This window comes from Bdellovibrio sp. ArHS (assembly GCF_000786105.1).
Lineage (GTDB): Bacteria > Bdellovibrionota > Bdellovibrionia > Bdellovibrionales > Bdellovibrionaceae > Bdellovibrio.
Map to the genome: position 1 here is coordinate 1 of NZ_JTEV01000015.1, position 115,343 is coordinate 115,343.

General features: G+C 46.0%; 118 protein-coding genes, 3 tRNA genes and 1 other RNA gene (1 of these 122 running past the window's edge). 52 read left to right on the plus strand and 70 right to left on the minus strand.

The genetic code is table 11. The features are described from left to right. Positions 1-68: 68 nt before the first annotated feature. The 3 genes from dnaG to rpsU form a co-directional block, all read right to left on the minus strand. A complete protein-coding gene (gene dnaG / locus OM95_RS08020) occupies positions 69-1,928 on the minus strand; it encodes a DNA primase (RefSeq protein WP_041872389.1) in 1,860 nt (619 codons plus the stop codon). 17 nt (positions 1,929-1,945) lie between these two features. Continuing rightward, positions 1,946-2,392, minus strand: coding sequence for a GatB/YqeY domain-containing protein (locus OM95_RS08025; protein WP_041872392.1), 447 nt, complete (start codon positions 2,390-2,392; stop codon positions 1,946-1,948). Between the two features lie 147 nt (positions 2,393-2,539). After that, complete coding sequence (gene rpsU, locus OM95_RS08030; RefSeq protein ID WP_155722516.1) at positions 2,540-2,740, minus strand: 30S ribosomal protein S21; 201 nt, start codon at positions 2,738-2,740, stop codon at positions 2,540-2,542. A gap of 357 nt (positions 2,741-3,097) precedes the next feature. Between rpsU and OM95_RS08035 the strand changes: the two genes are divergently transcribed. The 3 genes from OM95_RS08035 to OM95_RS08045 are packed head-to-tail and all read left to right on the plus strand — an operon-like array spanning position 3,098 to position 6,284. Continuing rightward, on the plus strand, positions 3,098-3,847 hold the full coding sequence (locus OM95_RS08035; RefSeq protein ID WP_041872730.1) for a TerC family protein: 750 nt from the start codon (positions 3,098-3,100) through the stop codon (positions 3,845-3,847). Then, on the plus strand, positions 3,847-4,779 hold the full coding sequence (tadA, locus tag OM95_RS08040; RefSeq protein WP_291515875.1) for a tRNA adenosine(34) deaminase TadA: 933 nt from the start codon (positions 3,847-3,849) through the stop codon (positions 4,777-4,779). Before OM95_RS08035 ends, tadA begins: the two co-directional genes overlap by 1 nt. 29 nt (positions 4,780-4,808) lie before the next feature. Beyond that, a complete protein-coding gene (locus OM95_RS08045) occupies positions 4,809-6,284 on the plus strand; it encodes a DEAD/DEAH box helicase (RefSeq protein ID WP_041872394.1) in 1,476 nt (491 codons plus the stop codon). Here OM95_RS08045 and OM95_RS08050 read toward each other — a convergent pair. Beyond that, positions 6,281-6,553 (minus strand): hypothetical protein, encoded by a 273-nt coding sequence (locus OM95_RS08050; protein ID WP_041872396.1) that lies wholly within the window; start codon positions 6,551-6,553, stop codon positions 6,281-6,283. The genes OM95_RS08045 and OM95_RS08050 overlap by 4 nt on opposite strands. Beyond that, positions 6,550-7,488: a protein-glutamine glutaminase family protein gene (locus OM95_RS08055; protein ID WP_041872399.1), complete on the minus strand. Its 939-nt coding sequence runs from the start codon at positions 7,486-7,488 to the stop codon at positions 6,550-6,552. The genes OM95_RS08050 and OM95_RS08055 overlap by 4 nt, the downstream gene beginning before the upstream one ends. Positions 7,489-7,602: 114 nt before the next feature. On the opposite strand from OM95_RS08055, the gene OM95_RS08060 reads away from it, so the two are divergent. Continuing rightward, positions 7,603-8,622, plus strand: coding sequence for a M48 family metalloprotease (locus OM95_RS08060; protein ID WP_291515877.1), 1,020 nt, complete (start codon positions 7,603-7,605; stop codon positions 8,620-8,622). A gap of 31 nt (positions 8,623-8,653) precedes the next feature. Here the strand turns inward: OM95_RS08060 and OM95_RS08065 are convergent, their stop codons facing one another. The 6 genes from OM95_RS08065 to OM95_RS08090 all read right to left on the minus strand — a co-directional run bounded on the left by OM95_RS08065 (position 8,654) and on the right by OM95_RS08090 (position 15,235). Further along, positions 8,654-9,376 carry a response regulator transcription factor gene (locus OM95_RS08065; protein ID WP_291515880.1) on the minus strand — a complete coding sequence of 241 codons (723 nt, stop codon included), beginning with the start codon at positions 9,374-9,376 and terminating at the stop codon, positions 8,654-8,656. A gap of 53 nt (positions 9,377-9,429) precedes the next feature. Then, positions 9,430-9,792 (minus strand): translation initiation factor, encoded by a 363-nt coding sequence (locus tag OM95_RS08070; protein ID WP_041872407.1) that lies wholly within the window; start codon positions 9,790-9,792, stop codon positions 9,430-9,432. Next, positions 9,789-11,315 (minus strand): SpoVR family protein, encoded by a 1,527-nt coding sequence (locus OM95_RS08075; RefSeq protein ID WP_041872410.1) that lies wholly within the window; start codon positions 11,313-11,315, stop codon positions 9,789-9,791. Before OM95_RS08075 ends, OM95_RS08070 begins: the two co-directional genes overlap by 4 nt. 45 nt (positions 11,316-11,360) lie before the next feature. Next, positions 11,361-12,458: a DUF444 family protein gene (locus OM95_RS08080; RefSeq protein ID WP_041872413.1), complete on the minus strand. Its 1,098-nt coding sequence runs from the start codon at positions 12,456-12,458 to the stop codon at positions 11,361-11,363. Next, positions 12,458-14,533 (minus strand): ATPase AAA, encoded by a 2,076-nt coding sequence (locus tag OM95_RS08085; protein WP_041872415.1) that lies wholly within the window; start codon positions 14,531-14,533, stop codon positions 12,458-12,460. The genes OM95_RS08080 and OM95_RS08085 overlap by 1 nt, the downstream gene beginning before the upstream one ends. Positions 14,534-14,608: 75 nt before the next feature. Beyond that, positions 14,609-15,235 carry a DUF4292 domain-containing protein gene (locus tag OM95_RS08090; protein WP_041872418.1) on the minus strand — a complete coding sequence of 209 codons (627 nt, stop codon included), beginning with the start codon at positions 15,233-15,235 and terminating at the stop codon, positions 14,609-14,611. A 17-nt stretch (positions 15,236-15,252) separates the two neighbouring features. On the opposite strand from OM95_RS08090, the gene OM95_RS08095 reads away from it, so the two are divergent. Then, entirely contained in the window at positions 15,253-15,864 is a 612-nt protein-coding gene (locus tag OM95_RS08095; protein ID WP_041872420.1) for a hypothetical protein, read from the plus strand. A gap of 50 nt (positions 15,865-15,914) precedes the next feature. Here the strand turns inward: OM95_RS08095 and OM95_RS08100 are convergent, their stop codons facing one another. Together OM95_RS08100 and OM95_RS08105 are read right to left on the minus strand one after the other, a co-directional pair. Next, positions 15,915-17,792, minus strand: a complete 1,878-nt coding sequence (locus OM95_RS08100) for a tetratricopeptide repeat protein (protein ID WP_041872422.1) — start codon at positions 17,790-17,792, stop codon at positions 15,915-15,917. Between the two features lie 93 nt (positions 17,793-17,885). Then, positions 17,886-18,380, minus strand: coding sequence for a hypothetical protein (locus tag OM95_RS08105; protein ID WP_041872424.1), 495 nt, complete (start codon positions 18,378-18,380; stop codon positions 17,886-17,888). A 284-nt stretch (positions 18,381-18,664) separates the two neighbouring features. Here OM95_RS08105 and OM95_RS08110 point away from each other — a divergent pair, with 284 nt between their 5' ends. Then, positions 18,665-19,189, plus strand: a complete 525-nt coding sequence (locus OM95_RS08110; RefSeq protein ID WP_253696552.1) for a polyhydroxyalkanoate synthesis regulator DNA-binding domain-containing protein — start codon at positions 18,665-18,667, stop codon at positions 19,187-19,189. Positions 19,190-19,244: 55 nt separating this feature from the next. Here the strand turns inward: OM95_RS08110 and OM95_RS08115 are convergent, their stop codons facing one another. After that, complete coding sequence (locus tag OM95_RS08115; protein ID WP_041872427.1) at positions 19,245-20,486, minus strand: hypothetical protein; 1,242 nt, start codon at positions 20,484-20,486, stop codon at positions 19,245-19,247. A gap of 4 nt (positions 20,487-20,490) precedes the next feature. Further along, positions 20,491-21,090, minus strand: coding sequence for a penicillin-binding protein activator LpoB (gene lpoB, locus OM95_RS08120; protein ID WP_041872430.1), 600 nt, complete (start codon positions 21,088-21,090; stop codon positions 20,491-20,493). A 141-nt stretch (positions 21,091-21,231) separates the two neighbouring features. Here lpoB and OM95_RS08125 point away from each other — a divergent pair, with 141 nt between their 5' ends. Further along, positions 21,232-21,636: a JAB domain-containing protein gene (locus OM95_RS08125; RefSeq protein ID WP_041872737.1), complete on the plus strand. Its 405-nt coding sequence runs from the start codon at positions 21,232-21,234 to the stop codon at positions 21,634-21,636. Here OM95_RS08125 and OM95_RS08130 read toward each other — a convergent pair whose 3' ends face one another. Next, positions 21,637-22,242, minus strand: a complete 606-nt coding sequence (locus OM95_RS08130; protein ID WP_291515882.1) for a hypothetical protein — start codon at positions 22,240-22,242, stop codon at positions 21,637-21,639. A gap of 254 nt (positions 22,243-22,496) precedes the next feature. On the opposite strand from OM95_RS08130, the gene OM95_RS08140 reads away from it, so the two are divergent. Beyond that, a complete protein-coding gene (locus OM95_RS08140) occupies positions 22,497-22,982 on the plus strand; it encodes a hypothetical protein (protein WP_041872740.1) in 486 nt (161 codons plus the stop codon). A 53-nt stretch (positions 22,983-23,035) separates the two neighbouring features. Here the strand turns inward: OM95_RS08140 and OM95_RS08145 are convergent, their stop codons facing one another. From OM95_RS08145 to OM95_RS08195, 11 genes are all read right to left on the minus strand, one after another. Next, positions 23,036-23,974 (minus strand): spore coat protein U domain-containing protein, encoded by a 939-nt coding sequence (locus OM95_RS08145; RefSeq protein ID WP_041872435.1) that lies wholly within the window; start codon positions 23,972-23,974, stop codon positions 23,036-23,038. Continuing rightward, positions 23,971-26,385, minus strand: coding sequence for a fimbria/pilus outer membrane usher protein (locus OM95_RS08150; protein WP_291515885.1), 2,415 nt, complete (start codon positions 26,383-26,385; stop codon positions 23,971-23,973). Before OM95_RS08150 ends, OM95_RS08145 begins: the two co-directional genes overlap by 4 nt. Further along, the gene (locus OM95_RS08155) at positions 26,382-27,113 is read right to left on the minus strand and encodes a fimbria/pilus periplasmic chaperone (RefSeq protein ID WP_041872440.1); all 732 of its coding nucleotides are present in this window, start codon (positions 27,111-27,113) and stop codon (positions 26,382-26,384) included. Before OM95_RS08155 ends, OM95_RS08150 begins: the two co-directional genes overlap by 4 nt. Positions 27,114-27,196: 83 nt before the next feature. After that, a complete protein-coding gene (locus OM95_RS08160; RefSeq protein ID WP_041872443.1) occupies positions 27,197-27,421 on the minus strand; it encodes a hypothetical protein in 225 nt (74 codons plus the stop codon). 32 nt (positions 27,422-27,453) lie between these two features. Beyond that, positions 27,454-29,316: an ATP-binding protein gene (locus tag OM95_RS08165; RefSeq protein WP_291515887.1), complete on the minus strand. Its 1,863-nt coding sequence runs from the start codon at positions 29,314-29,316 to the stop codon at positions 27,454-27,456. Positions 29,317-29,417: 101 nt separating this feature from the next. Continuing rightward, a complete protein-coding gene (locus OM95_RS08170; RefSeq protein ID WP_041872449.1) occupies positions 29,418-30,353 on the minus strand; it encodes a hypothetical protein in 936 nt (311 codons plus the stop codon). Next, positions 30,337-30,804, minus strand: a complete 468-nt coding sequence (locus OM95_RS08175) for a hypothetical protein (protein WP_041872452.1) — start codon at positions 30,802-30,804, stop codon at positions 30,337-30,339. The genes OM95_RS08170 and OM95_RS08175 overlap by 17 nt, the downstream gene beginning before the upstream one ends. Positions 30,805-30,817: 13 nt before the next feature. After that, positions 30,818-31,861: a rod shape-determining protein gene (locus OM95_RS08180; RefSeq protein ID WP_015089392.1), complete on the minus strand. Its 1,044-nt coding sequence runs from the start codon at positions 31,859-31,861 to the stop codon at positions 30,818-30,820. Between the two features lie 78 nt (positions 31,862-31,939). Next, entirely contained in the window at positions 31,940-32,968 is a 1,029-nt protein-coding gene (locus OM95_RS08185) for a hypothetical protein (protein WP_041872455.1), read from the minus strand. 138 nt (positions 32,969-33,106) lie between these two features. After that, positions 33,107-34,738 carry a glycerol-3-phosphate dehydrogenase/oxidase gene (locus OM95_RS08190; protein WP_041872457.1) on the minus strand — a complete coding sequence of 544 codons (1,632 nt, stop codon included), beginning with the start codon at positions 34,736-34,738 and terminating at the stop codon, positions 33,107-33,109. A 5-nt stretch (positions 34,739-34,743) separates the two neighbouring features. Further along, positions 34,744-35,199, minus strand: coding sequence for a hypothetical protein (locus OM95_RS08195; protein ID WP_041872458.1), 456 nt, complete (start codon positions 35,197-35,199; stop codon positions 34,744-34,746). Between the two features lie 51 nt (positions 35,200-35,250). On the opposite strand from OM95_RS08195, the gene OM95_RS08200 reads away from it, so the two are divergent. Beyond that, positions 35,251-35,997 carry an HAD-IB family phosphatase gene (locus OM95_RS08200; RefSeq protein ID WP_041872460.1) on the plus strand — a complete coding sequence of 249 codons (747 nt, stop codon included), beginning with the start codon at positions 35,251-35,253 and terminating at the stop codon, positions 35,995-35,997. A gap of 114 nt (positions 35,998-36,111) precedes the next feature. After that, positions 36,112-37,446, plus strand: coding sequence for a PAS domain-containing protein (locus OM95_RS08205; RefSeq protein WP_291515925.1), 1,335 nt, complete (start codon positions 36,112-36,114; stop codon positions 37,444-37,446). A gap of 35 nt (positions 37,447-37,481) precedes the next feature. On the opposite strand, the gene OM95_RS08210 is transcribed toward OM95_RS08205, so the two are convergent. From OM95_RS08210 to OM95_RS08240, 7 genes are read right to left on the minus strand one after another with little or no spacing between them, the layout of a single operon-like run. Beyond that, complete coding sequence (locus tag OM95_RS08210; protein ID WP_041872462.1) at positions 37,482-38,801, minus strand: aminopeptidase P family protein; 1,320 nt, start codon at positions 38,799-38,801, stop codon at positions 37,482-37,484. 8 nt (positions 38,802-38,809) lie between these two features. Next, entirely contained in the window at positions 38,810-39,802 is a 993-nt protein-coding gene (locus OM95_RS08215; protein WP_291515889.1) for a patatin-like phospholipase family protein, read from the minus strand. A 42-nt stretch (positions 39,803-39,844) separates the two neighbouring features. Next, positions 39,845-40,624, minus strand: a complete 780-nt coding sequence (locus tag OM95_RS08220; RefSeq protein ID WP_041872464.1) for a TlyA family RNA methyltransferase — start codon at positions 40,622-40,624, stop codon at positions 39,845-39,847. A gap of 2 nt (positions 40,625-40,626) precedes the next feature. Beyond that, entirely contained in the window at positions 40,627-41,496 is an 870-nt protein-coding gene (locus OM95_RS08225; RefSeq protein ID WP_041872467.1) for a polyprenyl synthetase family protein, read from the minus strand. Positions 41,497-41,498: 2 nt separating this feature from the next. Then, complete coding sequence (locus OM95_RS08230; RefSeq protein ID WP_041872469.1) at positions 41,499-41,723, minus strand: exodeoxyribonuclease VII small subunit; 225 nt, start codon at positions 41,721-41,723, stop codon at positions 41,499-41,501. After that, positions 41,724-43,130 carry an exodeoxyribonuclease VII large subunit gene (gene xseA, locus OM95_RS08235; protein ID WP_041872471.1) on the minus strand — a complete coding sequence of 469 codons (1,407 nt, stop codon included), beginning with the start codon at positions 43,128-43,130 and terminating at the stop codon, positions 41,724-41,726. A 53-nt stretch (positions 43,131-43,183) separates the two neighbouring features. After that, the gene (locus OM95_RS08240; RefSeq protein ID WP_041872473.1) at positions 43,184-43,402 is read right to left on the minus strand and encodes a hypothetical protein; all 219 of its coding nucleotides are present in this window, start codon (positions 43,400-43,402) and stop codon (positions 43,184-43,186) included. A gap of 78 nt (positions 43,403-43,480) precedes the next feature. Here OM95_RS08240 and ssrS point away from each other — a divergent pair. The 3 genes from ssrS (at position 43,481) to OM95_RS08250 (ending at position 46,308) form a co-directional block, all read left to right on the plus strand. Next, a non-coding RNA gene (gene ssrS / locus OM95_RS17215) (6S RNA) lies at positions 43,481-43,656 on the plus strand. A gap of 151 nt (positions 43,657-43,807) precedes the next feature. After that, positions 43,808-45,778, plus strand: a complete 1,971-nt coding sequence (locus tag OM95_RS08245; protein ID WP_041872476.1) for a hypothetical protein — start codon at positions 43,808-43,810, stop codon at positions 45,776-45,778. Further along, positions 45,757-46,308, plus strand: a complete 552-nt coding sequence (locus OM95_RS08250; RefSeq protein WP_041872478.1) for a hypothetical protein — start codon at positions 45,757-45,759, stop codon at positions 46,306-46,308. Before OM95_RS08245 ends, OM95_RS08250 begins: the two co-directional genes overlap by 22 nt. A gap of 6 nt (positions 46,309-46,314) precedes the next feature. Here the strand turns inward: OM95_RS08250 and OM95_RS08255 are convergent, their stop codons facing one another. Genes OM95_RS08255 through OM95_RS08280 form a run of 6 tightly spaced genes read right to left on the minus strand, consistent with a single transcriptional unit; the run spans position 46,315 to position 52,052 of the window. Beyond that, the gene (locus tag OM95_RS08255; protein ID WP_041872481.1) at positions 46,315-46,875 is read right to left on the minus strand and encodes a NifU family protein; all 561 of its coding nucleotides are present in this window, start codon (positions 46,873-46,875) and stop codon (positions 46,315-46,317) included. Then, entirely contained in the window at positions 46,872-48,101 is a 1,230-nt protein-coding gene (locus OM95_RS08260) for a cysteine desulfurase (RefSeq protein ID WP_041872483.1), read from the minus strand. The genes OM95_RS08255 and OM95_RS08260 overlap by 4 nt, the downstream gene beginning before the upstream one ends. Positions 48,102-48,104: 3 nt before the next feature. After that, positions 48,105-49,361, minus strand: a complete 1,257-nt coding sequence (gene sufD / locus OM95_RS08265) for a Fe-S cluster assembly protein SufD (RefSeq protein WP_041872485.1) — start codon at positions 49,359-49,361, stop codon at positions 48,105-48,107. A gap of 20 nt (positions 49,362-49,381) precedes the next feature. Continuing rightward, positions 49,382-50,131, minus strand: coding sequence for a Fe-S cluster assembly ATPase SufC (gene sufC, locus OM95_RS08270; protein WP_041872487.1), 750 nt, complete (start codon positions 50,129-50,131; stop codon positions 49,382-49,384). A gap of 24 nt (positions 50,132-50,155) precedes the next feature. Continuing rightward, complete coding sequence (gene sufB, locus OM95_RS08275; RefSeq protein WP_041872488.1) at positions 50,156-51,607, minus strand: Fe-S cluster assembly protein SufB; 1,452 nt, start codon at positions 51,605-51,607, stop codon at positions 50,156-50,158. Beyond that, a complete protein-coding gene (locus tag OM95_RS08280) occupies positions 51,597-52,052 on the minus strand; it encodes an Rrf2 family transcriptional regulator (protein WP_041872489.1) in 456 nt (151 codons plus the stop codon). Before OM95_RS08280 ends, sufB begins: the two co-directional genes overlap by 11 nt. Positions 52,053-52,264: 212 nt before the next feature. Here OM95_RS08280 and OM95_RS08285 point away from each other — a divergent pair, with 212 nt between their 5' ends. From OM95_RS08285 to OM95_RS08315, 7 genes are all read left to right on the plus strand, one after another. Continuing rightward, positions 52,265-53,131, plus strand: a complete 867-nt coding sequence (locus OM95_RS08285) for a hypothetical protein (protein WP_291515891.1) — start codon at positions 52,265-52,267, stop codon at positions 53,129-53,131. A gap of 72 nt (positions 53,132-53,203) precedes the next feature. Further along, a complete protein-coding gene (gene tolQ, locus OM95_RS08290; protein ID WP_291515893.1) occupies positions 53,204-53,941 on the plus strand; it encodes a protein TolQ in 738 nt (245 codons plus the stop codon). Between the two features lie 8 nt (positions 53,942-53,949). Beyond that, positions 53,950-54,366: a biopolymer transporter ExbD gene (locus tag OM95_RS08295; protein ID WP_291515927.1), complete on the plus strand. Its 417-nt coding sequence runs from the start codon at positions 53,950-53,952 to the stop codon at positions 54,364-54,366. Further along, the gene (locus OM95_RS08300) at positions 54,363-55,199 is read left to right on the plus strand and encodes a TonB family protein (protein ID WP_041872497.1); all 837 of its coding nucleotides are present in this window, start codon (positions 54,363-54,365) and stop codon (positions 55,197-55,199) included. Before OM95_RS08295 ends, OM95_RS08300 begins: the two co-directional genes overlap by 4 nt. Positions 55,200-55,208: 9 nt before the next feature. Further along, positions 55,209-56,591: a PD40 domain-containing protein gene (locus OM95_RS08305; protein ID WP_041872499.1), complete on the plus strand. Its 1,383-nt coding sequence runs from the start codon at positions 55,209-55,211 to the stop codon at positions 56,589-56,591. Continuing rightward, positions 56,584-58,884 (plus strand): glutamine-synthetase adenylyltransferase, encoded by a 2,301-nt coding sequence (locus tag OM95_RS08310; RefSeq protein WP_041872502.1) that lies wholly within the window; start codon positions 56,584-56,586, stop codon positions 58,882-58,884. Before OM95_RS08305 ends, OM95_RS08310 begins: the two co-directional genes overlap by 8 nt. Positions 58,885-59,046: 162 nt before the next feature. Next, positions 59,047-59,553, plus strand: a complete 507-nt coding sequence (locus OM95_RS08315; protein WP_041872748.1) for a peptidylprolyl isomerase — start codon at positions 59,047-59,049, stop codon at positions 59,551-59,553. A gap of 54 nt (positions 59,554-59,607) precedes the next feature. Here the strand turns inward: OM95_RS08315 and OM95_RS08320 are convergent, their stop codons facing one another. Next, a complete protein-coding gene (locus OM95_RS08320) occupies positions 59,608-60,066 on the minus strand; it encodes a DUF4430 domain-containing protein (protein ID WP_041872503.1) in 459 nt (152 codons plus the stop codon). A 43-nt stretch (positions 60,067-60,109) separates the two neighbouring features. After that, on the minus strand, positions 60,110-60,460 hold the full coding sequence (gene trxA / locus OM95_RS08325; RefSeq protein ID WP_041872505.1) for a thioredoxin: 351 nt from the start codon (positions 60,458-60,460) through the stop codon (positions 60,110-60,112). Between the two features lie 110 nt (positions 60,461-60,570). Between trxA and OM95_RS08330 the strand changes: the two genes are divergently transcribed. The 4 genes from OM95_RS08330 (at position 60,571) to OM95_RS08345 (ending at position 66,713) form a co-directional block, all read left to right on the plus strand. Continuing rightward, positions 60,571-61,050, plus strand: a complete 480-nt coding sequence (locus tag OM95_RS08330) for a DUF3015 family protein (protein WP_041872507.1) — start codon at positions 60,571-60,573, stop codon at positions 61,048-61,050. Beyond that, positions 61,040-62,842 (plus strand): DUF4105 domain-containing protein, encoded by a 1,803-nt coding sequence (locus tag OM95_RS08335; protein ID WP_041872510.1) that lies wholly within the window; start codon positions 61,040-61,042, stop codon positions 62,840-62,842. Before OM95_RS08330 ends, OM95_RS08335 begins: the two co-directional genes overlap by 11 nt. Before the next feature lie 125 nt (positions 62,843-62,967). Further along, complete coding sequence (locus OM95_RS08340) at positions 62,968-65,802, plus strand: hypothetical protein (RefSeq protein ID WP_041872512.1); 2,835 nt, start codon at positions 62,968-62,970, stop codon at positions 65,800-65,802. 248 nt (positions 65,803-66,050) lie between these two features. Next, positions 66,051-66,713 carry a hypothetical protein gene (locus tag OM95_RS08345; RefSeq protein ID WP_041872515.1) on the plus strand — a complete coding sequence of 221 codons (663 nt, stop codon included), beginning with the start codon at positions 66,051-66,053 and terminating at the stop codon, positions 66,711-66,713. Between the two features lie 60 nt (positions 66,714-66,773). Here the strand turns inward: OM95_RS08345 and OM95_RS08350 are convergent, their stop codons facing one another. Then, the gene (locus OM95_RS08350) at positions 66,774-67,523 is read right to left on the minus strand and encodes an OmpA family protein (protein ID WP_041872519.1); all 750 of its coding nucleotides are present in this window, start codon (positions 67,521-67,523) and stop codon (positions 66,774-66,776) included. After that, positions 67,516-68,286, minus strand: coding sequence for a flagellar motor protein (locus OM95_RS08355; protein ID WP_291515897.1), 771 nt, complete (start codon positions 68,284-68,286; stop codon positions 67,516-67,518). The genes OM95_RS08350 and OM95_RS08355 overlap by 8 nt, the downstream gene beginning before the upstream one ends. 92 nt (positions 68,287-68,378) lie before the next feature. On the opposite strand from OM95_RS08355, the gene OM95_RS08360 reads away from it, so the two are divergent. Genes OM95_RS08360 through OM95_RS08375 form a run of 4 tightly spaced genes read left to right on the plus strand, consistent with a single transcriptional unit; the run spans position 68,379 to position 71,176 of the window. Further along, the gene (locus OM95_RS08360; protein WP_291515899.1) at positions 68,379-68,963 is read left to right on the plus strand and encodes a phosphatase PAP2 family protein; all 585 of its coding nucleotides are present in this window, start codon (positions 68,379-68,381) and stop codon (positions 68,961-68,963) included. Then, positions 68,960-69,946, plus strand: coding sequence for an SDR family oxidoreductase (locus tag OM95_RS08365; RefSeq protein ID WP_291515901.1), 987 nt, complete (start codon positions 68,960-68,962; stop codon positions 69,944-69,946). Before OM95_RS08360 ends, OM95_RS08365 begins: the two co-directional genes overlap by 4 nt. A gap of 7 nt (positions 69,947-69,953) precedes the next feature. Continuing rightward, positions 69,954-70,772: a monofunctional biosynthetic peptidoglycan transglycosylase gene (mtgA, locus tag OM95_RS08370; protein WP_041872526.1), complete on the plus strand. Its 819-nt coding sequence runs from the start codon at positions 69,954-69,956 to the stop codon at positions 70,770-70,772. Next, complete coding sequence (locus OM95_RS08375) at positions 70,769-71,176, plus strand: DUF523 domain-containing protein (protein WP_041872528.1); 408 nt, start codon at positions 70,769-70,771, stop codon at positions 71,174-71,176. The genes mtgA and OM95_RS08375 overlap by 4 nt, the downstream gene beginning before the upstream one ends. Positions 71,177-71,178: 2 nt before the next feature. Here the strand turns inward: OM95_RS08375 and OM95_RS08380 are convergent, their stop codons facing one another. The 6 genes from OM95_RS08380 to lysC form a co-directional block, all read right to left on the minus strand. Further along, positions 71,179-71,967: an ABC transporter permease gene (locus tag OM95_RS08380; protein ID WP_041872530.1), complete on the minus strand. Its 789-nt coding sequence runs from the start codon at positions 71,965-71,967 to the stop codon at positions 71,179-71,181. After that, a complete protein-coding gene (locus OM95_RS08385) occupies positions 71,967-72,893 on the minus strand; it encodes an ABC transporter ATP-binding protein (protein ID WP_041872532.1) in 927 nt (308 codons plus the stop codon). Before OM95_RS08385 ends, OM95_RS08380 begins: the two co-directional genes overlap by 1 nt. After that, positions 72,893-74,707: a translational GTPase TypA gene (gene typA / locus OM95_RS08390; RefSeq protein WP_041872535.1), complete on the minus strand. Its 1,815-nt coding sequence runs from the start codon at positions 74,705-74,707 to the stop codon at positions 72,893-72,895. The genes OM95_RS08385 and typA overlap by 1 nt, the downstream gene beginning before the upstream one ends. Before the next feature lie 86 nt (positions 74,708-74,793). Beyond that, positions 74,794-75,807 carry a tRNA dihydrouridine synthase DusB gene (dusB, locus tag OM95_RS08395; protein ID WP_041872537.1) on the minus strand — a complete coding sequence of 338 codons (1,014 nt, stop codon included), beginning with the start codon at positions 75,805-75,807 and terminating at the stop codon, positions 74,794-74,796. Positions 75,808-75,998: 191 nt separating this feature from the next. Beyond that, entirely contained in the window at positions 75,999-76,598 is a 600-nt protein-coding gene (locus tag OM95_RS08400) for a nitroreductase family protein (RefSeq protein ID WP_041872539.1), read from the minus strand. After that, positions 76,598-77,980, minus strand: a complete 1,383-nt coding sequence (lysC, locus tag OM95_RS08405; protein WP_041872542.1) for a lysine-sensitive aspartokinase 3 — start codon at positions 77,978-77,980, stop codon at positions 76,598-76,600. Before lysC ends, OM95_RS08400 begins: the two co-directional genes overlap by 1 nt. Positions 77,981-78,069: 89 nt before the next feature. Here lysC and OM95_RS08410 point away from each other — a divergent pair, with 89 nt between their 5' ends. Then, a complete protein-coding gene (locus OM95_RS08410; RefSeq protein WP_041872543.1) occupies positions 78,070-78,564 on the plus strand; it encodes a hypothetical protein in 495 nt (164 codons plus the stop codon). Here the strand turns inward: OM95_RS08410 and OM95_RS08415 are convergent, their stop codons facing one another. The 6 genes from OM95_RS08415 to OM95_RS08440 all read right to left on the minus strand — a co-directional run bounded on the left by OM95_RS08415 (position 78,565) and on the right by OM95_RS08440 (position 86,784). Then, on the minus strand, positions 78,565-80,346 hold the full coding sequence (locus OM95_RS08415) for a response regulator (RefSeq protein ID WP_041872544.1): 1,782 nt from the start codon (positions 80,344-80,346) through the stop codon (positions 78,565-78,567). An 86-nt stretch (positions 80,347-80,432) separates the two neighbouring features. Then, positions 80,433-81,515 carry an endolytic transglycosylase MltG gene (gene mltG / locus OM95_RS08420; protein WP_041872546.1) on the minus strand — a complete coding sequence of 361 codons (1,083 nt, stop codon included), beginning with the start codon at positions 81,513-81,515 and terminating at the stop codon, positions 80,433-80,435. Beyond that, entirely contained in the window at positions 81,515-83,032 is a 1,518-nt protein-coding gene (locus OM95_RS08425) for a succinylglutamate-semialdehyde dehydrogenase (protein ID WP_041872548.1), read from the minus strand. The genes mltG and OM95_RS08425 overlap by 1 nt, the downstream gene beginning before the upstream one ends. 3 nt (positions 83,033-83,035) lie before the next feature. Further along, entirely contained in the window at positions 83,036-84,064 is a 1,029-nt protein-coding gene (locus OM95_RS08430; RefSeq protein WP_041872551.1) for an arginine N-succinyltransferase, read from the minus strand. Beyond that, positions 84,061-85,407 carry a M20/M25/M40 family metallo-hydrolase gene (locus tag OM95_RS08435; RefSeq protein WP_041872553.1) on the minus strand — a complete coding sequence of 449 codons (1,347 nt, stop codon included), beginning with the start codon at positions 85,405-85,407 and terminating at the stop codon, positions 84,061-84,063. The genes OM95_RS08430 and OM95_RS08435 overlap by 4 nt, the downstream gene beginning before the upstream one ends. Then, on the minus strand, positions 85,408-86,784 hold the full coding sequence (locus OM95_RS08440; RefSeq protein WP_041872555.1) for an aminotransferase class III-fold pyridoxal phosphate-dependent enzyme: 1,377 nt from the start codon (positions 86,782-86,784) through the stop codon (positions 85,408-85,410). It abuts the gene before it with no gap. 136 nt (positions 86,785-86,920) lie between these two features. Here OM95_RS08440 and OM95_RS08445 point away from each other — a divergent pair, with 136 nt between their 5' ends. The 18 genes from OM95_RS08445 to OM95_RS08530 all read left to right on the plus strand — a co-directional run bounded on the left by OM95_RS08445 (position 86,921) and on the right by OM95_RS08530 (position 101,876). Next, the gene (locus OM95_RS08445) at positions 86,921-87,706 is read left to right on the plus strand and encodes a tetratricopeptide repeat protein (protein WP_041872558.1); all 786 of its coding nucleotides are present in this window, start codon (positions 86,921-86,923) and stop codon (positions 87,704-87,706) included. A gap of 34 nt (positions 87,707-87,740) precedes the next feature. Beyond that, positions 87,741-88,481 carry an outer membrane protein assembly factor BamD gene (locus OM95_RS08450; protein WP_041872561.1) on the plus strand — a complete coding sequence of 247 codons (741 nt, stop codon included), beginning with the start codon at positions 87,741-87,743 and terminating at the stop codon, positions 88,479-88,481. Beyond that, on the plus strand, positions 88,481-89,203 hold the full coding sequence (locus OM95_RS08455) for a DUF6584 family protein (RefSeq protein ID WP_041872564.1): 723 nt from the start codon (positions 88,481-88,483) through the stop codon (positions 89,201-89,203). Before OM95_RS08450 ends, OM95_RS08455 begins: the two co-directional genes overlap by 1 nt. A 12-nt stretch (positions 89,204-89,215) precedes the next feature. After that, positions 89,216-89,734: a hypoxanthine phosphoribosyltransferase gene (hpt, locus tag OM95_RS08460; protein ID WP_041872566.1), complete on the plus strand. Its 519-nt coding sequence runs from the start codon at positions 89,216-89,218 to the stop codon at positions 89,732-89,734. Positions 89,735-90,011: 277 nt separating this feature from the next. Then, positions 90,012-91,496, plus strand: coding sequence for a methyl-accepting chemotaxis protein (locus OM95_RS08465; protein ID WP_041872568.1), 1,485 nt, complete (start codon positions 90,012-90,014; stop codon positions 91,494-91,496). 16 nt (positions 91,497-91,512) lie between these two features. After that, entirely contained in the window at positions 91,513-91,818 is a 306-nt protein-coding gene (locus OM95_RS08470; RefSeq protein WP_041872571.1) for a hypothetical protein, read from the plus strand. 263 nt (positions 91,819-92,081) lie between these two features. Further along, positions 92,082-92,264 carry a Flp1 family type IVb pilin gene (locus OM95_RS08475; protein ID WP_041872573.1) on the plus strand — a complete coding sequence of 61 codons (183 nt, stop codon included), beginning with the start codon at positions 92,082-92,084 and terminating at the stop codon, positions 92,262-92,264. Positions 92,265-92,291: 27 nt separating this feature from the next. Continuing rightward, the gene (locus OM95_RS08480; RefSeq protein WP_041872575.1) at positions 92,292-92,483 is read left to right on the plus strand and encodes a hypothetical protein; all 192 of its coding nucleotides are present in this window, start codon (positions 92,292-92,294) and stop codon (positions 92,481-92,483) included. Then, positions 92,480-92,737, plus strand: coding sequence for a hypothetical protein (locus tag OM95_RS08485; protein ID WP_041872577.1), 258 nt, complete (start codon positions 92,480-92,482; stop codon positions 92,735-92,737). Before OM95_RS08480 ends, OM95_RS08485 begins: the two co-directional genes overlap by 4 nt. Positions 92,738-92,749: 12 nt before the next feature. Continuing rightward, the gene (locus OM95_RS08490; protein ID WP_291515903.1) at positions 92,750-93,394 is read left to right on the plus strand and encodes a hypothetical protein; all 645 of its coding nucleotides are present in this window, start codon (positions 92,750-92,752) and stop codon (positions 93,392-93,394) included. Then, complete coding sequence (locus OM95_RS08495; RefSeq protein ID WP_041872578.1) at positions 93,388-93,864, plus strand: hypothetical protein; 477 nt, start codon at positions 93,388-93,390, stop codon at positions 93,862-93,864. The genes OM95_RS08490 and OM95_RS08495 overlap by 7 nt, the downstream gene beginning before the upstream one ends. 13 nt (positions 93,865-93,877) lie before the next feature. After that, a complete protein-coding gene (gene cpaB, locus OM95_RS08500) occupies positions 93,878-94,789 on the plus strand; it encodes a Flp pilus assembly protein CpaB (RefSeq protein ID WP_041872582.1) in 912 nt (303 codons plus the stop codon). A gap of 30 nt (positions 94,790-94,819) precedes the next feature. Next, positions 94,820-96,349 carry a BON domain-containing protein gene (locus OM95_RS08505; protein WP_041872585.1) on the plus strand — a complete coding sequence of 510 codons (1,530 nt, stop codon included), beginning with the start codon at positions 94,820-94,822 and terminating at the stop codon, positions 96,347-96,349. A 53-nt stretch (positions 96,350-96,402) separates the two neighbouring features. Further along, a complete protein-coding gene (locus OM95_RS08510) occupies positions 96,403-98,619 on the plus strand; it encodes an ATPase, T2SS/T4P/T4SS family (RefSeq protein ID WP_041872588.1) in 2,217 nt (738 codons plus the stop codon). A gap of 3 nt (positions 98,620-98,622) precedes the next feature. Beyond that, positions 98,623-99,498, plus strand: a complete 876-nt coding sequence (locus tag OM95_RS08515; protein ID WP_041872591.1) for a type II secretion system F family protein — start codon at positions 98,623-98,625, stop codon at positions 99,496-99,498. Between the two features lie 31 nt (positions 99,499-99,529). After that, a complete protein-coding gene (locus OM95_RS08520) occupies positions 99,530-101,182 on the plus strand; it encodes a DUF6531 domain-containing protein (RefSeq protein ID WP_041872594.1) in 1,653 nt (550 codons plus the stop codon). 16 nt (positions 101,183-101,198) lie between these two features. Next, on the plus strand, positions 101,199-101,492 hold the full coding sequence (locus OM95_RS08525) for a hypothetical protein (RefSeq protein WP_041872597.1): 294 nt from the start codon (positions 101,199-101,201) through the stop codon (positions 101,490-101,492). A gap of 189 nt (positions 101,493-101,681) precedes the next feature. Beyond that, on the plus strand, positions 101,682-101,876 hold the full coding sequence (locus OM95_RS08530) for a hypothetical protein (RefSeq protein WP_041872600.1): 195 nt from the start codon (positions 101,682-101,684) through the stop codon (positions 101,874-101,876). Between the two features lie 76 nt (positions 101,877-101,952). Here OM95_RS08530 and OM95_RS08535 read toward each other — a convergent pair whose 3' ends face one another. The 3 genes from OM95_RS08535 to OM95_RS08545 are packed head-to-tail and all read right to left on the minus strand — an operon-like array spanning position 101,953 to position 103,854. Beyond that, positions 101,953-102,213: a hypothetical protein gene (locus OM95_RS08535; RefSeq protein WP_041872603.1), complete on the minus strand. Its 261-nt coding sequence runs from the start codon at positions 102,211-102,213 to the stop codon at positions 101,953-101,955. Next, complete coding sequence (locus OM95_RS08540; RefSeq protein WP_041872606.1) at positions 102,200-102,592, minus strand: response regulator; 393 nt, start codon at positions 102,590-102,592, stop codon at positions 102,200-102,202. Before OM95_RS08540 ends, OM95_RS08535 begins: the two co-directional genes overlap by 14 nt. A gap of 44 nt (positions 102,593-102,636) precedes the next feature. Beyond that, positions 102,637-103,854 (minus strand): hypothetical protein, encoded by a 1,218-nt coding sequence (locus OM95_RS08545; protein WP_041872609.1) that lies wholly within the window; start codon positions 103,852-103,854, stop codon positions 102,637-102,639. 77 nt (positions 103,855-103,931) lie between these two features. Between OM95_RS08545 and OM95_RS08550 the strand changes: the two genes are divergently transcribed. Then, entirely contained in the window at positions 103,932-105,530 is a 1,599-nt protein-coding gene (locus tag OM95_RS08550; protein ID WP_041872612.1) for a porin family protein, read from the plus strand. A gap of 82 nt (positions 105,531-105,612) precedes the next feature. On the opposite strand, the gene groL is transcribed toward OM95_RS08550, so the two are convergent. From groL to OM95_RS08585, 7 genes are all read right to left on the minus strand, one after another. After that, entirely contained in the window at positions 105,613-107,256 is a 1,644-nt protein-coding gene (gene groL, locus OM95_RS08555) for a chaperonin GroEL (RefSeq protein ID WP_041872614.1), read from the minus strand. 29 nt (positions 107,257-107,285) lie between these two features. Then, a complete protein-coding gene (groES, locus tag OM95_RS08560) occupies positions 107,286-107,573 on the minus strand; it encodes a co-chaperone GroES (RefSeq protein WP_041872753.1) in 288 nt (95 codons plus the stop codon). 149 nt (positions 107,574-107,722) lie between these two features. Further along, positions 107,723-108,226 carry a hypothetical protein gene (locus OM95_RS08565; protein WP_041872616.1) on the minus strand — a complete coding sequence of 168 codons (504 nt, stop codon included), beginning with the start codon at positions 108,224-108,226 and terminating at the stop codon, positions 107,723-107,725. 166 nt (positions 108,227-108,392) lie between these two features. After that, entirely contained in the window at positions 108,393-109,214 is an 822-nt protein-coding gene (locus OM95_RS08570; protein WP_291515905.1) for a carbonic anhydrase, read from the minus strand. 267 nt (positions 109,215-109,481) lie between these two features. Then, positions 109,482-109,557 (minus strand) — tRNA-Asn (locus OM95_RS08575). A 58-nt stretch (positions 109,558-109,615) separates the two neighbouring features. Continuing rightward, positions 109,616-110,068 (minus strand): hypothetical protein, encoded by a 453-nt coding sequence (locus OM95_RS08580; protein ID WP_041872618.1) that lies wholly within the window; start codon positions 110,066-110,068, stop codon positions 109,616-109,618. Positions 110,069-110,135: 67 nt separating this feature from the next. Then, positions 110,136-110,212: transfer RNA gene (locus OM95_RS08585), tRNA-Arg, on the minus strand. A gap of 143 nt (positions 110,213-110,355) precedes the next feature. Between OM95_RS08585 and OM95_RS08590 the strand changes: the two genes are divergently transcribed. The 3 genes from OM95_RS08590 to OM95_RS08600 all read left to right on the plus strand — a co-directional run bounded on the left by OM95_RS08590 (position 110,356) and on the right by OM95_RS08600 (position 111,775). Continuing rightward, positions 110,356-110,448 (plus strand) — tRNA-Ser (locus OM95_RS08590). A gap of 51 nt (positions 110,449-110,499) precedes the next feature. Then, positions 110,500-111,069: a peroxiredoxin gene (locus OM95_RS08595; RefSeq protein WP_041872621.1), complete on the plus strand. Its 570-nt coding sequence runs from the start codon at positions 110,500-110,502 to the stop codon at positions 111,067-111,069. Positions 111,070-111,280: 211 nt separating this feature from the next. Then, the gene (locus tag OM95_RS08600) at positions 111,281-111,775 is read left to right on the plus strand and encodes a YdeI/OmpD-associated family protein (protein WP_041872624.1); all 495 of its coding nucleotides are present in this window, start codon (positions 111,281-111,283) and stop codon (positions 111,773-111,775) included. A gap of 19 nt (positions 111,776-111,794) precedes the next feature. Here OM95_RS08600 and OM95_RS08605 read toward each other — a convergent pair whose 3' ends face one another. Continuing rightward, on the minus strand, positions 111,795-112,754 hold the full coding sequence (locus tag OM95_RS08605; RefSeq protein ID WP_291515907.1) for a Na/Pi symporter: 960 nt from the start codon (positions 112,752-112,754) through the stop codon (positions 111,795-111,797). A 143-nt stretch (positions 112,755-112,897) separates the two neighbouring features. Between OM95_RS08605 and OM95_RS08610 the strand changes: the two genes are divergently transcribed. Continuing rightward, on the plus strand, positions 112,898-113,107 hold the full coding sequence (locus tag OM95_RS08610) for a SlyX family protein (protein WP_041872760.1): 210 nt from the start codon (positions 112,898-112,900) through the stop codon (positions 113,105-113,107). A 3-nt stretch (positions 113,108-113,110) separates the two neighbouring features. Here the strand turns inward: OM95_RS08610 and queF are convergent, their stop codons facing one another. The 3 genes in view from queF to OM95_RS08625 are tightly spaced (at most 40 nt apart) and all read right to left on the minus strand, a layout consistent with a single transcriptional unit that may run on beyond the window. After that, positions 113,111-113,623: a preQ(1) synthase gene (gene queF / locus OM95_RS08615; RefSeq protein WP_041872626.1), complete on the minus strand. Its 513-nt coding sequence runs from the start codon at positions 113,621-113,623 to the stop codon at positions 113,111-113,113. A gap of 40 nt (positions 113,624-113,663) precedes the next feature. Next, a complete protein-coding gene (locus tag OM95_RS08620; RefSeq protein WP_041872629.1) occupies positions 113,664-114,149 on the minus strand; it encodes a hypothetical protein in 486 nt (161 codons plus the stop codon). Then, a protein-coding gene (locus OM95_RS08625) for a hypothetical protein (RefSeq protein WP_041872631.1) crosses the window boundary here: on the minus strand, positions 114,146-115,343 show its 3' portion. It continues 140 nt past the right edge of the window; only the last 1,198 of its 1,338 coding nucleotides appear in the window; its start codon lies beyond the right edge, outside the window; its stop codon occupies positions 114,146-114,148. Before OM95_RS08625 ends, OM95_RS08620 begins: the two co-directional genes overlap by 4 nt.

Below are 115,343 nucleotides of genomic sequence, written 5' to 3' on the forward strand. Positions count from 1 at the left end.
GGAAAGAACCTTTACGGGCTCTTTCTCTTGTTTATTTGGTAGGTTCGGTTTCATCAATACCCCGCCTTTTACCCTTTATTCAGAGAGATTCGGTTTCTCTGAATATTCATAATCTGTTCCAACTTTTCCGAACTAGGTTCGTTTTTAAGATCTCGTGCTAATTGCTTTGCTTGCTCTCTTAAGAAATTTTCCCGCACGCGTTTAAAGCAATCACGCAAGAGCTTCACTTCAGCCTCTTCGTCGAACCCTGGCTCGGTTTCAGCTTGTGGACCGGCTTGAAATAAATATTCAGGCTGATCGACGTAAGAGACAAGCAGACTGGTCAACTTATCAAACTTATTAAGATCTTGTCTATACACATCCGTCGCCTTTTCGAGGATCTTTTTCACTCCGTCGTGAGCGACGCTCTCAAGCAACTTTTCATTCACAAATTGATCAAAATTGGCACGACTTTTGAGTACCAATCCTAATAGCAGAAGTTCTGCTTTTGAGGCCCCTTTAAGGCTGATTTTGCCTCCTTCTACTGAAGAAGACACCGCTTCTGGCACCGCCGGGTTAGTCGACGGGCTTGGCTGCACCGTCCTAGTCATGCCGGGGCGGTTCTGAGTATATCCAGGGGCACTGCCTTGTATTCCAACAGCTTGACGCAACCAGGGCAAAGTAACGCTCATTTTTTGAGCGGCTTCGGCCAAATAAAGATCCCTGAGACGAAGATCGGGGATGGCTTCAAACAAAGGCTTTAGTTTATCCGCCAGCTTCACTTTTTCCGAAGCTTCACCGCGATACCCTTCCATCCAGCGAGCTAAAATCATCACGAAAAGATCAGGGGCCCTGTCTAATTCCGCCTTCAAAGCCTCTGCACCGTATTTTTTCACATAATCGTCAGGGTCCATGCTGTTCGGTAAAGTCAGCCCCTTAGGGTAAAGATCCGCCGCCAAGAGAATCGGCAGACTGCGCTCAGCGGCTTCCATTCCTGCCGAATCGCCATCAAACATGGCCACCACGTTTTTCGTCATGCGCTTAAGCATTTTCCCGTGATCCGGAGTTAAGGCCGTGCCCATGGTCGCAACCACGTTACGAATACCCGCCTGATACAATGAAACCAGATCCATATAGCCCTCGACAATAAGGGCCATGTCATCACTGCGAATATACCGGGCTGTTTGCGAAAGTCCGTAAAGAACTTTTCCTTTAATAAATACCGGCGTCTCGGGAGAGTTTAAATACTTCGGCTCGTTTTCTTTTTTCTCTAAATAACGTCCACCAAAAGCAATAGGCTCACCCATTGCCGAGAAAATCGGGAACATCAGTCGGTCACGGAAAATATCAAAGTAACCGGACTTATTGGTACGAGCCTTTACCAGGCGCGCCTCTTCCGCCAAGGCCATCGAGATATTATGAGAAGCCAAATACTTCTCCAACCCATCCCATTCGGCCACGGCGTAGCCGATCCCGAAAGTCTCAATGACTTCTTTAGAAAGACCGCGACTGGCGATGTATTTCTTCACCGGATGATCGTGAGGAACACGGTGAAGTTGCTCTGAAAAGTAATGAGCCGCGAGCTTATTTACTTTTAACAACAACTTCTTTTTTTCGGCGACCTGATCTTGAGCCGCTTCGTTCTTTTCCGGGGCCGGCATCGGAATACTGGCGCGATTTGCCAGGTACTCGACGGCCTCTGGGAAACTCATGCCCTGATAATCGCGCAAGAACGAAAACATGTTTCCGCTCTTGTGACACCCAAAGCAGTGATAGACTTGTTTTGTCTCAGAAACAGAGAACGACGCCGTTTTTTCGACGTGATCAGGAAATGGACAGCGGCCCATAAGGCCGCTACCACTAGGTTTCAACTGAGTGTATTGAGAGATGATGTCGACAAGGTTGTTGGCCTCGGAAACCCTCTCAATAAAGTCCTGAGAAAATCGCATGAACCGTCCAGGTGCCTTTATGCAAGTTTAGATTTGATAATTTCGCTGACGACTTTGTTGTCCGCCGCGCCACCAGAACGAGCGATGACTTCTTTCATCACAGGTCCCATGTCTTTCACCGTTTTTGCACCTGTTGCCGCAATGACTTCAGTGACTAGAGCTTCGATTTGTTCACGGCTCATTTGCGCAGGCAAATAAACTTCAAGAACTTTCAATTCGGCAGATTCCTGATCCACAAGATCTTGGCGACCCGCTTGTTGGAATTGTTCGATAGATTCTTTTCTTTGCTTAACAAGTTTTTTTACTACGCCAAGAACTTCGTCGCCTGTGATTGGGTTCGGGCGCATGTCGATTTCGCGGTTTTTGATCGCAGCTTGGAGCATACGAAGCGCTCCCAATTTAACACTGTCTTTTGCGATCATCGCGGCTTTGATATCCGCTGTGACTTGATCTCTGATTTCCATTGATACCTCCGAGAGTAAGACTGTTCAAAAAGGCGCAGCCGCAAGAAGTTCAATGAAGTCGGATGGGTCTTATTCAACAGTCTGTCTGTAAGAACAGAGGCGACCTTTTGGGCCGCCTCCTGAATAACTATCTTCACAAAGGAAGGACTAGTCGTTCCAGCCTTTTCTCGATTTTTTTACAGCGCGTTTACGAGCTGCAAGAGACTTCTTTTTAAGTCTTACTGAGGGCTTTTCAAAGTGTTCACGTTTTTTCACTTCAGAAAGAATACCTGCTTTTTCGCAAGATTTTTTGAATTTTCTGAATGCAGATTCAAAAGACTCACCGTCTTTGATCTTAACCATTGCCACGACAATCACCTGCCCTTCGAATGTGGAAAATGAGAGATGAGTGTATAACAAAGCGGCAGAAAAGGCGCAAGTCTCGGGGTCTTAACGCGTCGAATTATTATTTCTAAGAGGACTTGCCTTCCAGGCACCCCAATGCGCTCTGCTAAAATTCAACAAAAACAACCTGAAATAATATTTAAGTGTCTGATTTTAAAAGACTTAATAGAAACCATCTAAACCAAAACAGGAATGCGACCTTTCATTCAAAACCCGAAAAGCATCATGTGCAAGCCTGTTGCAATCAAAAGAGATTCATCCCAAATGCCACAAATTAGTTTATAAACTCCCTCAGCTCATAAAGGAGTTTATATCACCATGATGGAAATGCTTTCGAATCCTCAAATCTGGATTGCCTTCGGTACTTTGTTCGCTTTGGAACTGGTCCTGGGAATCGACAACGTTATCTTTATTTCAATTCTGGCGGGAAAACTGCCTAAGGACCAACAGCAAAAGGCGCGTATGACGGGCCTGGGGCTGGCAGTTTTGACTCGTATTCTGCTACTGTTCTCTCTGTCTTGGATCATCGGTTTGACCGAGCCTATTTTTTCAGTCATGGATCACGAAATTTCTGGGCGCGATCTTATTCTTCTTCTGGGCGGTTTGTTTCTTCTTGTTAAAAGTACCGCCGAAATTCATCACAAGCTAGAAGGAGTCGAAGGTAGCCAGTCCAAAAACGTCGCCCATTCTTTCGGTGCAGTTATCGTGCAGATCCTTCTTTTGGATATCGTTTTTTCACTCGATTCTGTGATCACTGCCGTCGGGATGGTGAAAGAATTGTCCGTGATGATTGCGGCAGTTCTGGCCTCGACCGCTGTTATGATTTTTTCGGCGAAAACAATCAGCGATTTTGTCGATTCGCATCCGTCTTTGAAGATCCTTGCTTTGAGCTTCCTATTGATGATTGGCTTCACCTTGATCGTCGAAGCTTTGGAAGTGCATATTCCCAAAGGATATGTTTACTTCGCCATGGCCTTTTCTATCGGCGTGGAAATGCTGAATATTCGTATGCGTAAAGCCAGTGCCAAAGACCACGTTAAACTTCGTGAAAGAATCGCGGAGGAAAAGTAGTGTCTTCCCAGCGCCAACAGGATTCTTATTGGATGCGCAAGGCCCTGCATCTTGCGCGTAAAGCGGCGGTTAAGGGAGAAGTTCCTGTCGCCGCCATTCTGGTGGGACCTGAGGGCCTTATTTCCTGGGCTGTGAACACGCGCGAAAGACAACAAACCCCCTTGGGTCATGCGGAACTTTTCGCGCTTCATAAAGCTTCTCAGAAAAAACACAGTTGGCGATTGAGCGACTGCACTCTTTATGTAACCTTAGAGCCCTGCGTGATGTGTGCGGGCGCTATTCAACAGGCGCGTCTGAAGCGGGTTGTTTATGGCGCTTCTGACCCAAAGGGTGGCGCCGTTCAAAGTCTTTATCAAGTCCTCAGCGACTCTCGATTGAACCATCAAGTCGAAATCACCCCGGGGGTTCTTGCCGACGAATGCGCCGCTCTTATTCAAAGCTTTTTTCAAGATCGTCGCGAAGAAAAAAAGACCGAACAGTCGCAAAAGATTTTTCGCGACAGAGCCTCGGTTGTAGTCGTGCACAAAAATCAAATTTTAGGCTTCCACGCTGTCGATCCAACGTCGAAAATGCCCTACTTTTTTTTACCGGGGGGCGCAATTGAACCCGGAGAAAGTCTGCCCGACGCCGCCGCCCGCGAGTGCTTGGAAGAGACTGGCTACAAAGTTCGCATCCTTGAAGAAACCGCTTTTGAAAGGAAGTACGATTTTCCTTGGAACGGAAAAATTAACGCGTGCCGAACGGTGTTCTATTTGGCGGTGTTGGATCAAGAATGGACTCCGCCTCACAAAGTGGAGGATGCCGACTATCACAAAGGTGTTGCCTGGATAAGCGCAAAAGATGCCTCACAGATCTTTTCATATAACAAAGAGATCCTTTGGGCCGTGCAAAAATTGCTGAAAACCGCCCAAAAGAAATCCGCCTTGCGCTGAGGGCCTTAAGGCTGTTACAACGGCCTTTCATGACAACGACAAAATTTACTGACCTCCCCTTGATAGCCCCTCTTCAATTCGCACTTAAAGAAGCAGGATATGAAACCCCAACACCCATTCAGTTGGCCTCCATTCCTGTACTTTTACAGGGGAAGGACCTTCTCGGAATCGCACAAACAGGAACCGGAAAAACTGCCGCGTTCAGCCTACCTATTTTGCAGAACCTGGCAAAACATCAATCTCGCCCGGAAGCAAAATGCCCGCGAGCTTTGATCCTAACGCCGACGCGTGAACTTGCGATTCAGATTCACGAAAACATTGAGGCCTACAGCAAACACTTAAAGCTTAAACATGCCGTCATCTATGGTGGCGTCGGGCAAAATCCCCAAGTCCGAGCCTTGCAAGCTGGTGTCGACATTCTGGTCGCCACTCCGGGACGCCTGTTGGATTTGTTTTCGCAAAAGTTTTTGCGTCTGGATAAAGTTGAAATTTTCGTTTTGGATGAAGCCGATCGCATGCTCGACATGGGTTTCATGCAAGATATTAAACGTATTTTGCCTTTGCTTCCCAAAAAGCGTCACAACTTGTTTTTCTCGGCGACAATGCCTCCCGAGATTTCAAAGTTAGCGCATAATATTTTAGTGAATCCGGAAAAGGTGGAAGTCACTCCGACATCTTCGACCGCCGAAAAGGTGGATCAGACGGTGATGTACGTGGAGAAGAAAGATAAGCTTGATCTTTTGATCCACCTTCTTAACGACAACGATCTCTATAAAGTCTTGGTTTTTGTGCAAATGAAGCACGGCGCGAATCGTGTGGTAGATAAATTGGTGAAAGCCAACATTTCCGCTGCGGGTATTCACGGAGATAAATCGCAGTCCGCTCGCCAACGTGCTCTTGAAGATTTCCGCAATGGTGATGTTCGGGTTTTAGTGGCGACAGATATTGCCGCTCGTGGAATTGATATCGAAGGCATTACTCACGTTATTAATCTTGAAGTGCCTCACATCCCCGAAAGTTACGTTCACCGCATTGGGCGAACAGCTCGCGCGGGAGCTTCCGGTGCCGCCATTTCATTCTGTACTGCCGAGGAAAAATCCTTCATGTACGCGATTGAAAAGGTCACTCGCCAGCCGGTTCCTTTGGTCAAAAATCAACCTTACCATTCTGAGGCCATTGAAAAAGCGCAGGTTTTAAGTGCCGGCAAGGCCAAGGCGATCTTAGAAGGTCAGCGTCTAGAAAACAGAGCCAAGAATCGTGCGGGCCAAAAGCCGAAACACGCTTCTGGTGGCCATAGTAGCCATGGTGGCGGCAGACCCCACAAGTCTGCTGATTCTCACAAAAGAAAAGCCTCTCATAGCGGTGGAGAAGACAGACCGCAAAAAGCGGCTTCTCACAAAAGTGGGGCTTCACAAAGCAGTGGCCCCAATAAGAGTCCTGCTGGAAAAAAGGCGGACGCGCAAAAACCTAAAAGAAGATTTTTTGGATTTGGCAGAAAGGGCTAAGGCCCTTTCACTTCAACAATCTTTCGCGTCTTTTGTTCGACGAAAAATTTCACGGGTTTCTTCAACTTCTGGCTCTTTTTAAGATTTTCAAGAAAGGGCTCGTTGCCAGTCAGCTCATAAACACTGGGATGAAGTTTAAATGAAACCCGCACTTTGCTGTTGGCAGTTTCAATTTTATAAACACTGTCGGTAAATGATTGCGTTTTTGGTGCAGGCATTTCAGCCCAGGTTAACTGCGTAAATAGCAAAGCCACTAGCATTGACTTCATCTTGCCTCCTCAAACCGCTCGTCCTCGCGGTCGGAAGCCAACATTCTCTGCTCTTCCTGACGAGCCTCTAGTTCGTGTTGCGCTTGAACCGTATCTGCGGCATGCCACTTCAAGCGATTTGGATCTTTCTTTGCCGACGGAAGTGTTTCGCCACGCAAAGGCCCGAGGTTGAATCGATCGGTGACGTAAGCCAGTGCTTCTTTTTTATCCTGAGAAGTCGTCAATAAGGTATCGGTCCACTGTTTCACTGGAACAGGTTTATCATATAAAGCCGGATCTAAAACGCGCAGCTCAATTCCCTTATTTGTTTTCACCGCCACGACTGGAGCTACGTGGTAATTCCAAATGTTCTGATCTTCATAAACCCGCTTTTCTTCCGGGATCACTAGACGACCTTCTAAAAACATTTTTGCGACTCGGATTCCCTTCTTCTCCATTTGTTGGGAAAAAATATGCGCCCGTGCATAACAGCCATTTGAGGTGGCGCCAAAGGCATAGCGTTCATCCTTCGCAAAATCACTGAAGATCTTGGCCGCTTCTTCTTCAGTTAAAACAGAAACCGGAATGTCTCCGGCAGCTGTTTTTTGCAGAGTGACTGTGGGGTAAACGACTCCTTTATATTTTGCAGATTTCGGGTCGCAGATTTCCGATTTGTTAAAGCTATCCAAAGATTTTGCAAGAGACTGATAGAACTCTTTATAGTCCGTCATCTTTGCCGAGGTTCCCGCTTGTGAAGCGGCGTTATTATCGGGAAGCAAAGATTCTTCATAAACCCCGGCAGAGCTACAAAGTTCTTCCGCGAGAAAACGATCTCGCGACGAAAAATCGTCAGGAGCTGACTGAACAAGCTCTTTAAACTGACATGCCTCTGTGGGCGTTAAAGCCCAGGAAGTTTGAACTATTAAAAGTGAAAAAAATAAGGCGACCAAACGCATGCCCTTCTTTTCGGAAGCTTTGCCTTTTCGCCCAAGAGGGGTTGACCTGGACTTTCGCCCGTTTTCGCAAAAGAAGTTGTGGCCCTGAGCAAGGGCGTTTGTTTAAGTTTTTATATGGATCAAAAAGAAGCCCTTTTAAAACTTGATGACGTCTTGGACCAATGGATCAGCACCCCCATGGGCAGAAGGACCTTTCTTGCCTCTTTGCCACTATTAATGACGGCCTGTGCGACCGAACAACATCGTCAGCGCGAAGGAAATTTGCGAGGGGATGAAACAACTCTCACTTATGAAGAGGAAAGAAATTTAACCAAGGAAGCCTTGCCACAAATGCGCAAGGACTATCCGGCAGTTCAAAATCCTCAACTTCAATCCTATATTTCCCAATTGGGAAAGAAAATTGTCGCCGCCAACAATCTTCAGGGAAATCCCTATTCCTATAATTTCACGGTAGTGGATGTAGGTTACGTCAATGCGTTTGCACTTCCGGCCGGAACCATCTTCGTAACGGCGCCTCTTATTGCAATGGCTGATTCGGAGGCCGAACTGGCTGGAGTCATAGGACACGAAGTCGGCCATGTGAAGGCTCGGCATACGGCCCAGCGAATGGAGGCGGCCAAAAAAGCCGAGGGCAAATCCTGGATATATGCTGCTGGCGGCGGCATTTTAGGCGGCGCTCTGGGGTACGGTTTGGGTAAACTTCTTTGTGCACCCAGTGACGACCAATGCATGCAAAAGGCAACAATGTATGGGGCCGCAGCCGGCGCAGGTGGCGGACTTTTAGTTCAAAAGTACGCTTTCATGGCAAATTCTCGCGAGGACGAAATGGAAGCCGACCGTATTGGTTTTAGAACTTCGGTTGCTGCCGGATATGACAAAGACAAAGTCGGATTGTTTTATGAAAAGCTTCTGAAAATGGAAGAACAGGCCAAGGGGCAGCACAATCAAATGTTGTCTTCTTTGGCTGATGCCATGAGCACCCATCCCCCGAGTCGCGAACGAGTCACGCAGATGAATCAAATGGCGGCGGAGCAAAGAGGAAACTCACGAGCGATCGTATCGTCCAAAGAGTTTGATCGAATGAAAGGACTGTGTTCAGAACTTGCGAAACGAAAACAACAAAAAACAGGATAAAAAAAGCCGGAGTTAATCCGGCTTTTTTAGTTTAATTTTCAGAAGACTCCAGTCGATATCCCAGTGATGGGACCGCCACAATACGTCCGTTGAACTTTTGAATTTTCCGTTTCAAGTAATTGATTTGGGAATCCACATTTCGCGATGTCACTTCAGTGTCACCCCAGATTTCCGTTAAACATTTTTCACGGGTCACTAGGTTGTTCTTTGCCGCCACCAACATTTTCAGAATGTCGAATTGCTTCGGTGTTAAACCCACTTCTTCCCCATCGACAAATACCTGACGCGACAAAAGGTTCATTTTTAAATTTGCTGCCGTCAATTCAGAAGCCGACTCGGACTCTTTATCAGAAAGACGTGCCTTAATCCGCAGAATCAGCTCTTTCACATGAAAAGGCTTGGAAATGAAATCATCCGCGCCAGTCTCAAAGGCCTTGATTCTTTCATCAATGGTCGCGGCCCCAGAAACAAAGATAATAGGTGTGTTTTTTGTCGTCGCACTTTCGCGAACCATACGACAAACATCAACACCCATCAAACCCGGCATTTTGTAGTCTAACAAAATAAGATCCGGTCTTTTTTCATTAATAAGCTTTACGGCCGAGTTGCTGTCAGAAGTGTAGGTGCACTCATACGTCGTACTGAGAATTTCAGCCAGAAGCTTACAGCTCTCTTCATAGTCATCAACAATAACAATCTTTTTCGCTGCCAAATCCGCACCTCGCAAAGGATTGGTGGTGGTAAACATATTCATATTTGGAATATCTCTTGATCATACTTAAAATTCAAGCTGCATGGGGTCCAGTTTTAAACGCCCTTGTACTTGATGCGCTTGGACTCCAGTATTTTCTTAAGTTGATCGCGTTTGTCACCTTGAATCTCTATTATACCACTTTTTGGAGAAAGAATGTGAGTGCCGCCAACGCCGCACTTGGCTTTTAATTCTTTAGCGAGATTTTTAAGGAAGTCCTCGTTTCTAGGAAATCCATCCATCACCGTAACGATCTTTCCGCCCCTGCCGCCCTTTTCCAGGCGGAAGATGACGGTGAACTGCCCCTCTTCTACGGACTCCTCAGCAACGCATTTGCATTCGGATTGGAGCTGTTTACATTTGGGACAACGCACGTTCTCTTTTGGGTCGGTGCTATAAACTAAACGAGTATTCTTCATGAACCGGAGCTTTCTTGAGTCGAAGGATTCGGAGTGGGCTCTTCACCCAGCTTATGCTGTGTATACTCCTTTCCGTCGAATCTAAAAAGCTGCGGGGTTTCATCCATGACCGTCGCCAGATTTACCGGCCGTTTCCACATCTTGAAGACGTTTTTCAGGGTCTCGCTCATGAAGTCCGGCTGCATATCAATACCTTCATGCAGATGAGTTAACAAAAGTTCTCCCCGATTTTCAAAATTCGCGTCTTCAATTCTGATGATAGGCTGACCGAAGTTTGTCATATGAAACAGCAGTTGAGCCTTGATCGCTTTGAAATCTTTTGTGTCGACTTCAAACTTTCCGGTCTTTTTATTAAATTTATAAACAAAAAGTTTATTACGAACGCAGAAGTCCTCGGTCAGGAACTGATCAATGAAAGTGACGTCGTTACAAACTTTGCGCACCTCAAAGATTTTTTCCCGCCCCAAACGGAGGTTTCTATTCCAATTCTTGCGTTCGCGCACATCATCACACTCTTCCCACTCGCGGCCGAACTGTCCTTTGTTCCATCTTTCTTCGATGTCGCGGAAAAGCTCGATACCCACTTTATACGGATTGTAACCGTTCGGTGCCATCGCCATCGTGCCGCTGTGATGATCGGCAAAGTCGATGATCTCGGAATCATTTAAGATCTTGGTCGTCATTAAATGTGAATGCCAGTAGGAAGCCCACCCTTCATTCATGGTTTTCGTCATGCCTTGCGGAGAGAAATAGTAAGCCTCATCCCGAATGATTGAAAGTACGTCCTGCTGCCAGTCTGTTAGCGGCGCATAGTGAATAAGGAAGTTAAGAATGTCCTTTTCCGGTTCCTGCGGAAAGCGCTGCGCCTTTTGCATCGCCTCTTCTTCAGCTTTCTTTCTTTGTTCTTCAACAAAGGAGGGCGGATTGATGTAGTCGCGCATATAAGAACGGTCGACACGCAGAAGATAGTTGGGCTCTTGGGCGCGGGAGTCTGCGGGTTTAGCCACAGACTTTTCCACATAGGGGCTGTAACGGTCGATCAGATTTTCCAGGCTTAAGCAGACGTCGATAAAACTTTCCACCGTTTCGTAGCCATAACGATCCATATAACGACGGATACGGGTGGCATGATTCGCCATCTGGTCCATCATTTTACGATTTGTTTTCGAAAACCAAATGTTGTTCTTGAAAAAGTCACAATGGCCGTAGACATGCGCCATAACCAGCTTCTGATCCATCATGGCGTTGCCTTCCATAAGATAGGCGTAACAAGGATCCGTATTGATCACCATTTCATAGATCTTAGAAAGACCGTATTCATAGCTCTTGGAAAGATGTTCGTACTCCATTCCGAACTTCCAATGAGGATAACGAACTGGAAAGCCGCCATAAGCCGCAAACTGATTGATCTGATCGTAAGTGATCAATTCAAAAATAGTTTCAAAAAAATCCAGTCCCGCGTCTTTCGCGATCTGACAGATTCTTTTTCGTTCTGCTTCTAATTCAGGAGTTAAATTCGCCATAACTCATCTCCGTTTAGGAAAGGGTATCAGATACCATTTCCAGCTTTAGCGTCCTTTGCCCAAGAAATCCTTGATCGAGTCTAGGATCTTGTCGCGGTTTTCAATTTGGCTCAGAGTGAGTCTTTCGTCGTTGCCAAATTCCTTTTGTAAATCCTTAAGAAACTGTCCGCTTCCGTATTTACTTTCCACCTGTCCGTAACTGAAGACGTTACAATTTGGCAGAAAGAATTCAGACATCATCTTAATACATAGACGCGTATCTTCACCGGACCAGTTATCGCCGTCGCTGAAATGGAAGGGATAAATGTTCCACTCGTGAACCGGATAGTCTTTCAGGATGATCTCCTGACAAAGTTTATAGGCCGAGCTGATTAATGTACCACCGGATTCGCTGGTTCTAAAAAATGTATCCTCATCCACTTCCTTTGCTGCCGCATCGTGAATAATGAAACGCGTTTCCAGGCCCTTGTAGTGCTTCTTCAACCACGTATTGATCCAGAAGCTTTCAAGCCGAACGATCTCTTTTTGCTCGTCGCCCATACTGCCTGACACGTCCATCATGTAGATAACGACAGCCTGAGTCTGCGGTTGATTCACTTTTTTGAAAGACTTGTACTGCATGTCTCTACGAATCGGCAACACCAACGGCTCTTCCGGGTTATAGGTGCCCGCGCCGACCATGCGCTTTAAAGCTCTTTTATAAGAAGATTTAAAATGTCGCAGACCTTCGGGACCGACAGGAGCAAGCCCGGTAAATTTTGTCTTTAATGATTCGATGTTTTTCGCGCCTTTAGGCTCAATGCGCGGCAGTTGCAGTTTCTCGCCAAGAATGTCCGCCAGCTCTTCCATGGAAAGTTCGACTTCCAAAAGATGCTCCCCTGGAGCTTCTCCGGCCTGTCCTTGTCCACCTTCACCCGGATCGCCAACATCTTGGCCAGGCTGACCTTCCCCTTGACCGACCCCGCCCTGCTGTTTGGGGCCGTAACGAAAGTTTGGAATATCAATGCGAGGAAGAGGAATCTTAACGTACTCATCCTCGCGCTTCCCAATCATCTCGCCCTGGGAGACATACTTGCGAAGGTCTTCTTTAACCTTGCCTTTAACGATTTCTCTAAACCTGTTGTTGTCTTCCCGAATTGACATTATTTATTCTTTACATCCCCACGGGCGAAGATACTTGCAACGTAGTGTAGAACATCCGTCGCAGAGATTTCATCATACCCGAAGTCCTTGATGAGACGAGTTTTAACGATATCAATTTTTTCCTGAGTATCTTTATCAGCAACATTACTTACCAACGTCGTCAGCTTAATGCTGTCTTTTTGATCCTCAAAGAGCTTCAATTCGATCGCTTTGTGAAGCCGTTCGTTCATTTTATAGTTGAACTTCTTACCTTCCAAAGCGAGCGCCCCGATGTAGTTCATGATCTCGCGACGGAAATCATCTTTGCGGGACTCAGGGATCTCGATTTTTTCTTCAATAGATCGCATCAAGCGTTCATCTGGCTCTTCATCATTGCCGGTGAACTGATTACGAACTTTTTCACGTTGCGTGTAAGCTTTGACGTTGTCGATGTAGTTCGCGCAAAGTCTTTGCATCGCACTTTCATCGGCACTGATTGCTCTTTGCACCTCGGCTTTGATGATTTCTTCATATTCTTGAAGAACCACACCCAGAAGTTCCTTGTATTCGTTCTTGAGTTCTTCATTGGAAATCAGCGAGTGATTCTTCAGGCCGGATTCCAGTTCCTTAAACACCATAAACGGATTCACAGACCCTTTGTTGGACTGCTGGGCCGCCACTAGAGCGTTGGAAAGTTTATCCTGAATATAACGAGCTGAAATACCTTCCAGACCTTCGCGGTTGGCCTCTTTACGAAGCTCGCGCACGTTGTCTTCCGTATAATTCGGCAACGTCTTACCGTTATAAAGCTTTAGTTTTTGCAAACGAGTCAGGTTGGCTTTCTTAGGCTTTTCCAAACGAGTCAGAATCGCCCACATCGCCGCCATCTCAACCGTGTGCGGAGCAATGCTCAAACCACGCACCTTCTGAGAATTGAAATCGCGTTTGTAAATGTTGATTTCGTCTCTCCAACGAGTGATGTAAGGAATATCGATCTTTACGGTACGGTCACGAAGAGCTTCCATGAACTCGTTGTCTTGAAGACGACGGTATTCCGGTTCGTTCGTGTGACCGATGATCACTTCATCGATATGCGTTTGGGCGAACTTTTTGGGTTTTACCCGGTGCTCTTGAGACGCGCCCAAGAGATCGTACAAGAAAGCCACATCAAGCTTCAAAACCTCAACAAATTCAATCATACCGCGGTTGGCAACGTTGAATTCTCCGTCAAAGTTGAAAGCGCGCGGATCAGAGTCAGATCCGTATTCGGCGATCTTACGGTAGTTGATATCACCAGTAAGCTCTGTGGAGTCCTGATTCTTTTCGTCTTTGGGTTGGAAAGTCCCGATTCCGATACGGTCCGCTTCCGAGATGAAAAGTCTTCGCACGCGCACGTGCTCAAGAACTTTCATCAGGTTGCCTTCGTATTTTTCCATGAGTTGTTTAAAGATAAAGCGCGATGGAGGACTGAGTTCTCCGTCCACGTGCACGCGATAAGAACCCTCTTGGCCTTTATTCAAAGATTCATAGACGCTTTGACGAAGTTCTTCCGGGATTAACAACAAAGGCTCTTCGTTCATTGGTGAAGGAAACACCTTCACGCCTTTACCCAGAATACCATCAAGCTCCAGCTTCTCATCGATCCATTCAAACGTGTACATCGCACCCGATTTAGAGTGTGAGTAGCGCTCAAGACCTTTTTTGAGCATGCGGCAGATCGTGGACTTCGCACTGCCCACCGGACCATGAAGAAGAATCACACGTTTTTCAGTTCCGTATCCTAAAGCCGCAGCTTTAAGCACGTTCACCAGCTTCATCAACTGAACATCCAGCCCGAAGACCGCGTCCTTGCCATTGTTGAAGGTGTCGTCGAAGAATCTGTATCGTACGACTTCTTTTTTGAAATCCAGGTACGTCTCGGTGCCCTCTTCAACGATCATGTCGTACATGCGCTGATAAGCATTCCTCGTGACTTTAGGATTTTGTTTTACAAGATCGAGATACTCTTCGAAGGTCCCACTCCAATGCTCTTTAGCGTGAGTGCTCGAGTTCTGCCAGTTACTGACCAACGATTGAAGATCAAACTTAGAGGCCATAATCTCTCCCTCGGTGCTTGGTGACACACCTACTTCATAAGATTATGCCTCAATCCTAGACGGTTAACGAGTTTTTTAATTTATTTGTATTGCTTTGAACCCTGACGGCTGTCTCAATGTGAACAGATCTGATTTGAACTGGACCTCAGTCTGGGGCGCAGGAAATTGCCACTGCATTTCAAATTGCGGCCCCGTAATAACAACTTTCTTTTCGCCTTCAGTTCGATTTGACCAGACAACACGAAGGTTCTTTTGCAAATTGTCACATTGAGAAACCCAACCCTCTTGTGAAAGCGTGCATTGCCAACCGGGACCACGCACAGGTTCGTCAAAAGCGATATTGGCAAGATTCATTGGATGTAAAGGGACATCAATCATCCGACTGAATGCACGCTCTGAATTTCTGCCATAAAAAAATGTTTTCTGCGGATAGATGACATAAGAAATTTCAGTGGGACTCATCACCAGGCTTGCCACCTGATAACCCAACATTGCTGAAATTTCCAAACGGGCTCTTTCATTTTTTATAGCGTAGATATCTATATTTAATGACTGAGTCTTATTTTTCTTTTCATCCTTAATAAGAGCTTTGGTCTCCCACTGGGCTTTATGGTAAGCCCCCTGCTTGACTGTCTTGGTGACACAGCCGGAAAGAAAAGCGGTTAATAGAATCAGCAAAAAATAATTGATAGTTGTCATCATTGCCTTAGCATAGAGAAATGAATTCTTTTAAACAAGCGCTGATTCATCTCAAAAATCATTGGAAATACGGGCTTTTAATAGGGGCCTTGGGCTTGATGGTGGCTCTTATTTTGCGCCACATCCCCTACGTGAGCGCTTTTCTGACGGCCTTTGCTCTTTTAATTCTTCAACATCTGACCGATCGTTGGATGGAAGGAAAGAAATGGCAGAATCTTTCAACCCTGAAAGAGTTTCTTCTGCCATTCGTTGTGACCAGTTTAATTCTGTTTCCAACCACCGTGCTTATTGGGTCCTCGTTAGGAATCCTGCAAAGTCCACAAGAATATCTTTCTGGCGCGCCCCTTTCTTTAGGTCTATTTATGTTAGGAGCATTTTTCTATCTGGTACTGACCCATGCATTACGCTATCGCATGGAAACGACAACGGGGCTGGCTGAGGCGCTGGACATCGTCGGCCTGGCTTCAATGAAAAACTTCCGCGTCTATTTCGTGCTTAGCTTCTATCTTGCGCTTTTGCTTCTGCTTGCGGGCGTCACTTGGGGACTGGGATTTTTGGTGGCGTTTCCGATGTTATTTTTCAGCAGCCACTATTCTTATAATGAAATGAAAACTCTGTTCGTAAAAAAATAAAAAGGGCTTCGATGTTTACGAAGCCCTTCTTGATTTCATTTTAAATAGATCTATTTGCTTGTGTCGTGCTCTGCAATCGGCACTTCCGCTTTTGGCTCTGACGCTGGCATTCTTGGCGAAAGAAGCTCCTGCTTTTCGATCGCAGTGATCTTACCACGAATTTCTTCAACCTTCTTTTTGTCCGTTTCCAGATCAGCCGCTTTACGATACATCTTTTTGGCTTTGTCGACCATGGATTGCTTAAGATAAGCATCGCCAAGATGTTCTGCGATAATACTGACAGTTGATTGGTATTTATGAGCCGCTTCTAAGAACTTGATAGACTCAGTAAATTTGTTCTGCTTGTACAAAATCCAACCCAGCGTATCCAGAACATAACCATCTTTTGGTTCAAGCTCTAGCGCACGACGAGCTAACTTTTCCGCCTGCGGCAATTGCACGCCCATTTCCGCCCATGTGAACGCCAAATAGTTCATGCCCTGCACATGATTCGGATCTAATTCCAAAACTTTTTTCATCTCATTAACAACGACTTCTTTATTTCCCAAACGATCATTGATCGTTCCATAGTAGAAGCGAAGCTGCGCATTTTCAGGAAACTTCTCTAAGCCCTGTTGCAGAACTTTAGAGGCCCCCTTGTAATCCGACTTTTCATCTAACAAAGAAGCATACATCGCAAAAATCTGAGGCTGATCTTGACGATCTTTCAGACCTTTTGCCGCCACTTCCAAGCCCTCCTCCAAACGACCTAAGCCTTTAAGAAGATAGGCAGCGTGCACAACGGCTTCGCCGTAGTAAGTGCTGCTGGACGGGATCTTACGATATTCCTTCACGGCTTTTTCAGCCTTGCGAGTTTCTTCGTAAACCGCAGCCAAGTAGAAACGAACTTTGTCTGATTCTGGCGCTTCTTTAAGAATATCCTCAAGCTTTTGCGCTGCTTGATCATAGTGTTTCTGTTCAATCAGAATCAAAGCCATTTTCATACGAACATTTAACGGTTCTTCAGACTCGGACTCAACGATCACCAATTGATCATAAGCGTTTTCGTAATCACCTTGTTCGATGTAAATCTGCGCTAAAACTTCAGCGATGCGAGCACTGGGAGTATTTTCTTTTTGGAACTCTTTGTACATCGCAATGGCTTTATCTTCTTTCTTTTGTTTTGCATAAAGAGATCCCAAAGAAAGAAGAGCATCCGCAAAGTTAGGTTTTAACTTAAGAGTCTTCTTAAAAGACTCTTCGGCGGCTTTCTGATATTTCGTTTCTGGCTGTTCCATACGAACACGGCCGATGTAATAGTGCGCCAGATGTGGCGTCGTGTACTCGGGATTCTTCAGCAAGGACTCAAAGTATGAAACGGCTTTGTCTGACTGCTTTTGTTCTGAATACAAAGCACCAATATAAAGAGGCGCTTCCGTATTGGCCGGCTCAAGCTTCATCACGGTAGAATATTCCGCCAAAGCCTTAGGATAAAGCCTCATCGAGGAATACAAACCACCCAAAAGAAGGCGAGCATCCACATTTTTGGGATCTTTTTTAACAGCCTCTTCTGCTTGCACCAGAGATTCCGAGATCATGCCTTGTTTTAAGTACTCGGCCGCCAAACGCATGTTCACAGCCGGAGATTCTTGGTCGTACACCAACACGGTCTTAAAAGCTTCGATCGCTTTTTGCGAATTTCCGTCAAGGCTGTAAGCCTCGCCCATCGCAAAATTATAGTCCGCTTGAGTGCGCATATAAAAAGGATCTAACTTTGCGCTTCCATCTTGGGCCACGATTGCAGGAGCAAAAGATGCAGGAGCTCTGTTTTTGTCATCGAATGACGCTTCATAATAGGTGGCTTTGTCCGCGTCGTTCTGTGTGAACGTCGCACATGCCGTCAGCGTCAACAAAATAGGGATTAAGGAAGTCCTAGTGAATAAAAACATCTGATCTCCTAGTTACATGCTGATCGGCATGTTTTGAGATTTTGTTGATGTATCAGGACTTCATCGCGACCTAGGCCGTGATTGGAGGAATATCTAATTCTGAGACATGCTCAAAAGGACTCCCACATCGTCACCGGAGTAAACAGGCTGTTCTTTAAGAGCGATTTCTTCGTTTTCCAAATTCGCAGTGTCCACTTTCTGGTTTGGCCCCGAGGACCAAACCACGATGCGGATTTTGCCAGCCTGATGGCCCGACAGAATGCGGTATTTATAAGGCTGCCCCCAGGGGTCTAAACCCATGGTCCCCGTACTGCGTATATTTTCGGGTGAAAGCGCCGTCTCTTGGGCCACAGAGGCCGGAATGCGGGAAGATTTTGCATGTGAATTGGCGGTCGTTTTTGCTGCTTCGCGGTATATTTGAATCACTTGATAACCGACGACTTCGGCCTTTTGGCGGGCTAATTCGGTCCGTGAGTCCTGTATTTGGCGGTTCCACGGAGTCGCAATAATCGCGGTTGAGAAACCAACAAGGCCCAGTAAAGCCAGGACTCCAGAGGACTTAAATTCTTGTTTTTGCTCATTTTTCATTAATTTACTTCCCGCCAAGAAAGTTTGTATAAATACATTTCGGCGGGCATTGGAAAAAACTTTAGACAAAGGTCTGTGAAATTAAATAAAACTAATGGCAGTTTGCAGAATAAATAACGCCTGGAGTCTTTTCTTTTGATTTGAGGACCCCTTGACAAGGGGTGGCGGCAGGGATAGGTTGCGCCCATCTGCAAGGGGACGCTGAATCATTTAGCACTTATATCTCCTTGAGACTTTGGGGAAATTTCAAATTGGGAGGCACTTTGATCAACCAAAACGAAACAATGACATCGAAGCCAAATTCTAAAGTAAAAATCATCAAGCGTTATCAGAATCGCAAACTCTACGACACTCAACAAAGCTGCTACGTTACTTTGGACGATATCGCTAAGATGATCCGTACAAACGAAGAAGTAATGGTTATCGATAATAAATCTAAAAACGATATCACTGCTGCTACTTTGACTCAGATCATTTTCGAAGCGGAAAAGAAAGCATCTCAATACGCTCCTCTTTTCACTCTTCGTGAAATCATCCAAAATGGCAACGGCAGCATCTCTGGTTACTTGGCTAAGCTTGGCGCGTTCCCTCAGGACTACATGACTAAGCAACAAGTGAACACAGTGATCGAAAACGCTTCAACTGACAGCGTAAAACAAAACTTGGAAAACCGCGTTGCTACTGCTGCAACACGCTACAATACAGACACTACTGCTAAAGTAGCTGCTGAAAAAGCGACTGTTCTTCCTGGTTTGCAACAAGACGACGAAACTCCAAATCTTCCTGGTTCTTCTTTGTTGAACAACTAAGATTTGAAGTAAATTCGAAGTTCTTTAAAAAGCCTCGCTCAAAGCGGGGCTTTTTTTATTTCAAAGATCGCCAAATTACGAACTTCTTTTGGCCGGCCCGAATTTCAATCTCGCGATTTTCAAGCCCTTCTCCGGTGGATGCACCTGACATATCCAGTCCATCAATACTGTAGATATATTTCCCGGGCGCCAGGGGGACACGAATAGTTTGGATAGTTTGAGGAAGTGTGGACCATTGCCGAACGTCCGCGCGATCCGCCACATTCAGGGCAATCCAGGTCAGAGCTCCCAAAAGCTCATCTTTCTGACGAACCTGGTCCGACAGCACAGCTTTGGTGGCCACACCCGCCACGCGCTTCGCGATAAGGATTCCCTGATCCTCATTCAATGTTTCGATCGCGGCGCTTTGCACGTCATAAATTTCTCGGCTTAGGTAGTTCTTTCCGACAACATTCAAACGCGCTTTCTGAGTTTCACTAAAAACAGGGACTAATGTTGGGAAACGGTACTCACTGCGACTAGGGGCCTTTCGAGGTCCCCAGCCTTGTTGATAGATAATCACCAACTCGCCCATGCTCCGGTCGTACCAAGAGCTTTCTTCTTTAACTTCCGGAAACTTTTTCTTCCAATCCTGATATGAATCCATCCGCCGGGCTAACTTTGCCGAACGAATAAGATCCTCTCGAATCGTTGAAATAGAGGGATCGATTTTATAGGCCTCGGCGTAGGCAATATAAGCATCGTCGTAGCTACGACTGGCTTCCCAAATCATGGCCGAGAGATATTTACTGAAAGAGTTCAGCTCAAAAGCTTTCTTTTCATCGGCGCGATATTTTAAATACTTTTCATTGATCCGACGAGCTTCAACCAACGCATCATCTAGTTGATTGAGCTCCAGAAAATTCATCGCAAGATAGGCATTAATAAAAATCTTTTCAAATGTGTCGCCTTTGTACTGAACCATCTCTTCGTTCAAAGCCAAAGATCCCGCGATCCGGGAAACCGACTGATAGTCGACAAGTTCAGAGAGCCGATCCGCCTGAAGGAAAATCTGATTGCTTTCCTTGAGTCTTCCTGCCACTTGCAAGGCCACCCCATAATCCAACAGATAAACCAATTGATCGTCATTAGGAGACTCTGCCAATGGTTTCAAATCCGCCAGGGCTTTATCATAGTCACGGCGAGACAAAGCCGCGCGAGCCTCTTGAACTTTATTCTGATAGGTCGCGCAACCCGTAAGATACAGAGCTAAAAAAAGACCCACGACAGGCGTGAGTCTTTGCAAATTCAGTTTCATCTAATTAAAGACCAACCGCTTTTTTCTTAAATGTTTTACGAATTTGTTTTTGGTCTGACCAAGTGATCATGCTGGTTTTCAGGTTTGTCAGGTTTAATGTCAGCTTATAATAAACCGATTTATCCTTACCCACTTCCTGAACGATAGAATCAAGACGGCCGTTGATAATGAAGTCGGCACCGACTTGGCCACCAGGACCTTTTTTGGATTCCTGCTCAACCATGCCCGAGTTCTGATAATTGTATTCGTCTGCGATATCCTGACGTGCTTCCTTATCAATGAAACCCACTTTTCCAGATTTCATAAGTTCGACACGAACCATATCCATGATGCTTTGAGTATCGATGTGCTCACTTGTCTTATTCTGAAGACCGGTCACCATCACTACGGGCATCTTTTTCGCACCGTTGATCGCCGGAGCATTCATTAAACTGGCAACCAAGTCCGCAACCGCTTTTTGCATATCTGTTTCAGACCATTGATCGTTCATCAAGTTTTCACGATTTACGTCGTCGTACTGACCTTTTACGAAAGCCTTGGGACCACAACTAGTCATTGCCAAGAACGAAAGAGCGAGAGCTGCTAAAGCAAGATTCCTTTTCATATTACCTTCCTACATTTAAGGATACTCCCAAAGTCTATGTCGAGGTTTTCGGACACGCAAGTCCGAATCAGAAACCCTAATTTAGTCCATATCTGAGGTTGTGATACAGGCTCATTTGCAGTTTATTCAATTATGAATGATGTGTCCTCAAGTCTACACGCCTATGAATTACTCCGCGCACAAATCAATCCTTATGCCGAAGAACTTTGGCTCATTGCCCTAAACTCGCAGATGGAAATGGTGCAAAAGGAAATGATTTTTCGTGGAACTGCGGATCATTGCCTAGTTCATCCTCGCGACATATTTCGCACCTTGATTTTATGCAACGCAAGTTCGTTCGTCATGGCCCACAATCATCCGAGCAACCAAGCGCTGCCCTCGGAACAAGACTTAGTCTTCACACGTAAGATTTATCAACTGGCAATGATGTTTCAAATACCTCTGAACGATCATTTGGTCATGACCGCCACTCAGTATTACAGCATGGCAGATCATGGCCACTTTAAAAAATGGCGCAAAAATTCTGTTCAGTATCTTTATGAATAGCTATTGAAGGATGTCGTCGCCACCACCGAAAAGTTCCATGGAATTTGAATTTCCACGTTTCAATGGTTGAACGGAAATAACTCGACTAAGATCTTCGCTCAAAATCACTCGGTACCCACCACGACGCGCATTTTCAATAAATTGTCTGGCGTATTCTTCTTTGTAGGCCTGAGAGTATTCATGCATCTGCTGCTGATTGAAGAGTTCCTTCTGAACGATTTCGTCCGGTGAAAGAGCCTGTTCTTTCTTTTCACCACGCCCCAACTCATTAGCTAATTCGGCAGCGCGATTATCCATACTTAGATCCAAAGTCTCGTTATTACGATAAGCCGGTTGTGGTTCCGTGCGATTGAAATCTGTGTTTAACAATCGCGCATTTTCAACGGCCATGCGCTGGCGTTCCAATTCCATTCTTTCGTTGGTCAACATCAAATGCTTATTCACGGATTTTTCGTATTTTTCTGATTTTAATTTAGCCGATACACCTTCACCTTTGGGCTTAGGGTCAGGCTCTCCCAAATAGGCAAAGATCAACCCTGCCGCCCCTAAAAACAGGAGAAGCGCAAGAAGCATAGATCGTTCTTTTTGGTCCTTTTGGGCTTCCATACAAAGGCTTTATCGGCTCAAGTGGATGATTTCTTAAGAAAAAGAGGCCTGCTCACTTCGTTAAAGATTTGGTGTTCTTTCGGTGCCAAAGGCAAACGCATGTCAAGCGTTCTTGGTTACGATGTCTTATTCTTAGACAGTTTCAGTGTTTCCTTGTTCATTTAATCGCAATTCCTGGATGGCACACGACGTGAAGTAAAGATTCGGTGAAAGTTTTGAACAATAAATTCTTCTATCGAAGAAAGGATCTTTACATGAAAATTACTAAAATTGCGACCGCAGTAATGGCGACTTTGGCTTTAGGCTCAACTGCGATGGCAGCCTCTTCGGGCACTCTTCTTCTTCAAGGTACGGTGTCTGTTGTCAATGACATCGTTGTTGCGGCTAACACTGCCAACAATACTTCTTTAAATATCACCGGTGGCGAAACGGGGAAAAACGTGGCGACGGTGACTGAGACCTCAAATAATTTAAACGGTTATAAAATTAAAATCTCATCTCCAACAGGTGGCGAGCTTAGACACACGACGAACTCAGCACAAAAAACCACTTACAAAATTGGGTATGACGGTGCGGCTTCTGTAACTCCAACTGTCGCAGGTGTTGTTGTTAAGAACGTAACGGCGCTGACGGGTCTGACCACAGACACCTCTGAGGTTGCTGTGGATGTAACGGCTTACGCAAATGCGGCTGCTGGTACTTACCAAGACACCTTGACGATTGCTATCGAAGCAAACTAGTTCCGCTAGCTTAAAGCTAAAGAATAGAAAGCCAACCCTCGAGGTTGGCTTTTTTATTCGGCAGATTGCACTGTCAAAGTAATCGTGTCGGAATAAGTTCCCGACTGCTGATTGGTCGCAACAGTTCCGATTGTCGCCGAAACTGGCAAAACTGTCCCGCTAGCCGGCGACCTTCCCAAAACCCTCGCCACCTGAATGGGGTTAGAAGCCGTTCCGGATAAATTGATCGCACTTCCACTGATGGTTAGCACATAGGAAATAAATTGATTCGCCGTCGAATGTTTAAGGCGACCGTTGTTTTGAGAAGAGGCATAAAGCATATATCCTGCGTTGTATTTCAGAATAATAGAAGCCGCACGTGTTAATCCCGTCGACAGAGCCCCGAAGTTCATCGTCTCTGTCGTGTCGCCAATATCAAATTCCCCGCCGGGGGCCGTGATCGATATGTCGGCTCTCTTCTGAGCATTGTAATAAAAAGCAATCGCACGAGAATCGATAAAGGTATAATTGCCTGGAGAGGCCGGTGAACCTTTATACAAACGGGCCGTCAAAGTTTCCGAATAATTTCCAAATTTTAGCCAAGGGTTGGAATCATCAATCTGGGCATAGTAAGTCACATTCACTTGTCTGTCGTTATTGCCCTCTGCCAGTGATCCCGTGAGCACGTCGTTAGGGCCTGTCACAAAAGGAAAGTGTTTCAGAATATTTTGTTGGGCCGAGTCTTTGGACACTTGAAAGGGCCACTTATCAGATCCCTGTTCAAGTGCACGACTGGAATAGGACGAAGCGTCCCCGTTATCAAAAGTAATAAAAAAATCGCAGCCGCCAAACTGCGTGTTTGCCTTGACTGTGAAAGTGGGTGCCGCCGTATTTGTATTATTAAAATTAACTGCCGTCTGTGATGTCTGCAACTGCATGTTGTGGCAGTTATCAACATCCGCCAAAGCGATTTGATTCATAAATAGCAGCGTCAGAAAAAAGAGTGTTCTCATTCACTATCCTCTTTCTTTAAAACAATGCTTCCCAAATCCAGTGAATTTCCAGGAGCTTCTTTGACTTCAAAATACAGAGGTCCAAGATAAGGGCGATCGGTCATGATTTTATATTTTCCTGGCTCTAAACCTTCAATAAGAAATCCGCCGTTTTTGTTTGTGAAGAACGTATTATCCACGAGCTGATCCTGTGAATTTAGAATATCTCCGGCGATATATGAAAGAACGCGACCATTTTGATCAACGACACGACCTTTCACCATGACTTTCTTTTTCAAGTTCAGGTTCAACAGGATTCCGCTTCGATACGTGGGTTGCACATTATAGTATTCTTTTTCCAGCAAATAGCCGACCGGTAGTGACGTAGAGTCCACATTTACTGTATACTTGTAATAAGCCGTTTGATCGCGCAAGACGCTGGTGTGACGAGGGCCGAGTTTCGCTTCACCCTTGTCGCCGTTTGGGTTGATTACCAACTCTTGTTCTTCAGGCAAGATTTCCGAATGAACTAAAACGAAACTGTCGTAGATTGGTTGCGTCAGCGCCGCGTGTGAACCGACCCAGGCGATGCCGGTGTTAAGACCCAAGGACGTTGTATTGATGTCCGAAGAATTCTGGCGAGAGGTGAAATGTTCTAAACGCAAACTAAATGCCTGTGACAAGTATTCGGCATTAAGATTTCCACCTTCATTGCCATCGCTTCCCTGCAAAGAGGCAGAGGCCCTGAAATCATCATACTTGTAAAGGTTATTTCTGTTCACGGTCAAATTTGCGGACTTCTGAAGGCTGTCATAATATGCACTGGCGCTGTATTTGCCCTGAGGCTCAGCCCAGAAGAATGATATCAACCCACGATCCTCTTCATTTTGAGCTACGGTTTTATTATATCCCAGCTCAACGCGTATTTGATTGTTGATTGGAATGACAAAGTTTGCGCGATAAATTCTTTCATCGGGACCCGAAGGAACTTCCAGCGCCCCCGCGCCCAACCCAAAATACCAGTTTTGTGAAAAGCGAAAATTCAGCTGCGAATCATAGCGTCTTAAGAACGAGTTCAAACCTACATCAAGAATCGAAACGGGAACAAAATTAGGATCTCGGTTTTCAGCTTCCAGAGTCAAAACAATGGGAACATCTATTCCGAACATTCTATCCAAAGTTCGGTAACGAATCCTTTCAGCATAACCTTGGAAATCGTCACTGCGTGATGCATGCGCGCCGTCGAAAGAAAAATAGCCCCAGCGGCTGATACCAGAAAACTCAACTCCAGTTAAAGATTGAGCAAGGTAGTTTTGGAAGTTCAAACCAAAAGTAAGTTGGTCGCTCAAACCCATTCGATGAAACAATGTGACAGCACTATTCTTATCATAAGCTCGGTCGGCACCGGACTCGCTCCAAGGCTGACCGAAGGCATAAGAAAATTCTTGCACTCCCCGACCTAATAAAGTGTTTTCAAACAAAACCGAAAAATCAAAAGTCTCTTCCTGTCCGAAATCGTCGCGAATTTTAACTTTGACGTTATTCTGCCCTAGGGCTAGCGGAAAATCTCGAATGTTGAATACTCCGGGAGCCAAACGAAGCTGACTGAATAAGAATCCATTCACATAAACTTCAACAAACGAAGGCCGCTTAATAACAATTTCTGTATTACTTAAAGGACGAAGGGTTTTATAGGGTTGAATAGAAAATTCCCGCACCACAGAAAGACCTGCGATGTTAGGCGCCAATTGAAATCCACGAGCGCTTAGGGTCAAATCGCCCAGTGTATAGCGTAACATTCTTTCTTCGTCGTCTTTGCGAATGCGGGTATCCTGACGTTTCCACGGGTGAGCACTCCCCTCTAGATATTCGCCGGAAGACTCTAATACAAAGCCTCTGATATTTTCGACAAAATCCACATGCGAAGACAGAGGCAGTTTTTCGTCATTAGCACCCGAGCCATACTGATAGGATTGCTGCAGTCGCAGGTTCAAATAACCACTATGTTCGCGCGGACGTTGATAAGGGCGACTGCTCAACTCTGCATAGTTCAAATCCAAATCGTTGCCCTTACGGTATTTAAGAGGAAGATCTAACTTAAGCTCTAAGCGTGCTTCATCAAAAATTGGCGAAATGCCAACACCTTCTAAATCTTGCAACGTGACGACACCCTCGGCACGCAGACGATTTTGCAAATTTTGATAAAGGCTGTCCTTAAGATAAGGTTGCAGCCCGTTCAATAGAGGCTTGGCTTCAACTGAAAAATTTTTTCGATCATCCCTGGGAAAAATCCATGCCTCACCGATCACGCGCTGATCTAGGATTAGCGGCGCAACCAGATAGGGTTTTGCAAGCGCGGGTCGCGGCCCTTGGGCCCAAGCCGACATACTCAGGGAGGCCGTTAAAAATAGGAGGCTAAAAATCAGCTTCAATCGCCGGACTCCGCAAGTTCAAGATCTCCACGCAAGGTCTTAGTCGTTATTTCTTTGCCGGTCAGGACGGTGATCGTCTTTTCGGTCTTAGGCAGAAGATTGACGTTCTCTAAATCCGCCACTGGTGAAATGCTTGCTACCAGGCTTTCGCCAGAATAAATCTTCAAAGACTTGGGCTTCAAAACAAAATGGGCAGAACCTTCATTCGCCACTGTTACACTGAGCTTTCTTTTATCCAAAGATCTGACTTCTTTGACTTTGATCTTGGGGATCGCCCCTTCAGGAGTGACATATGCCGAAGCCACGTATTGCAGAAGAAAGTTAAGATTGACGCCGTTGGCTTTGGGCTTCGCATTCCGATCACGAAATTCAACTGGAAGCTGCGAAGCGATGATACGAAAGGCTTTTTCATCTGTCCCTTGGAATTCCCCGGACCACGTGACTCGCACATTTCTTTTTTCATTGGGCAGAAGCACCACTTGTTCAGGATAGATATTGAATTCTTCGGTTTTCTTTCGAACCTCTTCGCCCTTGTCGTCAGTGGTTCGCGTGAAAACCTCTATCTGAATCGGAACCTTTTCATTGCCAGGATTTTCCAAAGTCAGAACTTGTGTCGCTTTGGGTCCTGTCGGCGAAAAATGAACCACCATCGGTGTCAGACGAAATGCAAAGGATACACAGGGAATGAGCACAAAACCAAGAATCACGGCCAGAATATTTTTGAACATATTCATTAGCTTATCGAAGTGCTTTCAGAGGGGAAACGTCGAAAATGTTTGGATTTTAACAACTAGTCCTAAGAGAGGAAAAATCAAGGCGCGGAAACACGCACGATGGATGCTGGTCGGCGCTTTTCAATTTCAGTTTTCAGTCCGGGAGAACTCTTGGATTGAATATGAGCTTGTCCCGCTTTTCCAAAATGAATATTCACTTCAGCTTTAAGAGGCACTGTTCCCGATAGTTTTAACGGCGCAGATTCTTGCGCATAAGCCGCAAATGCGATGAAGAAAAAGAGCCAAGAAATGAGTGCTTTCATATTTTTCTTCTCGGCGTAACCAGACCAAAGCTTTAGGACAAAGGTGCGGGATTCTTTTCTTGAATCGGCGGGTATACGGGAATGATCACGATAAATTCGGTTCCAACACCCACTTCGGAGCGGGCCTGAATTTCCCCCCCGTGATTTTGAATAATGCCGTAAGAGATACTCAGACCTAAACCGGTGCCTTGACCAACGCCTTTCGTAGTGAAGAACGGATCGAAAATTTTCTCAAGCGTTTCGGCTGACATTCCTTTTCCGCTGTCTTGAATTGAGATTTGCACCCATCCACGACGATCCTTAGACCCTTTGTAGTCTTTCAAAGCCGTCGTAGAAATCCAGATATGACCCGTTCCTTCTATAGCCTGGACGGCGTTTGAAAGAATATTCATAAACACCTGATTGATCTGACTTGCGTAACAATGAATCATCGGAATTGGTTCGTATTGTCGATGAACTTCCAAACGGTTTTTGATTTCGCCCTGAAGAAGATTCAAAGTCGTATCCAAACTTTGATGCACGTCGATCTCTTGAAGTTTCGCCTCTTCCAATCTGGAAAAGTTTCTTAAGCCCAACACAATATCACGTGTGCGACGAGCGCCGTCCTGACAGGACGCCACCAACTTCGGCAGATCCTTGACGATATAGTCAAACTCGTACTCTTCTTTGACCTGCGGAAGTTTTTTGGGGTCCTTTTCTGCGACCTCAGCAATTTGTATCAGTTTTTCAGAATATTCTTTTAGGTGGGTCATATTGCTGTAAATAAAACCAATAGGATTATTCAGCTCATGAGCCACGCCCGCGACCAACTGACCTAGACTGACCATCTTTGCCGAGTGGACCAGTTTGGTTTGTGTGTCCTTTAATTCTTTATTCGCAGCTTCAAGCTCTGTGATTTTTTTTCTAAGATCCGAACGTGCTTGCCAGATCTTCTTACTCATTTCGTTAAAGGACTCCGTCAGAAGACCAATCTCGGTGTCATTCTTCACCGGAATTGTCACCGCTTGCTCTTGAGATTCAAAAGACTGTAGCGCATCCACCAAATCATACAAAGGTTTCAATACCCAGCTTGAAGTCACAAGAATTGTGAGAACGAGTAGCACGACAACAGCGCCGACAACCGTAATAAAAGCGTAGTTTACATTTTTAAGAACAGCCTTTGCTTCACTTTTCGATGCACCCAGGGCGACGTAAAACTTCGTGATTCCCCAATCCAAAGGATATACTAAAAAGCCATAAGGTGTGGTTCGAATATTTAAGTCAAAGAATGGTTCGGCTCCGGGACGAAAATAAGGGCGGAAAAAGTCTTTTTTATAAAGATAGAAGTCAGGATGACTAGCGACGACAACCTGGCCCGAGTCCTTAAAAAATATCAATTCAAGCTTTAGACGGTTCTTAATTTTTCCTACGAAAGTTTTGTCGATATCCACAATCTGTTCCACATAGCCGACAACACGTCCGCCGGCTCCGGTCACTTTCGATATCAAAATCAAGTTTACTTTTTGATTTTCGCCGAACTCAGCCAGGGCGATTTCATTTTCGTCTTTCACCTGAGCCATGTACTTAGCCGACAGGAATACAGCATCTTGAGTCGGCACAAAACTGCGAATGACATCCTTGTCGTCTTTGAAAACCGAAGCCAACATCCGTCCTTCACGATTGAAAAAGGTCAGACTAGAAATATTGTCGGAACGAATCCATTGACTTGAAAGAGTACGAAGTGTCGAACCCTCTCCCATTGTGATGTGATAGACAAGGCTGGGGTCACGAACATATTTGTCACGCTTTTGCTGAAGACCGGAACGAAGATCCGTCAAGGCCACTTCAATTTCACGCGCATTTCCACTAAGGCGTTGCGAGAGTTCATGATCAATGGCCTTTTCGTATTTGATCATGGAATAAATTGTGACGAACGCTAAAGGTACAACTGAGAAAAGAACAAACCAAACGATCAGAATCGTACGTAATGATCTTTTAGGTTTCTTCCTTAGAGTTTTCACTTCTTGGCTTCATCCACAGTAATAATAAGTCGCACGATTCCGTCAGGCATCACGCGAGGATGTTTTTCCTTTGCAATCTTCGGTTTTCCGTAAGTACCCAGGAATGTCATAAGATCCTGGTATTTTGCTTCAGGAATGGTGAAGTGATAGTACATAGAGGTCGAAGTTTTTTTCCAGCCCAGTTCCACGGCTCCGGCTTTACGTCCACCCAGCTCCGCGATTTTTTCTGTGATTTTGGGACCAATCACCTCGATGTTGGTAACCGCAATGTCGCCACGATAAAGAAAACCACCGCCGGCTGCGGGACTCGTAGTAGGAGTCGGCTCGGGCGTGGGTGCGACCTTCTTCGCCGCAACTGTGGTCGGTGATGGAGCCGCCACGGGTTCTGTCGGCTCTTGAGTCGGCGTCGGCACTGGACTTGCGGTTTCTTTAACGCCTTCATCGACAAATTCAGGTTGTTCGACGATCGCGGGGGCCGTTCCGGTTTTTGAAACCTCGGCCAGAACTAACTCTTTTGAGCCCGTGCTGGTGGTTAAATCCATGACTTTTTGCCAAGGTGTGATGGATAGAAGAACAACGATACCAACCACGACAACTAAAGCTTCAAGCCCCCACTTCAGACCTTGGGGCCATTTGTCGAAATTCGATTTCTGCATCAGCACCGACATGTAGTTTGAAGGTGCATTGATTTGGCCGATAATGTGCTGAGACACGACGGTGTCTGCCAGCTTTTCGGCATAAGCCTGACCATTTTGAATTTTCGTAAGGTCTAACTGCGCATCGCGGGAAAACTTCACATGATCTTCAACGGCCAGGCGACGGTCTTTATCTAGAGACCCCGTCAGATAGTCATAAAGCAACTCGTGCCCAATAAAAGGAGAGATCTCTCTTTTTCCTTTTTTTGAAAGATGAAGGTTATTTTCCTGTGCCATGCTTTAACTTACCCACTGCTTGAGTCATACTTCCCAGCTTGCGAAGAGCGCGCCCCAAACGGTAGCGAATCGTACCTTGAGTGATACCCAGGCCTTCAGATATATCATCATCTTCAATTTTTAGAATTTTAGACCAAATCACCGTCAGAAGCTCATCTTCGGAGGCTGATTTTTGGAATTCACGCCATGGACCCAGATCAGTCCCATCGGGAATGAGCCATCCGGACTCTACCGAGGTATTTGGGCGCCCACGAGCGACACGTGCTTTGTATTTGTCCCACACCATTTTAGTGGCAGCGACAATAGCAACATCATTTTTTAAATTAGGATTTCTGTCTTTGCGAGCCCGACTAAGGGCCAGGGCCTGAGACGAAGCTTCTATCGCTTTTTGATCATCGAGTAAAGCAAAGTAGAAAAACAAAGCGATAGATTGTACGTCAGCCTCGGTCATAGTTCCTTATATATTAGTCGACTGTAAGCTGTCTGAGAAGGTCAAGCTGGTCGAGAACTTTTCCAGAACCCATCACTACGCAGCTTAAAGGATCTTCGGCGATAGAAACAGGCAGACCTGTTCTTTCTCTTAGCAATACGTCGAGGTTCGCCAAAAGAGCACCCCCACCCGTTAGAACGATACCGTTATCGACGATATCAGAAGCCAACTCAGGCGGAGTTTTTTCTAGGGCCGTACGAACCGCATCCACCACTTCAGACAAAGGGTCCATCAATGCATCATTCACTTGAGAAGAGGTGATTTCGATAGTTTTCGGCGCACCGGCAACAAGGTCACGACCTTTGATCTCCATTGATTTTTCTTCTTCAAATGGATACGCATTACCGATTTGGATTTTGATATTTTCAGCGGTTCGCTCACCGATCAACAAATTGAACTGACGACGAACGTAATTCACGATGGCCTCATCGAATTTATCGCCGGCAACCTTGATCGATTTACAGTAAACGATACCACCTAAAGAAATCACCGCAACGCCCGTGGTGCCGCCCCCCATATCCACAACCATGTTTCCAGAAGGTTCTGTGATGGGAAGACCCGCACCGATGGCTGCGGCCATTGGTTCTTCGATCAAATAAACCTCACGAGCTCCCGCAGATTGAGCGGCCTCTTTCACCGCACGCTTTTCAACCTGAGTGATACCGTAAGGAACGCAGATGATAATACGTGGTCGGATGAAGGACTTTTTCTCTCCCAAAGACTTTCCGATGAAGTACTTCAGCATGGATTGAGTCACTTCAAAGTCAGCGATAACACCATCTTTGATAGGGCGGATGGCGACGATACTACCAGGTGTACGTCCCAACATATCTTTAGCTTCTTTACCGACCGCTAAAACACGGTTTTGCATTCCGCGATAATTTTTTTGAACCGCAACAACGGAAGGCTCGTCGAGAATAATTCCACGTCCTTTTACGTACACAAGGGTGTTGGCGGTGCCAAGGTCAATGGCAATATCATTCGAAAAATAATCTTGAACTTTGTCAAAAAAACTCATGCGGACTCTCTCTTTTCAACTCAAGTCTAGGAGCGATGAAAAGCAGAGTCAATGCAGATATTTAGGCCCGTGTCGCAGTTATTTTGACGCAGGTGCGCATTGAAGGACAAAGTCGGAACGGGTCTGGCGACCTTGGTAGCGAATTTCCAGACCTTCATTCAGGGCCGACTCGGCCTTGAATGTCTTGTCGATATCCAACTCGACAGTTTCCACTTCGATGCGCTCTTCTTCTCCGTTGATGGCGGGTTTTAGCTTCACAACGATGGATCCACCGCGACGATTGCGGAAGATTTCTTTCTGTACAGGGCGTGATAAATCCCAGGTCAATGAGTCCTCGCGAACGACAGAGTTTTTGTCGTTCGCGGCACCAAGACGGAAAGAACACTTCACAGATTTCAGGTCTCTTTTGGCAATACGGAAGGCCTTGTCAGAAACGCAAACGGCGTCCACTTCCTTTTCATCAGTAAAATTCGTGACGACCATACGCAAAGAGGACCCCAAACCTCCCCGCGCCGAAAACTTTTCTTCTCCTTTTTGTTGTTGAAGAAAAATTTCTCCTTGAGCTCCGTCGAAACCAGAGGCCGGAGTCACAATGAAACGTGCGCGACCATAGGAACTGCTAGAAAAAAGCAGATCATAAGCTTGAGCCGCACGACCGTTCCAATACATATCACGCATACTTTGGCGACGTTGCGGATTGAAGGGATTGATATTGTCGATGAAGGTCCGATCTTTCAAATCCATCCCGCTGACAATGCAACGAGCCGCACTCGAAGGAAGCAGACTCCCCGCGCTTGTCGACTGAGTTCCCGTACAGTGGCGATTGTAGTGTTCAATTCTAAGCTCACGTGCACAGCTATTATTTAATGCATCATTCAGAAGGGCATCACAGAACTCTTTCTTGGAAAGCAATTTGTGTCGTCCTGTTGAGCAACCGTTGAATGAAAACTCATACGTCAGTTCTTCAGTTACCACCGCGCTTGGCGTTGGATTCGCATTGGGGATGGGAGCCGCAGCCGTGATGGGCTGGCCACCTCCGCTGCCGTTACCACAGGCACCCAAAGTCATAGTGAGGGCTGTTAAAAGCAAAGAATTTTTTAAACTCATCGACATCCTCCACGCACGAGCAACATCGCTTAAAGTTCAAACTTCCTGCCAGCTTAGGTTTAAATATACGACTTAACGGCATCTGCAACTATCTAAGATTTAGACAGTGCTGACAACATCGGTCTCTAAGAGATTGGACTAAAAGTGTTTCTTCCATTCCACCTCGCGGGCCATGTAAGCCGTGAGGTTGTGTTTTTCTTCTTGCAGGCGTTGATCGCTCCATCCCAGTTTTTCCTGAAAGACTGCGCCGATTTCATCAATATGTTTCACGCCGTGATTCCGATCCGCCAAGAAAAGAGGAACGCGACGACAATAGAAGTCACTCATATGCAGACACATCGTAGAGTCGATCGCCTGAGCCGCCTCAAGTTGCCAGTAGCTATATTTCTCAGAATATTTTTCCAGAATCTCTGCCGCCTCTAGGCCATAGCGTTCGCACAGTAGCTTAACATCTTCCAAAGGACGACCCGTTTCTTGCGACCAAGCTTCTGCCAAGCTTTGCGCCTGATGGAATGTATCAACACTGGTATAGGGATTTAAAGGTTTGGCTGTGTCCGCCTTTACAAATTTAACCCGATCTTCCAGGGAAAAGGATTCAAGCGCACGATCCACAGTCTGCTGACACATCAATCGATAAGTCGTGTATTTCCCCCCCGCCACGAACGTGATGCCCGAATCGTCGTTCAGGATTGTATGTTCACGACTGGTTTTTCCTTCTGTCGCTGAACCGTCATGGACTAGCGGTCTGACGCCCGCATAACTGGCTGTCACGTCATGCGCTGTAAGTTTCGCCCCCGGAAAATAGTAGTCCGTGATTGAGAGCAAATATTTCACATCATCGGGTGTCGCCATCACGTTTTCTGGTGACTCTTTGAAATCGGTATCAGTCGTGCCAATAATGATCATTTCATGTCGGGGAATTCCAAACACAATGCGATCGCTTTTTTCCGCCGCCATAACAACCGCGCTGGTCAAAGGCAAACGATGCTTCGGAAGTGTCAGATGAATGCCTTTTGTCGGTCGAAGAATTTTCTTCCAGTCGCGCAGCAGGGTTTGTGCAACTTGATCTGTCCAGGGCCCTACGCTACTGACCACATGACGAGCTTTGATGGAAAAGGTCTCTTTAGAAAACTGTTCTTCACAAACAACTTCGGTGATTTTTCCGTTTGTGTATTTCGCACCTGTGGCTTTCACATAGTTTGCACAAAGGGCACCATTCTCATTCGCCGACCGCAGTGTTTCGTGAACCAGACGATCATCATCCATGTATGCATCTGAGTAGATATAAGAGCCTAAAAGATTTTGCGTTCGAATTGCAGGCATCCTGTCTAAAGATTCTTTCGCACCCAAACGCTCATGGATTTCTGGGGCCTGAAACAAAGAAAGGGCATCGTACAACCACATGCCCATACCCATTTTAAACATGCCTACGCGGCTTTCCTGATAAAGAGGAATCATAAAGCGAAGAGGATGAACCAGATGCGGAGCCATTTCAAACAAACGCGTGCGCTCGTTGAGAGCCTCAAATACCAGTTTAAACTCCATGTTTTCCAGGTAACGAATGCCCCCGTGAATAAGCTTGCTGGATTTTGATGAAGTACCGGATGCGAAGTCACGCGCCTCGATCAATGCGACCTTCATACCGCGAGCTGAAGCGTCGCGGGCCACGCCGGCCCCGTTTATTCCCCCTCCGATAACAACCAGATCAAATTCCTGCGTTTTCATTTTGTTGATATTCTGGATACGGTTGGCGAAGGAGAAATTCTTCATAAATCTTATCCCTTTGTTGTCTTGACTGAAAGAGTGCCCGGCTGCCAGCTTTCCGACTTGAAAGCTTTGATTGAGTTTGGGACCCCATTGTCATTCGGGAAGTAAACACGTTGCAGATGTTTTTCGCGACCAAGTTTGTAGGCAAGCTCACAAAGCTCATCACGAGCCTGAAGCGATGTATATTGAACATGCTCAACCCATAGGGTCTGAGTCTGCCCGTCCAAAAACAAAAGAGGCTGCGCAATAAAATATCCCATGAGCCTGTCGTTTTCGGTGTCGCGAGCTAAGAAACTCCAGCCCAATGGAATATAATGATTCAAGGCCTCAATTCGGAACTTCGAGTTCCAACCCGCCATCATTCTTTCCATCTCGTCCGGATAAGCTTCTTGAAGCTTTTTGTTTTCGAGATCTAAAATATCTTGCAAATCTTCCGCCTGAATCACACGGCAAAAAAGGCTCATGGCCTGAGGTCTCCTTGTCATTTTACTCTTCTTATTTCATACTAGAAGAATATGAAATACAAAGACTATTCCATCGAGATTTGGAACCGCATAAATACGACACTAGACCAAGTTTTGAAAGAGGATTCTTCTCCGGTTGCGGCCTTTGATGCAGATGGAACTCTGTGGGATATTGACTTCGGTGAAACCTTCTTTCGTTATCAAATCAACAACAAGCTTGTCGATTTGCCGCCGCAGGCCTGGAATCTTTATGAATCTATAAAGGCCGAAAATCCCCAAAAAGCCTACCTTTGGCTAGCTCAAATTTGCAAAGGTCAGAAGTTAGAGCAAGTCCACGAGTGGGCTCGTCAGGCCGTGAAAGAACAAGCTCCTCTTCCTATCTTTTTAGAACAGAAGAAGTTGATCGAACTTTTTCTTTCTCGTGGTGTTCGGGTTTTCGTTATTACAGCGTCTGTAAAATGGGCCGTCGAACCCGGCGCTGAAATCATAGGTCTAAACAAGGACAATGTGATCGGTATAGAGACAGTAGTGGAAAATGGCCTTATTACCGAAACGCAAAAAGGTGTGATCACCTATCGCGAAGGAAAAGTAGATGCTTTACTCAAGTTCACTTCCGGCAAGAAACCTTTCTTTGCCTCGGGAAATACCATGGGTGATTTTCAACTTCTTCAATCTTCGACACATTTAAGCCTTGCGGTCAGTGCAGCTTCACGCGACGACAAACTTTTCAAGACAGAGTTTGAACTCCAACAACATGCGCACAACAATTCTTGGTTGCATCATCGCTTCATTGGCTAGAAGAAATACGTCTCATCCTCCCGTCGATATTTCACGAATCATTTTCATAAATCTTGCGTTTGTATTCTCAAGAATATAAAAGTGCCTGCACATTGGAGGCACTGCGTGTTGGATATGGAAGCTGACTTCGCATTAGAAGAACTATTCTTTTCAAAAACTGACTTTAAAGGGCGTATCGAAGCCGCCAATAAAGTTTTTCTTCGAGTCAGTGAGTATGCAGAACACGAAGTCATGCAGAAACCTCACAACATCATCAGGCACGCGGATATGCCCCGCAGTGTCTTCAAGCTTTTTTGGAGCTTTCTGCAAAATCGCCGCCCCATTTGTGCCTACGTCAAAAACAAAAGCAAGAGCGGCCGCTACTACTGGGTTTTCGCAATGGCTTTTCCCATGCAGGATGGATATCTTTCCATCCGACTCAAGCCCAGCACGGCTCTCTTGCCTGAAGTTCAGAATATTTATAACGACCTCATTCAAAAAGAAGGCGCGGGAGAAGACCTCGATACTGCCGTCCAGACACTTCTTCAGGCACTTAAAGACAGAGGCTTTAATTCTTATGAAGAATTTATGTCTCACGCCCTGTTAACAGAGATGAAGTCTCGAGATCAGTTGCTGTCCTCCACAGAAAATGTTTTAGACATCAATGCCGTCCAAGGTTTACTAAGAACTCTTCTTACGAGCTCGCGTTCTTGCACAGTGATGGCCCGAGAGGCCTTTCGCATCGCGGATCAACTAACCGAAAGAACCAGAGTCCTGAACTCGAAATCTCATGGCTTGGCCGATATTTGTTCGCAAGTTCAGATGGTAACGACAAATCTGACTATTTCTGCTGCGAAATTGGGAGAGGCAGGAAAACCGTTAGCGGTCGTTTCCAATAATCTTGAAAAATTGGCTTCAGAAATACTTTCCAACTCAGAGGACTTTGAAAAAACTTTTGCCGCCTTCGATCGGGCTGCGTCGGGAATGTTCATTGCCATTGCTATTGCCCGCTTCCAAGTAGAAATGATGAACTGTCTGCTCGAAGAATCTTTATTAACAGACAAATCTGCTTCTTTGGAAAAAGAACAAGAAAAGATTCTTAAACAAAACTGCGATCTGCTTAAACAACTTATTTCAACGAACTTCGCGGAAGTACAAGCCACCGCTCAAAAATTGATCGAAGAAAACAAATCACTCATACAATGTGTTGCGATGCTTTCAAAAGTGACGGCCGGAATGGATGTTATTTGCGTGGTTGGTAAAATCGAAATGGCCCGAGTGAAAGAGCTCTCATCTTCATTGGAAGCCCTTTTAGGGGACATGGAGGGCTTAACGGAAGATTTCAAACAAATCCTGCGTTGGATCGATGGAGAAAGTAAATCAGGATTGCATCAGTCCAACAGATTGAGAGAGCGCCTCTCCGTCATTTCGCAGAACCTGACCGCCGTCGAAAGTGCCCTTGGGGCATAAAAAAAGCCTCTTGGATTCAAGAGGCTTTTTTTAACCTAAGCTTTACCCACGACTTTTTCGATATCCGTAATTTCTTTGGGAACAGAAGAGGTCATGTTCTCTGATCCTGTGGAAGTCACACGGATATTATCCTCGATACGAATGCCAATGCCACGATACTTTTGTGGCGCAGACGTATCTTCTGCCGGAATATAAAGACCCGGCTCGATTGTAAAACACATATTGGCTTCGATCGGACGCGGCTCTCCTTTTTTGAAATAAAGGCCGGCATCATGCACATCCATACCTAACCAATGACCGATGCCATGCGGATAATACTTCTTTTGCGCCAAAGCTTGAATCAAATCCTCTTTTCGTCCCGAAAGAAGACCCAGCTCCAACATCAGATCAGTCAGCAAAGACGTGCCCATTTCATGAAGATCTTTGAAGACAATTCCCGGTTTTACAAAATCGATGATTTGCTTTTGCACTTTAAGAACGCCCTCATAGACGCGCGCTTGCTCGTCGGTGAATTTGCCGTTCACGGGGTAGGTTCTTGTAATGTCACCAGTGTAGTAATTGTATTCAGCACCGGAATCGATCAAAAGCAGGTCGCCATCTTTGCAGATCTGATCATTAAAATTGTAGTGCAGTGTCGTTGCGGCGTTTCCCGACGCCACAATGTGATTGTAACCTTCACGGGCAGAACCCTTCATAAAGTAGTGATGCGCAAGGACCGCTTGAACCTGACGTTCAGTCACTCCAGGACGAGTGAAGCGCATTGCCGCCAAATGTCCTTGAGCGGATATTTCACAAGCCTCACGAAGTTGGGTCAGCTCATATTCGCTTTTTACCAGTCGCAACTCACCCAACAAGGTGTCTGCATCATGAATAGAAAGAAGGCCATATCCGGTGCGTCCCTGCATTTGTTTAACAGATTCAAGAACACCCTGCATCTGGTGATCTACTTCCGGGTTCTTGAACAATCGGTAATAAATGCGATCAACTTCTTTAAGAAGTTGCGGCGCTACTTTAGAAAACTCATCAATGGGGTAGGCTTTATCAATCTTGAATTCGCTCTCACAGCCCTCCGGGCCATAACGGAACCCATCCCAAGTTTCGCGCTCGGGATCACGTCGACGCACGAACATAACAGTCTCTGGTTTTAAGCCAGGACGATAGATCAGAATAGATTCAGGCTCTTCCCAGCCCGTCAGATAAAAAAGATTTGAATCCTGGCGATACGCGAAATGCACATCATGATTGCGAATGTGCTCTGGATGAGAAGCCACGATCAAGGCCCCGCCCTGAATTTCTTGGCCGACCTTTCTTCTTCTTTCTGCAAAAACGTTCATATCAAAAGTGGGTTTTCTCATACAATCTCCTAAAGGCCCCATTTACGAGTCAGAGTTTTTAGTTGGCGAGCTGCTGAATCAGCTCCCTTGCTCATGATCTCTCGGCGCTTATCAAAATCCATAATACCATAATTGGTTGTATCTAAGTACACAACAGTATCCACGCCCGCAAAAGGCTTATTATACAGTCCTGCTATCTCATTCCATAGGACGTTATCGGTTGCTGCGGCATCTAAAGTATAAGGCTTCGCGCCGCCTGGAGGCTGTAACACGTTTACCAAAACAATGTAGTTCGCCCCTTTGCTACGTAAATAGTTGGCCAACGCCGTCACATCGCGCACACCGGAAACATTTTGTCCTTGATAGGGCTTAAAGAACGGCGGGTAAGCCATGCACAGGTACATAAGCTGATCCAAGCCACCACGATTCATCAAATAGACTTGGTTCTTTTTCATATTATAAGAGGGGCATGCGAATGGAACCCGAAAGTCCTCCACTTTAGAGCGACTAAAAGCAGTTCCCATAAAATCTTTAAGAACGGTGACATCACTATTCTTACTTACCGAGCCCAACAAAGAAGTTTTAATAACATCTTCGCTTTTCAACTTAAACATCTGCCATTCGACATCATTGGCCTGCTCCTTGTTGGCATATAAAGCCGCCATCGGTGCCGCAAATTCAATGCCCCCAATGGAATGCACCGGAACTTTTGCTCGCTGCAACTCATGAAGAAATCCAATGTGAGCATAGGTTTTTGCCCCTCCGGCGCCAAGAATGATCCCCATTTTTGGCATTGTCGGAATCACCGGAGCTGGAGGAGGAGGTGGTGTGGGAACTTGCACAGCCTCTTCTTCATCTGACTCTATCAGCGGAGGCTGTGGGATGCTGGGCTGCTGAGGTGTCTGCGTCACCGGCGGACGAGGTTGAGGTTGTTTGCGTATATCTTCACGCGTACGAATAGACTGACAGCCTACAACAAAAAGCAAAGAAGAAATGAACCCTAGAGAGAATATCAATCGCATTGGTTCCCCTTTTTTATTAGCCAAGTCTAGCATCCAACTTTGTCACATTCTATTTAAATGACGACAATAAATGAAGAACTCGCGATTCCCGTCTTTGCCTTCGATAGGAGACGGAAAGTAGTCCAGAACCTCCAGCGATTGCTGTGCGCAAGATTCGCGAATTTTCCTTTCGACTTCAGAATAAAGACTTTCGTCTTTAACAATTCCACCCTTTCCCAACCCTTCAACACCGACCTCGAATTGAGGTTTTACCAAGCTAAGAATGCCGCCCCGTGAATTAAGAAAAAAAGGCAGCTCAGGAAGAATCAAGGTGATGGAAATGAAAGACACATCCATCACAATCAAATCAAATTTTTCTTTGGGAACGTATGGAAGAACGGTGTCGTCTTTGGAAAGACTGCGGGCATTAACTCCTTCACACACCTTCAATCTTGAATCATTTAAAAGACGAGGATGAACCTGGCCGTGTCCGACATCGACACCAAGCACATACTTTGCTCCACTTTGTAAAAGACAATCGGTGAACCCACCGGTCGAAATACCCACATCAAGAACATTTTTGTCCTTAAGAGTGAGCTTCACGTGTTGAAGAGCTCCTTCCAGTTTCAGGCCCCCACGAGACACAAACCGATTGGCGGGACCGGCCTCCACAAGAATATTGCAATCACCCGTCAGCGCTTGACTGGCCTTCTTGAGCTCGCGGCGATGGGCGCCTTCTACAATAAAGACCTGGCCAGCTTCAATGAGTTCTTGAGCATGCGTGCGCGATTGGGCCAATCCCTTTTCAACAAGATAGACATCCAACCGCACTTTTTTAGACATAGTTAAACCTGGCGTTTTTGATTGAAGCTGATCAGATATTCCAACATCGGAGCGTCAGCTGATACTTTATGCAGCTCTTGCAAAGCCGAGGAGCTGACTTCTTGAAGGTAGGACTTTGTTTCTTCCAGACCTAAAATCCCCGTGAAGCTACGCACGTCTTGATCTTTTTCTCCGTGATCCAAAACATCGTCGGCAACCTGAAAAGCCAGACCCAAACCCTCGCCGAATTTTTTTAAATGTTCAATTTCAGCGGGACGTGCTCCGGCGATGACCGCGGCACCTTCAACCGCTACGCGAATAAGAGCCCCCGTTTTCAAAAGATGAAGGTGCGCGATTTCTTCCTTCATCATCTTACGTGGGCCTGGGCGCAAATCAATGGCTTGCCCCCCGACCATCCCGCGAATTCCCGCCGCTGAAGAAAGCAGACGCACCAGTTGTCCTACCAAAAATGTTGAGTCACTGTACTTTTCGGAAATTAAATAAAAGGCTTCAGTTAAAAGAGCATCCCCCGCAAGCAGGGCAAAGTCTTCCCCGTACACTTTGTGGTTGGTGGGTTTGCCACGACGAACATCGTCGTTATCCATGCAAGGCAAGTCGTCATGAATCAAAGAATAAGTGTGAACCAGCTCCACCGCCGCAGCGAAAGGCAGTACTTTATCTGAGGGACAACCAAGAAGCTCCCCTACAAGAACAGACAAAACTGGGCGGAAACGTTTGCCTCCGTTTGTCGCCGAATAAAGCATTGATTTTCGTAATTCAGCAATCGCGGCACCCGCAGGCAAGTCCATTGATTCAAGGTAGTGATCAACATACTGATTCACCGCTTGAACGCGAGCCGAGATCTCTTGTTCTAATTGAATCGCCAAATCCAAAACTAATTTTCCTCTGAAGTAAAATCCGTCACGACGGGCTGACCATCAGCTCCAACCGACATCAAAAGCTTCACTTTACTTTCGGCTTCGTTTAAACGCTGATGACATTCCCGAGAAAGTTTAACGCCCTCTTCGAAAAGCTTTAAAGAGTCCTCTAATGCCAGGTCTCCTTTTTCCATTTTTTGAACGATTTCTTCAAGACGGTTTAATTTTTTTTCAAAATCCATCTATTCACCTTTCACGCTGTTCACGACAGCCGTCAGCGAACCTTGAGCCAAGCGCACTTCGATAGTATCGCCCTTTTCAACCTGGTCCGCGGATTTAATGACTTCATTATTTTTTGTAACAATCGAATATCCGCGCTCAACCACTTTCAACGGGCTTAGGCTATCCAAGATACCCATTAAACGTGACATGCGGGCATGTTTTTTCTCAATGGAAAAGATCAGGGCTTTTTCCGTACGCGCCTTGAGATATTGCAGGTCTTTTCTTTTTTCATTGATCAAGTCTTGCGGTGATCCCAACTTTTCTGTCAAAAGTTCCACCCGATGAGCCCGCTCTTTTAACAAGCGATTCATCGCAAACTCCAGGCGATTTAATAAATCATCGTTACGCAGCTCTAAATCCTGCAAGCGACGTTTAGGATCAACCAAACGTTTTGACAGCCCCAGCATCTTTTCGCGCAGATGTTTCATCTTTTTTTCAAAAGACATGTAAAGCATGCGCTCTAAAGACTTCACTTTGTTTGCAAGTTCACCGGAGCTTTTGGCAACAAGCTCGGCCGCTGCGGACGGAGTCGGAGCACGCAAATCCGCCACGAAATCCGCGATCGTAAAATCGATTTCGTGTCCTACTGCCGAAATCACAGGAACGGGACTGGAAGCAATGAGGCGTGCCAACGTTTCATCATTGAAACACCACATGTCCTCGATAGAACCTCCTCCACGACCGACGATGACGACATCGACACCAGGAAGTTTTATGGCCTTTTTAAAGGCTTCACAAATTTGTGGAGCCGCACCTTCTCCTTGAACGACTGTTGGGACGACAGTGACTTGGATGGATTTCGCCCGGCGCGACAGCACATTCAAAATATCCCGAATGGCGGCTCCGGTCGGAGAAGTCACGACCGCAATATGGCGGGGGAACGTGGGGATTTGTTTTTTTCGTGAAGACTCAAAAAGTCCTTCCGCTTTCAATTTGGCCTTCAGCTGTTCAAAAGCCTTTTGCAAAGCGCCGGCCCCAACGGGCTCCATCATCTCGCACATGAGTTGATAGTTGCCGCGCGGTTCATACACGGTAATACGTCCACGCACGATAACTTCCATGCCGTCGGTCGGCTTGAACTTTAGGCGTGAGTTATGCCCGCGAAACATCACGGCTGTGATTTGTGATTTCGGATCCTTCAGACTGAAATAGAAGTGACCCGACGAGTGCGCTTTGAAGTTTGAAATTTCGCCCTTCACCCACACCATGCCCACCTGCCCCTCTAGCAGTTGTTTGATGTAAACATTCAATTGCTCAATAGAAAGAACTGTGGGCTCGTTGGATTTCGTCAAAACATCAGCCGCGCCAAGAGTGACTTGCGCTGACATTTCCGTTTTGCGAAGAGGTTGGTTTGGAGCATCTGACATGGAAGCAGAAGTTAGTCTTCCCTGCCCCGTGAGTCAATACCTTGAGAGTCAACTTACAGAGATGAATACCACACGTTTTGTGCGGACCACAGGCCACCAACGAAGAAACACACCCATCCCAAGGATTTATGGCGCGCAAGATTCTGATACATCTCTCCCATACGCTCTTGGCCGACCCGCGCTAGATAAGGGTTTTCCAGCACAAAGACCATCAAGAGTCCATAGAAAAAAACGAAGAAGGGAAAAATAAAATCGAGCTTTTCTGGTGTCATAAGCAATTTATCGGAATCTTATCGTAAAAGTGAGAGTCCGGTTTAATTGACGGAATAAAGTTCCGTGATAGAATGAGGGTAAGGGTTCGACGGCGTAAAGCTCATCGAAAATAAACCTTACAAGCATAATTACGGGGACTGTCCCTGACAATGGTGTGCAAGCTCAACTCGTATTGAGAAGCCTGAAGTTGTTAACATGGTCACCCACCTTAGCTAAGAGGTTTAGTTTTCAGAGTGGCCATCGAGCCTTTTTTTATTTGCGCACAAGGCGCGCCAGGCGCTTTTTCCTCGTGTTTCTTCTTGAGACAGTCCTGCAAAAAACTTCGTCAATTTGCGACATATTTAAAATAAATTTCAACCTAAACCCTCGTTCAGTCATGCCTTTTTAAGTCCGATAAGCTTCATATGAAATCACGGATTCTAGCGGCTGCTCTGTGCATCCTATCGTTATCTATTACTGCGTGCGGTGGCGGCGGCTTTTCGCCTAACGACTATAGTTCAGTTCCGGCGTCGCCTGAGCCGACCTACTATGGAAGTCCCAAGGCTGTCAGTGATCCCGTATTGGTTACGATTCCGGCAAAGTTTTTATACCGTCCAATTGTGTTTAATATCCCCGAAGATAGCGGCAACAGAAACGGTCTTAGTTCCGTCGTGAGCACCGCCGGCGCCTTCCCCATCCCCTTTGCGGAATTTCATATTTATAACTCCTCCGGCGAGCGCGTTCAGCAAGGGGAAACAAACACTCAAGGATATGCCATCTTTGAAATGCCCAAGACCGCCGGAACTTATACCTTGAAAGTGTTTTCACGCGCCTACAATAGCTACCTGAAGGTCAGCATTCTTGAAGACATTTATGCAAACACGCCCTATGCGATCGCAAAGTCCTTCACGATCTCTTCGGCTAACATCACTTCGGGCACACTCGATCTAAGTTCATCGCCCGTCTATGCGGAAGCCAGCGAGGCCGCTTCTGCAAAAATCGAAGGCGGCGCCTTCAATATTATGTACAACATTTTGCTCGCCAACGAATTCATCCGTCGCAACATCGGAAAAAATGGCACCGTGGCGGGAACACCTGAAGCCAACGCCAACAAGTGGTGGGTCGCAGAAAAAGTCACAGTCTATTGGAAGGCGGGTTTCAATCCGTACACCTATTTTAACGTCTCGACGCCCTTATCTTTCTATTCACCGGGCGAAAGAAAGTTGTATATTCTTGGCGGTTCAAATGGCGACGTGAAAACTTCGGATACAGATCATTTCGACGACTCGGTGATTCTTCATGAATACGGCCATTTTCTTGAAGATGTTTACGGCAACTCAGAATCACCGGGTGGATCGCACAACGGGAACTTCATTATTGATGCGCGACTTGCGTGGAGTGAGGGCTGGGCCAACTTCCTTCAAGGAGCCATCTTAACAGGTGCTGATGCCAAAAGCAGTTCTGCCGCAGAAGATCGCATACCGACCACAAAAAAGTATCACTACTACGTGGATACCTTCGGTTATAAGGGTAGCTGCACGACTTGTATCGGTATCTCATTCAACCTTGCCGCCGTGGGAACTGATACGTCTCAACCCGACAACGTTGATGGCGATCTAGATGGCACGGGAACTTTCCGTGAAGTCTCTATTTCCCGAACACTTTACAAAGCAACACGCAACATCGCTTCATCTTACTCGGCTGGGAAACCTGGTGGCGGAGTAACGTTCGCAAATATCTGGAAAGTCTTTGCGGGCGAAGATACTTCCGGTCACGGCAAAAGCAATCCTTTGACCTATAGCTTGGTTAACACATCGATCTACCCAATTCCTAACTCTGGCTTATTCAATTGGATGCTGTCGCAAAGTGGCTTTGGCACAAGCGAATGGGATGACATTCTAGTCGAAGAAAAACAGAATAAAACGACGCACGATTACGCTTATTTCCTGACGCCCAACACGTGCTCAGCCGAAACCATTAGCGGCGGGGCCGTCGAATATACCATGAGCTACAAAGATTCCGTTCGTCGCTCCAATCAGCAAAAGAACAATGACTTTTACCTGTATAAACATGATGGGTCTTCGACGACGTTAACTCTTGAAAATTCAGTATCGGGAAGTAATGCGCCGAATTTGGATCTGATTCTTTATTATGGCTCTTACGTCTATTTCGAGGATGACTATTGGTATGCCGGCTACAAGAGTCCGTACATCGCCAGACAAAGTCGAAACGCCACGGGTTCAGAAACAATTTCTTTAAGTGGCCTGCCTGCGGGCTTCTACATTCTTAATGTGAAGGTCAACGCTTATGGTAAGACCAACGCAGAAATGCAGGGAACAGCAACCTACACCATCAAAAAAGGAAGTCAGCAGCTATGCGGTACAGAACAGCCGTAACCCTTTTTATAGGACTTATATTTGCAATCACAGGCCTTGCGTACATCTCGAATAAAGAGAAACACCGAGAACCCGCCTCCGTAAAAAGCAAATTTTGGATGCCAGTCCCCGTGGGAAAACACCTGGCACTGGTCAAAGTTGAAGTCGCCTCCTCAGAGATCCCTAGCTCAGGCAATGACGAAGTTCATCTGATCGGAAGAATCCTGGTTAATCAGGAAATGACTGGGGACCTTTCCTATGAATGGTCCGTTCCAGAAGATGTCCAAGTTGTTGAAGGCCACCTCAGTGATAGTTATGCAAATGTGAAAATGGGCCAAATCGTTGAAGTCAAATTGACGGTCAGTGGTTTTAATAAAGAAAAACAAAGAACAATTTCACTTCAAGCTTATGGTGCACGCGGTGAAGAGAAAATGGGAAACTCAGCAGTCGTAGTAAGCCGCCCCGAGGATACCTGGGAATCGGTCGCTTCAGAAATGAAAAAGGCCGCGGATGAACAGCTCGGGTCTGAGTCGAAAACCGTCGGCCGATAAAAAAGATTAAACCGGAATCACTTCGATTTCGGGATTGAATTGATCTCGCAAAATTCCCTCAATCGCCATCAATGTTCCAGACGTGGCACTTGGGCAAGTTCCACATGCCCCTTGATAAAATACATAGAGCTTATTGTCTTCGTACTTCACCACATCCAAGTCCCCGCCATCGCCTTGCAGACCGGGACGAACAGTTTCATCCAAAATCTCTTCAATACGCTGAACTTCAGGTGGCTGACTGGCGCGACGCAATTTCTTTTCATCCATCTGCGTCTGATTGGGATTATGCACAGGCATGCGTGTCTGAATAACCGCACACACATTTTTTTGAATCTCTTCCGGATCAGCGTCGAAGTTGTGAGTGATCGTGATCACATTCTGAAAGAAGTGAACCTGACGAACACCTTCCACTTGAAACAGGGCTGAAGCCAGCAAGCTTTGGTCTGCCTCTTTGGCGTCGGCATACGTCGCTTTTCCTTCAGTCAATACGGGGCGATCCAACACAAATTTCCAAGCATTAGGATTTGGAGTCGCTTGAATACGGATGAGTACATCTTGGCTGCTCATAACAACATCTCCCGGGCTTTCGCCACGGCTTTTACTAAGGCATCAATGTCTTGATGATTATTATACACGGAAAAAGAAGCGCGGACTGTTCCAGGCACGCCTAGTCTAGCCATCAGAGGCTGAGTGCAATGGTGGCCCGCGCGAACGGCAACGCCTTCCTGATCCAGAATTTGCCCGATATCAGAATGGTGAGCCCCTTTTATATTAAACGATAGAATAGGACCTTTATTTGCGGCTGTTCCGAAGATTTTCACATCCGGAACTGCTAACAGCTTTTCGGTCGCATATGCTAGTAAATCCATTTCATAGCTGTGGATTTTTTCAAGCCCGATTCGGTTTACGAAATCAATTGCCGCGTGCAAGCCAACGGCACCTTCGATATGCGGTGTTCCCGCCTCAAAACGGAAAGGCACATCGTTGTAGGTGGTTTTCTCAACCGTGACTTTGGCAATCATGCTGCCGCCACCTTGATAGGGCGACATTCCGTCCAGAATCTCTTTTTTGCCGTAAACGACCCCCATCCCAAAGGGACCAAAAACCTTATGGGCCGAGAAGACAAAGAAATCACAATCGATATCCTGAACATCGACTTTTGCCTGAGAAACAACCTGCGCACCATCAATAAGAACCTTTGCGCCCGCTTCGTGAGCGAGCTTGGTCAAAAGTTTCATATCATTGTTCGTGCCTAAAACATTTGAGCAACCAGTGAAGGCCACCATTTTTGTCTTGGTAGAAAGTTTCTTTTTAAAGTCTTCGACGTTCAGCTCACCATTATCCAAAATGTCCACGGCCAGTACTTTTGCACCGACTTTTTCAGCGACCATTTGCCAAGGAACGATATTCCCGTGATGCTCCATCACAGTAATTAGGATCTCGTCGCCCTCTTTCAGATTTGTCATTCCCCACGAGTGTGCCACAAGGTTGACACCTTCCGTGGTTCCCCGCACGAAAACAATTTCTTCAGACATACGAGCATTTAAAAACTGCGCCACACTATTACGAGCCGCTTCGAAAGCTTGAGTCGCAACATCACCTAAGTAATGGGCACCCCTATGCACGTTCGATGTCTCAAAAGAGTAAAAATGAGTAATACGATCGATCACGGCCTGCGGCTTCAACGTGGTGGCACCACTGTCCAAATACACCAGACTTTTCCCGTGCACTTTTTGAGTAAGTGCCGGAAATTCATTTCTAACTGCCGAAAAGACCTGTTCTAATTGACTCATTACCTACCCGTTAACATGAAGACGTGTGAACGCCTCATCCAAATGACGAGTCAGCCATTTTTGAATGCTGTCGTCAGAGATTTTATAAATTACTTCCGAAAGAAACCCATAACTCAACATGGGGATGGCTTTCGCTTTGGGAATCGCGCGTGATTGCAAATAGAAAAGCTCTTCGCGATTTAATTGACCAACTGTTGAACCATGCGCCGCTTTAACGTCGTCCGCATAAACTTCAAGCCCCGGCTTGCTATCGGCTTCCGCCTTAGAACTTAATAACAGATTATTGTTAAGTTGAGCCGAGTCCGCTTTCTGAGCCCCTTTTTGAATCAGAACTTTTCCACTGAATACGGAACGGGATTCGCCGTCCAAAATACCTTTGTAAAGCTGATTCGTATGGCATTCGCCAACCTGGTGGTTGATTAAAGAGGTGTTATCGACGTGTTGCTTACCGCTAACCGCATAAACACCCAAGATCTCGGTGGAAGAACCCTGACCCGTCAAAGTCACATCCAAGGAATGACGAGACAACATTGCTCCGGTTGCAAAAGCCAGACTTTCAACATTCGCGTTCTTTTCAACCGTGAGGCGTGTGCGACCGATATTAACGGCAGACTCGCCTTCCCCTTGCAAACGCACATAAATAACCTTCGCACTTTCACCCACGTGAAGATCCATCACGGAATTCACGAAGTAAGAAGTGGATGATCCGTGGTAGCTCTCCAAAATTTTAACGGAAGAGCGTGCGCCCACATGCAATGAAATACGAGGATGAACCATCAGGGCGCTACCGCCCTCTGTGGAAGTGAAAAACACGAAATTCACAGGTTTTTCCACAGAGGTTTCTTTCGCCAAGGAAAGAACGAAAGGTTTCGCCAGATAGGCGCCATTTAAAGCATCAAAAGTATCATCAAACTGTGTCGGATACTCTGAAAGCTCACGCAAAGAAAATCCCGAAGGCAATTCTTCGGTTAAGGTCTTATCCAAAACACCATTAAAGAAAACAATGTTAATGAATTCAGGGTTCAAACACTTCTTAATCGCCACAGCCGTATCATGGCTGGGCGCAAAAGGATTCACAGCACTTGATGTGTAGTTTGTTTCCCCGAGGACTTTTACACTGGTATAGTGCCACTCTTCATCTTTACGAGTCGGTAGCCCCTTGTGAGAAGCATAGTCAAAACCGGCCTGACGAAAAGAAGCCAAGGCCCCTTCTGCAGGCTGTGTCTGACTGAATTTTTCATAGGTTGAAAGCAAATTCATTTCTTCACCTCGACGGTTGACTACGTCAACCAGTCGTACCCTTTATCTTCAAGCTTCAAAGCCAAAGAGCTGTCGCCTGTTTCAACGATTTTTCCACCCAACAAGACGTGAACATAGTCCGGTTTGATATAGTCCAAAAGTCTTTGATAGTGCGTCACCATTACGATCGCGTTGTCTTTGCGACGCAACTTATTCACACCCTCAGAAACGATGCGAAGAGCATCGATATCAAGACCGGAATCCGTTTCATCCAAAAGCGCTAGGCGCGGCGAAAGAACTGCCATTTGCAGAATTTCATTTTTCTTCTTTTCGCCACCAGAAAATCCCGTGTTCACCGGACGATCCAGATACTCGGGTTTCATGCCGACAAGTTTTAATTTCTGAACCAGGAATTCACGGAACTCCCCTTCCGGCATAGGCTCTGAACCTTGGTGCTGCAAAATCGAATTGAAAGACGTGTGCAGGAAAGTGAAGTTAGAGACACCCGGAACTTCGATGGGATATTGGAATGCTAAGAAGATCCCCTCTTTCGCTCGTTCATCTGGCTCTAGCTCAAGAAGATTCTTCATCTGAAAGTTCACTTCATACTTTACTTCGCCGCCAGTCACTTCATAGGCCGGATGTCCGGCAAGGACTTTAGATAAAGTTGATTTGCCGGAACCATTCGGTCCCATGATCGCATGGACTTCACCCGGCTTGATGGTCAGGTTCAGACCTTTAAGAATTTCTTTTTCTTCAACACGTGCGTGGAGGTTTTTAATTTCTAACATAGCTCTTACCTTTACGTCGCGGGACTAACCCACGCTGTTTTCCAATTTCATTTCAATCAACTTCACGGCTTCGACGGCAAATTCCAGAGGCAATTCTTTAAAGACCTCTTTGCAGAAACCGTTTACGAGCATCGAAATTGTCTTTTCCATATCCAAACCACGAGACTGCAAATAGAAGATCTGGTCTTCACTGATTCGTGAAGTCGTCGCTTCGTGCTCAATCATGGCGGATTTATTTTTTACTTCAATATAGGGGTATGTACTGGCACTGCACTTATCCCCGACAAGCATCGAATCACACTGTGAATAGTTTCGCGCATTTTCAGCAGAAGGCATGATTTTCACTTGGCCACGGTAGGCGTTTGAAGACTTGTCCGTGGAAATACCTTTGGAAATGATCGTGCTTTTTGTGTTTTTACCGATATGAATCATCTTCGTACCGGTGTCGGCCTGCATCAGGTCGTGAGTCAAAGCGACAGAATAGAATGCGCCCTCAGAATAATCCCCTTGCAAGATACAAGAAGGATACTTCCACGTGATGGCGGAACCTGACTCTACCTGAGTCCAAGAAATCTTAGAGCGTTTTCCCGCCGCTTTCCCTCGTTTGGTCACAAAATTGTAGATGCCACCGCGACCTTCTTTATCGCCGGTGTACCAGTTCTGAACCGTGGAGTATTTGATTTCCGCATCATCTAAAGCAATCAACTCGACAACAGCCGCATGCAATTGATTTTCGTCACGCTGAGGGGCCGTGCAACCTTCAAGGTAATTGACGTAACCACCTTCGTCGCAGATCAAAAGAGTTCTTTCAAACTGACCCGTGTCTTTGGCGTTGATACGGAAGTAAGTCGAAAGGTCAATAGGGCAACGAACACCCTTAGGGATGTAACAAAAAGAGCCATCCGTGAAGACGGCGGCATTCAAAGCGGCATAAAAGTTATCCGCATAAGGAACGACAGATCCCAGATATTTTTTTACAAGTTCAGGGTGCTTTTGTACCGCCTCTGAAATCGAGCAGAAAATCACGCCGGCCTTATCCAAAACTTCCGTATGTGTTGTGCCGACAGAAACAGAGTCAAAAACCACATCCACGGCAATTCCGGAAATCCGTTTTTGTTCTGATAAAGGAATGCCTAACTTTTCAAAAGTTTTGATCAACTCAGGATCTAAGTCATCCAACGATTTGGGCTTGTCTGCTTCCGCCTGCTTCTTCGGTGCTGAATAATAACGGATATCCTGGAAATCGATTTTAGGATAAGAAACATGCGCCCACGTCGGCTCGACCATTGTAAGCCAATGGCGGAACGCTTTAAGTCGGTATTCCAACATCCATTCGGGTTCGTTTTTCTTTTGCGAGATCAGACGAATGATGTCTTCATTCAAACCTTTTTGTACGTCGTCGGTTTCAATGTCGGTCGTAAAACCGTATTTATATTCGTAGGACTCTAGAGGGTTGTTGGAGGATTTATTGTCCATGCGCCTCAGCCTCCGCTGACTTTTTGCCAGCCAATGATGATTTATCCACAAGCAGATCTTTCAGGCTCAGGCTTCTATAGAATTCCGTGAGACGATGATTCAGTTGAGTGATGGGTGAAACAATGTTGCAGGTTCCTTGAATTTCGCAAGGCGCCTCTTTATGAAGGCATTTTACAAGTGCCGTCGGACCCTCAATGATCTCGACAAGATCATGAATGGACACTTTGGAAAGGTCTTTGGTGATTTGGTAACCACCGCTAGCACCATATTCAGCGCGAAGAATTCCTTTTTGTGCCATTTGCTGCATAACTCGAGCTGTCGCATCAAAAGGCGTATGAAAAGAATCGGAAACTTCTTTCGCGGACGTCAATTCGCCAGGAATTTTTTTGCTCATGTACTTCAGGGCCATGAGGGCGTATTCGAGTTTGCGGTTGATCTTGTTCATGATTCGTTCTCTGCTCTTTTTGAGCTGCTTTCAGTGGGCTTTTCAATGTGCGTCCACAGTAGGGCTATGCCCCGTTTCTAAACGAAAGTGAAATGAAAAACAAGGGCAAATACGCCTTATTTTAACGTATTTAAGGCCGTGACAGAAACGTCTGCGTCAGTTTTTGAAAAATTTGCTGATTTCAATGCCTTACGATGCTATACGAAGGTCTTATGAGAATCTTTTTCATTACCGTTGCTAGCCTTGTTGTTGTCGGGATTATTATTTTATCTGCCCGTATTTGGGGATTAGGCCAAAACTATAAAGCCTATGAGCATGCCTTCTTTTCAGGGGCGACCCCGCTGATTATCGTGAAAGCAGATACTTTGGAAAAAACCCAGGAAGCCTTAAAAGCCAAGCCGGATGCGGTGATCTGGCTGGACGTGCGCTTTTCTCGCGACAAAATTCCGTTCATTCTTGCGGCAGGCCGTGACAGCGAATTTTTGGATATGAAAAGAAAAGAACAGGAAGCGAACCCCAACACTCCTATCATGATCGGTGGAAAACTTTCTGAATATCCATGGGAACAGATCAACGAGTTCTATAAAACAACTCCCGCCCTGAAGGAGTACTACGAGCAGTTCCCACAAACGCGTTTTATTTTGAATGTCGTCGACAACGTTGCCGACGCACACACCACGTTAGTGAACACCATACAGGATTTGAAGCCCAACGAGCGCACTCTGATTCAAAGTGACGCTTTGATTTTAATGACTTCAATTAAAGAGATTAAGCCCGAGTGGGTTTATGGGACGAGCACTCCGGATTTAATGCGTCTTTTGACGTTTGATTCCATGTGGATTCTACCCTCCACACAATTTTCAGGCGATGTCTTTATCGCTCCGTTTACATTAATGAAGCGTCCCGCATTCAACGACGACATCATCGAAGAAATGCGCCGACGTAAAAAAAGAATTTTCTTGGGCCCTATTCAAAGTGAATCTCAATTTGCTGAAGCGAGTCGCTATAAGGCGGATGGCTTGATCACGGACAATTTGCCACAATTGCTAGACCTTCTCGGCCAAGGTCCTGTTCAATAGGTTGAACTCAGGACCATTTGGACATATCTTTTTACCTTAGGGACTGATGCGTCCCTCATCGGAGGTCAAGATATGTCCGCTCTATTTGTTAACGTAGCTCAGGCTGCACCCTCTGTGTCTGTGAACACAAGCTCCATGGATGCTATTTTTCAAGCAAGTCCTGTTGTGCAACTGACTTTATTAATTCTAGTTTTACTCTCAGTATTCTGCTGGGCCATCGGATTTACGAAATACCAAACCTTCAAGAAAATGAATAATTCTGACGAACTTTTCCTAAGTAAATTCTGGAAAGTAAATTCGCTGGACACACTTTATGAAGACATCGATCAGTACAACGACTCTTCTATCGCCCGTGTATTTAAGGCGGCCTACCTGGAAATGAAGAAAATCTCTGAGTCGCCTTTACTCGCCAAAACAGAGGGCGACAAACCTATTCTTTCCGGCATCGACAATCTTCAGCGTGTTTTGAATAAAGCCTCTGAAAACGAAATCTCGAAACTTGAGTCCCGCTTAACAGTCTTGGCAACGACGGGAAGTACCGGACCCTTTATCGGTCTTTTCGGAACTGTTTGGGGGATCATGGGGTCTTTCCATAAAATCGGCCAGACCGGGACTGCCAGTCTTGCTGTTGTTGCCCCAGGAATTTCAGAAGCCCTAATTGCCACGGCGATCGGTCTTGCCGCCGCGATCCCCGCAGTGGTTCTTTATAACAACTTTATTTCACGCATCCGCAAACAAGAAATTGCTTTAAACAACTTCAACGCGGACTTCCTGAACATCGTGAAGCGTAACTTCTTCCAAGGGAACTAATCGTGGGAATGAGTAATGGAGGCGGCAAAGCAAAAAGCCGCGCAACATTAAGTGAGATCAATGTGACCCCTCTGGTGGACGTCATGCTGGTTCTCCTTATTATGTTCATGGTGACAACTCCGCTGATGCAACAGGGAATCGAAGTGGATCTTCCCAAGACATCCTCTTCGGGAGTGGAGCTGAATGAAGAGCCTTTTGTTTTGGTGATTGGCCCCGATCAAAAAATGACGGTGGCGAAGACAAAAATCACCATGACTGAGTTGCGACCCAAATTGAAAGCGATTTTCGAAAATAAAAAGAACAAACAAGTTTATATCCAGGCAGACCGCAAAGTGGATTATGGCTTCGTCGCGGAAGCTATGGCAGAAGTTCGTGCCGCCGGGATCTTTAACATAGGCCTTATCACGGTTCCCAAAGATCAGTGAATTATTTAGAAGAAGATAAACAGCAAGATGATCAACTTTCGCGCGGCATAGGAATTTCTATTGCCTTGCACGCGTTCATTATTTCAGTTTTCACACTGAAAGCTGTGTTTTTTACTCCTGAAGCTATCGACTTTTCTCAAGCTATTCGGGTCGATATGGTAGGGTTGCCGGATAAAATTGAGCCGAAGGATATGCCGGCTCCTGCAAAAGAAGAAGCTCGACCTGCGCTTCCTGATAAAGAAAAAGCCCCAGAAATTCCGGCAGAAAAACCGCCCGAAAAAGTTGTCGAAAAGAAGACAGCCGTCGCTAAGCCTGAACCTGTGAAGCCCGTGGCCAAAAAGGACGATGGCGTAAACCTTGAGAAGGTGAAATCTCAACAGCAAAATGCTCTTGAGAAATTGAAAGCCATGGCGGCTTTAGAAAAAATTAAGAACGACGTTGCAGAAGAAAAAAGAAAAGCCGCCGCCGGTTCGGGTAAATCGGATTCGGGTGGTCAGAAAATCAAAGGCAACGTGTTGTCACCTGGAACATCGCTGACAGGACTCACGAAACTTCAGCATGACACTTATGCGTCTGATTTAGATAGACATATTAAAGCCAATTGGGCCCTTCCAGAATGGCTGGCCAAACGCGACTTCAAAGCCCAAGCCGTGGTGTTTATTGATTCACGAGGAAATATTCTGGGAAGAAAAATTGTTAAAAGCAGTGGTAATCCCAGTTACGATGAGGAAGTATTAGCAACTATCGATCGATCGGCTCCGTTCCCTGCTCCTCCAGAGAAATTTTTGGCCATCGTATCCGTAGACGGAATTCTGATCGGATTCCCAGAATAGGAGATCTTTATGATAAAGCAGCTTTTAGCCTTGCTCCTTGTTTTCGGCATTTTTCCTTTATTTGCTCAAGCCCAAACGGGTGGCATCTATATTAAATTGGGTGAAGCTCGTACCAAAAAAAGTCTGTTGGCTTTGCCGGCTTTGCAATACTTTGGATCACCCTCTTCAGGCACAAAAAATCAATCGGTCGGTGTAGAGATTTTTAATACCATCACCAATGATTTAACGGTTTCCGCGTACTTTCAGTTCATCAGTCAAAGTGCTTTTCTTGAGGACACCAGCAAAACCGGTCTGACACCGGCTCCTGGCTCGCCAAATGGTTTCAAATTTCAAAGCTGGTCTGCTATCGGCGCAGATTTTCTGATCCGCGCAGGATATTCCATCGTCGGAGATGAGCTGACACTAGAGACTTATCTGTATCACGTGCCTAGAGCCAATTTGATTGCGGGCAAAAAGTATAAAGGCCCGGTTTCCAGCGCTCGCCGAATTGCTCACACTTTTTCAAATGATGTGCTTAAGGCTTTGACCGGCAAAGAAGGTCCGTTCCTTTCCAAAGTCGTCGCGTCTTCTGATCGCGCTGGCGCCCAAACGAAAGAAATTTTCGTCATGGATTGGGATGGTGCAAATATGGATCAGGTCTCAAGCCATCGCAGTATCTCTATTTCTCCGGCTTGGTCTCCGGATGGAAAAAAGATCGCCTACACTTCTTACGTAAAGCGCGTGGGAGCAAAGTTTAGAAATGCCGACATGCTGCTTTTTGATCTTACAACCGGCCGTCGTTCTTTGATTTCGTACCGCCAAGGTATCAATTCTGGCGCGGCTTTTTCCCCCGACAACCGCCACATCTATCTGACGATTTCGCAAGGGAATAGTCCCGATATTTACAAAATGACTTTGGATGGAACTCTGGTCGGCAAAATCACCAACGGTCCTTCCGGAGCCATGAATGTCGAGCCTACTATTTCCAACGATGGCAAGCTGGCTTTTTCGTCTGATCGCGCGGGACGACCGATGATTTACACGGCCAATGGCGACGGTTCCGCTGTAAAACGCATTACTTTTGCTGGCGTATTTAATTCTTCACCAAGTTGGTCTCCAGATGGTTCTAAGATCGCCTTTGCCGGTCAAAGTGATGATCACTTTGATATCTTCGTGATGAATGCGGACGGAACAGGAATGATTCGTCTTACTTCCGCAAAGCAACCCAATGGCAAATGGTCCAGCAATGAAGACCCTTCATTTTCTCCGGATGGACGCTTTGTTATGTACACGAGCAATCGTACCGGGAAAAATCAGATTTATATTTCTACCGTGGACGGCACCGAAGAGCGCCGGGTGACCACAGACAACTACAACTACTACAAACCAAAGTGGTCACGTAACATTGAGTAACTTTCCTTTAGAGGAACAATTAAGACGGGAGCGAAACGAGATCTGGTCTCGCTTCGCCCTGGCTTCAAAAAACAACTCAGAAACCGCGCAGAAAATCTGTCATGAGTGGAGCGCGGCCGCTGATCACCTTCTAAAATCCGCATTTAATCATTGTTTTCAAAACCAAAAGATCGCGTTATTCGCGTTCGGCAAGTTGGGCTCGATGGAGCTTAATTTAAGTTCGGATGTGGACGTTTTGTTGGTGGCGGAAAACGAAAATGAAATTTCTTTGGCGGCCTTACGAAAGTTTCAAAAAATTCTGACGGAAAGAACTTTCCAGGGATTTGTCTTTCGTGTCGATTTTGATTTGCGCCCCGGTGGCAAACAAGGGCCAATGATCCCCACCCTGGATCAATTCAAAGATTATTATGGAAATTACGGGGAAACCTGGGAACGCCTGGCTTTCGTGCGTTTGCGTTCTATTTGCGGTGACGCGAGTGTTGAAAGCGAAGTTTTAAATTTCGCGAAAAAGTTCTCGTTTCGCAAACACTTGGATTTCACTTTACTAGAAGATTTAAAAACCCTGCGCTCGAAAATTCAAACCCATTATTGGGCGCGCACTTCTTCTGATGTGATTGATCTGAAATTGGGCGTCGGTGGCATTCGCGACGTCGAACTTTTCACCCACGCTCTTCAGGTTATCCACGGTGGAAAAGACCCTTCGTTGCAGGTGCGAGGCACTTCTGAAGCCCTAGAGTTGCTAAACAAAAAACAGCTTCTGCCCCAAAGCGACGTCGACTTCCTCAATTCCCACTATTGGAATTTGCGGATGATAGAAAACTATGTGCAAGCTCAGAACGACGAACAGACCCATCTGATCAACACTCAAGGTACTCATCCCGACTTCGTTCAAAAATCTCTTCAGACTTTGCCATCAGAAATGAAGCGCTGTGATCAAATTGTTAAAGGTCTTCTGGGCGAGGCGCCACAAGAAATTTCACTGGAAGAAGAGCTGAAAAAAGTCGGCCTTCCGGAAAACGAAATCCAGGAACTCTGGCAGGAAATTCTAAGACAAGAAGTTCTTTCCAGAAACAAGAATCGTGATGAATTGTCCCGCAAAGCATTCCTAGCCGCGTTCCTAGAGACCTTACAAGAACAAAAGGGTGACGTCTATCGCGGCTTGTTTTTGCTGAAGGACTTTATTCACGGAACCCGCGCGAAGGCGACATTCTTTTCGCTGCTATTAAGAGAAAAAGAACTGTTGCAAGAACTGGCTTGGCTGTTTGGTCATTCTCCTTACCTTTCGCGCATTCTTTGCAATCGTCCCGAACTCTTGGACAGTTTCGTTTATCGCGTCCAAGACAAGCTCTCTGAAGATTTAGGTACTTTGCTTGAAGAACTGGCGGAAAAAAAACTGCTGTCTGAAGTGATCAACGGCAGTCAATATTTGGAAGACAAAGATCTTGTGGTTCTTTTAAGAAATCTGACCTCTACCGCCGATTTGGTGGTCGAAACTCTTTTAAATGCCTTAAAACGCGATCATCCCAGTGATATCGGAATCCTGGCTTTGGGCAAATGGGGCGGAAAAGAGTTGGGATTCAGATCCGATTTAGACTTCGTCTTTGTGGTTTCCGATGAACCCACTGAAAATGATTTTAAAGTGGCTAAACGATTTATCACTCGACTGACGGAGCCTCACCGCGGCGGTAACATTTATTCCGTCGATATGCGACTGCGCCCTTCCGGCAAGGCCGGGCCGATTGTAATTCCTCGCAAGGATTTAGAGTCTTACCTGAGCGCCGAAGCCCCGGCCTGGGAACGACAAGCTTACTTAAAAGGTCGTTATATCGGAAAAGACGGACCCGCGCCTTTTCATTCCTACATTCAGCGCGGCCTGACCGAGGCGGATACTACCGAGCTTGAAAAAATCCGCACACAATTGAAAGTCGCTTCTCCGGCAAACTTAAAATATAGCGAAGGCGGATTGGTCGATATTGAACTTGCGGCACAGGCCTTTGTCCTTTTTCACAAAATCGCCCCGGCAGAGTCCAACACACAGAGTTTTATTGCGTCCATGGGAGCAAAAGGTCATGTTCTTCAACAGAATTATGATCGACTGCGTCAGATTGAGCAGATGCTTCAGCTGGTCGCGTCAGAATCAGTCGTAGAACTGCAAGCAAATCACCAGTCGTTTCAAGCTCTTGCCTTAGCGCTTCAAATCTCTCCTGATGAATTACAGCTGGAAGTTTCCCATCTCTTAGAGACCAATATTGCAGTCCTGAAGGAACTTGACCCCCGCCGACTGCCTCACTAATAGTGAGAGAGTTGGACAAAAGTCAGGGAGTAAAAAATGTCGAAGAATATCGATGTTAAAAAGGTCTTTTGGATTTACCTGTTTGCATTTTTGTTGGCGGCTTTCAGCTTCCGCGCAGATGCAAAGACCGACGGAAAAACGACGAAGAAGGGAAATAAGGAAATGTTCGCACTATTTGAAACAACTAAAGGGAACTTTAAAGTTAAGCTTTTGAGCGATAAAGCACCTAAGACAGTTGAAAACTTCGTAGGTTTGGCTGAAGGCACGAAAGAGTGGACGGACCCTAAAACTGGCAGCAAAGTTAAAAAGCCATTTTATGACGGTTTGACATTCCACCGCGTAATCAAAGATTTCATGATTCAAGGTGGTTGCCCACTTGGCACTGGAACTGGCGGCCCCGGCTACCGTTTTGAAGACGAATTCACTCCTGGTCAGCAAAAGCACGATAAGCCCGGCATTCTTTCTATGGCTAATGCAGGTCCAAACACGAATGGCTCACAGTTCTTCGTAACAACTGTTCCAACTCCTTGGTTGGATGGCCGTCACACTGTTTTCGGCGAAGTTGTTGAGGGCATGGACGTTGTTCACTCTATCGAAAACTCTAAAACAGGTCCGATGGATCGCCCGGTTGAAGCCGTTGTTATTAAGCACGTTAAAATCGTAAAATAGGCTTTAAAATTTAATGAGAGCTTACGAGGCCCGATGGAAACATCGGGCTTTTTTTTATTTCGATTTACAGAATTGATCTGCTTGAACCCAGTACGCGGGCGAACACATATCATCTTGCCACACGTTTTCTTTGTTTGTCGTATACGCATAATACCAAACAATTTTATCATCCTGGCTTCTTAGATTAAGCACGTTCGGCATTTTATTAGGCGTAGTTCCATTCACAGCAAAACACCAGCCATAAGCACGCATAACGGTATTCGAAACTATTTCAAGAGATTCCAATCCCATCGGCGTGTTAATGATCGAACTCATTCCTTCGGGCCCACCCACGAATGGAATTTTGTTAACCTCAAAAATCGCCACTGAGATTTCGCCAACGGATTTTTTTAAATCAACATCGACCTTACCTTGATGAACTGGTTGGTTGTCACAAGGACCATAGACTTCCCAAGTAACTGCTTGAGAGTAAGAAGAGGCTAATAGCAGAAGTGCAAAGATAGATTTTTTCATGGGCCCCTATCTAACAGCTAAATAGGAGCCTGGCATCTATTTTCTAAGAATTTTGCTTACGGACTTCTTCCATATCAATTTCTTTGGATTTTTCCACAACCTGCTCCAGAACTTCCTCTGGCAAAGCTCCAGGTTGCACAAAAATAATGTCACCCTCTTTGATCACCGCCAACGTGGGGATGGACTTGATTTCAAATTGGGCCGCCAATTCTTGTTCCGCATCGGTGTCCACCTTCGCAAAAATGACATCGGGATGTTTTAAAGCCACCGCTTCAAAAATCGGAGCAAATCGTCGACAAGGTCCGCACCATGTCGCCCAGAAGTCGATGATCACCAGTTGATTATTTTCCACTGTTTCTCTGATATTGTCTTTAGTCATTACCATCACTGCCATCGCGATTCCTCCTTAGGCGTTGGTCCATGAATACTTTCGCTGTCACTAAAAGCTTTGATGTTAAAACTTAAATACGCAACGATTTATTAAAACATATGGAGGATTCTTAGATGAAAAAGCTTATTTTGTCGGCCATTTTTCTATTGGGTGCAAATGCTTGGGCGGCAGGTGATGCCGGTTGCGGTTTAGGCAGTGTTATTATTCAAAAAAACTCAAAACTTTTACAACTTTTCGCGATGACCACAAATAGTGTCCTTCTAACTCAACCCCTCGGCATCACTTCTGGAACTTCCGGATGTTCTTCACGTGGATTGGTTATGGCTGACAAAGAAGTTCAGTATTTCGTGGAAGTGAATCAGGAAGAGCTTTCTCGCGAAATGGCGCAAGGTCATGGTGAAAAGCTTGCGACCTTGGCCCAAATGAAGGGCTGCCAGAACGAAGCTTCACAAAAAGCCTTCGGTTCTTTTGCGCAAAACTCTTACGAAAGAATCATCCCAGCCGCCAATACGTCAGCGACGGACCTCGTTCACAACTTAAACAGAGAGCTTGCGACACAAAGCGATTTAAATAAAATGTGTCATGGTTCTTAATTTAGTTCTTGGGATTTTACTATTAGCCCCACTCTCCGCGTGGGGCTTTTCATTGCAAGAAGTCGCCGCCCTTCAACAGCAGGCTTCGGAAAAGACGCTCTGGCAAGATCCGCAATGGCTTCGCCTGGGGCACTATCGTGATACATTCTCTGGCCCCAAGTCCCCCATAAAAGGGTCCTTCTTTTTAAGTGAAGACGGTTCTACCAATCCAAAAAGTGAACTTTTAAAGACCATCGAGGTCTTCTTCTCCTCGAAAGACAACGCACTTCAGAATCAATGCCGTTACTTAGCAAGGCTTTCCTGGCTAAAAAGAATTTTAGAAATAGACGAAATGCTTTTGGTTGCTTGTCCCGAAAAAGACCTTTGGAAAAGGCAGTTGGGTGCAGAAGAACTTTATCTGGTTTTTGCGGCCAGCGATTTGAACAGTGCGGGTTCCAGCTTCGGGCACACATTTTTACGCGCGCATAATCCGAAGAACACAAAAGAACTGGAGCTTCTGGACTACGGCATCAACTTCGCGGCCATCACCGGCGAAGAAAGTGGCGCTTTGTATGCCCTCAAGGGTCTGTTCGGATTTTACCCCGGCGCTTACTCGATGCTCCCCTACTATCAAAAAATACGCGAGTACACAAACTTAGAGGGCCGCAATCTTTGGGAGTACAAACTTGCGCTGTCACCGCAGGAAGTGTCCTTTTTAATTGACCATCTCTTAGAGCTTGATGGCAGCTATTCTGACTACTATTTTCTGAGTGACAACTGTTCACAGCAAATCTTGGAACTGATCGAGGTTGCAAAACCTCAGTTGCGACTTTCTTCCCAGTTTCATGATGCGACCATTCCCTTGGACACAGTGAAGGTGCTTCTGAAGAACAGCATGCTCGCTGACGAACGTCTACGAATGTCTTTACAAGCTGAATGGCGAACTCGCTATACAGCTTTGGATAGAAGCGAACGTCGGGCGCTTAAAGAAATCGTGAAAACCCACCACAAACAAACTCTTGAGAAATTAAATAGCGAGGAAAAGGCGCATGTTCTAGAAGCCTCTTTGAGCTACCTTGCAATTCAAGAGTATCGAGATCAAAAGGATCTGAAAAATGAGAAGTATGCTCTTTCGGTGGCGCGGGCGCGCCTGGGGAAAGTGACCGACCCTTTAGTGATTCCTAAGCCAGAGTCTCCTCTTCTTAGCTCAGATTCGATGGGTTATTACTTTGGCATTGGCCAGTTCGACCAAAACTCCTTTTATCGTTTTAAATTCCGTCGCGCATTTCACGATCTTCTTGCCAACGATAGCGGCCTGTCTCCGTTTTCACATTTAGAAATTTTAAGTTTTGATTTTCGCTATTTTCCTGAATTTGCAAACACGGATCTTTACGAAGCCGTTTTGCTAAAAACCTTTTCGACGGCGCCGATAAACACCCTGGACACCCCCGTCTCGTGGCGGCTAGAGCTGGGAACGCTTCCAAAAATGGCTCCTTATTTAAATTTTGGCGCAGGATTTAGCTTCGATTTTCCAGTTCTTTCAGCCACTAGGCTGACTTTGTTAGGGATTTCGGAAAACAGTCATTTGGCCGAAACAGCTCGTCCTCATCTGGGCGTTGAGACTTTGTTCATGACGAAGACTCGGCAATGGCGCGCTCTGCTTTCAGTAAAATATCTTCATGAAACTTCTATGGGGCATTCTTTTTTTGAGTATAAAACGGGACTTGCCACGGATCTCGCAAACATCGAGTTCCGCTTTGAAACAAAGACCCGAGACGATGTTCCTGAATTTCTGGCCTCTGTCATCTTCTAGACAGGGGGGTGCCTAGTTTGGGCCTGTCTCATTTTAAGACGCGCCAAAACCTTCTGTATTTTATCTAAAAGGCCCAAAGCTTGCTTCCATTCAGTGTGAGACACAACTGTCTTTAAGGAGCAGCCATGAAATGGTTCCAAAAAACTCTTGTCGCGATCGCCACATTTAATATGGTTTTTTCGCCTGTTATCGCCTCGGCTGCCCCTGAGTGGACGGAAAAGGACAAAGCTCAGCTTGCCCATTATCGCGATTATCTTGAACCACTCGGATATCGTCTGACCTTAGATCCCAAGGAAAAGAAGGCCTTGGTTTACGACAAGCACACCAATAAATTGGCCATGGAAGTTCCTTTTGCAGAAGAAGGTGAACTTCGTAAGTTCTCGCCAAAGTCACTTAACCACATGCTTATGGAAGAAATGGTCCGTGTAAAACACGCCTCTAAGGCATCTTGGTCGCATTCGGTCAGAAATCTTCCAGCGGAATCAGCCATCTTTTTTGTCGCCATGGGCGCTGTCGTTGCCGGACAACTTATCACGAACTATTCCCAAAATCCCATCGCGATGAAACAACATATTGATCACTCGTTGTCACCCATCGGAGTCTTTGGCTTTTTCACTTTCATGTATTCCCAAGGCGTCACGGCCAATGTTCTTTCGATGTATATGAAGAATCCGAAGTTCCACCATATGATTCCGTATCTGGGTATGACGGTGGGTGCATTCCTGCAAACTTACCTGTCTCAGGTGGCGTCAGATCCTAATGTCATGGCCTGTGCCAAAGTGATGATGGGTAAGACGATCACCGAAAAAGATCAGGCAAACGGTATTGATGCAGATCCTTGTTCAAAGGCTTATGAATATCTTGTTTTGAAAAAGAAGCTTTGGGAGTTCGCACCCGGCATCGTCTCAATGTTGATTTCTTCTGGCCTTGCCGGCGTGGCTCAGTCAGTTATCACAAAAACAGTTCTTCGCATCACTGGCGTTGACATCGCTCTTTGGTTGGTTCCGGGCACAATGCAACTTAAAGGCATTCGTCTTTTGCTGGTCAAAGGACTGCAAATCACGGCGTTCGTCGCCATTGATATGTGGCTGAACCGTATTGTCGTCTCGACCTGGAAAAACATGTATGATGGCGCGGAATTCTATGACGTCAACGACAGTCTGAATGAAAAAATGAATCTTATGAAGAAGAGCCGTTGGTCTGCCGACAGCAAAGACCTGCAGGCCGATTTAAAAGAATTCCGAAAGAAAATGACGGACTGGCGTATGATGAATATGTCTGAAGTCTATGAGGCCCATCAAAGTTGGTCAGAAGCCCTTCATCAAATGACCTCGATGTTTAATACAAGTTACTCATTCTATGATGCTTTCGTCGCCGAAGTTCGCAAAGCCCGTGACGAGAACGCTTCCAATAAGTTTCTAACCATGACCTACCCGTATAATGGTGTGGTCGCTAAAGGCCTGACCGACGACATGAAAGACACTTACTATCTAAAGCCGCAGGTCTTAGAAGGAATGCAATTAAAGACTATCAATGAAGGTCTTGAGAACGCAGAAAACCTATTGAAAAGCGAAGACGCCAAGTATCTGTATCCACATGAGATCAAAAAAATTACGGCCATCCTTACAAAGATTCGCTCAGGCGAAAGAGAAGCTATTGGTCTTGGTCTTTCTGAACTGTATGAGGAGCTGGGACTTGCAATGCAAAATATCTCTGGATCCATGAACTATAAAGACACTCTAAGAAAGATCTATGATGCTTTTGGCAGACCCAATCCCATGATGGAGCCTGGACGCGGCTGGGTCGAATCCTACGCGAATGCCCCTATGAACGAAGAAACTGTGAAAGACGCGAAATACTATCGTCAAGTTGGACTATTCATGACTCCGAAGGTCACTGACTATTTGGTCATGCAAATGATCTGCGGTCCTGACTTGGAAAATGGCGGAAGATCCGTAAAAAATTCACGTGGTTTTCCTTCGGTCTTTTTGCCGCCTCAGATCGGAAACTCGGCCGATCAGTTGAATGTCTGTAACAACGTCGGCATGGCCCCGCTTGTTGCCAAAAATATTTATAAGTTTCCGATTCAAACGTCGAATAAAAAGAAATACGCTGGCGCCATCGACTATCTTATTAGCGAAACGCGTCCTACTGTCATAGGTACGGCAGACGAACCCGCCTTCCAGAACTGGTGGAAAACCCGAACGGAGGCGCAGGTACAAAAAGCTTTTGAAGAATACGGCAAAAGCTACGACGAGATTGTCGCCAAAATGGTGAAGGCCGTTTACTATCCAGGCCGCAAATTCTTTAACGGTCGTCCTTTGGTAACGAACCCGATGAAGACATTGAAAATCTATTTTGATTCTAAAACTCGCAATCGCTACGTCGAGGGCGGACCTGTCTATAACGGAGCTATGAATTCAGCCTTCCAGGAGGAACGAGTTTACCTTTCTATCCTGGGCGACTTATTGCAGCCCGCCGCTGAATTTAATGTGGATATTGCGCACATCCTTGAAACAGACCTGAACATTCCGGCTTTGCAAGAAGTCGAAAACCAGTTCGCTGTTCTGAACGGAATGATGAAACGTATTAAAGTCACAACAATGGAAGGCCGCGAGGTTGTCGAGTCAGATCTAGAGAATTATGAGCTTGAAGAACAGCTGCAGAATATCCAAGGTGCTCTCAAAAAGCTTTCTGAAGTCCTTGGTGTCGGCGATGCGGACCCAAGCTCGGCTTCAGTGCAATTGAATAAACAGCAACGTGACGTCGCGGTCACCGCGCTTGAGCAGCTTCAGGGACTGGCGACGGAAGTAATGATGTATGGCTCTATGGCCAACGCCGTAAGCTGGAGCAAAATCAGGAATCTAAAGAAACTGAATATCGAACAACAGCGGTTTAATAACGAAATTCAGGCACGCCTTGATGCGATGAGAGGTATCTCGATGCCGGGTAAGCACTAAATATTCCCACCTCAATTTTCAGACACCAGGGATAAGAGCTTTTCTTATCCCTGTTTTATTTTCCGAGTTTCTCTTGTGATCCCGACGATTTACCCGAATGTCTCAGTTTGAGATCCGGCTAACAAAATTTGCCCACCGTTATTTCTCTGACACCCAAAATCCATTTAATACGCATTGAAGCAAGTCTGCCCTGGTAAGTCTTTTGCTATGTATCTCAGTGTATCGATTTACAAAATTAGGGAGAATGTATGAAAAAGGCACTCGTATCTGGACTTATCGTTTTGACGTCTTCTTTTGCGATGGCAGCACCCATAAAGGCGTCTCGCGAAATGCTGGTTGAATATACCAAACAAATTAGAGAATTCGCATACGGCAAAGGTGGCTCTGCCGCGAAAATTCAAAAAAGCAAAGAAGCGCATGAGGCTATTGCCAAAGCCGTCGAACTTCCCAGCCACATGCCGGATATTGCCAAGTCCTTATCTGACAGCCCAGGACGCATTGAATCCATGATGACAATCGTTGCGGCAAAAAGGATGAGTGTTGAAGTCGCCAAAACAGATGCTGTCGAAGGCAAATCACTTCGAGATTCGGCCGATGCTTCTGCAAAAGTGATCGCAAATAGCTGGATGAGAAAGCTTGAAAGAGAATCCACTTTGACCAAAGAAGAAATGGAAGTTGCTTCCAAAGCTTTAGATAGAATGGAAATTGATATTCCTACTAAAATGCTTACGGACTTCTCAAAAGCAGAAAGAGATTCTTATACACAGATCATCGAAAGATACGATGTGCTTAATAACTCCGCTTCTTCAAAAAAGAATGAAGACAACTTTGTCCAAGCTATCATGGACGTGAAAAAAGTGGACCGCGCAAAAGCAATTGAGATCGTAAAAAAATTGAAAGAGTGTGTGTAATCCAAAATTGTAAATCGAATCGCAAAAAGCCGAGGCCGCAAGCTTCGGCTTTTTTATTTTTTAAATCTCGACTTTTTTATCGTCCGTAACAATGAAGATTTCAATTCGCCGATTCATAGATCGGTGTTCTTCGGTATCATTGGGAACAATCGGCTTTTGATCACCGTAAGAAATGGAAATAAATCTTTTTGGATCTAGCTGATGATACTTTACAAAGTAACGAACAACGGCCGAAGCTCTTCCGCCAGCGAGTTCCCAGTTGCTGGGAAAAAGAGGCTCTTGAATGGGAGTGTCATCCGTATGACCTTCGACGATTATGCGCCTTTGGTTTGACTTTAAAACATCTGCCACTTTATCCAAAGAACTTAAGGACGACACCTTCAGTTTTGCGGAACCAGACGGAAAGAAAGTGGAGGCGGCCAAAGCAATACGCACCCCGACGGCATCGTGGTAAATATCTTGGATCGCCTCTTTCTTCTGCTGCGGTTCCATGGATTTTCCCAAAGCCCGAACTACATAGTCTTCAATCTCGCCAGGGCCACCCTTTTTCGGGAATTGACCTAATGGCATCACAAGCTCTGCAATCGCGTTATCTAAAGCGTCTCCGGAACTGTCCGAGCCGCCACGGCCTGTTAATCGTAACTCAAGCTTGATAGAGTCTTCGAACTGCTTTTGTTTTTCCGCATCTTCATTAGACGTCGCATACATAACGACGAAGAAGGCAAAAAGCAGCGTAATGAAATCCGCATAAGAGACCAGCCATCTCTCGTGATTTTCATGCTCTTCATGTCTCTTGAGTTTTTTAGCCATTCTGTTTGGAACCCATCGCTTCTGAATCTAAAAAGGCGTACAGCTTCTGCTCCAGAACGACCGGATTCATTCCCTTCGCAATCAAAAGACCACCTTCAAGAATCATTTGTTTTTCGCGAGACACCGCAAGGACTTTGCGCTTTAACTTATTCCCCAGCGGTAAGAAAAGCAGATTCGCGGAACTCACGCCATAGACAGTCGCCACGAAGGCGACGGCGATACCCGTCCCTAACTTACTTGTATCTGTCAGGTTTCCCATGACATGTATAAGTCCAAGAACCGCCCCGATAATCCCGATAGTCGGCGCAAAACCGCCCGCGTCGGTCCAAATCTTTGCACCAGCTAAGAGCTCTTCTTCCTCCGTCTGAATTTGCGTTTCAAAGATATCGCGGATGTTTTCTACTTCTACACCATCGACGACGTTGCGAAGGATATTTCTAAAGAGGGGGTCTTCAATTCTGTTTAACCGCGGCTCTAAACCCAAAAGCGATTCTTTTTTTGCAAAGCGAGCACAATCGACGATTTCTTGAATCCGTTTTTTTGCTTGGCTGTCCTCGTTGCTAAAAGCTTTCTTGGCAAGCCCTAAACCTGTTTTTAAGTCCTTCTCGGAACTAGAGACCATAACGGCGCCCATTGTTCCCGCAAGCACTATAACAAAGGCTGTCAGTTGCATTAACGAACTGGTATGCCCACCTTCAAGTACGTTTCCGAGCAATATCCCACCGAAGCCCACCAAGAGGCCTAACCATGTTGCTTTATCCATAGACAAAATAGTGCCATACGACTTTAACGCTGACACTTGGACCCGTTGAAGACCTAGACTTTCTGCGGGTGAAAAACTAAGGTAGAGTCGTCATGATGCTGGATTTTCTTTTAAGCCTCGATAAAAGCCTTTTGGTGCTCATTAATTCTCAGTGGACTGCTTCTTGGGCAGATCATTTTTTTCCGTTCATCACGGACCTGCACAAAACATCTTTCTTTAAAACAGTTCTGGTACCTCTTGTTCTGGGCCTTTTTATATGGCGACGGGGACTCAAAAAAGGGCTCGTTATATTTTTCCTTTGTGTCGCGGCCATCGGACTCTCTGACGTTGTTGGCAATAAGGCCTTTAAAAAAACCGTGCAAAGACCCCGCCCCGGTGACACACCCGGACTGCATGTCATTGTTCGCGCACCCTACGGTGGGTATAGTTTTGTGTCGAATCATTCGACAAATATGTTCTGCTTTGCCGCCTTTACAGGTCTGATCTTTCCGGCGGCGGCCGTACCTACTTTCGCTTTGGCCTTGGTTATTGGTTACAGTCGTATCTACAACGGCGTTCACTTCCCAACAGATGTGCTTGGCGGGGCCCTGTTAGGAATGGCCTTTGGGATACTGTTTGCATTTTTATGTCAGAAGATTCTTGCCAAAATGGATGAAAAGAAAGCAGTTCCATCATGAAGATTCTCGTAACAGGCGCTAATGGATTCCTTGGAAGCTGGGTGACTCGGGCCTTGGTCAATGAAGGGCATAATGTCTACGCCCTGGTACGCCCTAAAAGCGATCTTTCTGAACTGTCAGGCGTTCAGTGCAAATACGTTCACGGAGATGTAACCGACGTTCATTCTTTACTGGAAGCCTTTAAGGGCGTTGACACCGTCTTTCATCTTGCCGGCGTTATCGCCTATAAAAAATCTCAACGTCATCTGATGGATAAAGTGAATGTTGAAGGCACCGCCAACGTGGTTTCTGTTTGTCGAGAACACAAAGTACGTCGTCTGGTTTATCTGTCGTCTGTGGTAGCCATTGGCGCCGGCTATACTCAGCAAGATATTTTAAATGAAGATTCGCCTTATAATATCTCGGATTTGAATCTAGGATACTTCGAAACTAAACATGAGGCAGAAAAGATCGTCAAAAGGGCTTGCGACAAAGGCGAGATCAATGCCGTTATGCTGAACCCTTCCACTATCTATGGTGCTGGCGATGCTAAAAAAGGCAGTCGCAAAATGCAATTGAAAGTCGCGCAAGGAAAGCTGAAGTTTTACACTTCTGGCGGCGTGAATGTCGTGGCGGTCGAAGATGTCGTGCAAGGAATCTTAAGTGCATGGAAAAACGGTCGCAATGGCGAACGTTACATCCTTTCCGGTGAAAACATTCTTATTAAAGATCTTTTTGCGATGATCGCTGTTGAAGCCGGCGTGAAGCCTCCGCCTTATCAAATGCCTGATTCCGTTTTACATGCCGTCGGTGCACTTGGTGATGCCATGGAAAAGCTGGGCCTTAAAGGGCCTTTAAGTCGGGAAAACGCCTACACAGCGACAATGTATCATTGGTTTGATTCGTCAAAGGCCCAAAAAGAATTGGGCTTTAAACCACGCCCAGCGCGTGAAGCCATTCACAATAGTGTGCAGTGGATGAAGGATCAGGGATTGGTGAAGTAAGGTTCCGATGAAAAGCGCATTCTTTTTTCTTCTGGGAGCATTAACAATCATGGCCGGAGCCGCGAGCTTCCTCTGGAACTGGCTGCCAAAGCCCGAAGATATTCGCGGGTGCATGGTGACGAAAATGTATCAGGTCGACCTGTGTCCCACGGCAAAGAACTACGTTCCTTTGCGGCAAATTTCTCCGTACCTGCAAAAAGCCATTATTCTGACGGAAGATTCTGATTTCTATAATCACAAGGGTTTCGATTGGGTTGCCATCGAAAAAAACGCAAGAGAAGGCTGGGAAGCCGGCGTTTTCAAACGAGGTGGGTCGACGATCACTCAACAACTTGCCAAGAACATGTTTCTTTCCAAAGATCGCACCTTCATTCGCAAAGGCCTTGAGGCTTTGATCACGGATCGTATTGAAAGCACTTTAAGCAAAAAAGAGATTCTAGAAAGATATTTAAATATCGTTGAGTTCGGAAAAAATATTTATGGCGTGAAAGCCGCCGCTAAATACTACTTCAAAAAAACGCCGGCGGAATTGAACATTGTTGAAAGCGCTTTCCTGGCTATGGTTTTGCCTAACCCCGTAAAATACTCTCAATCCTATTATCGAAAAGAACTGACTTCATTTGCACGTCGTCGTCTTACGACGATCATCGAAAACATGTTCCAATACCATCGTATTACCCAAGAAGAATACGATGCGGCTACTTATCAATTATCTTACTTTTTCCAACCCGAGCCTCCGCCGGAAGAACTCAACGCCGCCACGGATGAAGTTCCGACATTGCAGGACCTAGAAAATGCTGAACTTGAAGAGGAAGTTGTACAATGAAAGTAGTGTCCGCCTGCCTTTCTGGTGTTCATTGTCGTTATGACTGCAAGGCGCAAAGTCGGCCTGCCATTGAAGAGATGGTTAAAAATGGCGAGGCCATTCCCGTGTGTCCCGAACAGCTTGGTGGTCTTTCCACGCCTCGGCCACCGGCAGAAAGAGTGGGTACTCAGGTTCTGACAGATACGGGTGCTGACGTCAGTGCTCAATATGCACAAGGTGCCTTAGAAGCCTTAAGACTCGTGCAACTATGCGGCGCCACGGAAGCCTTACTTAAATCAAAATCCCCTATGTGCGGGGCTGGCAAGATCTACGATGGCTCTTTTTCGGGAAAGCTTGTAGAAGGCGACGGCGTATTTGCCGAGCTTCTTAAAAAACACGGCATTAAAGTCACTTCGATCGAATAAGATTATTTTAGTAATTTCTTTCTAATACGAACAAAAGAAATGTTCATACAGATCCAAGTGGCTAAAAGCAGGATCAGAATATGTACAAGAACCCAGACGTTGAATCCCTGATGCAAAATCGTACGCACGGCCGCCACCGCATGTGTCAGCGGAAACAGATAGGCGATATAGCGAAGAGCCGTTGGCAATTGCTCTAAGGGAAAGTACGTCCCGCTAAGCAGGCTCATGGGCACAATCAAGCCCGATGTAGAATAAATAAAAGAGTCATAGTTTCTTGCCCAAGAAGTCAGAATCATACCGATACAAGAAAATAATCCCGACAGCAGAAATAACACAGGCAAGACAAAGATAATTCGATACGTATCAATCAAACCGAAAAACATAGCGACGATGGTGACACCCATCACGCCTAAAAAACCTTTAGTTGCCGCCCAAAGAAGTTCACCGGCCACAATTTCTTCAGGTCCCACGCGCGTAAGCATGATCGTTGCGTAAGTTTTTTGATGTGTCAGTTTAGAGTAGTTGGCGTAAGTGCCTTCGAAAAATGCGACCATCATAGCCGTGGTGGCTAAAAGTGCAGGAAAGAAAAATTCGATGTACGACATACCGCCCATGTTGTTCACAAAGGCGCCCAGACCGAAACCCATTGCTCCCAGATAAATCACGGGCTCAAGAACAATCCAGAATAACGACACCAACCAGGTCTTCTTGAAATAAAGAAAGTTTCGAGACCACACCTGAAATGCGCCACTGTTCACTTTGGGCATAGTAAAGTATTCTTTGAACTTCATTACTCGTCCCTCAACTGATGACCAGCAAGTTTCAAGAATACGTCATTTAAGGTGGGCTTACGAATATAGATTTTGTCACTAGCGATAAGGTCAACAACACGTCGACCCTCTTGATTTTCTTTGACCAGCACAGAGACCGTGTCTTTGATGACCTGATACGCAAAACCCTCTGCTCGCAATCGCCCAAGGTAATAGTTCAAATCGACGGGGTTGGTGTCGAACTCGACAACTTCTTTACCAATAAGTTCGTTTATCAGATCCCGTGGTTTTCCCACTGTCAGAATGCGGCCGTTATCGATGATAGCGACGCGGTCACACATCTGCTCTGCTTCTTCCATATAATGCGTCGTTAAAATCAAAGTGCTTTTTTCTGACTTAAGATGCTTAAAGAAATCCCAAATCCAGATACGCGCCTGAGGGTCTAAACCCGTCGTAGGTTCATCCAAAAAAATGACTTCAGGAGAATTGATCAGACCACGAGCGATGGCCAAGCGTCTTTTCATGCCGCCACTTAAAGTCTCGACAGAGCGGTCCTGATATTCTTCCAACTTCATAAGTCTCAATAAAGCCTGAGAACGAAGCTCCGCCTCTGCTTTGGGAATTTTATGATAACTGGCGTAGACAAGAAGATTTTCAAGAACGGTGAAGTCGGGATCAAGGCCGTCCTCTTGCGGGACGACCCCAATGCGATTTTTAATTTCGCGATAGTTCTTTTTGACATTAAGACCGAGGACGTAAAGCTCCCCGCTGGTAACGAGGGCCGAGCAATACATCATTTTCATGGTTGTCGATTTGCCCGCCCCGTTGGGACCTAAGAGACCAAAACATTCGCCTTTGTAAATCTCTAGATTTATTCCATCGACAGCGACTTTATCGTCGTATTTTTTGGTTAAATCTTTGATTTCAATGGCGACGTTCGTACTCATTATTCCTTCGCTGCTCTTGCACGTTTGTGTGGGTCTAGTTCTTTCAAACGAAGACGGATATTCTTCGGAGTGACCTCAATCAACTCTGAATCTTTAATCCATTCCATCGCTCTTTCCAAAGTCATTTTCTTAACTGGAACTAGACGGATAGCTTCATCAGAACCTGAAGCACGTACGTTCGTCAATTTTTTCTCGCGAGTGATGTTTACTTCTAGATCATTCTCTTTGGCGTGCTCGCCAACGATCATGCCTTCGTACACATCGTCACCGTGCTCAACCATCATGATACCGCGTTCTTGAAGATTCCAGATCGCGTAAGCCGTTGCCTGGCCTTTGCGGTCAGAAATCATTGCGCCGTTCATACGGTGTTCGATTTCACCACGGTAGTCATCCCAACCGTCAAATTGAGTATTCAAAAGACCCGTACCACGAGTGTCAGTCAAGAAGTCAGAACGGTAACCGATCAAACCGCGTGAAGGAATGCGGAACTCAAGACGCGTACGACCTGATCCTTTTTGAACCATGTTCGTCATCACACCTTTACGTTTACCAAGTTTTTCCGTAACCGCACCGACGAAGCTGTCTTCGATATCGATGACCGCGATTTCCATTGGCTCTAACTTCTTACCGTTTTCTTCCTTAAAGACAACGGTCGGTTTAGAAACCAGAAGTTCGAAATTTTCACGGCGCATTTGTTCGATCAAAACGCCCAATTGCAATTCACCACGACCGACAACTTTGAATGCGTCCGTGCTGTCTGTTTTTTCCACGCGAATCGCCACGTTGTACAAAAGCTCTCTTTCAAGACGCTCAAGAATTTTACGAGATGTTACGTTCTTTCCATCCAAACCTGCAAAAGGTCCGTTGTTCACCGAGAACACCATACCTACTGTCGGCTCTTCCACGCGAATACGCTCAAGAGGACGAGGATCTAAAGCAGAAGTGATGGTGTCACCGATCGTGAAATCTTCCATCCCGGCGATAACGACGATGTCACCTGCGCCAACCTCTTGCGCTGGAACTTGCGAGTTCACCTTGTACTGGAATAGAGCGGAAACTTTCACTTTCTTTTGCGCATTCGCCTGAACACAAAGAACTTCATCGCCCACTTTGATCGTGCCAGCTCGCATACGGCCAATCGCCAAACGACCTACGTAATCATTGTAAGAAATGTTGGAAACCATCACCTGAAGCGGTGCGTTTTCTTCAATTTTTGGCGGCGGAACTAGATTCACGATAGCATCGTAAAGAACTTCCAAAGAGCCTGTGTTCACTTTTGGATCCAGAGTCGCCATACCTTCACGCGCGATCGCGTAAACAGTGTGGAAGTCACATTGCTCTTCTGTTGCATCAAGATCGATGAACAAATCGAAAAGTTCGTTATGAACTTCCTGAATACGAGCATCGGCACGGTCAATTTTGTTAATACAAACGATAACTTTTTTGCCGCCCTCAAGAGCTTTTTTTAATACGAAACGAGTTTGCGGAAGTGGACCTTCAGAAGCATCGCAAAGAAGGATACAACCATCCACCATGTTCAAGATACGCTCAACCTCACCACCGAAGTCACTATGTCCCGGTGTATCTACGATATTCACTTTGATGTCTTTGTACATGAACGAAGCATTTTTTGCCGCGATCGTGATACCACGTTCTCTTTCAAGATCCATGGAGTCCATCAAACGTTCTTCAACGTGTTCGTTTTCACGGAAAGTACCTGCTTGTTTAATCAAGTGGTCAACAAGCGTCGTCTTTCCGTGGTCGACGTGTGCGATGATTGCGATATTTCTAATTTTCTTTGGATCTTGAACCATATTCACCCTTCGTTTCTGTCTTAAAACTTCAAAACACTAAATCTAAATTTATAAATTCGCACGCCAGTTTTTTGTCAGGCTCACGGCTACCCGTGTCCCCCCATGAGGAACTCGTCTTGGCTTTGATCTTCTTGTTCGGTCTCGCCGATACCCGCGAAGAACTCGTTTGCCAAGGTCATGATCTCTTCGTTGCTTTTGGATTGGAAAAGATTCTTTCTGAACTGTGCGGCCCCAGGATAACCTGTTGAGAACCAAGCTGCAAACTTTCTCAATTGAATCCCCGTGATGTGTGCATCACAATGCGCCACAATCTCACGTTCTAGACCCTGAAATAAACTTACAAAGTCACGTTTGACGTTCTTAGCCGGTTCTCCGCGCCACATTGAAAGCGCATCCATGAAAATAAACGGATTTTTAAGGCATCCACGACCAATCATAACGCCGTCACAGCCCGACTGCTCTAGTCTTAAGTTAGCCTGACGAGGTGTGAGGATGTCTCCATTTCCTAAAATGGGAAGCTTTGCCTGATTTTTAACTTCTGTGATGAAATCCCAGTCCGCCAGACCCGAATAGCCCTGTGCGCGAGTTCGACCATGAATGGCCACCCATTCGACGCCTTCGTTATAGGCGATATTGCAAACTTCAATAGCATTCCGAGTGTTCGCGTCCCAGCCCGTGCGAATTTTGATTGTCAGTGGAATTTTAATTGCGGATTTAACTGCCGCCAAAACCTTCTGAAGTTGGACCGGATCTTTGAGCATGGCAGAGCCAGCGCCTTTTTTAACCACCTTGGGAACAGGACAACCAAAGTTCAAGTCGACAAAATCGCACCCTTCGGCTTCCGCAACCTGTGCCGCGCGAGCGATGACCTCAGGCTCCTCACCGAAAAGTTGGATGCCAATAGGTCTTTGTGATTCATCAAAACTCATCAGATCCATCGTTCGCTCTGACTTGTATTCGATCCCGTTGGCACTCACCAATTCCGTAACAACGACACTGGTATCAAGTTTTTTCATGAATGTGCGGAAGGCGTGATCCGTGATGCCCGCCATAGGGGCAAGGACAAAAGGGTTCGTCTTAAGAGCTTGAACTGGATTCATAGGTCGACGGATATAGCAAAATCGTAATGAAAAAGGTACTGGAGTTTTTAAAAAATGACCTTATTTCATGGGTTTAGAAGTTCATAACGAACGTATTGGATCTGACAGCAAGAGTGCAAAAAGAAAAAGCCTCTAAAGAGGCCCTTTCATTCACTTAAGGAATGGTGAGGTGAGATGAAAAATCGAATTTCCTACTCAAGCCAAGTCACTCGGCCTTCCATCTGGCGCGGGGCTTTCGGTGGATTATGATCGGGATAACCACACACCATCGCACAAAGAAGTTCTAGCTCGCCTCGCTGGTATTCCGGAAGTTTATCCACACCTAAAAATTTATCCACATCTTCTTTGATTTCTAGCGGAGCACCCATAGTGCAGGAACCTAAGCCTTCCACCAGACAGGCTAGATTCATGTTTTCCACAGCCATATACACAGAGCCGATGCTTGTATGGTAGCGTTCTTCAGCGTCGTTGTGAGAGTAGGCGAAGATAATGACCGGCGCATCGCCTAAAGTATAAAAAAATCTTTCTGTAAACTGATACAAAGAAGGCTTCAATCGTTGAGAAAGAATGTCTTTGATTCCCAACCAGGATTTTTGTGAATACGCCAGATATTCATCGCGTTTTTTGCCAGTCACAACGAAAAACCGCCAGTTTTGACGATTCTTTCCCGACGGCGCATGCATACCTGCCAACAAAACCTTTTCGATGATTTCTTTGGGCACGGACTGGGCTTTAAATTTACGAATTGATTTGCGAGACTCGATCAGTTGGTAAAATTCTGCTTTTTCCATTAGGCCATCTCTTCCGTTCCGGCTTCAATAAAAGTTTCGTGCAAGCGGCGAATCGCATCTGTGCTTTGTTCTTCGTTTACCAAGAAGCAGAAGTTGTGTTTGCTGGCACCCAGACAAATCATGCGCACATTGATATCAGAAATCGCATCGAAAATAATTTTACCCAAGCCCGGGGTGTGGTTGATGTTGTTGCCGATCAAAGATACCAACGTCAGATTTTCTTCGACCTGCACATCCGCAATCTGCGCCAGATCCGCGATCAACTTTTTATTCAGAAGAGTTGAGTCATCCAACGTCACACTGACTGAAATTTCAGACGTGGTAATAGCGTCAATACTGACTTTGTGGTCATTAAAAATTTTAAAAATCTGAAACAAGAAGCCGTGGGCATGCAACATTTCCGGCGTCGACAAGGTCACAAGAATTTGCTTTTTTCTTAAGGCCATCGCCCGAATTAATGGCAGATCTTTCACATCTTTGCGAACCCAAGTGCCACGCGCCTGAGAGTCAAAGCTTGAGCCTACAAAAACCGGAATATTTTTACGAATTGCCGGCAAAAGAGTTGCCGGATGCAAAACTTTTGCGCCGAAAGTTGCTAGCTCGGAAGCTTCCTTAAAGGAAATCTCGCTGATAGGCTTCGCCTTTGGACAGATACGTGGATCCGTTGTTGCAATACCCGCTACGTCGGTCCAAATTTCCAAAACATCCGCTGAGACACCTTCGGCTAAAATAGCCGCCGAATAGTCACTGCCTCCGCGTCCCAACGTGGTCGTCATGCCCTCTTCGGTCATGCCGATATAACCCTGGGTCACGACGACTTTTTCACCCTGTCGCAAGAATCCCAGGTGTTTTTGGCAAAGCGCCGCGATCTCTGACGTCAATGGTTTTGCCTTACCAAAAGAGTCATCGGTACGCAGAACCTGACGAACATCAAAAAGTTCGGCCGTTTTCGTAGACACGTGTTTTTTTAGGACCTGAGACATCGCCTCAGCAAAAAGGACTGACGACATTCTTTCGCCTAAGCTCATCAGGGTATCCATCGCTTTTACCGAGCAGTCACGCAACAGATGCACCCCTTTGGCAATGGAATTCATTTCCTCAAAAAGCGTTTCCAGCTTCTTTTGAGAAGCTTCAGAGATCTTCAGATCTTTGGCGATTTTGATGTGTTTTTCCTGAATTTTTGAAATGATCTTTTCTGCCTCTTCCCAGCCCTGGGATTCCGCATTCTTACCTAGAGATATCAAATCATTGGTAGTACCAGAGGTCGCGGAAACCGCGATAAGACTAGATCCTTGGCGAAAGCTGACTTCCGCACTACGAAGCATGCACTCCGCGTCTCCCATTGAAGTTCCGCCAAATTTAGAAACAATCAACTGTGCCACATTAACTCCTCGGTCAAAGGCTGGAAAGCAGTAGAATCTTATGCCTTTTCTGCTTCTTCATTCAATGACTTTTGTGGCAGACTTTAAAGATGACTTCCTCTGATACGACATTCAAAAAGAAAGAACTGGTCATGATGGCCGTTTTGGCCCTGGTCGCGATGGTTTTGGTGACTGTGGCTGTGGTCCCTTCGTTGCGCGGAAAAGTAAAAGAAGCTTTTGTTTCTTCCGAGCGCAACATCCTTGCTAAAGTCAGCGGTTCGCTTTCACCCGATGGCCCACGCGTTACCGTTCTGAAGATTCAGAGTAAAAACTCTTTAAGTGTTGAAGTCTTTTCGCAGGGGGATGGGGGCGAGTTAACTCTTATCGCGAAACTTCCCCTGTTCGAAGCTCGCGACGGTTATTTTCTTTATAAAGGAAATGCAACAAATCTGGCTTTGACCGATGTCGACAAGGATGGAAGCTTAGAGATCGTCGCGCCCACTTATGACGATCAAATGGTGCCGAGACTGAATATCTTCCGCTACAATCCTAATACAAAGTCATTTGACCGCGTGACGGCGCCTGAAGGTTTCGAAACAAAATAATCAATTGATGATTTCTGACCGGCGCAAAATTTCGGTGAGAAGATTCATGTCGACGGGTTTACTTAAATATCCATCAAAGCCCAGTTCAAATGACTTTTGTTGCCCGTCAACACTGGCTTGCGCGGTCAACGCCACAATGGGGTGACGGTAGCCTTTTTCACGCAATAAGGATGTCGCGCGATATCCATCCATGACAGGCATCTTAATATCCATCAGGATCACGTCGAAGGCCTTATTCAACGCATACTCAACGGCTTGAGCGCCATTTTCAGCCGTCTCCACTTCCGCCCCGGAGCGACTTAAGAACCTTTTCATCAAAGCACGTAGATCCACCGAGTCGTCCACAACAAGAACGCGCCGACCTTTCAGAAATTCAACTTCTTTTGCCACCTTTATCTTTTCTTGAAAGACCATACGAGACGAATCCGGCTTTACTAGGCGTAGTTGCCCCGCATCTTCTAAATGCAACAGCATCTCAAAAGAAGTCCCGTGTCCTAGTATGGAAGAAATCAGACGAAGATCGCCACCCATCATTTTCATAAGGCTTAAAGACAATGCCAAGCCAAGGCCGGACCCCTGCACCCGCTGCACGTCCGGATGTTCACCGCGCACGAACGGCTGAAATAGATTCTGCTGTGTCAGACGATCCATGCCCAAACCCGTATCTGAGACGGTGATGCTGAGTGTCCCCTTTTGATTAACGTCTGTAGAGTACAAAACCAGAATTTGCACTGAGCCCTGCGCCGTAAACTTCACCGCATTAGTCAGCAGGTTGATAAGCACCTGTCGGAAGCGAACCGAGTCGGCCATAACAGACTCGGGAATCAAGCTTAAGTATTTCACGCGAACATCGATACGTTTTTCATCCGCGGCCGGCCGTATTACAGAAAGCGATTCATCTATTTCCGCCATCGGCGACATCGGAGCTTTTTGAATATAAAGACGATTGGTTTCGATTTTCGATAGATCAAGAAGATCATTAACCAAAGACACCATGTAGTTGCCTTGTCGATGTATCGCCTCGACATCGCGAAAATTCTGATCGCTTAAGGTTCCGCTGCGTAATAGCGCTTCAGAAAATCCTAAAATCGCAGAAATGGGCGTGCGGATCTCGTGACTTGCGTTGGCCAGAAAAACAGATTTCGCCCGATTCGCCGCTTCGTGCAAATCACGCTCTTTGCGAAGAACGTCCGCAGAAAGCGATTTCATCACAGCGAGATTCAGGTTCTTCCCGATGAGCACCAAAAGGCCCGAATAAAGAATGATTAAAAAACCCATGAGCGTCGAAAAATCCGTACCGGAAATAAATGTTCCGATCCCCCATAAAACCATCGAGGGCACAATCACACAGGCCATGGCCAAACGAGAAGAGACATAAGTGACCAAGGCACCCGCGACCATACATGAAATCAGAAGAGCCGTCAGAACCTGCTGCTGCAAAGATCCCGTATGAGAAATCAAGCCGATGGAACCCCAGCCACAGCCTGAGATAAAGAGCGACGTGTACATGAAGTACCACCAAAGGCGTGTCTCTTCGAAACTACGAATGGAGTTGCGCACGCGCAGCCAACGATAATAAGCTAAAAATCGTACGATGGCCGAGATATTCAGAATGAAAAACCAAGTGATGAGAAATGCCGTCGGCACGGTTCTCCACGCAACGGCGGTGAAAGCAATCGTATTAAAGAATATCGCCAGCATTCCGGCAATATTCTGCTTGTAGAGAAGGTCAATACGGCGCACTTCTAATTCCAGCGGGCCGTGATTTGCATTATCTGACATGCTCAAGAGATACAGTCCCTACGCAGACTGGTCAAACTGCGTAAGGCGATGTTCTATTACGGATGAGTCATTCTTTAAAACTAAGATTAGTTTTTGGCCGGATTCAGCTCTCGTTTTTTCAAATCTCTCCAAGATTTTCCTTCGCGAGCTTTTCGGTCTAATTGAAATTTTTGAACGGCCGCAGAGTGCCCCTTATAATCGGAAGAAAATACATGTGTGCCATCATTCTGGCTCACGAAGAAAAGATAGTCGCTAGTTTCAGGCCTCACCGCCGCCAACAAGGCCTCTCGGCCTGGGTTGGCAATTGGCCCCGGGGGCAATCCATAAATCACATAAGTATTATATCGCGTCGGCGTGGTCAGATCAGCTCGCGTGATGTTAATTTCGATTTTACCTGTGCGCTCGGCTTTGCCATAAATCACCGTTGGGTCCGTCTGCAAACGCATCTTTTTCAACAAGCGATTGTGGAACACCGAGGAAATCAACGGGCGTTCTTCAGGTGCCCCCGTCTCTTTTTCGATGATACTTGCTAAGGTCACGACTTGATGGCGCTTCCAACCCATCGTTGTCGCTAACGGCAAAACCTCTTCATATACATAAAGGAATCTTTTGACCATGTTGGTGATAAGTGCACGGGCGTCCGTGTACTTTGTCAGCATATAGGTCTCTGGAAAAAGATAACCTTCCAAACTTTCCTGGCTTTCGCTTAAAAGACTTTTTACAAAAGCAGGATCGCGAATTAAAGCCATGAATTCGGCGGCTGTGCCGAAACCCTGCTTTTCATAAAGATCGGCAATTTCGTAAGTGCTCAGTCCTTCACTGACGGTGAAGCTGCGAGCGATGCTTTTGCCGGAAGTGATCGTCGCCAAAACTTCTGCGGGTCGCATATTCGTGCGCAGAAGATACTCGCCGACCTTCAATTTTGAGCGATCTCCTTTGAAACGCGCATAGATTGAAAAGAATAATCCATTGCGAACAATGCCCTTTCTTTCCAGATCGTTAGCAATTGTATTAAAGCCCGAGCCCTGACTGACCTCGTAGACAACATCTGAAGGTGTCGTGCTTGGGGGCGTATTCAAAAAATCATAGCTGACATAGGCCAGACCGCCACCGAGGGCGATCATCAAAGCCACCATCGCCAAACTGAAAACCAGAATTGTTTTTTTCATTATCTCATATCCAAATTCATACCCGGCAAAACTTTTGTCGGATCAAACGCCGTAGGGTCCTCAAGACTGGCTACCGGCATCGTGCAGTATTGAATTGCGAAGTGCGCTGAAGGTCTGTCGTTCCCCGACTTGCCAAAACCACCGAATGGCAAACGCGAACTCGCCCCATTTGTGGTGCGATTCCAGTTCAACAATCCGACTCGCGCCTTAAACAAAGCGTCTTCATAAAGAGCCTTGTCTTTCGTAAATAGCGCCATCACCAGGCCGTAGCCGATAGAGTTCACGATTTCCATGGCATGATTCCAGTCGTCGGTCTGATAAATCGCGACGTTCGGTCCGAAAATTTCGCTTTTTTGATAAACACTGTTAGCGTCAAACTTCTTCACTAAATGAATACTTGGAGTCACGTAATAACCCTTATGCTTCAAATCCAAAAGCTTGCCACGCATCAGGCTTTCCGCATTTTCGCGATTGGCAATCTCTTGGAAACGCACATACTTTTCCACCGCGGCGGCGTTGATCAAAGGGCCCATGAAAGTATTTTCTTTCCAGTGTCCGATCGTCAGCTTTTTTGCCGCTTGATAGAATCTTTCGGTAAACTCCTCGGCGATTTTGGGATGAAGAACGATGCGGCTGGTACAAGAACAACGCTGACCGGCCGTCATGTAGGCTCCAACCAAGCTTTCATAAACCGCTTTATCAAGATCCGCATCTTCCCAAACTACGGTCGCATTTTTGCCGCCCATTTCAAGAGCTAAAATTTTCCAGTAATGCGTCAGGGTTTCCTGTTTAATTTTTAAACCGACCTCATAAGAGCCCGTGAAAAGAATGCCGTCGACGTGCTCATTCGCGACTAAACGTCCTCCAGAAGCTCCATCACCTTGCACCAGATTGAAAACACCTGGCGGGAACTGCGCCTTTTCAAACATCTCGGCCATAAACTGGCCCACTGCCGGAGTTTGCTCAGAAGGCTTAAAGACAACCGTATTCCCGGCAATAAGCGCAGGAACTATGTGACCATTTGGCAAGTGCGCCGGGAAGTTAAAAGGACCAACAACCGCCATGACCCCACGCGAACGGTAACGGATCACCCCTTCGACCTGAGGAAGAGCGTTCGGAATTCTTTCTTCGGCAATGAGTGCCAATGAGTGATTCAAAGTAATATCGATTTTAGAACCCAAAGCCTTCGCTTCTGTCATCGCTTCCCAAGCAGGTTTTCCCGTATCGCGAGAGATAATCTGAGCCATTTGTTCGGCATGCGCATCAAACAATTCTTTCAGGCGCATTAAATAGCTTTTTCTTTCATTCATCGAAAGCATCGCCCAAGCCGGGTAAGCTTTCTTTGCCGCCACACAAGCTTCATCAATGTGGTCGTGCTTAAATGGCACGGTCATCACAAGATCGTTTAAATCGGAAGGACTGATATCTTTAAACTCTCCATCACCTTTCGTCACCGGGACGAAGCGGTTATTGATAAAATCACCTTTGTATTTCACTTCAAATAGGGTGGTGTTCATTTTCTATTTCCCTCTGTTATAATTAAATGGAGCTGCATAAACTTCTTCGCCGATGTCGACACCTAAAAGCTGTCGTGAGATCGGCGCAATGGCTATTTCGTCACCACGGATATCGACCGAAGCCAGGCAGGCTTTGAAGTCATCGCTGGTTGTAGCCACAAGGTTCTGTTCTTTATAAGAAGCATCTTTAAATTCAGTCACTTTTAAACGTCGACCATATTTAATGGGCAGAATTTCTTCAGTACTTGCGCCATAATGAGGACCGCCATCAAATGGATCCACTTCGTCCAAATAGTTAAAACCTATACTTTCCAAAAGATGCTGCGCAGGTTTCGTCGCCTCGCCGACGCGACCCAAAACCAAGCGTGCCTTGGCATCCAGTAATGCCAGATAGATGTCGTCCTGTGGGAAAAGACTTTCAATAAATTCCTTGTGCGACTGACTTAACAGATCGGCTTCCTGGTAGGGAAGACCGGTGAAGCGGCGACCCAATGCCTCCCAGAACTCGCTGCGACCTTCATCCGTCAAAGGAGGCGTCAGTTCACACAGAACACGATCTTCGAATCGATCCCGATGCAGCCCCATGTACAGGAAACGCGAAAGACTGATTTGTTTCCCTAGTTTTTCCGGACGACGACGATAGGTTTTATCGACAAGAAGTCCTCCGATTTCTGTTGGGCCATCAAAGTCCAACTGAAAGCGCAAAACTTGATGAATAAAGCCGATTCCTAAATCCTGAGAAAAATGATCACGCTTCAAAATTTTAAAAAAGCTGTGAGGAACTTCTTCAGATCCATGCTTGGCGATGACAAGTGAACTGCCGACCACAAGCTTTTCTTCGACGTCTTCGACTACGAATAGGTATTCCGCTTTATTTTTTGGCAATTTTCCCGCAAAAGATTCCTGGCTGCGTTCGATCTTTTCCCCAATGACTTTTTTGTCGCCAGGCAGATTCAGAAGATTAAACTGTTTCGCCAGGTCCACCAGTTGACCCAAGTCATCATACTGCACGGGCCGAATTATAAAACTCATACACAAAACCTTTCGATGACCCTTTTATAAAAACCGATGGCTTTATCAAGATCCTCCAAAGCCACATGTTCTTGTGTCGTGTGGACATTGCCTTCCCGTTTGCCGGGGCCAAAGCACACACAGTCGACTCCGATACGCGAAAAAATACTGGCTTCGTTCGTCGAAGCTTGCGTGATGGGACGGTCACTCAACCCCATCGCTCGAAGTTCATCCAAGCACCCCTTTACCAAAATGGAATTCACTTCAGTCCGAAAGGGTTTTTTATAATCATTCACACGAAAACTGGCGCCATTATGCTCACATACTTTGCGCAGACGATCCATCCAGCCCTCATAAATTTCATGCGTGATGACCGGCGGAATACGACAAGTCCCCGAAATCTGAACATCGTCTTCATTCGTTCTTATCAAGCCAATGTTCAAAGTGGGAGTACTTGGGTGAAAATCATTGTCTTTGTAATCCAAGAACTCAAGTTCAAGCTCTTTGACCGCGCGATAAATGTTAGAAATCTTTTTAGAGATCGGATTTTTGATCATAGTAACCATGTCGATCTCTAAAAAGGCATGGCTGGGGATGGTGTTAAAATTATTGCCACCATCCATCTCCATGATGTTCACCGTATCGGGAAGCATCATAAGATACTCTAACATTTTGGTAATAGCGCTTTCACCCAAATGCGGCGTCGACGAGTGCGCGGCTTTTCCACGAAACAGCTTTGACTGCGTCGAGGTACTTTCGCGCAGATTGTGCTCTTGACGATAGTGCATTTCTTCGTCAGAAAACGGCACACGGATTTCCACGCTGGCATAACCTTTCGCCGCGTTAATCACCTGAAGATCACTCGGCTCACCGATCAAAGCCATTTTGGCGGCGATCTTGTTTTTGCGAATCAGCTTAAGTGCGCCTTGCATGCCGGATTCTTCACCAAAAGTGCCAACAAGCACTGGCGGCAGACTCCAGCTTTTCTGATTTACGAAAGAAGCCATCGCTTCCAGCTTACACAAGAAGTCCAACTTCACATCAGCCGCACCAAGGCCATAAATTTTTCCCTCGATGATGTGCGCGTCGAAGGGATTGGCGCCCGTCTCTGTCCACAACGAAAAAGGTCCCGGATCGACGGTGTCTAAATGCGTTTGCAAAAGGAATTCGGCATCGGGCCTTTCCGCAAAGGGACGAGCGATAACGTTTACCTGAAGCAAGTCGCCGACAATTTCTTCTTGTTCTTCAACATGTAAACCTTTTTGGCGACAAAAAGCAGCCACCCACTTAGCAAGATCTCTATTGCCATGAGTGGGTGTGCTATCGATTGCAATCAGTTGGCGACAAGCTTCGATAAAGTCCAACTAGACTCCTTCAAGCAAAGTCTTTTCAATCATCTGCAGGGCGATGTCGATATCCGCATCCTGAATGATTGCAGGAATCAAGAAGCGCGCGCGCACAGGATCTTTACCGCATGGGAAGGCAATAACACCGTTCGCATAAAGCTTGTTCAGGAAGGCGTTGACCGTTTCTTTCTTTCCATCTAGCGGTGTGAAAGCAACCATCAATCCCATTCCACCAGCATCTTGTGCGATGCCTTTGCAAGTGGTTTCGTTCAAACGATTGATACCATCAATGAAGCGGCGGTGAATCTGGTTGATGCGACCATCTGGACCCAAGTAGCCTTCGGCCAACATGTCTAACATTTCCATGCCGACAGATAGAGACGGTGTCGAGCCCGAGAATGTTCCCGCGATAAGACCCGGCTTCGGATTGTATTCTTCTGTGTAAATTGTCGCACCGACTTGCGCTGTTTTCGCAATGGTACAGATGTCGATGTATTGACCAATATCCAAAGTTTCAAATGCAAAATATTCACCGGTACGAGTGAATGTCTGCACTTCATCCGCCCAGATGGCGATATTTTTCGACTTACAGAACTCAAGAAGCGGAACAAAGAAGTCACGAGGAGCCGCTTGATATCCGCCTTCTCCCAACATCGGTTCAAAACCAAAAACAGAGATATTACCTTCATGTTTTGCTACGTGTTCTTTCATCGCATTCAGCGCCTTTTCACCAGAACGCGGATCGCGTTTGTCATAGAAGGGCACACGAAGAACTTCATTGTATTCCGGCAGACCTTGTTTGTAAGCGGGATTGTCAGTGACCTCCGCCATCATTGTGGACCGGCCCGCAAAGGCGTCCTTAAAGCCCATTACAAATCGGGCCGGAGAATTTTTTTGACGAGAAAGTTTCAAGGCATTTTCATTCGCCATCGTACCGCAAGTCGCAATCCACGCATATTTCATGCGGCTTTTTTTGCTGGCAATTTTCACAAGTTTTTCAGTGAAGAGACGGTACTCGTTATTCGGCTGAAGATTTCCTTGGGTCAAAATATCCGCCAAAGAACCGCGAACCGCAGCGGCCATCACTCGCGGATTGGCATGACCCATCAAGTGAATACCGATTCCATTGATAAGATCCAATTTCACGCTGCCGTCTTCAAGCTCAACATAGGGACCGCGTCCCGCACCCGTGCCCATATAGGGATAGTGCAAAGGTCGACCACGGAATTGTCCGGCAAGATCAAATTTTTGTTTTCCAGCATCTTTGAATTCTTCCATCGGCGCGCGAATGCCAGTCAATTGTGCGTTCAATTTTGTGACTTCACTCACAAGATCATGAACCATGGTTTTCACTTTTTCGGATTGTTGTATTTGATGACCTACAAGAGAACTCATAATACCTTTCGTGACAATCGGCCCTGTCAGACTGTCCTTTGTTATTGAAATGCCCAATTAGAATACTCCCGGGCCCAGACTAAGACAAGACACGTGGTAGACACGGAAAGACTTTTATCTGTAAACTGAGAAGGCTATGGCGAATTTAAAAAAGCTCTCTGTGTTCTTTCTGTCACTCATTTTGCCCGCTCTGTGTCTTGCGCAAACGGGCACTTCCGCAGAGTTGTTTCAACAAGGAACTCAATCCTATCTTGCGAAAGATTACGCGAAAGCCCACGAATCTTTCTCGCGTGCCCTAGACCAAGATCCCAATAACGCCGTCGTATTGACGAATCTGGCTTTAACGGAGTTTCAACTTGGAAAGAAACCACTCGCGGTCGGTCTTCTACGAAAAGCGTTGGCGTCAGACCCTGAACTATCGACAGCAGAAGCGGGACTGAAATTTGTTCTGTCACAACTTGGTGTTAAAGAAGTCCCGCGCCAAATTCAGACTTACGAATCTGTGCGCGCAAAGTTAATTCAACCCGTTCCTCTTTCGGCCTATTTGATCTTGTCCGCTCTCACATTCTTTGCTGCGGGATGGACATTGATTTCTTATGGTGGGCGTCGAAAAAAAGCGATGCAGGAAGAAGCGGCGGCCCCAAGCTTTCCCCTGGTCAGCACATTTTTGACCCTGAGTTTTGTGATATTTACAGGCCTTTTGGCGCTGAAAGTCTATGATTCCACGATTTTACGAGGAACCATCATCACTGAAAAAGTCTCTTTGCAAACTGCGCCCGGGGACAATCAAGTCGCCATTCTCGAACTATTTGGCGGCATGGAAGTGGTCGCCCGTCAAACTCAGGGTGATTGGGTGCAAGTCACCTATCCCGGATCACTTACGGGTTGGATTAAAAAAGACGCTGTGCTGATGACGCGTTGACAGCAGGACCTGGACCAAAATATGATTTACTTCTATGTTAAAAACGCTCCGAGTCATAACTATCGTCGCGGCCTTGGGACTTCTAGTTTCAGGCTGTTCAACTACTGAGAAAAACTCCGACACGCCGGACGGAGCCTTTGCTATCGCCCAGGAATATGACGAAGGCGAGCGCTACGAAGAAGCTATCCGTCGTTATACGGAAGTTAAAAATAAGTTCCCTTACAGCAACTTCGCAACTAAAGCGGAATTAGCAATAGCTGACGTTTACTTCAAGCAAGAATCCTACGCAGAAGCTCAGGTTGCATACCAAATGTTCAAAGAGCTGCACCCCACGGTTCCTCAATCCGACTATGTGCAGTTCCGCATTGGAATGAGCTATTACAATCAACTGCCTTCAAGCATTGATCGTGATTTAACTTTGGCAAATGATGCGATCCTCAATCTGTCGGATCTTATTAAGAAATATCCGAACTCTCAATATGCTAACGAAGCCAAAGAAAAGCGTAGCGCCGCCATCAAAATGCTGGCCGAAAAAGAAGAATATATTGCGGATTTTTATTTCAAACGCAAAATTTTCGACAGCGCGCTTTCCCGCTATGAGGGCCTTTACAATAACTATCGCAATTTGGGATTCGACGCGAAAGCGCTTTCCCGCGCTGCGATTTGTGCGGCAAAGATTGGTGATTCTGCCAAAGCAAAAAAATATCAGGCCCTGTTAGCCAAAGACTTCCCTGATAGCAAAGAATTTAAAGCCGCAACGAAGGAGATCGAGTGATGAATGCTCTTCACGACGATATGCTTTCTGAAGCCCGTGGGTACTTCATCAACGGGAACTACAAAATGGCCGAGCCTATTTTGAATCAGATGCTTTTGCAAAACACTCGTAATCCTGAAGTTTATCAAATGTTGGCGACCATTTTTTACGATAAGGGTCAGTTCAGCAAAGCGATCAAAACCTTCAGACGGGCTTTAGAAATTGATCCGACATATACCGATGCCAGCGTTGGCCTTTCAATTATTTTAAACGATCTTGGCAAGTACGATGAAGGGAAGCAGGTTTTTTTAGATGCCCAAGTGCAACTAGAAAAGAAATCCGGCAAACAAGATCCCTTCGTTGACGAAAAACTTGCCTCCAAACACGAAGAACTCGCGGACCTTTATTATCAGTACAAACGCTATAATGAAGCCCTTGAACAACTTCTTAAGGCGCAAAAACTTTCCAGCAGAAAAGCGGAAGTCACGATGCGCATCGCAGAGGTCCATGTTCAATTGGGCCAGCATGATCGCGCCATCAAAGACTTAAAAGCACTGATTCGCGAGTATCCGCACTTAATTCCAGCTCGCCTAAAGCTTGGTGCTATATATTACAATTCAAACAATATTGCTGAAGCCACCGAACAGTGGGAGAATATTCTTATTCGGGATCCGCAACACCCCGAAGCCTTGCGCTATTTGAAAATGGCACAAGCAGCTGGCATCACTTCAATCGATTTGTAACCGAGGCATGAAATGGCACAATTAAAAGAACAGATGGTTCCCTTCCTTACTAGTGACGAAATCGCAGAGCTGGTTGAAAGCTTAGCTCAACAAATTGAAAGCGATTACGATGGAAAGGATGTGGTTTTCATCTGTCCTCTTCGTGGCTCCGTCCATTTCACCGCAGACCTTATGCGCAAAGTGGACCTTCCTCAACAGGTGGACTTCGTTCACGTTCAGGCTGTTGAAAGAGGTGGCGCGATTAAGATCGTCAAAGACATCTCTGTGAACATCGCCGGAAAACACGTTTTGATTGTTGAGGAAATTATCGATACGGGTCGTACATTGAGCTTCCTGAGAAGCCGCCTTTTTGCTTCAGCACCAGCTTCTTTGAAGATCGTCACGCTTTTAGATAAACCTGCACGCCGCGAATTGCCAATCAAGGCAGACTATATCGGAAAAACTATCGATGATCGCTATGTTGTTGGATATGGAATGGATTCCGAAGAAGTCGGAAGAAATTATCCTGATATCTATACAATGAAGAACTAAGAAACTGCGACGTTTACTAGAAACAAAATCACGACGCAAAAGGCATAAAGAAACACTAGTTGTTTTGGCATGCTGAGAATCTCCCGTTAAAGTCAATCTAATGAGTCTTAAGACCTTCGTCAATAGGGACACCCCAACGAAGGTCTTAAAAACTAAACAAGTTTCACTAATAGATAAGTCTATTCTACCTCGCATTCCTTCTGAAAAGGCTCTTTTGTAATCCTTAGGACTTTTTATTTGGCGGCTGTCCTCCGACAAAATTGCCGGAGGGTTTCCCATGAACCACATCTCTTTAAGAAGCCGATTCCTTTTTGTGACCGGATTGTTACTTCTGATTGCCCTAGTAACAAATATTCTGTCTCTGGATCGACTGCGTAACCAAAATCGAGTCACCAATGAGATCGGTGAAATATGGCTTCCCGCCGTCAGCAAGTCAGCCGATATCAATCTTAACTTAGTGAACTATCGCAAACTTGAATACAATCTGCTGGCGACTCAGAGCACGGATGAAAGAAAACTCGTTCTTGAAGAAATGGATAGCTTGCTTGGCAATATCACTATCTATTCCAAAGTTCTGGACCCTTTATTAACGACGGATGAGCTTCGCAAGTCTTACGATTTGTTCTTAACGGCCTGGGACGAATATCAGGCGGAAAGCGAAAAATTCAAAGAAGCCATCGACAAGGAAAAACATACCGAAGCCGAACAGATCCTGGCTGGCAGCTCTCAGAAAGCTTTTACACAGGCCTATGATGCCCTGAAAAAGCTTTCCGACGATAGCTACATGGTCGGAGTCCAAAATGCCGAAAATGTGGCTAAAACATTTAAAGTTACAATGTATACACTGATTTCCGTTGTCGGTCTGTGCATTCTCTTAGGAATTTCTGCGGCCATCTGGAACATCCGAAAAATCCAATCCTCTTTGAAAAGTGTCGCCGAAGGTTTAGAAACCAGCGCGGAAACAATTCGCTCTCGAGCGACGGAACTTGTCGACTCGAGCGACCAGATTTCTTCCAACTCAACCTCGACGGCCGCTTCTCTTGAAGAAATCGTCGCCTCGATGGAACAACTGACTGCCACAGTTCGCCAAAACTCACTGAACTCGGGTCAGGCGGCGGAAATCTCTAAAGAGGGGCAAAACACCGTTCAACAAGGACAGATAAAGATTCAGGAACTTATTCAAGTAATGAGCGAGATTTCCAAAAGCTCGTCAAAAATTGCGGAGATTCTGAATCTGATCGACGATATTGCGTTTCAAACAAATTTATTGGCGCTTAACGCTGCCGTGGAAGCCGCACGCGCCGGAGAACAAGGCAAAGGATTCGCAGTCGTAGCCGACGCCGTTCGCGCTTTAGCGCAAAAAAGCGCTGATGCAGCCAAGGAAATTGGCGGCTTAATCAATGAGGCCACTGACAAAAGTAAAACGGGTGTAACTTTAGCCGGCGAAAGTGAAGAGTCGTTAAATGCCATCGTCACTAATTCCCACAAAGTTGCTGAACTGATTCAAACCGTGGCGCAAGGGTCCCACGAACAATCCCAGGGAATTGAGCAAATGAACAAGGCCTTGTCGACGATCGATCGCAGTTTACAAACTGTCGCCACCTCGATGGGTTCGGTATCAACATCCTCTGAAGAAATGCAAAAGCAGTCCGAGGAACTTCATCGCATGATGAAAGAGCTGCACATTCTTGTCGGTCAAAAAATTAATAATGAAAATGAAGCAAAACAAAATGCCGCGGAAAAAGACTTTTCCGCCGCCTAATTTCAAAGGAGAACAAATGAAAAAAACCGCTTTGGTAGCAGCCTTGTTACTGATGAGCTCTATGTCTTATGCTGGCGACTGTGTCATCAGCATCGATCGCAAGGCATGTCCCGGCAAAGAGACAGAGGCTTTTAAACCCTACAATGGCAAAAACCCTACTGACGAAACAAAGAAGTTGGATTCGGCTGAAGCTTGCGCAAAATGGGCTGAAAAAAGTGCTAAGATTGTGCGCAAAGGAACTTTGACAGAAAAAAAGGTGACGGGAAAATTTGACGGCGCCGATTTGGGCAAAAACTTCTCAGACAAAGTAGATTGCAAATAATTTTTTGGGGGCTTTCCGCTTGGGAAATGCCCCTTTATCCCCGCTCAAAGTCCTGTGAAAAGTTTAAACATTCCGACTTAAGTCCTAAGCGAAACTCAGCCAAAACCCCGCTGTCCAAAACTTTTCCAATTTCTTTTATTTTCAGTTTTTTTGAAATTTCCATACATTCCCGAATTGAGACATGTTTCCAGGACCGTTTTGTCGTGCTCCCTCTAAAGAGAATCCCAAAATTAGCCGATATTAATGGAAAGGGGGGAACATCCATGAAGAAGTTTAAAAACTTTTCGAAAAATCTTTTAAAGAACAAACAAGGTCAAGGTGCGACCGAGTACATCCTATTGCTTGTGGTTGTCGTGGCACTTGTTGTTATGTTCAAAGATAAGATCAGAACAACTATGGAAGAAAAAATCGGTAACCTATCTAATTCAATCATGTCGGTTGAATAGTTAGTCCGCGTTTAATCGGGAGATTAAATGACCGTTGAGTATGTCCTGTTACTATTCTGCGTGTTCTTCTTTGGGCTGAAAGCTTTCTTATCAGCCCCAGGGAATGCATTTCGCAATTCGGGCCCGATGTTAGGCGCTCGGATCGAACAGCAGCTTGCAACAGGCGACGGATTCAAACCGCAAGGTGGTAACCACGTACAATGGGCAGGTGACAATTGAAACACGCTCCTCTTCGTAACAGAAAAGGTCAGTTTGTAATTGAAGCCGTTCTTTTAATGGTTGTCGGTGTGGGTTTTTTCATTTGGGGAACCAATCAGCTGCGCGAAGGCAAGATCCTGGCAAAACTGATCGGCGGTCCCTGGGAAAAAGTATCCGGAATGATTGAGTCGGGAGTCTGGGAAACGCCGGATAAGGCGCGCACCTCTCACCCCAATCAATACGATCGCTCACTGACTATTGATCCAAACGGTTAGGGAAAAACGAGAATGAAGGCATTCCAAAGAATACTTAAGCCAGTGCAGAATGAAAGCGGATTGATTTCCGCTGAGTTCATTTTTGCCCTCGTGTTGTGCGCAGGCATGTGCATTATTCTTTTTGCCCTCAACTTCACGCTTTCAATGGCTGAAATCGCTCAGTATATCGCTTTTTCCGCGGCAAGAGCACACGCTGCCAGCCATGTTGATCCAACAAAACAGCAGCAACTTGCCAAAGATAAGTTCAATGAACTTATTAATAATCCGACACTGAAGCCGCTCTTCAACAGCTCCGGCGAAAGCAACTGGTTCAAACTAGGTGCTTTGGATGTCCGAAGTGGTTTGGATGGCAGTGACTTTAGTTCCGACTATAAATACACCGAGGATCGCGTTCCTCAGACCGGTGTACGCTTTGACTTTGAAACGCGCATTTTAAACATGAAAATTGCCTTTCTAGGTTCGACCGCTGAAGACCCCGACAAAGGCTTTTCAGCGAAAGTAACAGGTCTTTTGATTCGTGAGCCCACGCAAAAGGAATGCTGGGAACAACAAATCAAGCCTCGTTACACCAACATTCTAAATCTCGACTCACGCTACAAGGTGTTGGGCGGCGTCGGAGAGAACCAATACACACCAATGGAGGACAACGGATGTTAAAGAAACAACGTCGCCCTTCAACTCTCAATAACGAAAAAGGCATGGCGGTCTTTGAAATGATCCCTATTATCGTCGTTATTGTTTTGTTTTTAAATTTTTCATTGGGCTTTTTCGGAGCGATACATACAGGTATTCTGAATTCCATCGCCGCACGCAACTACGCCTTCGAAACTTTTCGCCATCGCGCCAACTTAACATATTTTAGAAACTCGGACTTTAATTTTAAAGGCATCGGAATGCGCTTCCATGGAACGACTTCCGAAAAAGTTAGTGGCGAAAAGTGGATTGCCTCCACACGCCTAATTGATTTTATGAATTTTGATACTCGCGCAACGGTGTTTGACAGCAAGAGTGATCACGAAAAAACCAGAGGCCTTGGCGACGGAAGAAATCAATCTGTTGGCGCCAACCCTATCTGGATTAAGACGGCCTATGGCATCTGTTTGGATGCCAAGTGTGGCGGCTCATAGAAAGTAGGACGTGATGGGATCTAACGAAACTCGAAATCTTTGGCTTTCGATTGCAGCAGGGGTGTTTGCCACCTTCTTGCTGTATAGCTATTCGCAAGAAAAGAAAGCGGAGTACGACAAGCGTTACGGTACAACAAAACGTGTTGTGGTCGCCAAAGAAGATATTGCAGAAATGCAAACCATCTACGACACGATGGTGGAAACCAAAGAGTTACCAGCAGACTTTATCCAGCCTGATGCCATCACAATTCCTGATGAAATCATTGGTAACGTGGCTGCGGTACCGATTCGTAAAGGTCAAATGGTTGTGAAAAACAACTTGCTGACTCCGGGCCCAGACACGGGAATCGCCTTGCAAGTCGCACCCAGCAAACGTGCGGTGGCAATTCCGGTCGACGAAGTTCGTGGGGTTGCCAAATTAATTCGCCCCGGGGACCGAGTGGATATCTTTGCCGCTGTTGATAGTGGTAAAGGTGTGAACCAACGTCGTGAAGTTTTCACAATGCTTTCGGACGTCGTTGTTTTGGCAACGGGAGTCAGTGTTATGAACAATATTCCCCGTATGTTCGAGTTAGACTCGACAGGAAAAAACTTAACGCAAATCGCTTTAACAGGCGACACGAAGTATACAACTATCACGGTGGAAGCAACACCGAAAGAAGCCCAGGATCTGTTCTACATTTTATCAACAGCTCCAGGGAATATTTTCTTTGCTTTAAGAAATCCGAACGACAGAACCGTTCCTCCGCGCATGCCAAGTTCGACGGCGGAATCTGTCGCAGGGAAACCAGTGGTGTCCATGGATACTCCGGCACAGGCTCCTCCTATAGCAGTGCCGCAAAGACCTGTTTACACGCCACCAGTACAACAAAGAACTGCGCCTCCGTCAGAAAGACCGCGCACCAACGGATTTCAAACATTGTAGATGGGTCACAGGGGAACGAAGGGGGAACATATGAGACGAAATTTAATGACCGCAGGACTCCTGTTAAGTCTCTTCGTTGGGCCGTTAGCAGAGGCTCAGGAAGAACTTATTGCGGAACCCTCGTCAGCGGTTGCTGATGAAGGCACCGGTGTGTATCGTTCTCGTAAGTTCATCAATCTAACATTGGGTATCGAACAAGACGAAAAGCTTCCGCCCCTTCCCGATAGTATTGAGTTTAAAGGTGACTTCCGCCGTGTGGTCACGGCCGCTTACGCCAAAGACCTGAATGTTATTCGCTTCGCTCCGAAAGCGGAAGGTTTTGCGACATTGACCATTCACGATAAACGCAATGGCAAGGTTGTGGCTGAATTCCGAATTGACGTTAAGAAAAGTAAACTCGATAAAGTCGTTCGCGAAATGCGCGCGCTTTTAGGCGACATTGAAGGTATCAATATCAAGATCGTGAACAACAAAGTGGTTGTGGATGGTCAGATTCTTTTACCAAAAGATCTTGCTCGCATCTTCAACGTTGTAAAACAATTCGGCGATCAAGCTTCGTCTTTAGTCACCCTTAGTCCTTTGGCGCAAAAGAAAATCGCCGAATTCATCGCACGTGACATTAATAACCCGGAAATCGAAGTTCGTGCCGTGAATGACAAAATCATTCTGCAAGGCTGGGCGAACAGCGACGAAGAGGCCAAACGAGCTGAAATCATCGCGAAGACCTATCTTCCCGACATCGTGATCGATGCCGCCGAAGACGGTGGTCCGATCAAAAAACGTCGTCCTTTGAATGATGGCGTGATCAACCTTATTCAGATCAAAGAGGCCGCACCACGTCCTCCGGCAAAAATGATTCAGATGGTGATCCACTATGTAGAGCTGAACAAAGACTATTCAAAAGCCTTTAAGTTTCAATTCACGCCTGAATTGGGCGATAATTCACAATTGACCTTCCAAACTGGTGGCGACAGCCCTGGTGGAGTTATCGCGTCGATCACGGGAACAGTTTCAAATCTGTTACCGAAATTGAATTGGGCGAAACAACATGGACATGCCCGTGTTTTGGAAAGCACCAGCTTGATCGTCGAAGACGGTAAAAAAGGTGAAATCAAACAAGTCACGGACCAGCCTTACCCGGTGATCGGCAAAGACGGAACTCAAGGAACAGCCTTTGCGTCCGTGGGTATCGTAACGGCCATCACGCCTTCGCTTTTGGGTGAAAAATCCGGCAGTGTTAAAATGGATATGAGCTTCGAAGTCAGCAGCTTATTGGGTAATACACCGATGGGTGCACCGATTGTGAGTAAAAACCAAATGTCCAGTACGGTGACTGTGCGTGACCGTCAAAGTGCTGCCGTGGGTGGTCTGATCCGAAACTCCACTTCCACAGGCTACAATCGTCCAGCTGGACAAAAGAACCCGATCATCAGCCTTTATGCATCTAAAGACTTCATCAAGCAACAAAGCCAGTTCGTGGTCTTTGTAACACCCATTGTGAAAACTTCTGCAAGCTCGGGCGCTGAGCAAATTAAGAAGAAGTTCCGTTTACGCGACTAAGATCTCGTAAACGGACCTCCCATTCCAGCCGATAAAGGAACTGGAGGTCTGCATTGGCTATTAATCCGAATTGTAATCTCATCGCAGTGGTTGGCGGTAAAGGCGGCGTTGGTAAGTCGGTCTTTGCAGCTAACTTTGCTTGCACGCTCATGAATGAACTCCGCTCTCAGGTTCTTCTGATCGATGCCGACAGCAAAAGTGTCGGCGATCAAAACGTCATTATGGGGATTAAGCCTCAGAAGACTTTAAAAGAGCTCGCAAGTTTTCAGGGTTCTTTAAATTCTCAACCGATGAACTCGTTGGTAACCATGCACCAATCCGGTCTTGCCTATGTTGGTGCGGTCCGTGGGCCTGAAGAATCTCTTTCTATCTCTCCAGATCTTCTGGGCAAGCTATTGGAATTTTTCTCTCGCGCATTTAAATTTGTCGTCGTCGACGTCGGCACTGATTTGGGCCCGGCCCAAATGGCTGTTTTGCAGGAAGCCACTGCAATTATGATCGTGACCAGCCCTGAAGTTCTTGTAGTCACACAAACACAACGTCTCATCAACGAACTTCTTTCAGCAACATTGCCGAAAGATATGTTCCAACTAGTGATTAATAAGGCGTCTCCGACAGGTCTGTCTCCGCAGACGATCTCGAATCAATTGCAGTTGCCCTTCCTGGGAATTATTCCGCAGGACGAAGCCACTACAATGATGGCTTTACAAAAATACACTCCTTTCGTTCTGGCAGCTCCTAAAGCCCCGATCACGGCCGCCTACTATGATGTGGCTCGAAAACTCAGTGGCGGCATCCTACAAAGACTTAAATCGATTGCTCGTCCGAAACCAGCTCCGGCGGCAGACCCAGGCGCCACCGCGGGAGGAGCCGCTTTGCCAGTCAATGGCATGGACCCGCGCACCCTTCTGAAAATTCGCGTGCACAACGAGTTGATCAGAACCGTCGATCTTAAAAAACTTCTTCTGGACACCAAGCAAGACGAAGGCAAAGAAAAAGAGATTCGCGAAAAGACCAAGCGAGAAATCACGCTGATTGTCGATCGCGAAGCGCCTGATACCGCCCGTGAAGAACGCTCTAAAATCATCAAAGAGGTTTTGGAAGAAGCTTTGGGACTGGGTCCCTTGGAAGATCTGCTCGCTGACGCAGATGTGTCCGAGATTATGGTTAATGGCTATAGAAAAATCTTTATTGAAAAAAGTGGTAAGGTTCAGCTCAGTCCTGTGACTTTTACTTCCAATGATCATCTTCGTCGCATCATCGAACGAATCGTGACGCCGTTAGGTCGTCAGATCAATGACTCCACTCCGTACGTGGATGCGCGTTTAAAAGATGGTTCGCGTGTGAATGCCGTGATTGAGCCCTTGGCGATTGACGGTCCAGCTTTGACAATTCGTAAATTTAAAAAAGGTGGTATCACTCCGGAAAAGTATATCAACTACGGAAGTGTCACCAAGAACATGATCGACTTTCTGCGTATCTGTGTCGAGAACGGTTTGAATGTGGTTATCTCAGGTGGTACCGGTTCCGGTAAAACCTCACTTCTTAATATGCTGTCCTCCTTCATTCCATCTAATGAGCGTGTTATCACCGTCGAGGACGCGGCCGAGCTGCAGCTGCAACAGGAACACGTCGTTCGTTTGGAAACACGGCCGCCTTCAATGGAAGGATCAAACGCCGTCAGCATTCGTGATTTGATCAAAAATGCCCTGCGTATGCGTCCTGACCGCATCATCGTCGGTGAGTGCCGTGACGGCGCTGCTTTGGATATGTTGCAGGCCATGAACACGGGTCACGATGGTTCGATGACAACGACTCACGCAAACAGCCCGCGCGAGTGTATTGCACGTCTAGAAACTCTTTGTATGATGTCTGGAATGGAATTGCCAGTTCGTGCGATTCGCGAACAGATTTCTGGCGCCGTGAACTTAATTGTGCAGATCTCCCGTCTGTCCGATGGTAGCCGTAAGATCCTAAGTATCACTGAGGTTGCGGGCATGCAGGGTGATGTGGTGACTTTGGCGGAAATCTTCCGCTTCAAAGAAACCGGTTACGATAAGAACAGAAAAATTCAAGGTGTCTTCCAGGCAACTGGTACGATTCCAAGTTTTATCCAAAAATTGAGCGACAAGGGCGTCGTGATTCCTCGCGAGATCTTTGCCAACGATCCTGCGGCGAACAACCCAGGCACTCCGGCCGCTCAGAAACCACCTATCGCAGCAGCGATGCCCAAAATGCCCGGCGTCGCTCCGGTAAAGAAATCAGGATAGTGTATGAGTTTCCTGTTTAACGAATGGATTATGATTCCCTTATTTGGTGTGTGTGTGTTCACCATTGTTATTCTTTGGGCGGACAAAGCCATCGACTGGCTTCACAAAAGAAGTTTAGGCCAAAGAGATGAAGTGATCCGCCTTCTGCGTTTAATGGGAAATGAAGTGGACGAAAAGAAGATCACCATCATGATCCTACTTATGAGCTTCGGCGTCGGCGCTTTGGCGTTCCTGGCGCTATGGCCCAGCGTTTTGATGGGATTTATCTTCGGAGCTTCTTTAACCGTCGCCGGATGGCAGCTTCCTCTTTTGCTAGTAAGAATGACTTATGAGCAGCGCTGCTCTCGTTTTACCGACCAGATGGTGGACGGCCTGACTATTATGGCCAACGGCATTAAAGCCGGCTCCAACCCTCAAGAATCCATGAAGCGCGTGGTAGAGATCATGGGAAATCCTATCAGTCAGGAATTCGCACAAGTTCTATATCAAATGCAAGTGGGTGATAGTTTTGAAAGCGCCTTGAATGATCTGGGCACACGTATTCCACGCCCCGACGTACAAATGTTTGTTACTGCCATCAACATTCTAAAAGAAACCGGTGGTAACTTGGCAGAAACTTTCCAGACTATTGTCTTAACGATTCGAGAAAGACAAAAAGTTGAGAAAAAAATTCAAGCATTGACCGCGCAAGGTCTCATGCAAGGGGTTATCGTCACTCTGATTCCGTTCATTTTGATGGGCGTCTTTTTCATGGTGGACCCCGGTTTCATCAAGCCTATGTTTAACACAACCCTAGGTCTAGTGTTGCTATTCGTGATGCTAGCGTTGCAAGTAATTGGTGGCGTAGTAATCAAAAAACTTGTTACCATTAAAGTGTAGTTTGTCAGTTTCAAGGAAGAGGTAAATTATAATGAAGAAAGCAGTTTTGGCGTTCGCTTTTCTTTTTTCAGCACAAGCTTTTGCGCTTGTGGATATGAAAAATGCCAACTATTCCAATACATGGATTGATATGGATGTTCCCGGAAGTGGTTATGATCTTAAGATCGTTCGCACTTACAACAGCCGTTCACTATTCAATGGTATGTTCGGATTTGGCTGGTGTTCTGATTTTGAAACTTCCATGGAAGTAAATGCTGAAGGTAACATCAAAGTAAAAGAGTGCGGCGGCGGTCTGGAAGTCACTTTCTCTCCCCGCGAAGTCACTCGCAAAGATGTTGAAAGTACCATCGCCCAAATCATCACGCGCATGAAGGCTGAAAAGAAAGTCGGATTGACGGAAACGGCTTTGAATAATTTGAAAACTCAACTGCTTGAAGACGACAATGCTCGCTCTGAATATGCAGCTCAATATGGCATCAAAGTTCCGGTCAAAGAAGGCACTAAGTTTTATGCCAACGGTCGCGAGGTTGAGCATTTTATCTTCAATAAAACTTATTACACACGCAATCTTCCCGATGGCAGCGCTCAGCGCTTCAGCCCTCAGGGAAAACTGACACACATTTACGATAAAAATGGCAACTACCTGAAGTTTGACTACGACAAAGATGTTATCGCTACAATCCAGGACAACAATGGTCGCCGCTTGGGATTCAAGTATTTCCAAAATAAGAAAGTTAAAACGATCACAGGACCGAATGGTTTGATGGCAGAATATAAATTTGCCAACCTAGATGATCTGGCTTCCGTGAAGAATGCCTGGTTGAAAACTTACACTTATGAATACGATGAACTTCACAATCTGACAAAGGCCACTTGGCCGGACAAAACATTCGTATCCATCAAGTATGACAAAAAGAACGACTGGGTTGTCGCTTTCGCTGATCGTGACAAATGTATCGAGTCTTATAAATACGAATCCTCTACAAACGATCCTAAGAATCACTATTGGTCGACGGTTAAAAAGACTTGCGGCAAAGAAGTGATGGCTGACAACAAGTACGAATTCTGGCATCAACAACGCGCAGACGGTCAGTACTTCCTGCAACGTGTGATGACGACTGTCAGCGGAAACGTCACGGATATCACTTACCACGAAGTTTTCGGCAAACCTGTTTCTATCCGTAGAAATGCCGATCGTATTTCTTATGAGTACTATCCGGACGGACTTGTAAAAGTAAAGGCGGCGCCCAATGTGCGCATGGCTTTTGAGTATGACCCGAAAATCAAAAAGGTCAGCTCAGTCACCAGCACCTTCTTTAACGAAAAAGGGGCCAAAGTAGCCACCAAAGCCACTCAGTTTAAATACGATGGCAAGGGGAACCTTTCTTACGCTCAGAATAGCGATGGTCAAAAAATCAATATGACTTACGATAATCGTGGTCGTATTGCAACGATCACAGACCAGGCAAAAAAGGTGGTAAAAATCGAATACGAAGAACGCTATGGCAAGCCTTCGATCGTGACTCGCCCAGGCCTAGGAACAATCGTGGTTAGCTATAAACCCAATGGCGAAATCAACAAAGTAGACAGCAAAGAAGGTCCTTCCGTCGCAATGCAAGTTGCTAGTACCTTTAATAACTTGTTAGATATCATTGCCCCTGCAACCGCGGAATTGTATCTATAAAGGAGTAGGTGATTATATGAAAAGACTTTTGGCCTTATCTATTTTGTTAGCTGCTCTAGGTACATCTTTCGTTGCCACCTCTTCTTTCGCTCAAGAAGACGCAGGACGCACGGTCAATCCCGGAGACGATCCCAATGAAGCTAAAAGCACCAAGCCATTAGAGGCTGATGTTGCTTCAACGGGTATCTGTCCCGAGTGTACGGCGCGAATGAAGCACACTCGCCTTAATGACGACACGACTTACAGACCTAAGGGAACAGCCGCTCCAGGCGCCACAGGTTCTGGCTCACCTGCTGAAGGTAATAGATAGACTGTCTAATCTATTATCATCCGGTGAACATAAAAGGGCTTTGGTATCCAAAGCCCTTTTTATTTCTTCCTATCCCTGCCTTATTTGATTCTGCCGTCTCAGTTTGAGACATCTTTACTGGCACAACCAGTGCATTAAAGCTTCTTTGAGTAGGTTTTATTTTTTGATACTCGTGATAAGGAGTTTTCTATGAAGAAGATGTTCGGATCTATTATTGCGCTTTCTATTATTGCATCAGCGTCTATGTCTGTTGCCGGGACATCTGCGGTATGCAATCACCAAACGAAAAGCGGTCGCTTTGCATCCACGAACCCGGAAAAAGTAAGAGTGGCTAAGTCGACGGCCAAAGCTGGAGCTGAAGCAGCAGCATCCGGCCAGAAGTAATCTGCAATCTGAAATTGCCCCCAAAAGGAAGAGTGTCTATCCCCCCTTGGATGCTCTTCCTTTCCCTTTTTAACGGCTAACGAACAGCCTTTTCGTGCGCGCCTTCTTGAAACCCATCCACTGTACTTGCGACACCGTCTTTAAGCGTACGGCCCAAGTTGCGAATTGCCATCGCGCCACCTGCCGCTGCACTTTGTACATATTCTGAAACTGTGGATCTTTGCAGCCAACGGAATGAATGATATTCGATCGAAGCGCCGCCGATTTTGACCTGCATAAGCATGACCAAAAGCATTGTGAAGCATAAGCACTTGATAACAAACTTAAGTTCTTCCATGAGTGGATTCTCCCTGGTGCGGTAAAACTTTGGAAATCGCCTCTAATATTTGTTCTTTGGTAAACGGCTTAGTGACATAGGCATCAAACCCCGCCTCGTAGGCTTTCTGCACGTAGGCCTCTTGATCGATCGTTGAACAGCCAATCATTTTTATTTCAGGATGAAGTTCTTTGATGGCTTTTGCCGTTTCAATGCCATTTCTTAAGGGCATAACCATGTCTAAAAAAATCACTTCCGGCAGGGTGGATTGAACAAGAGAGATGGCTTCATCACCATTTGAGGCCTCACCGACGAAGACACCGCCGGCAGAAGTCACAATGTTCTTCACCAACTCACGTAAAAAAGCGGCATCGTCGATAACAGCAAAACGTATCTTCATACCGCTTCAGTATAGATTTTAGTTCGAGCTTTGGTGAGTGGATTTTAGTGACCCCAACGATAGCCCAGGGAAAACATATACAGCGAGTTGGTCACACTGACATTAGAAGGCGTCGCACCCGTACCTGGGTCGGGCACCCCTGCGGCGCCATCAAAGACATTTCTTTCCGCACTAACACCCAAATTCCAGATCATCTGACCTTCTCGCGAGAACTTCCACTCGCCGCCAGCATCAAGACCAATACGAATACTTTCCTCTGAAGACCCAGAGCTCAGGTTGACACCCGTGGTAGATTCCGAATGTTGCAGACGTGGAAAGAAGGTTCCTCCGACCACCCAGGAATAGTTCAAAGACGTAGGGATGCGAGCTTTGAGCCCCACACCCAGTCCCGATGTTTTAAGCCGGGCACGAGACGTGTTGTCGCTAGGCACATTCATCTTGCTTTCATTGAATAGGACTGAAAATTCGACGGAGCTTGATTTACGAGAAACACCAAAGAACTTTCTGAAGTTAAAACCCAAATCCAAATATTCGTATTTGGCAGGGATTCTTGAGCTATCCACAATTGAATCCACATCCGCCGCCAAGGAAAACATAATTTGTCCACTCACACCAATTCGGGGAGTGAACCACACATTAGTTTTCAGTTTCAGCGCATTGAAGAAGCTTTGATAATCACGGAACGAGTAATTTGACTGAGAGTCGTTGTACACGACAACAGGTGTGACATCCAACTCCACTTTATTGTTACGAATGTCATCAGGATGAATTTGCTCGCGATAAAAATCATAGATACGGTCCGCACGGCTCGAAAACAGGCTTTCTGCGTGTTCAGACAAGGTGGGCTCCTGGACGTCTGCCTCTACAGGCAGTTCCTTAACAGGAATAGCTGGGTGAGCCGAAGCAGGACTAGACGTTCCCCCTAGCGGAGCCGTCAATAAAGCTGCCTTTTCCTGGGCTGCTTTTGCCTCTGCCAGCTTCTTTTCTTCCTCTTTGCGTGCGGCTTCAGCCTTTGCCTGCTGAGCGGCCTCTTCCGCTTTTCTTTCAGCTTCCAATTCACTTTCTTTCAGAGTTCTGACCTTAATGCCATCAGAATCTGTCACTACGGGCGCAGCTTCCGCCTCGGAAGCTGGTTTGCGCGAAGTTTTTTTGCGAACCTCATAACGTCCAGAAGCAAAACCTTCAAGACCTGTCTGCGCATGAGAAATTTCCGCAGAAGCGAGGAAGGAAATAATAGTGACGATTGAAACGAAGATTTTCATAGGAAATTATTCGGCTCTCGGTCCGAATTACTTGACGTCAAATTGACGAGTTTTCAGAGGCAGTGCAGAATAAATTTATGAAATCATTTCTTCTTTGCTTTCTCTGCATCACGTCCTGTTTCATTTTCGTATTTTCGACGGCGCATGGCCAGACCATTGCCCAGAACACGTTTCTCAGCACCGTCGATCAGGACCTAGCAATCAAGTCCATCGTTTTGGTACCCACGATCGACAACGTCAGCGGAATTTATTCGCGGCCCGTGGAAGAAGAACTAAGAAAAATTCTGAACGAAGACAAACAGTGGTCTTTGGCAAACTATCCTGCCGATCTTAAATTGAATGCAGCCCTTTTGGACGAGCGCCCCCAGGATGTCCAAAAAATTTTAGAAGCTGCGAAAAGTGAAGCGGCACTGACTTCAAAAATCATTCGCGGCCCTCGCGGCATCACAATCACCTTAACACTTTTTGTGGGACGCGAAGGGTTACCGCTATTGCAAGAGTCCTTGAATGATTACAAAGGGTTTGAAACCGCCGAAATTAAAAATGAAGTCCGAAAGCTTTTCGAAAACTTGAAATACAGAATGCCTTTTCGTTCGACGATTCTAAGTCGTCGGGGTCAGCAAGTGACTTTAAATTTGGGAAGTGCTTACGGCTTAAAGCCGGAAAGCCGGGTTTCAGTTGTACAGATCATCAAGGTCAATCGTCATCCGAAATTAAAGTTCATGGTCAGTACAGAAAAGGAAGTCTTAGGCCGCGTGAAACTTTTCAAAGTGGAACCTTACTTAAGCTTTGGTTATGTTGAAATGGAAAAAGAACCCGGCGTCATCGCCGTGGGTTCGAAAGTGATGCCGGATGAATTTGTAAAGTATTCTGTTCCGGTCACGACCCCATCAGGAAAAGTTTTGCAAGACATCTCGACCCGTCCTGATAAGGAAGTCGCCTTCGGCGAAGATCCGCAGGAATGGTTGCCAACTATGCCACCTCAGTTCGGAAAAATTGAACTGCTAGCTGGCTTTTCCAGCTACACCCAAAACAGCAATCTACAAACCGCAGGGTCGATCAGCGGCAGCAACAATCTTGCGCCTAATATTCTGGTTCGCGGAGAAATCTGGCTGAATCCTGAGTGGTACGTCGGCGTTCTTCTCAGACAATCGGTCTTTTCGATTGATAACAAATTGAGCGGCTCTTCGCCGGGCAGTCTGAATATGTCCATGGGTCAATACGGCGTAAATCTAGGATACAATTTTCTTTTAACCAGTGACTTCTTCGGTCCGAAGCTGCAAATCGCCGGCGGCTATACCAACACTAATTTTAGCGTCGACGACAGCACCCCGACGGCATTCACAACAATGAAATACGGCGGCTTCGCTTTCAGCGTGGCCGGACAATTCCCGCTATCCGAAGAAATCCCCGTCGATATCGGCGGTAAATTAGATTTCTATCTAAACCCGTCATTAAGCGAAAGCAAATCCAGCGGCGCTTCTTCGGACAACAAAATTAACAGCTTCAGCTTCTTCGTAGACTATAAACTTAAAACAAGATTCAAAATCAGAGGCGAACTTCTTCTAGAAAACTACACCTCAGACTTCAGCGGCACCGGCCAAAGAACAGACCCAGCCACAAGCACCAGCCACAAAATGACAACCCTCATGAGCGGAGTCCAATATCTGTTTTAATAGAAGCACCAGATCCAAAAATAAAAAAGCCCGGGAATAATCCCAGGCTTTCGAAAAAGAACGAAGATGTTCGGCAAGCCGATTACATCATGTCGCCCATTCCACCCATACCGCCCATGCCAGGAGCACCAGCAGGCATTGGAGCATCTTTCTTAGGTGCTTCAGCGATCATTGTTTCAGTCGTAAGCATCAAAGAAGCTACAGAAGCAGCGTTGGTCAATGCACAACGAACAACTTTAACTGGATCGATAACACCGTCTTTGATTAGGTCAGTGTATTCGTCAGAGTAAGCGTTGAATCCCCAAGTAGCAGATTTGTTTTGAAGGATACGATCCAAAACGATCGCGCCATCAAGACCTGCGTTTGCAGAGATTTGACGAATTGGCTCTTCACAAGCACGTTTGATGATCGTCGCACCGAAAGACTCTTCTTCAGAGAATTTAGTTTTATCAACTTTTTGAGAAGCACGAAGCAAAGCAGTACCACCACCAGCTACGATACCTTCTTCAACCGCAGCACGAGTCGCGTTCAAAGCGTCTTCTACGCGATGTTTTTTCTCTTTCATCTCGACTTCAGAAGGAGCACCAACGTGGATAACAGCTACGCCGCCAGCCAATTTAGCCAAACGCTCTTTCAATTTTTCTTTATCGTAGTCAGATGAAGTTTCGTCGATTTGCGATTTGATTGTAGCAACGCGAGCTTGGATGTCGGCTTTTTTGCCAGAACCATCGATGATTGTCGTGTTGTCTTTGTCGACAACGATACGTTTCGCGATACCTAGGTCAGCGACAGTCGCTTGCTCTAGTTTGCGGCCGATATCTTCAGAGATCACTTTCGCGCCAGTCAAGATAGCGATGTCTTCAAGCATAGCTTTACGGCGGTCACCGAAGCCAGGAGCTTTAACCGCAGCAATGTGCAGAGTGCCACGAAGTTTGTTCACAACTAGAGTTGCAAGTGCTTCACCTTCAACGTCTTCAGCGATGATCAACAATTGACGACCTTGCTTAGCAACGCCTTCAAGGATGCCGATCATATCTTTCATTGAAGAAATCTTTTTGTCGTAGACAAGAACGTAAGCGTTCTCAAGAACCGCTTCCATTCTTTCAGCGTTAGTTACGAAGTATGGAGAAAGGTAACCACGGTCGAATTGCATACCTTCTACAACTGTTACTTCTGTTTTCGCAGTTTTAGATTCTTCGATAGTGATAACGCCTTCTTTGCCAACTTTGTCCATAGCGTCTGCAAGCATTTGACCGATTTCTTTATCGTTATTTGCAGAGATAGAACCAACTTGAGCAACTTCGTTAGAACCTTTTACAGGTTTCGCCATTGATTTCAACTCGTCGATAACAGTCGCTACCGCTTTGTCGATACCACGCTTGATAGACATTGGGTTGTGACCTGCAGAAACAAGTTTAGCACCTTCGCGATAGATCGCTTGCGCTAGAACAGTTGCAGTTGTTGTACCATCACCGGCTTCGTCATTGGTTTTAGAAGCAACTTCTTTAACCATCTGAGCGCCCATGTTTTCGAATTTGTTTTCCAATTCGATTTCTTTGGCAACGGTCACACCGTCTTTAGTGATAAGAGGAGAACCGAAAGATTTGTCGATAACTACGTTACGACCTTTAGGTCCCAAAGTTACTTTTACTGCGTTCGCAAGAGTGTTCACACCTTTCAAGATGTGCGCGCGAGCGTCTTCTGAGAATGTTATTACTTTAGACATGGTTTACTCCGTTTTATTATTTAATTGAATTAGTTGAATACGCCCAAGATGTCTTCTTCGCGCATCATTAGGTATTCGTCGCCCTCAAGTTTCAACTCTGTGCCTGCGTATTTTCCGAAAAGCACTTTGTCGCCAACTTTCACTTCAAGAGGAAGTACCTTTCCGTCTTCAGTGATACGGCCTTTGCCAGTAGCGATGATTTCGCCACGTTGTGGTTTTTCTTTTGCTGTATCTGGGATGAAAAGTCCGCCAGCGGTTTTTTCTTCTTCCGCCATTCTGCGAACTAGAATTCTGTCATGAAGTGGACGAACGCCAATTTCGTTCTTAGCCATGTATGCCTCCGTTATGATTGTAACAACGAAGGTAATATGAATCTGCTGGGGTAGGAGTCAAGGTCAGGTGCCCAATTTTTCTTATGACGCACCTGTTAATTTCAGAAATTTCAGGAACTTATAAATCAGGAAAGTTATTTGGGTTCTTTACCAATATTATTTGCGCTGACAGGCAAATCTGACGCCTGGGCCCCAAACACGGAGTTTGCGTAAGCCGTCATAAGCTCTGCCACCTCTTCGGGGGTCAACTTGCCAGCCACTTCGTTAAAAGCCGCCTTTTTGTCCTGAACTTTTGTAAGGTAACCTACGAAATAATCTGTCACGGAAAGGTCTTTGGCCACTTCAAGATCGTATTGTTCTTCACGCAGACGACGCTCTAATTTCTCAACACTCATATCCGTTGTCGAGACCGCCTCTACCGCCGCTTTATTATTAAGATTGGGGTCCGTTCCCTGCGCCACCGCTCGCGAAGCCTTTTTTAGATCGATCTGAGCCTTTAAGCTCATAACGTCGGCCTGAGCCAGTTGCACACGCTCGTTTTTCCATTCGCGGTAGCTCTTCACCTCGGCGCCTGCCTTCATCGCAAAAGCGGTCATAGACCAAAAAGCAAGAAGAGGTAAAATTTTAAGAAAGCTCATCGGCTCCTCCAACGGACGTCCCTATTTCCGAAGGAGTCTTATTACAAGGGTTGTGCCCTTGGGAAACATGTCTCATCTGCAATAAAAACGACTTGAGCCCCTTTTGGGGCCCAAATGTGTTACTTTGAGACGAATTTGGCTTTACAGCGAACGCTTTCGCTAGATGCTAGTGGCTGTGCTCGGCATGCGGCGCCTGGGATGGCTCTGCTGTCTTTTGGGCTTTGCACTTGTCACAAGTGGCTCCGGATCTGCCATGCGTGTGATGACTATCTTTCTTTGCCTCTTCAATACTGGCGGGGACACGGGTCTGCAAAGTCGATTCTGCTTTAAAAGCGACCTGCCCAGACTCTAAGTCATAAAGGGAAGAAACGATGCGAAGATCACCGCTTTCAACTTTTTTGCGAATCAGTTCTGAGCGCGTAAGAAGATCTTTCGCAACACCTTCTGTGTTCGCCCAAGACTCTGTTGCAAAATTCTTACTGGGAGTTTTGCCTTTGAATTGAGAGATCCGCGGATGAATGTCCTTCACCAAATTATCCAAAGCGGGTGTTCCCAAACTAGAACCATCCAATGAACTGTGCGCAGCTTTTACGGCACCACACGATGTGTGCCCCATCACTACCAAAAGTTTTGAACCCAGGTGTTCGACGGCGTACTCAATACTTCCAATCGCGTTATCTCCAAGGGCTTCACCGGCCGTTCTAACGACAAAGATTTCCCCTAATTTCTGATCAAACACCACTTCAGGCGGAACACGCGAGTCACTACAACTGAGCACGATCGCATGCGGCTGCTGACCCGTGCTTAAGCGGTGAACATCATTTTGCGATTGCCCATCCTTGCGAAGTTTAGAATTTGTAAAGCGGGCATTGCCATTCTGAAGCCAACGTAAAGACGTATCGGCATCGACACTTTTTACGGCGTGATCGTTCGCAAGCACAGTAGCCGAAGCCAATATAGTTACCAAAAAAGTTAAAACAGATTTCATCGACGAAGTCCTTTGAGAAGTTGTCTTCTTTTCGGGATCTTCAAACGGAAGTTGAGCTTTCTTTCCGAAAAAGTGAGAAGACTCTGATCGTAATCAAAACCCCGACAAGATTTAAGCCCAAGTTTAAAGATTTCGTAACAGTTTAAAGAACTTACTTCGAACAAGAGTCGGGTCCAGACGATAAAATTAAAATATCGCAGGCGGAGAAAATAAAAAAACCAAGCCTTGTGGACTTGGTTTCTTGGTCACATTTATTTAAAAAATAAATGGCTCAGAAGGAGGGACTCGAACCCCCGACCCAGCGGTTAACAGCCGCTTGCTCTACCGACTGAGCTACTTCTGAACTCGGTGAAGAACTATAATTAGGGCTTTGGGCGTTTCTTGTCAAACAGAAATCGCGCTTAAGGGGACTCCAGCCGCTCCAAAGCCTTGGTTAGCATTGGCGAACTAAAAGGCATCCCTTGGGCTCTAAAAACCGGCACTTTTTCGTTCTGTTCCAGGATTTTTGACTCTCCAGATGAGGTTAAAGCTATTAGACGCTTTTTATAGGCGGCTTCTTCAACACCCTCCGAGGTGAAACCACCCATCATGATTTCACAAACGCCGCTGATTTCTGAAGAACTTGTAAGGGTCTTTTTTAGCTCCCCGGTCAGCGAATAAACCTCAACTTTGACCGTCCCACCCGGGCACCAGTTCAGGGGCCGGTAGTCGCTGCCAATCAAAACCCCAAGAGCGCTTTGCGGATCGGAAAGTTTTTGTTTGAACTCGCGAGTTTGCAAAGCACGGATCGCGTAAAGAACAGCCCCTAAGGAAACAATCATCATCGCGATTTTAAAATAGAAAGAAATCTTCATGACGCTACGTTAACTCGGCGAGTTGAAAGAGGTCTAGTTATAACATGAAGTTTAATGGGAAAGAAAATGGTGCACTCGAGAGGATTCGAACCTCTGACCACATGATTCGTAGTCATGTACTCTATCCAGCTGAGCTACGAGTGCACTGTGAAAGAGACGTATAGATAGACTGCGGTCAGGGAAAAATCAAGCATTCTTGCTAAATTTACAAAAAGAATACGGCCAAGTCCTTGATTAAAGGGCCACCGTATGGCAGTTTGGTTTCTCAGTCGAATTAAACCGACCGCGGAAAGGTGGGTGAGTGGCTGAAACCAAGCGTTTGCTAAACGCTCGTACACTCAAAAGGTGTACCGCGGGTTCAAATCCCGCCCTTTCCGCCATTAGTCTCCTGGCTCGCCTAAACTAGGCCGAGAAAGTTTGGTGTTTAATTTATGCGCCAAAATTTAAATGACTTACCCAAAGATCTTCCTCGACCTACTGATGATGGAAAAACATCGCATCTTACCGGGCTTTCAATTCCGAAAGTTCAACTACCATCTACCCATGGCGGACAACTTGATCTGTGGGATGCGTTTCAAAAGCCCACCGTACTATTTATATACCCTCAAGCAGGTAGCCCCTTAGAGCCAGAGACAAATCAGGAGCTATGGGACTCTATACCAGGCGCTAGAGGATGCACCCCACAGTCATGTGGCTTTAGGGATTTAATTGGCGAATTTGAGCAATTAGGCATTCAGGTCTTCGGCTTAAGTATTCAGGCCCCACTTGTTCAAAAAGAGTTCGTCGAACGGAACCACATTAGCTTTCCGATTTTAAGCGACAATGAATATCTGCTAACAGAGCAGCTGAATTTGCCGACTTTTGACTTTGCAGGAAGGCGCCTTATCAAACGAATGGCTCTCTTTATTAAAGAAGGAAAAATTCAAAAAGTATTCTATCCAGTTTTTCCGCCGGATAAGAATGCTGACGAAGTTCTTCTTTGGCTTGCTTCGCAAAGATAAGTATTCGGTCTTAATAACTTGGGATTGGCGAAGTTTCGATGTCTCGAAATGTCTTCGCAATTACTGATGCCAAGGCCTGTTGCGAAAGTGTTTCGATTTCTACTGGCACAATAGAACCAGATTCGATCTAACCAGCAAAAGACAGGCGCTCAGCCATCCACCATATCTTATCCTTTTGCTCCTGCAAAAAATCCTCTGCATACTTGTCAGTATGGCAACAGCAGGAACGAAACTCTCATTTCAAGCGAAGTTAGAAAATTGGGCTGAAGGGATGGACTATTGTGCCATCGCCGTGCCTTCGAAAATTACCAAAGCATTGGGAACCAAAAAAGCTGTTCTCGTTATGGCTTCTTTAAACGGCGGCGAGCCATTCCAAGTCAGTCTTTTTCCTGCGGGCGGAGGAAAACATTTTATTCGAGTGCGCGCAAAAGTCCGAAAGCAAGCGGATCTTCATGAAGGAGATCGAGTCAAAGTTCAGATCACCGTCTTGGATAGAGCCGATGTGGATCTTCCCCAAGACCTGGTTGCCGCACTTAAAGCTGAGGGAGCGTTGAAGGATTTCAACGGCCTCACGCCCGGCAAAAAGAATTACGCCGTCAGAAAAATCAACGATGTCGCCAAGCCCGAGACTAGAAAAAAACGTATTGCCGAAGCCGTCGAACTTGCGTTGCGGGAAAGCGAAAGAAAAAGAGACCGGCCAAAATAGTTTTTATTCTGTATCGTTTCTAGAGTTTCAAATCTGATTTTTGCGCTTGTTTAAAGATCTTATCCATGACTTCCGTGAAGGGTCTTAGCAAGGTGAGAAAAATACTGACCAGACAGATATTAAATCCCAAATGAGCAATGGCTACGACGAGCAGATCATTAGGAGCTAACGCCATCACCGCGCTCGTGAATACGTCGATAAATGGATACAACAAGATAACACCAAGAGTATTGATAATTGTGTTGGACCACGCCGCCTTTTTTGCTTCCCAATTCATGGCATATGTCGCGTAGAGACCTGTTACCGTAGTACCAATGTTGGCACCTAGAACGATGGGAATGGAAGCCTCAGGCGAGATTAAATCCTGTTGCACGAAGATAATGGCCAAACCCGTAACGACCGTGCTTGATTGCATAAGTGCAGTCAGCAAAGTTCCAGCCAAAATGCCTTTTAGCGGGGTATTCGTATAAAGCAAAAAGTCGGCAAGATATTGCGATTGCCTCAATGGTTGCAAAGAGCTGCTGACCAAGTCCAAGCTAAAAAAGATAAACCCAAAGTAGAATAAAGCCTTACCGAAAATTTTCGCTCGCCAAGGAAGAACCGCCAGCAAGCTTCCCAAGACAATAAACACGGGGCCTATGCCGGTAAGTTTAAAAGAAACCATCCAAGCCGTTAGCGTCGTTCCTATATGTGAACCCAACATCACCGCGACGGCTCCAGGAAAAGAAAGCATTCCACTGTCCACTAAAGAGACTGCCAAAATAGAAACAGCGGTGCTGGATTGAATCGTCGCCGTGCTAAACAATCCCACCAAAAACGACATAAAGCGGTTTGCAGTCAGTTTTCTAATCGTGGATTCAAGCTTATTTCCCGCTTTTTGTTTCAGTTCGTTACTAAAGGCTGAAAGACCGTAAAGAAATAGAATGATGGCGCTCACGATCGAAAAAATAATCTGCTGTTGTTCAAAAAATCTAATCATCTTATCGCCTTTGTCAGTCCAATATACAGAGCTATACTCAGGGAGTCACTAGCTTCGAGCTGGCCGCAGGCACGCCCTTTAAAGAAATTTCAAATTAGCTAATCCGCTTCATAATGGACCGCTTTCCGTTTATATACCGACTCATGGACGAACAACGTTTTATCGATATCGAAACAAAATTGGCTCATCAGGAAATGATCGTGGAAGAACTTAACCAAGTTCTTTATCAACAGCAAAAAACCATCGATCAATTAGAAAAGCTGGTTCAGGGATTAACTAAGAAAATGAAGGAGCTTGTCACCGATGAAAGCGGCCTTGAGATTCGTGGTCATGAAAAGCCGCCTCATTATTAAACGCTAATACAGCTTTGAAAGCTCCATGGAGTACTTCCCTGGAGCGTACTCACTCAATCGCTTCTTATAAAGTTCCTGGAAGAACTTGTCCTTAACCGCGTAACTGGCGTAAGGATAAATAGCGATGCCTCCACGTGGAGTAAACTCCCCAACCACCTCGATATATTTCGGCTTCATCAAAGCGACCAGATCGTCACAAATCGTCTGCACGCAATCTTCATGAAAATCACCATGGTTGCGGAAGCTGAAAAGATAAAGCTTCAAGGATTTTGATTCGACCATCTTCTTATCAGCAATGTAGTTTACAAAGATTTTGGCAAAGTCGGGCTGACGGGTTTTAGGACACAACGAAGTGAACTCGGTGCATACAAATGTGGTCCACGCAATCTTGCCTGGATTTTTATTATCGAAGGCTTCCAAAATCTCGGGAGCATAAGTCTCTGGATATTGGGTTTGGTTTTCACCTAAAGCGAAATGAGCTAATTCTTTTGCGTCTCTGCCGGTTTTCTTTTTCATAGGCGCCTTTTTATTTCAATGAATAGGGATTAGCAATGCCTTACTTCTTTTTGGCTCTGGTTGCGGAGGATTTTTCAGCTTTCCCGCTACAAGCCTCTTCCTTTACGAGCTTCAAACCCGAGTCCATGTCTGGATGGAGGGGGTCCGGGACTCTTTCTTTAATATCATCCCTCATAAAGCGGGCCGTATAGGGTTTATCTTCCGACGTCAGCTCTTTGATCTCTTCGGCGGTTTTCAACGAAGCTATCTGACCTCGATAGTTTTTAACGGGCTCAAAAAGCTTTCCCTTCAAAGTCACGGCCGTATTTTTATAGACACTGGCGATCTCGGCCAAATCCGGAGGCAACGTTAAAACCGTTTCGCTCATGGAGCCTTCATACAATTTAAGTACGGGTCGCCCTTCAACTTCCTTGATAACGCCTTTAAATTCGTATTCGCCGCATTTAAATTTTTCGTCTGCTTGGACTAGACCCGGCAGACTTAAAATCCACATCATCAACAGAGTTTTCCACAGGTGTTTTTTCATAACTTAAAGTCCTTGCACGGATTCTCTTTTTTGCTTTCTGCAGAGTAGATTCTATAAAGCTCATCGTAAACTTCTCGCTCCGCTTTTGCGACCTTCATCGCCTTTTCCTGCAAACTCGTATCATTTTTAAAACTTGCGCGAAGTGCTTCCCATTTTTTAAATGCGGCACTGTTAATGTAATTCTGATAAGATGCCAATTCCGCCGCCTCTTTGGCGTTAAGACCTTGTGCCTTTTTCTTTGCCGAAAGAACAGTCACGCCAGAAATAAACTGCTCCTTGGTTCCGCACATTCTCGCATTCAGTACATTCACGCACTCGGGTTTGTTGAGCTCTTCGGCCTGCTTGTGCGCCGTCGCCAACCTGGCTCGAGTGATGTTGTAGTCATCCAAGGCTTCTTTCATATTGTCGATGACTGGCTGATTCTTGCTTTTTTCAAATCCAAGATGAATACGCGCGTGCTTGTAGTAGCTTTGAAAACCGCCCGTTTTATCAATTTCGATAAGATCATTCACAAGACGTAAATACGTAAGTGAGGCTGTGCCATAACAAGAGACTTCATTGGGTGAAGACTCGTAGAGCTGATCCGCATCTAACAGGGCTCCCTTTAAAAACTTTGTTGCATTATACGCGCGTCGACCCGCATCGCTAGAAATTTGTGGAGTTCCTAAAACCACCGCTTGGGGATCTCTTCGGCTGGCCAAAAAGGCATCTTCTAAAGAATTTCCCTTCGTTAAAAGCTGGCCAAACTTATCGCCAGAAATATTCCACGAGACACCTTCGCCGCCCATAGAAACCACACAAGTTTTATCAGATCCCAGTGCTGTCACAGGGCCCGAGTGGCAAGACATATCAACAATGCCCAATCGCACCCCTTTGGCCTCGGCCAAATCGCGCAGAGCTTTCAATTCATCCATATTGAAGTCATCATCTGTCGTCGTCACGCTATGGGTGCGCTGACCTTCCTTTTGTTTCACTCCGTGCGTGGCGACTGTAATTAAAAGTTGATCGCCAGATTTTAGATCGCCTTTTTGAATTCGTTGTTTAAGTGATGCGATTTCAGCATTCATGTTCTTGGCGGTCATTGGTTTATTTTTCCCTTTGAACATGTCTTGAGCCAGGGCTTCAGAGATATGATGTCCACCGTCAAAATATGAACGAGCCGTCCAGCCACTTCCTTGCTTAAAAGGCGCGAAG

Coding starts and splice junctions, on each gene's coding strand:
- OM95_RS08195 (WP_041872458.1), bottom strand. CDS start 35,199: ATGAGCCTTTTTTGCCGTGTGATTCAGGCGGAAGATTTGCAAGATATT.
- OM95_RS08070 (WP_041872407.1), bottom strand. CDS start 9,792: ATGAAGAATACTCGTTTAGTTTATAGCACCGACCCAAAAGAGAACGTG.
- sufD (WP_041872485.1), bottom strand. CDS start 49,361: ATGAATTTGCTTTCAACCTATGAAAAATTCAGTCAGACACAGCCTGCA.
- OM95_RS08165 (WP_291515887.1), bottom strand. CDS start 29,316: ATGATCAAATACGAAAAGGCCATTGATCATGAACTCTCGCAACGCCTT.
- OM95_RS08115 (WP_041872427.1), bottom strand. CDS start 20,486: ATGAAACTGAATTTGCAAAGACTCACGCCTGTCGTGGGTCTTTTTTTA.
- OM95_RS08355 (WP_291515897.1), bottom strand. CDS start 68,286: ATGGATAAAGCAACATGGTTAGGCCTCTTGGTGGGCTTCGGTGGGATA.
- OM95_RS08240 (WP_041872473.1), bottom strand. CDS start 43,402: ATGACACCAGAAAAGCTCGATTTTATTTTTCCCTTCTTCGTTTTTTTC.
- OM95_RS08515 (WP_041872591.1), top strand. CDS start 98,623: ATGAGTTTCCTGTTTAACGAATGGATTATGATTCCCTTATTTGGTGTG.
- OM95_RS08315 (WP_041872748.1), top strand. CDS start 59,047: ATGTTCGCACTATTTGAAACAACTAAAGGGAACTTTAAAGTTAAGCTT.
- OM95_RS08305 (WP_041872499.1), top strand. CDS start 55,209: ATGATAAAGCAGCTTTTAGCCTTGCTCCTTGTTTTCGGCATTTTTCCT.
- OM95_RS08365 (WP_291515901.1), top strand. CDS start 68,960: ATGAAGATTCTCGTAACAGGCGCTAATGGATTCCTTGGAAGCTGGGTG.
- OM95_RS08180 (WP_015089392.1), bottom strand. CDS start 31,861: ATGAGTTTTTTTGACAAAGTTCAAGATTATTTTTCGAATGATATTGCC.
- OM95_RS08220 (WP_041872464.1), bottom strand. CDS start 40,624: ATGTCTAAAAAAGTGCGGTTGGATGTCTATCTTGTTGAAAAGGGATTG.
- OM95_RS08340 (WP_041872512.1), top strand. CDS start 62,968: ATGAAATGGTTCCAAAAAACTCTTGTCGCGATCGCCACATTTAATATG.
- OM95_RS08540 (WP_041872606.1), bottom strand. CDS start 102,592: ATGAAGATACGTTTTGCTGTTATCGACGATGCCGCTTTTTTACGTGAG.
- OM95_RS08375 (WP_041872528.1), top strand. CDS start 70,769: ATGAAAGTAGTGTCCGCCTGCCTTTCTGGTGTTCATTGTCGTTATGAC.
- dnaG (WP_041872389.1), bottom strand. CDS start 1,928: ATGCGATTTTCTCAGGACTTTATTGAGAGGGTTTCCGAGGCCAACAAC.
- queF (WP_041872626.1), bottom strand. CDS start 113,623: ATGAAAAAGAAAACCGGCAGAGACGCAAAAGAATTAGCTCATTTCGCT.
- OM95_RS08620 (WP_041872629.1), bottom strand. CDS start 114,149: ATGAAAAAACACCTGTGGAAAACTCTGTTGATGATGTGGATTTTAAGT.
- OM95_RS08330 (WP_041872507.1), top strand. CDS start 60,571: ATGAAAAAGCTTATTTTGTCGGCCATTTTTCTATTGGGTGCAAATGCT.
- OM95_RS08155 (WP_041872440.1), bottom strand. CDS start 27,113: ATGTTCAAAAATATTCTGGCCGTGATTCTTGGTTTTGTGCTCATTCCC.
- OM95_RS08060 (WP_291515877.1), top strand. CDS start 7,603: ATGGATCAAAAAGAAGCCCTTTTAAAACTTGATGACGTCTTGGACCAA.
- OM95_RS08600 (WP_041872624.1), top strand. CDS start 111,281: ATGGCAACAGCAGGAACGAAACTCTCATTTCAAGCGAAGTTAGAAAAT.
- OM95_RS08530 (WP_041872600.1), top strand. CDS start 101,682: ATGAAGAAGATGTTCGGATCTATTATTGCGCTTTCTATTATTGCATCA.
- OM95_RS08055 (WP_041872399.1), bottom strand. CDS start 7,488: ATGCGTTTGGTCGCCTTATTTTTTTCACTTTTAATAGTTCAAACTTCC.
- OM95_RS08410 (WP_041872543.1), top strand. CDS start 78,070: ATGACTTCCTCTGATACGACATTCAAAAAGAAAGAACTGGTCATGATG.
- OM95_RS08025 (WP_041872392.1), bottom strand. CDS start 2,392: ATGGAAATCAGAGATCAAGTCACAGCGGATATCAAAGCCGCGATGATC.
- OM95_RS08425 (WP_041872548.1), bottom strand. CDS start 83,032: ATGAACACCACCCTATTTGAAGTGAAATACAAAGGTGATTTTATCAAT.
- OM95_RS08090 (WP_041872418.1), bottom strand. CDS start 15,235: ATGATGACAACTATCAATTATTTTTTGCTGATTCTATTAACCGCTTTT.
- OM95_RS08475 (WP_041872573.1), top strand. CDS start 92,082: ATGAAGAAGTTTAAAAACTTTTCGAAAAATCTTTTAAAGAACAAACAA.
- OM95_RS08580 (WP_041872618.1), bottom strand. CDS start 110,068: ATGAAGATTTCTTTCTATTTTAAAATCGCGATGATGATTGTTTCCTTA.
- OM95_RS08160 (WP_041872443.1), bottom strand. CDS start 27,421: ATGAAAGCACTCATTTCTTGGCTCTTTTTCTTCATCGCATTTGCGGCT.
- sufB (WP_041872488.1), bottom strand. CDS start 51,607: ATGGACAATAAATCCTCCAACAACCCTCTAGAGTCCTACGAATATAAA.
- OM95_RS08505 (WP_041872585.1), top strand. CDS start 94,820: ATGAGACGAAATTTAATGACCGCAGGACTCCTGTTAAGTCTCTTCGTT.
- typA (WP_041872535.1), bottom strand. CDS start 74,707: ATGGTTCAAGATCCAAAGAAAATTAGAAATATCGCAATCATCGCACAC.
- OM95_RS08360 (WP_291515899.1), top strand. CDS start 68,379: ATGATGCTGGATTTTCTTTTAAGCCTCGATAAAAGCCTTTTGGTGCTC.
- OM95_RS08245 (WP_041872476.1), top strand. CDS start 43,808: ATGAAATCACGGATTCTAGCGGCTGCTCTGTGCATCCTATCGTTATCT.
- OM95_RS08430 (WP_041872551.1), bottom strand. CDS start 84,064: ATGAGTTTTATAATTCGGCCCGTGCAGTATGATGACTTGGGTCAACTG.
- OM95_RS08075 (WP_041872410.1), bottom strand. CDS start 11,315: ATGGCGAATTTAACTCCTGAATTAGAAGCAGAACGAAAAAGAATCTGT.
- OM95_RS08295 (WP_291515927.1), top strand. CDS start 53,950: ATGAGTAATGGAGGCGGCAAAGCAAAAAGCCGCGCAACATTAAGTGAG.
- OM95_RS08480 (WP_041872575.1), top strand. CDS start 92,292: ATGACCGTTGAGTATGTCCTGTTACTATTCTGCGTGTTCTTCTTTGGG.
- OM95_RS08465 (WP_041872568.1), top strand. CDS start 90,012: ATGAACCACATCTCTTTAAGAAGCCGATTCCTTTTTGTGACCGGATTG.
- OM95_RS08415 (WP_041872544.1), bottom strand. CDS start 80,346: ATGTCAGATAATGCAAATCACGGCCCGCTGGAATTAGAAGTGCGCCGT.
- groL (WP_041872614.1), bottom strand. CDS start 107,256: ATGTCTAAAGTAATAACATTCTCAGAAGACGCTCGCGCGCACATCTTG.
- OM95_RS08380 (WP_041872530.1), bottom strand. CDS start 71,967: ATGAAGTTCAAAGAATACTTTACTATGCCCAAAGTGAACAGTGGCGCA.
- OM95_RS08175 (WP_041872452.1), bottom strand. CDS start 30,804: ATGACCGAGGCTGACGTACAATCTATCGCTTTGTTTTTCTACTTTGCT.
- OM95_RS08605 (WP_291515907.1), bottom strand. CDS start 112,754: ATGATTAGATTTTTTGAACAACAGCAGATTATTTTTTCGATCGTGAGC.
- OM95_RS08445 (WP_041872558.1), top strand. CDS start 86,921: ATGGCGAATTTAAAAAAGCTCTCTGTGTTCTTTCTGTCACTCATTTTG.
- OM95_RS08595 (WP_041872621.1), top strand. CDS start 110,500: ATGCGCCAAAATTTAAATGACTTACCCAAAGATCTTCCTCGACCTACT.
- OM95_RS08255 (WP_041872481.1), bottom strand. CDS start 46,875: ATGAGCAGCCAAGATGTACTCATCCGTATTCAAGCGACTCCAAATCCT.
- OM95_RS08535 (WP_041872603.1), bottom strand. CDS start 102,213: ATGGAAGAACTTAAGTTTGTTATCAAGTGCTTATGCTTCACAATGCTT.
- OM95_RS08050 (WP_041872396.1), bottom strand. CDS start 6,553: ATGAAGTCAATGCTAGTGGCTTTGCTATTTACGCAGTTAACCTGGGCT.
- OM95_RS08185 (WP_041872455.1), bottom strand. CDS start 32,968: ATGAGTTTAAAAAATTCTTTGCTTTTAACAGCCCTCACTATGACTTTG.
- OM95_RS08450 (WP_041872561.1), top strand. CDS start 87,741: ATGTTAAAAACGCTCCGAGTCATAACTATCGTCGCGGCCTTGGGACTT.
- OM95_RS08080 (WP_041872413.1), bottom strand. CDS start 12,458: ATGTCAATTCGGGAAGACAACAACAGGTTTAGAGAAATCGTTAAAGGC.
- OM95_RS08570 (WP_291515905.1), bottom strand. CDS start 109,214: ATGAAATCTGTTTTAACTTTTTTGGTAACTATATTGGCTTCGGCTACT.
- xseA (WP_041872471.1), bottom strand. CDS start 43,130: ATGTCAGATGCTCCAAACCAACCTCTTCGCAAAACGGAAATGTCAGCG.
- OM95_RS08130 (WP_291515882.1), bottom strand. CDS start 22,242: ATGGAAGCCCAAAAGGACCAAAAAGAACGATCTATGCTTCTTGCGCTT.
- OM95_RS08550 (WP_041872612.1), top strand. CDS start 103,932: ATGAAATCATTTCTTCTTTGCTTTCTCTGCATCACGTCCTGTTTCATT.
- OM95_RS08400 (WP_041872539.1), bottom strand. CDS start 76,598: ATGGAAAAAGCAGAATTTTACCAACTGATCGAGTCTCGCAAATCAATT.
- OM95_RS08280 (WP_041872489.1), bottom strand. CDS start 52,052: ATGAACAAGATCAACCGCAAACTCGAATACGCCCTCATGGCCCTGAAG.
- OM95_RS08145 (WP_041872435.1), bottom strand. CDS start 23,974: ATGAGAACACTCTTTTTTCTGACGCTGCTATTTATGAATCAAATCGCT.
- OM95_RS08455 (WP_041872564.1), top strand. CDS start 88,481: ATGAATGCTCTTCACGACGATATGCTTTCTGAAGCCCGTGGGTACTTC.
- dusB (WP_041872537.1), bottom strand. CDS start 75,807: ATGAATCCAGTTCAAGCTCTTAAGACGAACCCTTTTGTCCTTGCCCCT.
- OM95_RS08260 (WP_041872483.1), bottom strand. CDS start 48,101: ATGAGTCAATTAGAACAGGTCTTTTCGGCAGTTAGAAATGAATTTCCG.
- tolQ (WP_291515893.1), top strand. CDS start 53,204: ATGTCCGCTCTATTTGTTAACGTAGCTCAGGCTGCACCCTCTGTGTCT.
- OM95_RS08085 (WP_041872415.1), bottom strand. CDS start 14,533: ATGGCCTCTAAGTTTGATCTTCAATCGTTGGTCAGTAACTGGCAGAAC.
- OM95_RS08495 (WP_041872578.1), top strand. CDS start 93,388: ATGTTAAAGAAACAACGTCGCCCTTCAACTCTCAATAACGAAAAAGGC.
- OM95_RS08320 (WP_041872503.1), bottom strand. CDS start 60,066: ATGAAAAAATCTATCTTTGCACTTCTGCTATTAGCCTCTTCTTACTCT.
- OM95_RS08105 (WP_041872424.1), bottom strand. CDS start 18,380: ATGAAAAATGAGCAAAAACAAGAATTTAAGTCCTCTGGAGTCCTGGCT.
- OM95_RS08095 (WP_041872420.1), top strand. CDS start 15,253: ATGAATTCTTTTAAACAAGCGCTGATTCATCTCAAAAATCATTGGAAA.
- hpt (WP_041872566.1), top strand. CDS start 89,216: ATGGCACAATTAAAAGAACAGATGGTTCCCTTCCTTACTAGTGACGAA.
- OM95_RS08345 (WP_041872515.1), top strand. CDS start 66,051: ATGAAAAAGGCACTCGTATCTGGACTTATCGTTTTGACGTCTTCTTTT.
- OM95_RS08205 (WP_291515925.1), top strand. CDS start 36,112: ATGGAAGCTGACTTCGCATTAGAAGAACTATTCTTTTCAAAAACTGAC.
- OM95_RS08525 (WP_041872597.1), top strand. CDS start 101,199: ATGAAAAGACTTTTGGCCTTATCTATTTTGTTAGCTGCTCTAGGTACA.
- OM95_RS08545 (WP_041872609.1), bottom strand. CDS start 103,854: ATGAAAATCTTCGTTTCAATCGTCACTATTATTTCCTTCCTCGCTTCT.
- OM95_RS08520 (WP_041872594.1), top strand. CDS start 99,530: ATGAAGAAAGCAGTTTTGGCGTTCGCTTTTCTTTTTTCAGCACAAGCT.
- OM95_RS08230 (WP_041872469.1), bottom strand. CDS start 41,723: ATGGATTTTGAAAAAAAATTAAACCGTCTTGAAGAAATCGTTCAAAAA.
- OM95_RS08490 (WP_291515903.1), top strand. CDS start 92,750: ATGAAGGCATTCCAAAGAATACTTAAGCCAGTGCAGAATGAAAGCGGA.
- OM95_RS08565 (WP_041872616.1), bottom strand. CDS start 108,226: ATGAGCTTTCTTAAAATTTTACCTCTTCTTGCTTTTTGGTCTATGACC.
- OM95_RS08350 (WP_041872519.1), bottom strand. CDS start 67,523: ATGGCTAAAAAACTCAAGAGACATGAAGAGCATGAAAATCACGAGAGA.
- mtgA (WP_041872526.1), top strand. CDS start 69,954: ATGAAAAGCGCATTCTTTTTTCTTCTGGGAGCATTAACAATCATGGCC.
- OM95_RS08210 (WP_041872462.1), bottom strand. CDS start 38,801: ATGAGAAAACCCACTTTTGATATGAACGTTTTTGCAGAAAGAAGAAGA.
- OM95_RS08110 (WP_253696552.1), top strand. CDS start 18,665: ATGACATCGAAGCCAAATTCTAAAGTAAAAATCATCAAGCGTTATCAG.
- OM95_RS08285 (WP_291515891.1), top strand. CDS start 52,265: ATGAGAATCTTTTTCATTACCGTTGCTAGCCTTGTTGTTGTCGGGATT.
- OM95_RS08250 (WP_041872478.1), top strand. CDS start 45,757: ATGCGGTACAGAACAGCCGTAACCCTTTTTATAGGACTTATATTTGCA.
- cpaB (WP_041872582.1), top strand. CDS start 93,878: ATGGGATCTAACGAAACTCGAAATCTTTGGCTTTCGATTGCAGCAGGG.
- OM95_RS08385 (WP_041872532.1), bottom strand. CDS start 72,893: ATGAGTACGAACGTCGCCATTGAAATCAAAGATTTAACCAAAAAATAC.
- mltG (WP_041872546.1), bottom strand. CDS start 81,515: ATGAAAAAAACAATTCTGGTTTTCAGTTTGGCGATGGTGGCTTTGATG.
- OM95_RS08215 (WP_291515889.1), bottom strand. CDS start 39,802: ATGCGATTGATATTCTCTCTAGGGTTCATTTCTTCTTTGCTTTTTGTT.
- OM95_RS08190 (WP_041872457.1), bottom strand. CDS start 34,738: ATGAAGAATTTCTCCTTCGCCAACCGTATCCAGAATATCAACAAAATG.
- OM95_RS08170 (WP_041872449.1), bottom strand. CDS start 30,353: ATGGCACAGGAAAATAACCTTCATCTTTCAAAAAAAGGAAAAAGAGAG.
- OM95_RS08470 (WP_041872571.1), top strand. CDS start 91,513: ATGAAAAAAACCGCTTTGGTAGCAGCCTTGTTACTGATGAGCTCTATG.
- OM95_RS08035 (WP_041872730.1), top strand. CDS start 3,098: ATGGAAATGCTTTCGAATCCTCAAATCTGGATTGCCTTCGGTACTTTG.
- OM95_RS08140 (WP_041872740.1), top strand. CDS start 22,497: ATGAAAATTACTAAAATTGCGACCGCAGTAATGGCGACTTTGGCTTTA.
- OM95_RS08440 (WP_041872555.1), bottom strand. CDS start 86,784: ATGAGTTCTCTTGTAGGTCATCAAATACAACAATCCGAAAAAGTGAAA.
- OM95_RS08610 (WP_041872760.1), top strand. CDS start 112,898: ATGGACGAACAACGTTTTATCGATATCGAAACAAAATTGGCTCATCAG.
- OM95_RS08200 (WP_041872460.1), top strand. CDS start 35,251: ATGAAATACAAAGACTATTCCATCGAGATTTGGAACCGCATAAATACG.
- OM95_RS08045 (WP_041872394.1), top strand. CDS start 4,809: ATGACAACGACAAAATTTACTGACCTCCCCTTGATAGCCCCTCTTCAA.
- OM95_RS08065 (WP_291515880.1), bottom strand. CDS start 9,376: ATGAATATGTTTACCACCACCAATCCTTTGCGAGGTGCGGATTTGGCA.
- OM95_RS08100 (WP_041872422.1), bottom strand. CDS start 17,792: ATGTTTTTATTCACTAGGACTTCCTTAATCCCTATTTTGTTGACGCTG.
- sufC (WP_041872487.1), bottom strand. CDS start 50,131: ATGTTAGAAATTAAAAACCTCCACGCACGTGTTGAAGAAAAAGAAATT.
- OM95_RS08335 (WP_041872510.1), top strand. CDS start 61,040: ATGGTTCTTAATTTAGTTCTTGGGATTTTACTATTAGCCCCACTCTCC.
- trxA (WP_041872505.1), bottom strand. CDS start 60,460: ATGGCAGTGATGGTAATGACTAAAGACAATATCAGAGAAACAGTGGAA.
- lpoB (WP_041872430.1), bottom strand. CDS start 21,090: ATGAAAAGGAATCTTGCTTTAGCAGCTCTCGCTCTTTCGTTCTTGGCA.